The 115,343-nt window shown below is 45.2% G+C and carries 90 protein-coding genes (2 of these 90 only partly in view); 39 read left to right on the forward strand and 51 right to left on the reverse strand.

What is annotated here, in order from left to right; all coding sequences use genetic code 11:
- The 7 genes from gspI to BGK61_RS01235 form a co-directional block, all read left to right on the forward strand.
- A protein-coding gene (gene gspI / locus BGK61_RS01205) for a type II secretion system minor pseudopilin GspI (protein WP_076012002.1) crosses the window boundary here: on the forward strand, positions 1 to 268 show its 3' portion. 161 nt of this gene lie to the left of the window's left edge; 268 of the gene's 429 nt are visible here — the last part of the coding sequence; the start codon falls outside the window, past its left edge; the stop codon is at positions 266 to 268.
- A 1-nt stretch (position 269) separates the two neighbouring features.
- Positions 270 to 896, forward strand: coding sequence for a type II secretion system minor pseudopilin GspJ (gene gspJ, locus BGK61_RS01210; RefSeq protein ID WP_076012003.1), 627 nt, complete (start codon positions 270 to 272; stop codon positions 894 to 896).
- The gene (gene gspK / locus BGK61_RS01215; RefSeq protein WP_015000029.1) at positions 893 to 1,939 is read left to right on the forward strand and encodes a type II secretion system minor pseudopilin GspK; all 1,047 of its coding nucleotides are present in this window, start codon (positions 893 to 895) and stop codon (positions 1,937 to 1,939) included. Before gspJ ends, gspK begins: the two co-directional genes overlap by 4 nt.
- Positions 1,939 to 3,138, forward strand: a complete 1,200-nt coding sequence (gene gspL, locus BGK61_RS01220; protein ID WP_076012004.1) for a type II secretion system protein GspL — start codon at positions 1,939 to 1,941, stop codon at positions 3,136 to 3,138. Before gspK ends, gspL begins: the two co-directional genes overlap by 1 nt.
- A complete protein-coding gene (gspM, locus tag BGK61_RS01225; protein ID WP_015000031.1) occupies positions 3,135 to 3,614 on the forward strand; it encodes a type II secretion system protein GspM in 480 nt (159 codons plus the stop codon). Before gspL ends, gspM begins: the two co-directional genes overlap by 4 nt.
- The gene (locus BGK61_RS01230) at positions 3,611 to 4,366 is read left to right on the forward strand and encodes a type II secretion system protein N (protein ID WP_015000032.1); all 756 of its coding nucleotides are present in this window, start codon (positions 3,611 to 3,613) and stop codon (positions 4,364 to 4,366) included. Before gspM ends, BGK61_RS01230 begins: the two co-directional genes overlap by 4 nt.
- Before the next feature lie 103 nt (positions 4,367 to 4,469).
- Positions 4,470 to 5,903 carry a YdgA family protein gene (locus BGK61_RS01235; RefSeq protein ID WP_076012005.1) on the forward strand — a complete coding sequence of 478 codons (1,434 nt, stop codon included), beginning with the start codon at positions 4,470 to 4,472 and terminating at the stop codon, positions 5,901 to 5,903.
- Between the two features lie 254 nt (positions 5,904 to 6,157).
- On the opposite strand, the gene BGK61_RS01240 is transcribed toward BGK61_RS01235, so the two are convergent.
- The 4 genes from BGK61_RS01240 to yrfG form a co-directional block, all read right to left on the reverse strand.
- Positions 6,158 to 7,219, reverse strand: a complete 1,062-nt coding sequence (locus BGK61_RS01240) for an MBL fold metallo-hydrolase (protein WP_083648696.1) — start codon at positions 7,217 to 7,219, stop codon at positions 6,158 to 6,160.
- Between the two features lie 264 nt (positions 7,220 to 7,483).
- A complete protein-coding gene (locus BGK61_RS01245) occupies positions 7,484 to 8,872 on the reverse strand; it encodes an NAD-dependent succinate-semialdehyde dehydrogenase (protein ID WP_015000035.1) in 1,389 nt (462 codons plus the stop codon).
- A gap of 255 nt (positions 8,873 to 9,127) precedes the next feature.
- The gene (yjjX, locus tag BGK61_RS01250; protein WP_044557105.1) at positions 9,128 to 9,673 is read right to left on the reverse strand and encodes an inosine/xanthosine triphosphatase; all 546 of its coding nucleotides are present in this window, start codon (positions 9,671 to 9,673) and stop codon (positions 9,128 to 9,130) included.
- Positions 9,674 to 9,686: 13 nt separating this feature from the next.
- Positions 9,687 to 10,400, reverse strand: coding sequence for a GMP/IMP nucleotidase (gene yrfG / locus BGK61_RS01255; RefSeq protein WP_015000037.1), 714 nt, complete (start codon positions 10,398 to 10,400; stop codon positions 9,687 to 9,689).
- Between the two features lie 71 nt (positions 10,401 to 10,471).
- On the opposite strand from yrfG, the gene nudE reads away from it, so the two are divergent.
- The 3 genes from nudE (at position 10,472) to BGK61_RS01270 (ending at position 12,596) form a co-directional block, all read left to right on the forward strand.
- Positions 10,472 to 11,035 carry an ADP compounds hydrolase NudE gene (gene nudE / locus BGK61_RS01260; RefSeq protein WP_014951322.1) on the forward strand — a complete coding sequence of 188 codons (564 nt, stop codon included), beginning with the start codon at positions 10,472 to 10,474 and terminating at the stop codon, positions 11,033 to 11,035.
- Between the two features lie 3 nt (positions 11,036 to 11,038).
- Positions 11,039 to 11,884: a 3'(2'),5'-bisphosphate nucleotidase CysQ gene (gene cysQ, locus BGK61_RS01265; RefSeq protein WP_015000038.1), complete on the forward strand. Its 846-nt coding sequence runs from the start codon at positions 11,039 to 11,041 to the stop codon at positions 11,882 to 11,884.
- Positions 11,885 to 12,011: 127 nt separating this feature from the next.
- A complete protein-coding gene (locus BGK61_RS01270) occupies positions 12,012 to 12,596 on the forward strand; it encodes a YceI family protein (protein ID WP_015000039.1) in 585 nt (194 codons plus the stop codon).
- A 113-nt stretch (positions 12,597 to 12,709) separates the two neighbouring features.
- Here the strand turns inward: BGK61_RS01270 and mdoH are convergent, their stop codons facing one another.
- Together mdoH and BGK61_RS01280 are read right to left on the reverse strand one after the other, a co-directional pair.
- Entirely contained in the window at positions 12,710 to 14,704 is a 1,995-nt protein-coding gene (gene mdoH / locus BGK61_RS01275; RefSeq protein ID WP_076025993.1) for a glucans biosynthesis glucosyltransferase MdoH, read from the reverse strand.
- Entirely contained in the window at positions 14,685 to 16,316 is a 1,632-nt protein-coding gene (locus BGK61_RS01280) for an OpgD/OpgG family glucan biosynthesis protein (protein WP_076012596.1), read from the reverse strand. Before BGK61_RS01280 ends, mdoH begins: the two co-directional genes overlap by 20 nt.
- A 750-nt stretch (positions 16,317 to 17,066) precedes the next feature.
- On the opposite strand from BGK61_RS01280, the gene BGK61_RS01285 reads away from it, so the two are divergent.
- Positions 17,067 to 17,618 (forward strand): outer membrane beta-barrel protein, encoded by a 552-nt coding sequence (locus BGK61_RS01285; RefSeq protein WP_076012595.1) that lies wholly within the window; start codon positions 17,067 to 17,069, stop codon positions 17,616 to 17,618.
- 93 nt (positions 17,619 to 17,711) lie between these two features.
- Here the strand turns inward: BGK61_RS01285 and BGK61_RS01290 are convergent, their stop codons facing one another.
- The 4 genes from BGK61_RS01290 to BGK61_RS01305 form a co-directional block, all read right to left on the reverse strand.
- Positions 17,712 to 17,945, reverse strand: coding sequence for a YheU family protein (locus BGK61_RS01290; protein WP_015000043.1), 234 nt, complete (start codon positions 17,943 to 17,945; stop codon positions 17,712 to 17,714).
- A gap of 61 nt (positions 17,946 to 18,006) precedes the next feature.
- Entirely contained in the window at positions 18,007 to 19,041 is a 1,035-nt protein-coding gene (locus BGK61_RS01295) for a hydrolase (protein ID WP_076012594.1), read from the reverse strand.
- A 20-nt stretch (positions 19,042 to 19,061) separates the two neighbouring features.
- Positions 19,062 to 19,565, reverse strand: coding sequence for a TIGR02444 family protein (locus tag BGK61_RS01300; RefSeq protein WP_015000045.1), 504 nt, complete (start codon positions 19,563 to 19,565; stop codon positions 19,062 to 19,064).
- The gene (locus BGK61_RS01305) at positions 19,552 to 21,525 is read right to left on the reverse strand and encodes an ATP-binding cassette domain-containing protein (protein ID WP_076012593.1); all 1,974 of its coding nucleotides are present in this window, start codon (positions 21,523 to 21,525) and stop codon (positions 19,552 to 19,554) included. Before BGK61_RS01305 ends, BGK61_RS01300 begins: the two co-directional genes overlap by 14 nt.
- A gap of 118 nt (positions 21,526 to 21,643) precedes the next feature.
- Here BGK61_RS01305 and BGK61_RS01310 point away from each other — a divergent pair, with 118 nt between their 5' ends.
- Positions 21,644 to 21,850 carry a YheV family putative zinc ribbon protein gene (locus BGK61_RS01310; protein ID WP_015000047.1) on the forward strand — a complete coding sequence of 69 codons (207 nt, stop codon included), beginning with the start codon at positions 21,644 to 21,646 and terminating at the stop codon, positions 21,848 to 21,850.
- 178 nt (positions 21,851 to 22,028) lie between these two features.
- The gene (locus BGK61_RS01315; RefSeq protein ID WP_015000048.1) at positions 22,029 to 23,141 is read left to right on the forward strand and encodes a DUF748 domain-containing protein; all 1,113 of its coding nucleotides are present in this window, start codon (positions 22,029 to 22,031) and stop codon (positions 23,139 to 23,141) included.
- Positions 23,142 to 23,169: 28 nt separating this feature from the next.
- On the opposite strand, the gene BGK61_RS19570 is transcribed toward BGK61_RS01315, so the two are convergent.
- From BGK61_RS19570 to BGK61_RS01325, 3 genes are all read right to left on the reverse strand, one after another.
- Positions 23,170 to 23,328: a hypothetical protein gene (locus BGK61_RS19570; protein ID WP_012520154.1), complete on the reverse strand. Its 159-nt coding sequence runs from the start codon at positions 23,326 to 23,328 to the stop codon at positions 23,170 to 23,172.
- 229 nt (positions 23,329 to 23,557) lie between these two features.
- On the reverse strand, positions 23,558 to 23,806 hold the full coding sequence (locus BGK61_RS01320; protein ID WP_014980717.1) for a SlyX family protein: 249 nt from the start codon (positions 23,804 to 23,806) through the stop codon (positions 23,558 to 23,560).
- 9 nt (positions 23,807 to 23,815) lie between these two features.
- The gene (locus tag BGK61_RS01325; protein ID WP_015000049.1) at positions 23,816 to 24,748 is read right to left on the reverse strand and encodes a WD40 repeat domain-containing protein; all 933 of its coding nucleotides are present in this window, start codon (positions 24,746 to 24,748) and stop codon (positions 23,816 to 23,818) included.
- Between the two features lie 197 nt (positions 24,749 to 24,945).
- On the opposite strand from BGK61_RS01325, the gene fkpA reads away from it, so the two are divergent.
- Positions 24,946 to 25,731 (forward strand): FKBP-type peptidyl-prolyl cis-trans isomerase, encoded by a 786-nt coding sequence (fkpA, locus tag BGK61_RS01330; protein ID WP_015000050.1) that lies wholly within the window; start codon positions 24,946 to 24,948, stop codon positions 25,729 to 25,731.
- A 266-nt stretch (positions 25,732 to 25,997) separates the two neighbouring features.
- On the opposite strand, the gene BGK61_RS01335 is transcribed toward fkpA, so the two are convergent.
- On the reverse strand, positions 25,998 to 26,267 hold the full coding sequence (locus BGK61_RS01335; RefSeq protein ID WP_015000051.1) for a hypothetical protein: 270 nt from the start codon (positions 26,265 to 26,267) through the stop codon (positions 25,998 to 26,000).
- A 174-nt stretch (positions 26,268 to 26,441) separates the two neighbouring features.
- Here BGK61_RS01335 and greB point away from each other — a divergent pair, with 174 nt between their 5' ends.
- Positions 26,442 to 26,927, forward strand: a complete 486-nt coding sequence (gene greB / locus BGK61_RS01340) for a transcription elongation factor GreB (RefSeq protein WP_015000052.1) — start codon at positions 26,442 to 26,444, stop codon at positions 26,925 to 26,927.
- Positions 26,928 to 27,105: 178 nt separating this feature from the next.
- A complete protein-coding gene (locus BGK61_RS01345) occupies positions 27,106 to 29,454 on the forward strand; it encodes a Tex family protein (protein WP_015000053.1) in 2,349 nt (782 codons plus the stop codon).
- Between the two features lie 115 nt (positions 29,455 to 29,569).
- On the opposite strand, the gene BGK61_RS01350 is transcribed toward BGK61_RS01345, so the two are convergent.
- The 5 genes from BGK61_RS01350 to BGK61_RS01370 form a co-directional block, all read right to left on the reverse strand.
- Positions 29,570 to 31,051: a tryptophan halogenase family protein gene (locus BGK61_RS01350; RefSeq protein WP_015000054.1), complete on the reverse strand. Its 1,482-nt coding sequence runs from the start codon at positions 31,049 to 31,051 to the stop codon at positions 29,570 to 29,572.
- Between the two features lie 16 nt (positions 31,052 to 31,067).
- Positions 31,068 to 32,102 (reverse strand): cupin-like domain-containing protein, encoded by a 1,035-nt coding sequence (locus BGK61_RS01355; protein ID WP_076012272.1) that lies wholly within the window; start codon positions 32,100 to 32,102, stop codon positions 31,068 to 31,070.
- Positions 32,103 to 32,113: 11 nt separating this feature from the next.
- Positions 32,114 to 32,845, reverse strand: coding sequence for a SapC family protein (locus tag BGK61_RS01360; RefSeq protein ID WP_076012273.1), 732 nt, complete (start codon positions 32,843 to 32,845; stop codon positions 32,114 to 32,116).
- Positions 32,846 to 33,038: 193 nt separating this feature from the next.
- A complete protein-coding gene (locus tag BGK61_RS01365; protein ID WP_076012274.1) occupies positions 33,039 to 36,077 on the reverse strand; it encodes a TonB-dependent receptor in 3,039 nt (1,012 codons plus the stop codon).
- A gap of 303 nt (positions 36,078 to 36,380) precedes the next feature.
- The gene (locus BGK61_RS01370) at positions 36,381 to 37,577 is read right to left on the reverse strand and encodes a XylR family transcriptional regulator (protein ID WP_014951344.1); all 1,197 of its coding nucleotides are present in this window, start codon (positions 37,575 to 37,577) and stop codon (positions 36,381 to 36,383) included.
- A 229-nt stretch (positions 37,578 to 37,806) separates the two neighbouring features.
- On the opposite strand from BGK61_RS01370, the gene BGK61_RS01375 reads away from it, so the two are divergent.
- Both BGK61_RS01375 and BGK61_RS01380 read left to right on the forward strand, forming a co-directional pair.
- Positions 37,807 to 39,288, forward strand: coding sequence for an MFS transporter (locus tag BGK61_RS01375; RefSeq protein ID WP_014951345.1), 1,482 nt, complete (start codon positions 37,807 to 37,809; stop codon positions 39,286 to 39,288).
- 10 nt (positions 39,289 to 39,298) lie between these two features.
- Positions 39,299 to 40,327: a glycoside hydrolase family 43 protein gene (locus tag BGK61_RS01380; protein ID WP_014951346.1), complete on the forward strand. Its 1,029-nt coding sequence runs from the start codon at positions 39,299 to 39,301 to the stop codon at positions 40,325 to 40,327.
- A 462-nt stretch (positions 40,328 to 40,789) separates the two neighbouring features.
- Here BGK61_RS01380 and BGK61_RS01390 read toward each other — a convergent pair whose 3' ends face one another.
- Together BGK61_RS01390 and BGK61_RS01395 are read right to left on the reverse strand one after the other, a co-directional pair.
- Positions 40,790 to 43,666: a glycosyl hydrolase 115 family protein gene (locus BGK61_RS01390; RefSeq protein ID WP_076012275.1), complete on the reverse strand. Its 2,877-nt coding sequence runs from the start codon at positions 43,664 to 43,666 to the stop codon at positions 40,790 to 40,792.
- Positions 43,667 to 43,993: 327 nt separating this feature from the next.
- The gene (locus BGK61_RS01395) at positions 43,994 to 45,928 is read right to left on the reverse strand and encodes a sialate O-acetylesterase (protein ID WP_014951349.1); all 1,935 of its coding nucleotides are present in this window, start codon (positions 45,926 to 45,928) and stop codon (positions 43,994 to 43,996) included.
- A 231-nt stretch (positions 45,929 to 46,159) separates the two neighbouring features.
- Between BGK61_RS01395 and BGK61_RS19495 the strand changes: the two genes are divergently transcribed.
- Together BGK61_RS19495 and BGK61_RS01405 are read left to right on the forward strand one after the other, a co-directional pair.
- The gene (locus BGK61_RS19495; protein ID WP_076012276.1) at positions 46,160 to 46,864 is read left to right on the forward strand and encodes a hypothetical protein; all 705 of its coding nucleotides are present in this window, start codon (positions 46,160 to 46,162) and stop codon (positions 46,862 to 46,864) included.
- A 4-nt stretch (positions 46,865 to 46,868) separates the two neighbouring features.
- The gene (locus tag BGK61_RS01405) at positions 46,869 to 50,036 is read left to right on the forward strand and encodes an endo-1,4-beta-xylanase (protein WP_076012277.1); all 3,168 of its coding nucleotides are present in this window, start codon (positions 46,869 to 46,871) and stop codon (positions 50,034 to 50,036) included.
- A 96-nt stretch (positions 50,037 to 50,132) separates the two neighbouring features.
- Here BGK61_RS01405 and BGK61_RS01410 read toward each other — a convergent pair whose 3' ends face one another.
- The 4 genes from BGK61_RS01410 to xylB all read right to left on the reverse strand — a co-directional run bounded on the left by BGK61_RS01410 (position 50,133) and on the right by xylB (position 56,103).
- On the reverse strand, positions 50,133 to 51,113 hold the full coding sequence (locus BGK61_RS01410; RefSeq protein ID WP_015000062.1) for an aldo/keto reductase: 981 nt from the start codon (positions 51,111 to 51,113) through the stop codon (positions 50,133 to 50,135).
- Positions 51,114 to 51,175: 62 nt separating this feature from the next.
- Positions 51,176 to 53,191 carry a transketolase gene (gene tkt / locus BGK61_RS01415; RefSeq protein WP_014951353.1) on the reverse strand — a complete coding sequence of 672 codons (2,016 nt, stop codon included), beginning with the start codon at positions 53,189 to 53,191 and terminating at the stop codon, positions 51,176 to 51,178.
- Between the two features lie 104 nt (positions 53,192 to 53,295).
- Positions 53,296 to 54,615 carry a xylose isomerase gene (gene xylA, locus BGK61_RS01420; RefSeq protein ID WP_014951354.1) on the reverse strand — a complete coding sequence of 440 codons (1,320 nt, stop codon included), beginning with the start codon at positions 54,613 to 54,615 and terminating at the stop codon, positions 53,296 to 53,298.
- 3 nt (positions 54,616 to 54,618) lie between these two features.
- Positions 54,619 to 56,103 (reverse strand): xylulokinase, encoded by a 1,485-nt coding sequence (xylB, locus tag BGK61_RS01425; protein ID WP_076025998.1) that lies wholly within the window; start codon positions 56,101 to 56,103, stop codon positions 54,619 to 54,621.
- Between the two features lie 284 nt (positions 56,104 to 56,387).
- Between xylB and tal the strand changes: the two genes are divergently transcribed.
- The gene (gene tal, locus BGK61_RS01430; RefSeq protein WP_014951356.1) at positions 56,388 to 57,341 is read left to right on the forward strand and encodes a transaldolase; all 954 of its coding nucleotides are present in this window, start codon (positions 56,388 to 56,390) and stop codon (positions 57,339 to 57,341) included.
- A 96-nt stretch (positions 57,342 to 57,437) separates the two neighbouring features.
- Here the strand turns inward: tal and BGK61_RS01435 are convergent, their stop codons facing one another.
- Positions 57,438 to 58,376, reverse strand: coding sequence for an aldose epimerase family protein (locus tag BGK61_RS01435; protein ID WP_076012523.1), 939 nt, complete (start codon positions 58,374 to 58,376; stop codon positions 57,438 to 57,440).
- 381 nt (positions 58,377 to 58,757) lie between these two features.
- Here BGK61_RS01435 and BGK61_RS01440 point away from each other — a divergent pair, with 381 nt between their 5' ends.
- Together BGK61_RS01440 and BGK61_RS01445 are read left to right on the forward strand one after the other, a co-directional pair.
- Positions 58,758 to 61,283 carry a glycoside hydrolase family 3 protein gene (locus tag BGK61_RS01440; RefSeq protein WP_014951358.1) on the forward strand — a complete coding sequence of 842 codons (2,526 nt, stop codon included), beginning with the start codon at positions 58,758 to 58,760 and terminating at the stop codon, positions 61,281 to 61,283.
- 33 nt (positions 61,284 to 61,316) lie between these two features.
- Positions 61,317 to 62,723, forward strand: a complete 1,407-nt coding sequence (locus BGK61_RS01445; RefSeq protein WP_014951359.1) for a sugar porter family MFS transporter — start codon at positions 61,317 to 61,319, stop codon at positions 62,721 to 62,723.
- A gap of 28 nt (positions 62,724 to 62,751) precedes the next feature.
- Here the strand turns inward: BGK61_RS01445 and BGK61_RS01450 are convergent, their stop codons facing one another.
- Positions 62,752 to 65,157, reverse strand: coding sequence for a glycoside hydrolase family 9 protein (locus BGK61_RS01450; RefSeq protein WP_014951360.1), 2,406 nt, complete (start codon positions 65,155 to 65,157; stop codon positions 62,752 to 62,754).
- Positions 65,158 to 65,420: 263 nt separating this feature from the next.
- Between BGK61_RS01450 and BGK61_RS01455 the strand changes: the two genes are divergently transcribed.
- On the forward strand, positions 65,421 to 67,244 hold the full coding sequence (locus BGK61_RS01455) for a NosD domain-containing protein (RefSeq protein ID WP_076012522.1): 1,824 nt from the start codon (positions 65,421 to 65,423) through the stop codon (positions 67,242 to 67,244).
- Positions 67,245 to 67,283: 39 nt separating this feature from the next.
- Here BGK61_RS01455 and BGK61_RS01460 read toward each other — a convergent pair whose 3' ends face one another.
- Both BGK61_RS01460 and BGK61_RS01465 read right to left on the reverse strand, forming a co-directional pair.
- Positions 67,284 to 68,114 (reverse strand): glycoside hydrolase family 11 protein, encoded by an 831-nt coding sequence (locus tag BGK61_RS01460; protein ID WP_014951362.1) that lies wholly within the window; start codon positions 68,112 to 68,114, stop codon positions 67,284 to 67,286.
- A 113-nt stretch (positions 68,115 to 68,227) separates the two neighbouring features.
- The gene (locus BGK61_RS01465) at positions 68,228 to 69,784 is read right to left on the reverse strand and encodes an alpha-N-arabinofuranosidase (RefSeq protein WP_015000069.1); all 1,557 of its coding nucleotides are present in this window, start codon (positions 69,782 to 69,784) and stop codon (positions 68,228 to 68,230) included.
- Positions 69,785 to 70,374: 590 nt separating this feature from the next.
- Here BGK61_RS01465 and BGK61_RS01470 point away from each other — a divergent pair.
- Positions 70,375 to 72,153: a C1 family peptidase gene (locus BGK61_RS01470; protein ID WP_076012521.1), complete on the forward strand. Its 1,779-nt coding sequence runs from the start codon at positions 70,375 to 70,377 to the stop codon at positions 72,151 to 72,153.
- Positions 72,154 to 72,382: 229 nt separating this feature from the next.
- On the opposite strand, the gene BGK61_RS01475 is transcribed toward BGK61_RS01470, so the two are convergent.
- The 3 genes from BGK61_RS01475 to bioH form a co-directional block, all read right to left on the reverse strand.
- Entirely contained in the window at positions 72,383 to 73,342 is a 960-nt protein-coding gene (locus tag BGK61_RS01475) for a putative metalloprotease CJM1_0395 family protein (RefSeq protein ID WP_015000071.1), read from the reverse strand.
- A gap of 14 nt (positions 73,343 to 73,356) precedes the next feature.
- Complete coding sequence (locus BGK61_RS01480; protein WP_015000072.1) at positions 73,357 to 73,671, reverse strand: hypothetical protein; 315 nt, start codon at positions 73,669 to 73,671, stop codon at positions 73,357 to 73,359.
- A gap of 177 nt (positions 73,672 to 73,848) precedes the next feature.
- Positions 73,849 to 74,658 carry a pimeloyl-ACP methyl ester esterase BioH gene (gene bioH, locus BGK61_RS01485; RefSeq protein WP_015000073.1) on the reverse strand — a complete coding sequence of 270 codons (810 nt, stop codon included), beginning with the start codon at positions 74,656 to 74,658 and terminating at the stop codon, positions 73,849 to 73,851.
- A gap of 98 nt (positions 74,659 to 74,756) precedes the next feature.
- Here bioH and BGK61_RS01490 point away from each other — a divergent pair, with 98 nt between their 5' ends.
- The gene (locus tag BGK61_RS01490) at positions 74,757 to 75,470 is read left to right on the forward strand and encodes a ComF family protein (RefSeq protein WP_015000074.1); all 714 of its coding nucleotides are present in this window, start codon (positions 74,757 to 74,759) and stop codon (positions 75,468 to 75,470) included.
- A gap of 60 nt (positions 75,471 to 75,530) precedes the next feature.
- Here the strand turns inward: BGK61_RS01490 and BGK61_RS01495 are convergent, their stop codons facing one another.
- On the reverse strand, positions 75,531 to 78,188 hold the full coding sequence (locus BGK61_RS01495; RefSeq protein WP_015000075.1) for a M14 family zinc carboxypeptidase: 2,658 nt from the start codon (positions 78,186 to 78,188) through the stop codon (positions 75,531 to 75,533).
- Positions 78,189 to 78,348: 160 nt separating this feature from the next.
- On the opposite strand from BGK61_RS01495, the gene nfuA reads away from it, so the two are divergent.
- From nfuA to BGK61_RS19685, 5 genes are all read left to right on the forward strand, one after another.
- Positions 78,349 to 78,927, forward strand: coding sequence for a Fe-S biogenesis protein NfuA (gene nfuA / locus BGK61_RS01500; protein WP_015000076.1), 579 nt, complete (start codon positions 78,349 to 78,351; stop codon positions 78,925 to 78,927).
- Between the two features lie 484 nt (positions 78,928 to 79,411).
- Positions 79,412 to 80,119 carry an aspartate/glutamate racemase family protein gene (locus BGK61_RS01510; protein ID WP_015000078.1) on the forward strand — a complete coding sequence of 236 codons (708 nt, stop codon included), beginning with the start codon at positions 79,412 to 79,414 and terminating at the stop codon, positions 80,117 to 80,119.
- A gap of 100 nt (positions 80,120 to 80,219) precedes the next feature.
- Complete coding sequence (locus BGK61_RS01515; protein WP_015000079.1) at positions 80,220 to 80,603, forward strand: VOC family protein; 384 nt, start codon at positions 80,220 to 80,222, stop codon at positions 80,601 to 80,603.
- 292 nt (positions 80,604 to 80,895) lie between these two features.
- A complete protein-coding gene (locus tag BGK61_RS19680) occupies positions 80,896 to 81,342 on the forward strand; it encodes a class I SAM-dependent methyltransferase (RefSeq protein ID WP_234349537.1) in 447 nt (148 codons plus the stop codon).
- Entirely contained in the window at positions 81,327 to 81,611 is a 285-nt protein-coding gene (locus BGK61_RS19685) for a hypothetical protein (protein WP_234349538.1), read from the forward strand. Before BGK61_RS19680 ends, BGK61_RS19685 begins: the two co-directional genes overlap by 16 nt.
- A gap of 98 nt (positions 81,612 to 81,709) precedes the next feature.
- Here the strand turns inward: BGK61_RS19685 and BGK61_RS01525 are convergent, their stop codons facing one another.
- On the reverse strand, positions 81,710 to 83,056 hold the full coding sequence (locus BGK61_RS01525) for an MATE family efflux transporter (RefSeq protein ID WP_015000081.1): 1,347 nt from the start codon (positions 83,054 to 83,056) through the stop codon (positions 81,710 to 81,712).
- Between the two features lie 121 nt (positions 83,057 to 83,177).
- Here BGK61_RS01525 and BGK61_RS01530 point away from each other — a divergent pair, with 121 nt between their 5' ends.
- A complete protein-coding gene (locus BGK61_RS01530; protein ID WP_015000082.1) occupies positions 83,178 to 84,392 on the forward strand; it encodes a polysaccharide deacetylase family protein in 1,215 nt (404 codons plus the stop codon).
- Positions 84,393 to 84,454: 62 nt separating this feature from the next.
- Here the strand turns inward: BGK61_RS01530 and BGK61_RS01535 are convergent, their stop codons facing one another.
- Genes BGK61_RS01535 through BGK61_RS01560 form a run of 6 tightly spaced genes read right to left on the reverse strand, consistent with a single transcriptional unit; the run spans position 84,455 to position 89,054 of the window.
- On the reverse strand, positions 84,455 to 85,042 hold the full coding sequence (locus BGK61_RS01535) for a GNAT family N-acetyltransferase (RefSeq protein WP_015000083.1): 588 nt from the start codon (positions 85,040 to 85,042) through the stop codon (positions 84,455 to 84,457).
- A 1-nt stretch (position 85,043) separates the two neighbouring features.
- On the reverse strand, positions 85,044 to 85,688 hold the full coding sequence (locus tag BGK61_RS01540) for an SCO family protein (RefSeq protein WP_015000084.1): 645 nt from the start codon (positions 85,686 to 85,688) through the stop codon (positions 85,044 to 85,046).
- Complete coding sequence (gene cyoE, locus BGK61_RS01545) at positions 85,685 to 86,602, reverse strand: heme o synthase (RefSeq protein WP_015000085.1); 918 nt, start codon at positions 86,600 to 86,602, stop codon at positions 85,685 to 85,687. Before cyoE ends, BGK61_RS01540 begins: the two co-directional genes overlap by 4 nt.
- The gene (locus BGK61_RS01550; protein ID WP_015000086.1) at positions 86,595 to 87,812 is read right to left on the reverse strand and encodes a COX15/CtaA family protein; all 1,218 of its coding nucleotides are present in this window, start codon (positions 87,810 to 87,812) and stop codon (positions 86,595 to 86,597) included. The genes cyoE and BGK61_RS01550 overlap by 8 nt, the downstream gene beginning before the upstream one ends.
- 5 nt (positions 87,813 to 87,817) lie before the next feature.
- Positions 87,818 to 88,357, reverse strand: coding sequence for a hypothetical protein (locus BGK61_RS01555; RefSeq protein ID WP_015000087.1), 540 nt, complete (start codon positions 88,355 to 88,357; stop codon positions 87,818 to 87,820).
- Positions 88,350 to 89,054: an SURF1 family protein gene (locus BGK61_RS01560; RefSeq protein WP_015000088.1), complete on the reverse strand. Its 705-nt coding sequence runs from the start codon at positions 89,052 to 89,054 to the stop codon at positions 88,350 to 88,352. The genes BGK61_RS01555 and BGK61_RS01560 overlap by 8 nt, the downstream gene beginning before the upstream one ends.
- Positions 89,055 to 89,099: 45 nt before the next feature.
- Here BGK61_RS01560 and BGK61_RS01565 point away from each other — a divergent pair, with 45 nt between their 5' ends.
- Positions 89,100 to 89,309, forward strand: a complete 210-nt coding sequence (locus BGK61_RS01565) for a DUF2909 domain-containing protein (protein WP_044556870.1) — start codon at positions 89,100 to 89,102, stop codon at positions 89,307 to 89,309.
- Positions 89,310 to 89,324: 15 nt separating this feature from the next.
- Here the strand turns inward: BGK61_RS01565 and BGK61_RS01570 are convergent, their stop codons facing one another.
- The 6 genes from BGK61_RS01570 to BGK61_RS01595 all read right to left on the reverse strand — a co-directional run bounded on the left by BGK61_RS01570 (position 89,325) and on the right by BGK61_RS01595 (position 97,420).
- Complete coding sequence (locus tag BGK61_RS01570) at positions 89,325 to 90,218, reverse strand: cytochrome c oxidase subunit 3 (RefSeq protein WP_015000090.1); 894 nt, start codon at positions 90,216 to 90,218, stop codon at positions 89,325 to 89,327.
- Positions 90,219 to 90,241: 23 nt separating this feature from the next.
- A complete protein-coding gene (locus BGK61_RS01575) occupies positions 90,242 to 90,829 on the reverse strand; it encodes a cytochrome c oxidase assembly protein (RefSeq protein WP_015000091.1) in 588 nt (195 codons plus the stop codon).
- Positions 90,830 to 90,977: 148 nt separating this feature from the next.
- Positions 90,978 to 92,612: a cytochrome c oxidase subunit I gene (gene ctaD / locus BGK61_RS01580; protein ID WP_015000092.1), complete on the reverse strand. Its 1,635-nt coding sequence runs from the start codon at positions 92,610 to 92,612 to the stop codon at positions 90,978 to 90,980.
- Between the two features lie 9 nt (positions 92,613 to 92,621).
- Positions 92,622 to 93,785 carry a cytochrome c oxidase subunit II gene (coxB, locus tag BGK61_RS01585; protein ID WP_083648712.1) on the reverse strand — a complete coding sequence of 388 codons (1,164 nt, stop codon included), beginning with the start codon at positions 93,783 to 93,785 and terminating at the stop codon, positions 92,622 to 92,624.
- A gap of 581 nt (positions 93,786 to 94,366) precedes the next feature.
- Positions 94,367 to 94,993, reverse strand: coding sequence for a transcriptional repressor LexA (gene lexA, locus BGK61_RS01590; protein ID WP_076012393.1), 627 nt, complete (start codon positions 94,991 to 94,993; stop codon positions 94,367 to 94,369).
- Positions 94,994 to 95,086: 93 nt separating this feature from the next.
- Positions 95,087 to 97,420, reverse strand: a complete 2,334-nt coding sequence (locus BGK61_RS01595; protein ID WP_234349520.1) for a sensor domain-containing diguanylate cyclase — start codon at positions 97,418 to 97,420, stop codon at positions 95,087 to 95,089.
- A 214-nt stretch (positions 97,421 to 97,634) separates the two neighbouring features.
- Between BGK61_RS01595 and plsB the strand changes: the two genes are divergently transcribed.
- Positions 97,635 to 100,088, forward strand: coding sequence for a glycerol-3-phosphate 1-O-acyltransferase PlsB (gene plsB, locus BGK61_RS01600; protein WP_015000096.1), 2,454 nt, complete (start codon positions 97,635 to 97,637; stop codon positions 100,086 to 100,088).
- Between the two features lie 254 nt (positions 100,089 to 100,342).
- Here plsB and ilvA read toward each other — a convergent pair whose 3' ends face one another.
- Both ilvA and ilvD read right to left on the reverse strand, forming a co-directional pair.
- Complete coding sequence (gene ilvA / locus BGK61_RS01605) at positions 100,343 to 101,890, reverse strand: threonine ammonia-lyase, biosynthetic (protein WP_015000097.1); 1,548 nt, start codon at positions 101,888 to 101,890, stop codon at positions 100,343 to 100,345.
- On the reverse strand, positions 101,890 to 103,740 hold the full coding sequence (gene ilvD, locus BGK61_RS01610; protein ID WP_015000098.1) for a dihydroxy-acid dehydratase: 1,851 nt from the start codon (positions 103,738 to 103,740) through the stop codon (positions 101,890 to 101,892). The genes ilvA and ilvD overlap by 1 nt, the downstream gene beginning before the upstream one ends.
- Positions 103,741 to 104,181: 441 nt before the next feature.
- Between ilvD and BGK61_RS01615 the strand changes: the two genes are divergently transcribed.
- A complete protein-coding gene (locus BGK61_RS01615) occupies positions 104,182 to 104,799 on the forward strand; it encodes a trimeric intracellular cation channel family protein (RefSeq protein WP_076012394.1) in 618 nt (205 codons plus the stop codon).
- A gap of 197 nt (positions 104,800 to 104,996) precedes the next feature.
- A complete protein-coding gene (locus BGK61_RS01620) occupies positions 104,997 to 106,511 on the forward strand; it encodes a YifB family Mg chelatase-like AAA ATPase (protein ID WP_076025994.1) in 1,515 nt (504 codons plus the stop codon).
- A gap of 20 nt (positions 106,512 to 106,531) precedes the next feature.
- Here the strand turns inward: BGK61_RS01620 and ilvY are convergent, their stop codons facing one another.
- Positions 106,532 to 107,404, reverse strand: coding sequence for an HTH-type transcriptional activator IlvY (gene ilvY / locus BGK61_RS01625; RefSeq protein WP_015000101.1), 873 nt, complete (start codon positions 107,402 to 107,404; stop codon positions 106,532 to 106,534).
- 157 nt (positions 107,405 to 107,561) lie between these two features.
- Here ilvY and ilvC point away from each other — a divergent pair, with 157 nt between their 5' ends.
- The gene (gene ilvC, locus BGK61_RS01630; protein ID WP_015000102.1) at positions 107,562 to 109,040 is read left to right on the forward strand and encodes a ketol-acid reductoisomerase; all 1,479 of its coding nucleotides are present in this window, start codon (positions 107,562 to 107,564) and stop codon (positions 109,038 to 109,040) included.
- Between the two features lie 160 nt (positions 109,041 to 109,200).
- Here ilvC and BGK61_RS01635 read toward each other — a convergent pair whose 3' ends face one another.
- Entirely contained in the window at positions 109,201 to 110,448 is a 1,248-nt protein-coding gene (locus BGK61_RS01635; RefSeq protein ID WP_015000103.1) for a multidrug effflux MFS transporter, read from the reverse strand.
- 140 nt (positions 110,449 to 110,588) lie between these two features.
- On the reverse strand, positions 110,589 to 112,580 hold the full coding sequence (locus BGK61_RS01640) for an alpha/beta hydrolase family protein (RefSeq protein ID WP_015000104.1): 1,992 nt from the start codon (positions 112,578 to 112,580) through the stop codon (positions 110,589 to 110,591).
- 348 nt (positions 112,581 to 112,928) lie between these two features.
- Here BGK61_RS01640 and BGK61_RS01645 point away from each other — a divergent pair, with 348 nt between their 5' ends.
- Positions 112,929 to 114,767, forward strand: coding sequence for an autotransporter assembly complex protein TamA (locus BGK61_RS01645; RefSeq protein ID WP_015000105.1), 1,839 nt, complete (start codon positions 112,929 to 112,931; stop codon positions 114,765 to 114,767).
- Positions 114,764 to 115,343: the beginning of a translocation/assembly module TamB domain-containing protein gene (locus BGK61_RS01650; protein ID WP_076011997.1), read on the forward strand. 3,323 nt of this gene lie beyond the right edge of the window; only the first 580 of its 3,903 coding nucleotides appear in the window; it begins with the start codon at positions 114,764 to 114,766; the stop codon falls past the right edge of the window. The genes BGK61_RS01645 and BGK61_RS01650 overlap by 4 nt, the downstream gene beginning before the upstream one ends.

Here is a 115,343-nt window from a genome sequence, read left to right on the forward strand (position 1 = left end):
TGGGCAGATAGAATCTGTCACCTTCGCCAATTGGGTGGCAAGCAATCGTTTAAACCAGCTTCAGTTAGATACCACATGGCCACCTAAAAACAATTTGAAAGGTACCATGGAAATGGCCGATCGCACTTGGTACTGGCAGCAAACGGTGACCAAAACCAACGACAATGATTTGCGTGCGGTAACCGTTTCGGTAGGTGAAGATGAAAGCTACAGCAGCTCAGTAACGTCGGTAACCACCTTCGTCGCTAAGCCAACGGCGAGAAATTAGTATGCAGCGCGGGTTTACGCTTATTGAAATACTGATTGCCATGGCCATATTCACCCTTATTGGGCTGGCGTCAACCGGCTTACTTACCACAGTTATCGACAGCAACGATATTTCTGAAGAGCGTTTCTCCAAGCTCCAATTATTACAACGTGCCATGATCACCATTGAACGAGACCTACAACAAGCTGTGCCTCGCGCAGCAAGGGTTAATGGAGAAAAACAAGACGTGGTCATGGTAGGCGGTGAAACCGAAGACAGTGACGACGATGGAATTGGCTTTGTACGCGGAGGCTGGCACAACCCTCAATTGATGTTGCCACGAAGTACCTTGCAATTTGTTGCGTATCGATTACGTGAGAACAAGCTAGAGCGCCTTTACAGCAACTATGTAGATAACGTTATCGGCTACGAGCCAAAAGTACGTGTTCTGCTAGAAAACGTAGAGAGCTTAAAAATTGAATTTCTTGCTACCACCAACAGCAATTCATTGGATGAAGACGAAGATATGTCTTGGAGCGAGAGCTACAAAGGTGCTGCACTTCCGCGCGCTGTTGCCATTGAGTTTGTAAGCAAAGATTTCGGGAAAATTCGCAGAGAATTCACCTTAACTACAGGTGAATCGTCATGACAATAAAAAATACTCAGCGCAAGACGATTACACCTCCTGCTAAGCAGCAAGGCGTGGCATTAATGATTGTGCTCATGATAGTAGCTTTGGTAGCGGTATTAGCCACAGAGATGGGTACCCGCTTACAGCTTCAGGTGCAGCGCACCATGAACTTAAAAGACAACAATCAGGCTTATTGGTATGCGATGGGAGCCGAGGCATTCGCTCGAAAATCTATACAGTCTTTAATAGAAGAGAGCCCGGACGTTATCTCCATTGATCAGGCTTGGGCGCAGGAATTCAGCTATCCGTTAGAAAACGGTGGCTTAACCGCTAACTTAGAAGACTTACAAGCCTGCTTTAACTTGAACGCTATTACATCAGGTAGCGCATCGGGCGCAGGCAATACAGGCGGTTCAGGCAACATAGGGGCGAGCAATACTACAGAAGCCATGGACGCTTTTCATACTATGTTGTTATCACTCAGTGTTGATGGGCTAGACAACTACACCGCAGATACCTTACGGGACAGTTTAGCCGATTGGGTAGACGAAGATGACAGAATGCGCCCCTACGGTGCAGAAGACAGTGAATACGAGTCCAGAGAATTTCCTTATCTTGCGGCTAACGGACCACTGGCATCAAAAAGTGAATTGCGTATTATTAACGGTGTATCACCACAGTGGCTAGGCGCATTAATGCCTTTAGTTTGTGTGATCCCGGATTACGACGAGTTGAAAATTAACGTCAACACATTAGAACAAGAAGATGCACCATTGCTTGCAGGCCTAACGGGCTTAGACATTCAGCAGGCCACAAGTTTGATTAGCAGTCGCCCGCAAAACGGCTGGGACGAAATCAATGATTTTTTAAGCGAGCCCTCTATTCAAGCGCTTAACTTAACAAGTACTCGACAAGATTGGTTTGCGGTAAAAACTGAATATTTTATGTTGCACACAAAAACACAGTACAACAAAGCAACTTTTAAGCTTTCCACCGTGTTTCACGTTAATGCCGATACCGGCGTTAGTATTGTGAATCGCGAGTTTGGGGGAACCTATTGATGGAACAACTTTTGGTGCGTTTAGGCGCCAACCATACAGATCCAATTAGCTGGCTCGTTTATTCGCGAACAGAAGATGAAATCATTGCATCAGGTGAACTGCCTAATGCCGACGCCTTATCGTCGCTTACTGAGCGCGCAGGCCAACGTAGCGTCATTGCGTTAGCGCCCAGCAGCGAAATTTTACTAAAATGGGTTGAGCTGCCGCCTAAAGCCGGCCGCAAAATCATTTCTGCCATTCCATTTATGCTAGAAGACGAGCTTGCTACCGACATCAGCCAGCAGTTTTTTGCTATTGGACCAAGACGGGGAGATGAACAGGCCGTTGCAGTTGTTAGCCATGAAAAAATGGAGTTGTGGCAATCTTGGTTAAGCGCTGCAGGGTTATTCTGCGACACCATTATTCCTGATGTACTCGCAGTACCAGTCACCGAAAACGGTTGGTCAGTGCTTACGTTAGGTGAACAGCTTCTCGTTCGCCAAGACACCTTCAAAGGGGTGCAGGGCGAGTTGACATGGTTACTGCCAACCCTTGTTCATTTTACGGCACAGCAGGAAAACCCGGTTACTATTACCAACTATGCGGGTATCGATTTAAGCAGTTTGCCGAACATTGAAGAAGCACAGGCTCCGCTGGAATTGCCCATGCAGGTATTAGCAAAGGAGGCTCTACAAAGCAACTTTAACCTGTGCCAAGGCGAGTACAAAGTAAAACGCAAACGCAGCGGAGTACTGAATCAATGGCGCGTTGCAGCAGTATTAGCCGTGCTGGCGTTATGCACCAGTCTTATCGACAAAGGCGTTTCCCTTTACCAACTGAAAGCGCAAAATCAAGCCCTAAGCAGCGAAATCAATTCTGCAGTAAAGGCTGGCTTTCCCAATATCGGTGCCTATCGCAACGTGCGTTTAAAGCTACAAAGCGAACTTGCCAAGCTTGAGCAAGGCGGCGGTAGTGCCTCTATGCTCATAATGCTAGATCAACTCGCTCCGGCTTTCTCAGCGACCGATGTGAAACCACAAACACTGCGCTTTGATTCCACCCGCACCGAAATTCGTATTCAAGCGCTGGGCAAGAACTTTGAAGCGCTAGAACAGTTTAAGCGCACGGCGGAAGGCGCTGGTTTTGTGGTTGAACAGGGAGCCATTAATAACCGTGATAACGGTGTTGTGGGTACAGTGTCAGTAAGGAGTACCTCATGAATGCACTTTTAGAAAAGTACAAAGCGCTCACCGAGCGAGAGCAAAAGCTCGTGTTAGTGTCTGCTGTGTTGATGGTCATTGCGCTGTTTTATTTTGCCGTTTGGTCGCCGCTTAACGCTGCATTAGACAAACAAAAACAGCTTCTCGACAACCAGCAATCTTTGTTGGTATGGGTAAAAGACAGTGCAGCAAGAGCACAGCAATTACGCCGTAGTAGCGGAAGTAAGCGCACATTCTCAGGCTCTCTACCACAAGCGGTAAACCGCACTACAGCTCAATATGATATCGCTATTTCCCGCATGCAGCCGCAGGGCGACGAGCTTCAAGTGTGGGTTGATCAGGCGCCGTTTAACAGCGTTTTAGAATGGCTAAAAGCCATGGAAAACATGGGCGTAATTATTCTTCAAGCCGATATTGCCGAGGCAGATGCGCCAGGCTATATCAAAATTCGCCGACTACAATTAGGTAAAGCATGAAGTCGAAAGTTAGTTGGATTATAGGGGGCATAATTGCCTTCTTGTTGTTTGCCATTGCTTACATGCCTGCTGTTCACGTTATAGGGCGCTTGGCATTACCGAATAATGTGGCAGTAAGTGGTGTTAGCGGTACCTTGTTCTCAGGCAAAGCGCAGACCGTGGTGGTCAATAGTCTGCCAATTAACAATGTTAAATGGGAACTTAGCCCCTTACACCTGTTGCTAGGTAAAATAAAGGTCGACCTGAAGGCAGGTAACATCCGCGATAAAAACGATATAGCGTTTGAGGGGCCAATTACTACGGGGCTTTTCAGTCAAGAGACGGTAAATACCGAAAACTTTACCTTGTATTTGCCGGTAGATCGCGTGCTTGCTCAAGTTCGCCTACCGCTGCCAGTAAACGCTGGTGGGCGCTTTAAAGTATCGCTAAATGATTTAACGTTTGGCCCAACGTGTCAGTCGCTAAACGGTACCGGAGACTGGTTAAACGCCACCGTAGCAGGAACTCAGGGACCTATAGATTTTGGTACATATTCTGCGAAGCTCCGTTGCGAAGGCGATGACATCGGTATATTGGTGAATGAGCCAAATTTACTGAGTCTGTCTATGGACGCGGTTGTGCCTACGACGATGAAAAATATTCGCGTAAGTGGTAAATTTAAGCCTGACGATAGCCTGCCGCAAGAAGTCCATCAAGCTGCACGCCTGTTTGGCACACCTGACAATAGCGGCTATATTGCTATTAAAATCTAACGCGCTACGCAAAGCGCAGATAGTTTAAAATATCTAGGTCACAAACGTACTTAATGCTTGTGACTAAAGGACTGGAAATACTTTTTAACAAAGGATTGTAATCATGAACAAACCTCTTCTAGCTGGCGCGGGCGTAACTTTGGTTGCACTTGGCGTTGCTCCTTATTTTATTGGTACTAGCGTCCACGAAAATGTTAACGCCGCCGTAAACGAAATTAACCAACAAGCCGTTTATTCGGCCGAGGTACTCTCGTATGACAAAGGCTGGTTTTCGACAACAGCAGAAATCAAACTTGCTTTCGATTTTCAAGCACTAGTCAATGCACAGAATGTTGACCCCGCTGATATACCAATGGAAGAAAACCCTAGCCTAACCGCTACGCTAGTAGCTCATCACGGCCCAGTGTACTTTGGCGATGGCTTAGGATTAGGCCGCGTTCACTATACGGTGTCTATTGATGGTGATGAGTTAAGAGAATACGTTCAGTGGGATGGCCAACAGCCAATTTATCGCAACGAAGGCGTGGTTGGTTTGTTTGGTGGACTAAGCTACGCAGACGTTATTCCAGCGCTTAGCGCAACGGCCGAAGAAGAAGGGTTCACGCTGCTTTTCTCTGGTTATTCGGGTAAAGCTGAGCCTGATGGTGACCAAACTTTTTATATGTCATCGGGTGAATCGCTAAGCATAAGTGCAGATGAATTTTCCATAGAGATGAAAAATCTGTCTATGGATATGAGCTATGATGGCGATATGGTAGCGGCGTTCAAGGGTGACTTATTTGAATCGCAAGGTAAGGCGCGTATAGAAAGCATAGAAATATCTAACATTGAGCCCGGTGCGGCAGTTAAAATAGAGAACCTAGCTTTTGCTACCGACGTCAAAATTAACGAAGACAACCACACCGCCAATATCTACGTTGAATACGCTGTCGACAAAGCTGTGGGCCCTGAACTTGATGCTACAGACATGGTGTTAGGTGTAGCCATCAATAACTTAGATATCGACTTCATTAAGGCCTATCAAGACTTTAGTAACAATTCATTATTAGTGCCTTCTGAAGAAGTGCCAGCCAAAATGATGGAGTTCGTTGAAGCTAACTTGCTAACACAGCTTAAAGCTGAGCCAGAGATTAATATAACGAAGCTGAAAGCAACGTTGCCTGAAGGGTCGTTTAACGCTTACGCAAATACGAAACTAGTGGGTATAGATGCACTTCCCGGTACGTTGGAAGACGCCGCTTATTGGGTCACGCATTTGCTGGCTGATGCACAAATCACCGCCGATAAAGCCCTTGCACAGAGTATGGCATCTGGCTATATGATGGGCCAACTCATGGCGACGCCACACGCGCAAAATATGACGGCAGAAGAGATTCAAGCTGCGGTAGAACAACAGACACCGATGATGCTAAGTACCTTTGCTCAGCAAGGTTTGATAAAAGAAACAGAGAAAGGCTACGAAACTAAGCTCGAGCTAAAAGATGGCAAAGCCAGTGTAAACGGTACGCCTATTCCGCTGCCTTTTGCCCCTCAATAATTGTCAGTGCAAGCGAGAAAAGCGTAAACCTAGCATCGCAAACGCTTTACGCCAATCCTAGGCGCGCCAAATCTTATTTTTGGTCATCCATGATTGAAAATATTGGGCATGGTTGAAGATGCAGAGCGTAATTGAAAATGCAGAGCAGTGCGCTCTGCATTTTTATTCCTGCAATTAAGGTGACTACCACCTCAGCCCTTTCGATTAACTGGTCAATTTGACTGACTGAAATACCTAGCCTATCTCTATTGAACCTAATCTCCCGACCTCTCAGACAGGCTGATATTCATTAAATCCTCAGCGGCATATACACGACCTTCAGCCACAACAGTAATCGCCTCGGTAAGCGCGTCAAGACCCGCCTCGCTGCGCTTCATAATATGAGATAGGAGTATCTGTTTGGCCTTAGACTGCTCTGCAATGTCGATAATTTGTTGGGGTGTCATATGCAGGTTCTTTGCATTTTGGTTTGCGTCATCATCGATGGCGTTATGCAGAACCAAGAGATCGACATTTGCGGCAAAACGAGCAAGGTTTCCCTGCTTATCGTTGGTATCGCCAGAGAAAACCACCTCGCAACCATTGGCGCTTATCTTCCATGCTAGTGCAGGTATGGGGCCGTGATTTACTGCCATTGCCTCAACATTAATGTTATCGCTCACACTCTTCTTAAACGATTGCTCAAAAGATGCCGTTCCTATGCTTTCGGTGGATATCGTATAGTCGTCGTGACCTTCTATGGTGTAAGAAGACAGATATTTAAACGCACCTTCTTTACCAATTAACGAAGATACATAGGCTTTCGTGGAAGGCATAATGTCGTTGCCGTCCGGCCCCATTATCGTCAGATTCTCCGTGCGTTTAGTGAAGTAACTTCCCTTCACAAAACTCGGTAAATCCACCGCGTGATCGGTATGCAAGTGAGAAAGCAAAATCACTTCCAATGATTCAAACGACGCTCCCGCGGCGCCAAACTGAATACTGCTGCCACTCCCGGCATCTACCAATACTCGAGCTTTGTCATCTACCCATACCACATAGGCACTAGAGGCTCTGCCATCATCCAGTTCAGGTCCACCCGACCCTAGTACTTGCACAGAGACATTGTGACAGGCAAGTTGCGTAGCGCTTTGAACCGCGTTTTCGGCTGCGACAGCTTGTTGAGACGATGCATGCGCTAAGGACGAAAACGACAATATGGCAGTGATTGTCGTTGTAATCAGTGATGTTACATGCGTTTTATGAACGTGCTCTTCATGCTTTTTGTAATCAACACCTAATCCTAAACTGCCTAGTTTTCCTTTTAAGTCCGTCATAACTATCGCCTTATGTTATTCGCTACACTTTATACATGGGTGCCTGAACAAAAGACCGTTTACTGCGCAAAAACCGTTCAATTTGTTGGTGAGTCCTTAAGTCTTTTTTCTCAACATCCCCAAAAAAAGTCGTCCGGCAGTCACTAACCTCGCCCTGGGTGGCTTCGTGGTTACAACAGCGTGAAGCCACCACAGAACGGGGTTGAACAAAAAAAGGCGAGCATAAAGCCCGCCTCTCTTCTTATTGAACTGAACAACAGCACATTACTCAGCTGATTTTTCAGCTACCATGATGGTTTTAATATTCACAAACTCACGCATACCGTAACCACCGTGCTCGCGGCCATAGCCACTGTCTTTTACACCACCAAAAGGGAGGTTAGGCTGCGCTAACGAGTAGCCATTAATATTAACCATGCCGGTATCAAACTCGTCCTTCGCTAGCGATATCGCTTTATCTGTATCAGCACTAAAAATACCGCCACCTAAGCCATAGCGTGAGTCGTTGGCTACTTCCATTGCTTGTTTGTCATCGCGAACGCGAATGAGTGAAGCAACCGGCCCAAATAGTTCGTCATCATAGGCTGGCATGCCTGGCGATACATTTTCAAGTACGGTTATTGGATAGAAATAGCCATCTGAGTCTGGAATTTCCCCACCTAGCGATAGCGTAGCGCCGGCTTCTAACGACTTTTTAACCTGATCGTGAAGTTCATCGCGCAAGTCTTCTCTCGCCATTGGGCCTAAGTCCGTATTCTCGTTCGTAGGATCGCCCACTTTCAGTTTTTTGCACTGAGCCACAAACTTGTCTCTGAACTCATCATAAACGCTATCAACAATAACAAAACGTTTAGCTGCAACGCAGGTTTCGCCGTTATTGATTACACGACCCTGAATACACATTTCTACAGCGTGGTCTATGTCTGCATCTTCTAATACAAGGAAAGCATCATTACTGCCCAGCTCCATTACGGTTTTCTTAGACAGGCTTGCAGCAACTTTAGCCACTTCTTTACCTACCTCGTCACTACCGGTAAATGTAACGCCGCGCACATACTTGTGTTTAATTAGGTCGCTTGCTGTGCCGCCGTCAATTAACAGCGACTGATAAACATTTTTCGGAAAACCAGCATCTTCATACATTTGCTGAATAGCTTGCGCCATACCAAACACGTTTTTTGCGTGCTTAAGCACTGTGGTGTTACCCGCCATTATGTTTGAGGCGCTGTAACGAATTACTTGGTATAACGGAAAGTTCCATGGCTGGATGCCAAGAATGACGCCAATTGGCTGATAGGTAATGATTGCACGACCGCCTTCGAAAATACGATGTTCATCTTCAAGGATTGAAGCGCCATGCTCAGCCGTATAACGACATATTTCTGCGCATAACTGCACTTCTTGCTTGCCTTGTGCGGTGACTTTTCCCATCTCACGGGTCATTAGGCTGGCGAGATCATCAATTCGCTCTTCCATTAAATTGGCAAGGTTTTTAAATAAATCAGCGCGAGTTTCAAATGAGGTACGGCGCCAGTTCAAATAGGCTTCTTGTGAACGGGTTACGGCTTGTTCGGCATCCTCGGCTGACATCAAATGATAATGATCGATCTTTTCACCTGTAGCAGGGTTGTAGGTATTGATTGTCTCACTCATTGTCACTCTCCTTATTCCGTTTGGTCAGAAAGAAGTGCAACTAGAAAGCCAAGGTGCCAAAAAATATTTTTTATTTATTATTCAATACGATACGAAATCTACGGTGTGAATGCAGATTAGACTAAAGAATGAGAATCAGAAAAGATTACCTATCGCAGTAAAGATTTCAGGGCGACCACTACAATCGCCCTAATGCGTTTTACGTAAGTGTGAAGATCTCTATAAGACCGCTGAAAAACGCAGGGTTATTTTGCCTTAATCAGTGTACAGGTCTGGAAAGTGAAATTTCGCCATTGCAAGGGTTAAGGCCACCTCATAAACGCTTTGTCGCGATGCGTGATTCAAGGTAAGCAAACCAATAGCTCCGCCCTTTTGTTTGATATTCACCGTATCAAAGAGTTTGTCCATAACCGGCCCTAGCTCTTCGCCACGCTGCAGTGCCTGATAGACACTCACAGGAAGGGGAAGACTTGCGCTTCTTGTTACAGACCAGTGACCTTCGTGGTAAATCGCCACATAGGCGAAGGTTGCGGGGCCATCTTCAAATACATCCACACCACCTTCAATCGCTACATACCATGCATCTGTTAATCCGCCTTGATGATGAGCCAGCATGGCCTTCACGCGATTAATAGCGCCTAAGCGTGTCTCATCTTCATTCATAGGCTGATCGGGAACGCCGCTTGGCACCGACATACCTTGGGCGTCAAAATCGTGCTCTAGTGTGTCGGAGAGCGTATTGAGCGCAGCGTTAATTTTTACTGGGTTTAGCGACCCCACGAAAATTGTATCAGAGACCATTTTCTTTCGTCCTTTAAAAACGTCCTTTTGCAGCAGCATCCATAGGGTTCTGCTTAATGTCGTCGAGCATTAAACGATAATCGCGTACCGCAGGAAACTCATTAATATCGCGATTTGGCAACGTACTATCGGGATTATCAACTGCGAGTAAGTGCTTAATACCGAATGTCTTTGCGGCGTTTAGGATTGGCAGCGAGTCATCGACAAACAATGTGCGGCTGGCATCAAACTGCAAACGCGCCTGTAGCCGCTCCCACAGTAACTGAGATTCTTTAGTTACCCCAAATTCGTGCGTAGAGATAAGATTATCAATATGTGCGTCAAGTTGAGTATGCTCTATTTTCAGTGCCAGGCTGTTGGGGTGAGCATTGGTCACTAACACTACCTGTCTGCCAGAGTCGTGAAGCGCATCGAGAAATGGAATTGTGTCGTCACGAAGTGCTAACAAATGCGCCAATTCCCGCTTTAGCGGCATAAACTCGTTTTCTAAGTCCATTTCTAACGACTCAGCCCAGTAGTCTAAGCAATACCACTGAATTTGCCCAAATACTGACTCATATCGCGCTTTCATTTCACGTTGACTCTGCGCCTCTGAAATCCCTCTTATTTGCGCTAACCGTTTAGGCAAATGATGCAGCCAGAACTGGTTATCGTAATGCAGGTCTAACAAGGTGCCGTCCATATCGAGCAGTACAGTTTCTATTTCATTCCAGGGCAGAAAGGGCAAGCGATTTTCCTTATAATGAAGTAAGCTAAGAAATTGTATACAAGTATGATAACAAAGTTGTAGCGATAGACATGCCAAAAATTGATCCGAACAAACCGTTACCACAAATTCATTCTCGTGAAATCGTTGCGCAAAGCAAACTTTTTAGGGTAGAACGCTTGGACCTTGAGTTTTCAAACGGCGCTACCCGTGAATTCGAACGGATGGCCGGCGGCAATAGGGGCGCGGTGATGATAGTGCCCATGCTAGATGAAAACACCATGGTGTTAATTCGCGAATATGCTGCCGGTACACACTCGTATCAACTAGGTTTCCCAAAGGGCCTAATAGACCCTGGCGAAACTGCTATTGAAGCCGCTAACCGCGAACTGCAGGAAGAAGCTGGCTTCGCGGCTAACGACCTTGTAGAGCTTCACAAAGTGAGCATGGCTCCTACCTTTTTTAACGCCAACATGACTATCGTATTGGCCCGCGACTTGTATCCAAAACAGCTTGAAGGCGATGAGCCTGAGCCTCTTGAGGTGATTCACTGGCCTTTAGATGAAGCAGATGCTTTACTTGCACGAGAAGACTTTGTAGAAGCACGCTGCATAGCTGCGCTGTTTTTAGCTCAAAAGTGGTTTAAGGAACAATAAACAATGCCCGATGACGCCCATGCCGACCTACTAGAACTTGCGAAAGAAATTGCCATTGAAGCTGGTGAAGCCGTATTAGAAGTGTACGATAAAGGTGAATTTGACGCGTATCAAAAAGACGATGAGTCTCCTGTCACCAGCGCAGATTATTTGGCAAATGATATCATTAATAAGCGTTTAAAAGCGGCTACACCTGATATCCCTATTCTCTCGGAAGAGAATAAACACGCGAGTTTAGAAGAGCGAAAGCATTGGCCTCGATATTGGCTGATTGATCCTATCGACGGAACCCAAGAGTTTATTGCCAGAAGCGGTGACTTTGCGGTTAACATTGCTCTTATTGAAAATAACGAACCCACAATAGGCGTTATATTTTGGCCTCCAGGGCAGTCACTCTATTACGCACAGAAGGGCAAAGGGGCGTTTAAGTCATCACCTGATGGAGATCATCCAATTAGCGTGCGCAAATTAGACGACCCTAAAAATAGTGTTGTGATGATTGCGATTAGCCGCCGCCAGTCTAGAGAAAAAGTATTAAGCAGAATGTGCTCCAAGCGCGTTTACCAAACCCTTCCGCTGGGTAGCTGTTCACTAAAAGCGTGTTTTATCGCAGAAGGAAAGGCCGATGTATTCATGCGCATTGGCATTACTGGCGAATGGGATACTGGCGCGTCGCAATGCATTGTTTCTGAGGCGGGCGGAAGCATTGCCGCTGCCAACTTTGAACCCCTTACTTACAATCAGCGTCATTCGTTAGAGAACCCAGATTTTGTGGTAATGGGCGATCAACGCGTGCCATGGCAAGATGTTGTCCAGTATGATGACTTCGTAAACCCACATCAGCATTAGCGCGTAATAAATTAGATAGCGCAGTGTATTAACCTACGTATAATAGCGTAGTAATGTTGCTGGGCCACATTACTCTGGTAGTGGTTAAATCAAGCCAGATGGAACCAAAAAGTAAAAGGAGTAACCTATGATGACTACACGTATTCGCACGTTGTCTGCAGCATTGCTCGCATGTGGGCTAGCATTCCCTGCCGCAGCTGATTGGTCAATAGACGGCGAAACAAGTGCACTACATTTCTTATCAACTAAGAATGCACAAGTCACAGAAGTACATAAGTTTGATAGCTTTGATGGTACGCTGTCTGACAGTGGCAAACTTAACGTGGCGGTGGACTTATCGTCAGTGAATACAGCAATTGATATTCGCAACAAGCGAATGCAAGAGATGCTGTTTAATGTAACCAAGTTTGCTCAGGCTACATTTGAAGCCAACTTACCTGAGTCGATGATGAATTTGAAAGCGGGGCAGGTCGTTGACGGTAAAGTAGATGGTATTTTGATGCTGCATGGCAAGGCCGTTCCTACGTCATTTTCTGTTAAGGCAAGCAAAGTAGACGAAGATACTCTTACTGTTTCAACTACGTCTCCTACGCTCATTAAAGCTGAGTCATTTGGTCTTGCTGAAGGCGTAACAGCACTTCAGAAGATTGCAGGGCTTAAAAGCATTACGACTACGGTGCCCGTGACGTTTTCCGTCACGTTCACACAGTAAGGTAGTGTGGCTTTTCGCCGCTTTTCAGTAAAGAGCGGCTGTTAACTTAAGTAAATAAAAAACCGCACTTCATTGAAGTGCGGTTTTTTAATGCCTGCTATACTGTCCTTTATTTAATGGGCATTGTTAGGAAGACCATGACGCATTGGTAGAGGCTTTTGACTTAACACTTGCTCAGGCATGCTTTGCCACACGTTTTCAGGTAATGCAGGTACTTCTGCCTTATGCTGAGAGATAGCAAAATACCCCATCGCCACACGTAAACGCTTAAGCGCTTTGCATTCATTTATTTCCTGATCAATTACAAATACTCCCCATCTGCGCATTGCCATGCCCAGTTTGTCGCTACTTGTTAAGCGGATAACCGGCGCGGCCAACACCATGCCTACCAGCACTGGTAGCAGCCACATAAATAGTGACGGAGTGAAGTAAAAGGTAGTTACGCCCCAGGCTACCGCTAGACAGCTCATGATCTGCGTATGTTTGATTGCAACTTTCCATGGCACTTTGCGCCCTTCGCGCTCTTGCGCTTCCCACTTGACTGAATGGCCAATAAAGACGCTGATAACAAAATAACTGTGATAGAACATCATTAGTGGCGCAATTAGCACGGCCATGGCGAGTTCTATCGTTGCCCCTTTAAGCAAAGACCACGCACCACCGAACTCGCTACGACGTTTCATTAAGGCCAATGTGATGCCCAAAATTTTAGGTAAGAACAATAGGGCAGCCGTACCCCACATGGTTACCATCATCATGTCTTGGCGCGCTACCTGCCAACTAGGGAATAGCTGATATTCAGATACGAAGAACTCCGGCACTGAAGTGGCTCGTATCAGCGCATCTGCCGTGCCTAGCGCCAACATACAAAACAGTATGAGTGAGGAAATGTACGCAAACGCGCCAAACAAGAAGTGCAGGCGGTTTGCCATTTTAAGGCCTTTTACATTCAGTAGCCCTAAATGCTGTATGTTGCCCTGCACCCAACGGCGGTCGCGAATAGCATAGTCAACAATATTACTTGGCACTTCTTCATAGCTGCCCGTAGTGTCGGTAAGCAAGTATGCCTGCCAGCCAGCACGGCGCAGCAGCGCGGCCTCAACAAAGTCATGGCTTAGTATTTCGCCGCCAAAGGGAGCGCGCCCTTCAAGGGTTGGCAGCCCGCAGTGCTGCATAAATGGAGCAATACGAATGATCGCGTTGTGACCCCAATAGTTCGCGCTGTCCGTTTGCCAAAACGATAGACCTGTTGCCAACATTGGGCTGTACAGGTGAGCAGCAAACTGAACAAAACGGCCAAAGAAGGTGTTTTGACGCACCGGCATTGGAATGGTCTGCACTAACGCCGTATCAGGGTTTTGCTCGATACGTCGGGCTAAGTCTTGCGTACGTTCGCCGCTCATTACGCTGTCGGCATCTAACACAATCATCGACTCGTAGTTTGCTCCCCAGCGTTCACAAAACTCTTTAAGGTTACCTACTTTTCTGTGCAGGTTTTGTTCGCGACGACGATAAAACACTTGACTAGAGAAGGCACCCAAACGTTTCTTCAATCGGCTAAAAGCGCGTAACTCTGCATCTGCTTTTTCCATATCGCGTGTGTCGCTAAGCATGAAAAAATCAAACTTGGCGCGGTTCTCACTTTCCATAAGCTCGCGAATACACGCCTCAAAACCCACCATAATACGGCGGGTATCTTCGTTATAAACCGGCATGACCACAGCGTGCTTTTGCGTTAATGGAGCAGAAACATCCGGCTGCGCTTGATTTCTGCGCAGGCTTAGCGGATCAATATTAAATAGCTGTAAGAAGAAGCCAATAATGCCTGTCCAAAACGCCATGCATAACCAGGCGAACAGGGTTAGCCCCAAACCTAACTGAGCAATCTCTAAATTAGTCAGGCCGTTAGGTAAAAATATCTCGTATAAACTCCAACCGGCCAGTGCCGTGCTTGGAATCACTAGCATTGCCATGATAAACAAACGCATATGCTCTCCTTTTAAGATGAAATGTGACCCACGGGTAGTGGCATCACTTTTAACCTGAGGCACGGCTTTAGCCTCATTGATTACCGATGTATTTGCGCGACTATTTTGGTTGGTAGACATAATTCCAAACCTCACTCACACGTTTACCGTCTTTTTCAATGTAAGCGCGCATATCTACCGTTTGCTTCTCTTTCGGCTTTACAAAAAAGGTTGCGCGCCACTCTTGCCCATTAGCAACGGGATAAAGACGTTGCTGGGACATCGTGCCGTTAGTGCCTTGCACTACTAGCTTCATCGAATCGTTATCAAAAGCGATGTCAGAGGGTGCACTAAAATCCACGCTGAACTGCCTAGTAGTACTTAAAGCGTCGTCTTTGAACTCATCACCCGGCAACACGGCTTTGCCCTGACGGGTACGCACTACAGAGGCCAGTTCGCTGACAAAAGGGTTCTGCTCTACGGTTTTAAGTTCGTAAGCAAAGTACAATGACTCGCCAGCTTTAAACGGCTTCTCAGGAGTCCAAAACGCCACTATGTTGTCGTGAATCTCAGACTTTGTGGGAATTTCCACTACTTCTAAACGGCCTTTCTCGAAGCCTGCTTCAGGGGTAACCCATAGCCCTGGACGAAGGTGGTAATTGGCCTCTGCATCTAAGTAATTATCCCACTTTCCGTCGCGTTGAAGCATGCCGAATCCTTTTGGATTAGCGTCGCTTAGCGACGTTACTTGAAGGCGAGCAGGATTAGTCAAAGGACGCCAAATTTCTTCATCGGCGTGCGTCACCATTAGTACACCATCACTGTCGTGCACTTCTGGGCGGTAGTCGTCATGGCGCTTTTCCGTGTTCTCGCCATACAAAAACATGCTGGTAAATGGTGCGATGCCCAGCTTATTTACATCGTCTCTGGCGAACAGCCAGCTTTCTACCTTAACGCTGGTGTCGACATCAGGCTGAATCACAAATTTGTACGCCCCCGCCACAGAAGGGCTTTCCAAGCGCGCATAAATTGTGATGGGTTTGCCTTTGCTAGGCTCAATAATCCAAAACTCTGTAAAGTGAGGAAATTCCTCGCCCTTCGCAAGTGCGGTATCAATGGCCAATCCACGTGCGGAAATGCCGTAAACTTGATTTTTTCCCACAAGACGGAAGTAAGATGCGCCAAGAAATACAGCGAACTCATCTTTGTACTCTTCGTTCTTAATAGGATAGTGGACACGAAATCCAGCGAACCCTGACTTTTCATCCGTCAACCCTGCTAAACCCGATGCGGACCCATCGTAGTTAAACATGTCACTGTTAAATGCTAAGCGCTTAGGCTTATTACTTTCACCAATGGTGTGAATAGTAACGGGATATTCATATAGAAAGCCGGGGTGAAAAAACTGCAGTTCGTAGTCATTTTCGCCATGCCACAAACTCTGTTCGGGTTTAAAGCGAATTGATCGATAGGTTGTATAATCAATTTCTTTAAGCTTGCTGTTTAATCCGTGGTCGTCCTGCTCATAGCTTTCTGTCGCCGAGGTGCGCGCAGCATCAATAATAGATTGAAGAACGGGCGACGCTTTTTGAGGTTGATTGGTGTCATTAACCTCGGTGGCAACAGCATGTTGAAAGGTAACTAATGCGATGATACTGCTAATCGCGATAAAAACACGTGACAGCATCGGCTTGCGATGCTGTATTGCAGTTGCTTGTGATTCTTTACCGAAAATTGAAACTGGCTTAGCCATTTGTCCTCTCCTTATGAAAACAATGGTTATCCAGATGGTCACCAGTACCTCGTTTACCCGCCTCCGCTGTTAAGCGGTGCTAGTTGCGAAAAGCCGTACTGATAGAAACCACACGGGAAAGGCGCTCTATTCCTTTCCAATTCACTGATATGGTGAACAACCGAATTCCCTGCCGATAGGCTTAAGTGAATGTTGGATAACACACAAGGGCTTCAGCAAAAGGTGTTCCAATACGAAAAACCAGCTGCCAATTTTTTCTTTTATTATTAAATACAACAACTTAAACAAACTCTTATTTAGGCTTCTTGCTATTTATTTCGTTGTAAAAATGTCCAGTGAGTTAGACAAAAGGATAACTGTTGTTTTTTAGAGACAGTTGTCCGTGCCAATTCGACCGCAAAGTTTAAAAATAAGCGCTTAGCAAAAATTGATGGCGTGAAGAACCAATCGCCAGATAAAAATATAATCTTTAAATATCAATTGTATAGGCAATAATTCACGGCAGTTTTTAGTGGATTTAAACGAAGTTGGCAAACGCTTTGCTATTCATCCTATTGATAAATAAGTTGGACAACATTTCTTAACGGAAATAAACGATGGCATGAAGACGGTTTTCGTTTCTTTGACCATCAACCCAGTAACACTTTGTTGCGCGCTATAAACGCGCCGCCTTACAACAATTTTTGCAGAAAGTCTGAAATGGACGGAAGCAACGTAAGGGGGTTACTGAACATACTAAGGAGTTATCACATGCGTAAATCAATCACACTTATTGCTGCTTTGACTGCAGCGGCACTTCCTCTTTCAGCAATGGCTGACAAGCCAGACTGGCGTTACGTAGAAGGTGGTTACACAAAAATGGACTTTGACGATAATGAGTCATTTGAACCAGATGGTTTGACGGTTAACGGTAAGTACCTTTTGAATAGTAACTGGTACCTAAACGGCGAATATAGCTTCTTTGAAGAAGGCAGCTTTGACTTTGACATGCTAACACTAGGTGCTGGTTACCGTTTACCAGTGAATGCTACGACAGATGCATATTTTGGCGCGAATCTAGAGCGTATTGACGGTGACGTTAATGACGAAACAGGTTACAGCATCAATGCGGGTCTTCGCTCTATGATTACAGAGCAAGTAGAGCTGGCTGGTGAAATCGGCTATTACGACGTAGACGATGGTGAAGCGACATTTAAAGTAGGCGCTAACTATTACATCACGCCACAGTGGGCTGTAGGTGCTAACTACAAAGTCATTGATGATTTAGACATTATGCAGGTTACTGCTCGATACGCGTTCTAAGCCTCCCTCTCCTCAGGTAGGTTGCCGGGTTGCTCGACCCGGCTTTTTTGTATCTGTATCACCAAAGTGACTGCTACTTTTCCGTGAAGCCTTTTATTCCGTCGTGTCGCTCGGCTGAATATCTTCTTTTCGTTTTATATCCACACTCTCGTGAAGCTCAGAGTATACCAACACCGCATCGCCAGATTTAAGCCTGTCTAGCACCTGCTGAACTTTTACATCAAGCGCAACCTCTTCTTCGCCATAGTCAGTGCCTTCACGCAATACGAAGGACTCTGCCAAGCTATAAAGGGTATCGGCTTCTAATGCATCAATGGGGATTATCATTCACTCTCCTGATTAAAAAAGCGATTAGATGAGTTTAGATGACGTAAGCGTTAGCGTTGAATTAACGACTAATATAGCTACACGTCGCATCAACAGGTAAAGCTTCACTGACAAAGCGCTTCACGCGCTCATGCAGCCACACTTTCGGATTTAATATAGAGCCCTGCATAAACCCAACGTGTCCACCTCGCTCACTTAGCTCTACAGTAACATTCCGCGCAAGCTCCTCTTCCTTAGGCACAATTAAGTGATTCATAAAGGGATCATCGATGCTATGCAGCACTAGCGTAGGGCAGTGGATCGCGCTTAAGAAATGGTAGGCACTGCACTTTTCATAGTAATCTTGTGCATCTGCAAAGCCATGTAGGGGCGCTGTGATCTTCTCGTCAAATTGAGTAAAACTGGTAATCTCTTCCACGTCACTTTTTGTTAGCTGTATAAGCTTGCGATAATCAATGTACTCCATCTTTTTACGCAGCGTATCTTTCATGCTAGTAAGTAAATACTTTTGGTAGACGCGGGAAAAGCCCTGATTAATTGATTTAGCGCACTCGGAAAGTTTAAGAGGCGAAGAAATGGCAATCGCCGCTTTAAGCCACTTTTGTGCAGGGTTTTCGCCTAACAGTTTCAACAACATGTTACCGCCAAGAGAGAAGCCAATCGCAACCTTAGGGATGCGGGGGAATTTATCGTGTAGCCATTCTAGAAAAAAGCTGGGATCTTCTGTTTCCCCGCTGTGGTATGCGCGCGCTTTAAGGTTGGGTACACCGCTACAGCCGCGATAGTGCATCATCACTACCTGCCAGCCGTTTACCGAAAGTTGCGCCATCATATCGTTTGCATAATGGGACTTAATGCTGCCCTCTAAACCATGAAACATCACCACAATCCCTGACGTTTCCTGTGGTTTCGGCCCCCATGCCACGTCTACGAAGTCGTCGTCTGGTAAGGTTAGTCGCTCCATGTCATAAGACAGTGGTAAACGCTTTTGAATAAAACGCGGCCATATGGTTTGCACATGACGGTTCTTTGCCCACCCTGGCACCTTAAAGCTACTTTTTATTATTTTTCCATGCGATAGCGCTGATTTACTCATTGTATTTTCTTATTGTGTTTTTACGATAATTGATTAACCACGAGGCTTACTAATTGTCGCGCCTCGCTGCTGTCACGCAGTCCGTATGCGTTAATAAACGCAGCAATAGACGCGTTAAATACATTAGACGATACTGATTGACCCAGGCCCAGATGCGTGACCGGCTGCTCATTGAACGACGCAACAATATCGTGCTGCTGCTGTCTTTCAAGCTCTAATTCTTGCGCTTTGAGCGCGTCATAATCCGCTTGGTCTCCCCCTTTTTCAGGGTGTGCCGCTTTGCGTTTCGCGCGGTGGTGCTTTAGTTTTTCTTCCGTTGCCTTTGATGCCGCGATAACTGCATTAAGCTGGGGAAGATTAATAATGACATTATTCTCCAAACACCAGCAAACCAGCAAGAGAACGTTTACATTTACGCTGTGATTGTCTTGCAGTAGAAGTGCAAGGGGGGCCATATCGCCTTTGCTATAACGAGAAACACTGTATTCCCAAAACGCACTGCTATCGATGTTAGGCGTTGGCATTGTCGTATTCCTCTCGTTTTAACTCAATCTGCTCTTGGGCATCTAGCCATGCCATCTCTTCTTCTTCAAGCTGTTGCTTGAACTGGGTTTGCTTGTCGAGCAAACTCATAAGCTCTGCTTTTTTGTCTTCGCTGTAAAGAGATGTATCAGCAAGAGACGCTTCCACTTCTGCCAAGGCAGCGCTTAATTTGTCCATCGCTTTTTCGTGTTTTTCAATGGCTTTTTTAAGCGGCGCTACGCTTTGCCTGAATTCGGCTTCGCGGCGTTTTTCCTCTTTTCGATCTATTTTGCGCTCTGCTTTACCCTGCATCCCCGCTTCTTGCTGCGCTTCATTTTTGGCATCGCTGTTGGCACTTTTAGCATCGCTATTAGCCTTGGCCTTTTCCGCAGCCTGCTGCTTTAGAATCCAGTCGCGATAGTCGTCTAAGTCACCTTTAAATGGCTCAACTTCACCACTGTCTACCAGATAGAAGTCTTCACATACCGAGGAAAGTAAGAAGCGGTCGTGCGATACCAGCACCATTGCCCCCTCAAAACCTTGAAGCGCAATATTAAGCGCATGGCGCATTTCTAAATCTAAGTGGTTGGTAGGCTCATCCAGCAGCAGTAGGTTAGGCTTTTGGTAAACGATTAACGCCAATACTAAGCGCGCCTTTTCACCACCCGACATAGGCGCAACAGGAGCAAGCGCTTCATCGCCGTTAAACCCAAAACCACCAAGATAGTCGCGAAGCTGCTGTTCTGTAGCTTTTTCGTCAATGCGCTGCAAGTGAAGAAGCGGGGTAGCGTTAGCGTCTAATGTTTCTAACTGATGCTGAGCAAAGTAACCAATCTTCAGACCTTTAGCCGTATTAAAAATACCTTGCTTTGGCGCATGCACACCCGCCAATAGTTTGATTAGCGTAGACTTACCCTGTCCGTTTCTACCTAGAAGACCTATTCTGCTGCCAGGTACTAAATTGAGTTTCACCTGTTGCAGCACAATATGGTCGTCGTAACCCAGCTGAATCTTTTCCATTTGCACAAGCGGGTTAGGTAGCGCAGATGGTGGTGCGAAGGAAAAGCTAAACGGACTAGCCATATGCGCTGGCAGTAAGGTTTCCATTTTCTCTAACTGTTTAATACGGCTTTGCGCTTGCTTAGCTTTACTCGCTTTAGCTTTAAAACGGGTAATAAACGAGTTGAGGTGCGCCACTTTTTGCTGTTGCTTCTCATATTCAATGTTCTGTAAGCGAATACGTTCAGCACGCTGGGTTTCGTAGGCCGAGTAATTACCTGTGTAAGTGATAAGCTTTTGTTGCTCAACACTGATAATTTGCGCAACGGTATTGTCGATAAAGGCTTTATCGTGAGAAATCAGCAATAGCGTTCCAGCATAGCGTTGAAGCCATTTCTCTAGCCATATGACCGCATCTAAGTCTAAGTGGTTAGTAGGTTCATCAAGGAGCAGTAAGTCTGAAGGGCAAAGCAGCGCTTGAGCTAGGTTTAGGCGCATTCGCCAACCACCTGAAAAATCGCTAACTGGCGCACTTAGCTGCGTATTTGTAAAACCAAGACCTGACAGAATGGTCGCTGCACGGGATTCCACATCGTACGCCCCAGCTTGTTCTAGTTGACCGTGAATTTGGCCAATTTTGACGCCATCACCGCTGTGTTCTGCGGCTTCTAATTGAGCCTGTAACTCCCGTAAATGTTTGTCACCGTCCACCACGTAGTCTAATGCTGTTCGGTTGGTTGCTGGCGTTTCCTGCGCCACGCTTACTATTCTCCAATCACTCGGTACACTGCAGTCGCCGGCATCGACACTCAATTCACTTCTCAGCAAGGCAAATAGCGTGGACTTTCCGCAGCCATTACTGCCGATCAGTGCCACTTTGTGGCCTGGAAAAACCTGCGCCGACGCCTCTTCTAGCAGCATTTTGCGGCCGCGAAGTAGCGATACATTTGAAAGCTTTATCATGAGTAACCTGTGATGGAACAAACTAGGGCGCGTATAATATCAAAAACTTAAGGTAAAAGCTGATCAACACTTACCATTTCAAGGTATAATAATCGCGAAATTCCCCAAAGGTGTATGTATGTCAAAACGTGTAAAACGCCGCTTTGTTGCAGGGGCTACGTGCCCGAAATGCCAAGAGCTAGATACGATTTCGTTGTATTTTGAAAATAACGTAGAAAAGCTGGAGTGCGTAGCGTGTGGTTATAACGAAGCGCAAACTGACGAGAAAGTTAGTGCCGCCACGCGAACTAACGAGAATGTGATTGGTATCTTCAAACCTCACTAGCATTCCTACCCACGCCTCAGTAAATCTTACCATTAAGCCTGTGTAACTCCTCACGATATTGTTCTCAGGCTTTTTCAAGTATTCTCCACATCCCCCGCCAGCAGTGGCTCTCCCCGGCACCTAGCGGAAAAGGTTCCACAGGCATAATTTTTGTATTTCCTACGTAAAGGAGTGAAATATGAAACATGCTAAAAAACGTATCTGCTATGTGCTTCTAGGCTTGTTAGTTGTGCTTATAGCCATAAGGCTTTACCTGCCTTATGCCGCCGCGTCTTACATCAACACAACGCTGAGTCAGTCAAAAGAGTACAACGGCCGCGTAGGCGATGTAGATTTGATGCTATGGCGTGGCGCATATAGTTTAGAGCATGTATTGCTTCATAAGGCGAACGGACAGGTAGACCGCCCCCTTTTCAAGGCAGAATATGTGGAGTTTACGCTTTCTTGGTCACAACTTTTCAAAGGCGCTGCAGTAGGCGTAGTTAATGTTAACTCCCCCGAAATTAACTTTGTAGACGGTAACACGGAAGAAAAAAGCCAGTCAGGCAAGAATGAAAATTGGCTATATATCGCCAATCAACTTTTCCCTTTACGCATTGACAAACTCACTATTAACAATGGAAAAATAGCTTTTCACAACCCTGATACATCACCGGCAATCGATATAGCGCTTCACGATATTCAGCTTGAAGTGAATAACTTGGTTAATAGCGATAACTTGTCAGACTCACGCGTAGCCACCGCTAAAGCGCAAGGACAAACTGCTGAGCAAGGTACGATTTCCTTAAATGCCAAGCTAAATCCTTCAACCCAAAATCCGACCTTCGATGTTGATATTCAAGCTGACAATGTAGGCTTGGTTAACTTTAAGAACCTGCTCGATACTTACGCGCCGTTTGACTTAGAAGCCGGCACACTTACCCTCGCCGCTGAAGTGGCGTCTAATGAAGGGAGAGTAAAAGGCTATATCAAACCCATTTTGCACAATGTAGAAGTGTTCTCTTGGAAAGGTGATATTGAACGTGACGGCGACGGTTTTATTGAAGGTAGCATTGAAGCCATTTCTGCATTTATTACCGAGTTGTTTGAAAACCAGAGCGAAGACCAAATTGCTACACGCATTCCTATTGAGGGTGACCTCTCAAATCCGGATACGCAAACGTGGGAAGCATTTGTTGCCATCTTAAAAAACGCCTTTGTTAAAGCTTTTAAGGGCGATGTGGAGAAAAGTGTAGAGTTGGATAGACTTGAGCTGGATAAATTGAAAGCATCTGAGGGCTCCGCTCGTTGAGAGCCCTAGCTGTTAAGCTCTATCAATGCTAGATAGTGCAGCTATCGCCACAATCGTTGGCACCGTCGCGCATGCCCTCTATTTCTTGGCTTTCTTGCTTATCTTTTTCAGCTTGCTTTTCTGCTACTGACTGCTCAACAGAGTCAAAGTCGATGCTGTCAAACGCATCCATATCAAAATCGCTCATAATTCACTCTCTTAAATAGTAAAAAAGGCTTCTCTTTGCAGAAGCCTTTGTATCGGGGCGCAAGTGTAATTCAATTGCATTTTCAGGCTAAATGAAGACTTCGCCTAAGTCATAACAAGATAAACTAGCGCGCGATGTTTTATTTATACGCAACCGTAAAACAGACAAACCGCCCTTAAGGTTGCCACAATGAGTGGGGCGGCTTAATTACCGTTGCGCGTCACTTTGATTAATAGTGTGGAGGCGGGGTTTCTTCTGACTGCTTAGCAATGTTAGACGGCTCGATAGACTTCACGCGGTCAACCACATGGCGTACTTTAAAAGCTAAATCATCAAGCTGCTTTTGTTGCGAAGACAGCGCATCGTTTAGCGCCTCAATGGTGTGCTCTTGAAATGCAACTTTGGTTTGAAGCTCTTCTATATAGCTATTCGCGCTATCTATTTGCTGTTGTAAATGCTCAGCGCTTTTATCTGTCATGTAAATTCTCTATCTCTCTCGTTGCCATTCTTCGGCAAGGCCACTACTGCTTATAGACAATATATTATCATTAGGAAGGAAGGCGACGCCATACACGACTGCGGTCGGCGGTGAAACTGTCTCTCTTGATGCAACCTGTATGGACTGCACTTGCTCGCCAGTTTTCAAATCCCATAGGTACACTTTTCGGGCGGGAGAGCCTGTTAGTAAAAACTGACCATCTTTGGAAAACTCAACGTCTGTGAAGATTTTCTGACGCGCTGCATATTTGAGGGATGCCACAGGCTGCCCGGTTTGCACATTCCAAACTTGCGACTTACTTTGGCTGTCAGCAGTAAAAGCAAAGCGTCCTTCGTCATCGAGCGCCACTTTCGTGACTCGTGTTGGGTGCGTGAAGGTATGAATTATTTGCCCTGTATCAGTGCTCCACAAATAGGCAATGTAGTCATTACCACCAGTAAGTGCAAACTTACCATTTGGTGATATATCTATAGAGTTGACCTTTTCCTGATGCCCTAAAAACTCCAGTCGGCGAGAGGTTCGGGGTTCAAAGTACATGACTTTACCATTTGAACGCGCCACCAAAATACCATTACCATTATTGGTAACTACAACATCTCGGATAGATGACTCGTCAATACGCCAAAAACCTTCAGGCTCGCCGGTCTCTAAACTCCATAAGGCGAAAGCCTCTCGGTCAGCGGTAACAACGTAGCGTTTGTCAGCGCCTATGTGCACTGACATAACGAGGTTATCGCCTTCACCTTGGTGGCTCCAATGATAGAGTGGTTCACTTTGCCCTATACGCCACACATTTATTCCATTATTTACGCCAGAGACAACCGCTAACGTACCATCAGTAGAAATATCTGCGGCATAAGCGCCTTCTTCTACATGACGCCACTGTTGTATTGGCGTAGTATCAGGGACAGAGCATCCCATGGAATTACTTATAAGTACGATGAGTAACGCTATTCTATGGAACATTTGAGACCTAAACATAATCAAATGGGTTTCGCTTTGTAAATGCTAGGTTTAACATAGCATGGATCACGCATCTTTAACTATCGTGCACACTGCCTTGGATGCAGCAGTATAGACATAGACGCATGATGATAAAAATTTATGGAGACGTTTTTATGCAGAAGTCGCTCGTTGCCTTATCTACTATCGCTGCGCTAGGCCTTTTCGCTTGCCAGCCAAATACATCTGATGAGGCCGCTTCTACAAGCGCTGATAGTGCAAAAACAACTTCTGTTTCAGCAGAAGAAATGACAGATACGCAAAAGCAAGCTTACGCCATGGGCGCAAGCATGGGTTTGTTTGTTAGCAACCGTGCAGAGCAACAAGAGCAACTAGGCTTAACACTAGACCAAGATGCGCTACAACAAGGCTTTAAAGACGGTCTAAACGACACCCTTAAGTTTACGCCAGAGCAGATTCAGCAAATCGCTCAACAGGGCGAAGAAGTGCTTCGTGCTAAGCAGCAGGAAATGGCGGAACAAGCCGCTGAGAAAAACATTGAAGCAGGCCTAGCGTACCTAGAAGAAAACGGTAAGAAAGAAGGTGTGGTAACGACAGAGTCTGGTCTTCAGTACGAAGTACTTGAAGAAGGCGAGGGTGCAAGCCCAGAAGCGACAGACATGGTTAAAGTTCACTACCGTGGCACCTTGTTAGATGGCACAGAGTTCGACTCATCATACAAGCGTGGCGAGCCAGCAGAGTTTCCTCTTAACCGCGTTATTGCAGGTTGGACGGAAGGTGTTCAGCTAATGAAGGAAGGCGCGAAATACCGCTTCCACATTCCATCTGAGCTTGCATACGGTGCACGTTCAACGGGTGCTATCACGCCTAACTCAACGCTTATTTTTGACGTTGAGCTACTAGAAGTGGTTAAGCCTGAAGCTGAAGCATCAGAAGAATAAGTCAGTGCTTTTAGAAAAAGAGAAAGCCGACGCATAGCGTCGGCTTTTTTGTTTTAGTGAGTCAGCGTGATCCTTGCTTACCTTTTCCCTACGAGCCAGTGGATTTTCACCACGCGCGTACCCAGATAATAAAATGGGTTATTCAATATGCTTGGTGCCTCGAATTACATTATTAAGCTTAGTCTAAAGTGGTAAAATTTCACGGTAGAAACAGCATTTTCTTGTAACAATTTAGCCTTAAAAATAGCGTCTTAAAACTAAAGGTTTTAACGCTGTGGCGCGCGTCGTCTTTCAGTGTGTACTTTGAACGTAGCAAAGTGATTTAAAAGCGACTGCCCAACTTTATACATGGCACAGCCCAAAATTAAATATACCACTGTTTGCATACTCTTTAAGCGAACAACAATATCAAGTAAGGCATAGAGTAATAACAGCCCACCGCTTAAAAACAGCATGAAACCAATGATAGTACCGCTGGTTTGGAACGGGTCGTTCCCCGACCTTCGACGGTTCAACACAGGTATCCTGTTACGCATTCATATCCCCTAATAATTAGAATACTATTTATACTACGACACTACGTGAAAGGTTTATGTTCAATAATTATTCAATCTACTCACTTTGTCACTTTTTGACATACAGAAAGATTGCGTTTTGCCTTATTACCCACATAAAGTAAGGGTAATTAGCTGGATTATTTATAGGACATTGTGAAAACACCGCTTATCACTCGAAAGGGCTATTTAAAGTTAAAGCAGGAACTGGATTTCTTGTGGCGTGAAGAACGGCCAGAAATAACTCGCAAAGTAACCTGGGCTGCAAGTCTTGGCGATCGAAGCGAGAATGCCGACTATCAGTACAATAAGAAGAAGCTGCGAGAAATAGACCGCCGCGTACGCTATCTTCGCAAATGCTTGGAAAATCTCAAGGTTGTGGACTACGACCCACAGCAAGAGGGAAAAGTCTTCTTTGGCGCCTGGGTCGAAATTGAAAATGACGCGGGCAAAGTAATGGAACTAAGGCTCGTAGGCTACGATGAAATTTTCGGCCGAAAAGACTACATTTCTATCGACTCTCCTATGGCGAGAGCATTGCTGGGCAAAGAAGAAGACGATGAGTTTGTTGTGAAGACCGAAACGGGCACCAAAGAGTGGTGGATAAACCGTATTTGGTACGATTCAACAGACAAATTGTGAACCGTGATATGCGCCAATAAATTACTCGTTGATGACGCAATGATCAGACGACTTCCCCTACACCGCGGTGATATACTCACCGCTCATATTTTCACTACGAACGCTGTGTATATAAGCCTTTCGCACACCGTTTATTCGCCATTGCCTAACGCGAATTTTTAGTATCTTAGAGCGACTTATGATTATCAATAAAATTGCAGATGAACTTAGCGTTCAACCATCGCAAGTAACTGCCGCCGTTAAACTTCTTGATGAAGGGGCTACCGTACCTTTTATCGCGCGTTATAGAAAAGAAGTGACACAAGGCCTTGATGACACGCAGCTGCGTACCCTAGAGCAGCGCTTAACTTACTTGCGAGAGCTTGAAGAGCGCCGCGATGTTATTCTTAAATCGATTGAGGAACAGGGCAAACTGACCGACGAGCTTAAAAGCAGCATCACCAGTGCAGACAGCAAAACTACCCTGGAAGATTTGTACTTACCGTACAAACCTCGCAGGCGCACTAAAGGCCAGATTGCTATTGAAGCAGGCCTCGAACCTTTAGCTGATGCTTTATTTACTCATCCTGATGCCGATGCTGAAAGTGCAGCAAGCGAATACGTTAATGCAGAAAATGGCATTGCTGATACTAAAGCAGCATTAGAAGGCGCCCGCTATATTTTAATGGAGCGCTTCGCCGAAGACGCTGCGCTATTAGCAAAGGTGCGTAAGTACCTAACTGAAAACGCCTATGTAAAAAGCACCGTAGTGCCAGGTAAAGAACAAGAAGCCGCCAAATATAAAGACTATTTTGAACACAGTGAGAAGTACAAGAACGTGCCGTCTCACCGCGCGCTGGCAATGTTCAGAGGCCGCAACGAAGGCATGCTTCACATTCAGCTAGATGCCGATCCGCAGTCAGAAGACAACGGCCCGTCGCATTGCGAACACATTATTGCCAGCCACTACGATATCATGCACCGCGGCCGTGGCGCAGATGACTTCTTGGCACAGGTTGTACAGTGGACGTGGAAAATCAAAATTGGTTTACACATGGAAACTGAGCTATTCAGCGCCCTTAGAGAGCGTGCAGAAGAAGAAGCCATTGAAGTATTTGCTAAAAACTTAAACGACCTGTTGATGGCTGCGCCTGCTGGTGCGAAAACGACTATGGGCCTAGATCCTGGTTTGAGAACCGGCGTTAAGGTAGCGGTAGTAGACAGCACGGGTAAGGTGGTCGCAACCAACACAATTTTCCCACATGCACCACAAAATCAATGGGATAAGTCTATTCGTACGCTCACCACGTTGTGCAAGCAGTACAAGGTAGATTTGATCAGCATTGGCAACGGTACAGGTTCGCGCGAAACCGACAAGCTTGTTGGCGAAATGCTCAAGAACAACAGCGAGCTTACCGCACAAAAAATTATGGTCAGTGAAGCAGGTGCATCGGTGTATTCAGCGTCTGAGCTTGCTTCAAAAGAGTTACCTGACCTTGATGTGTCAATTCGCGGTGCGGTGTCTATTGCTCGACGCCTGCAAGACCCGTTAGCGGAACTGGTAAAAATTGAGCCAAAAGCCATTGGTGTTGGCCAATATCAGCATGACGTAAGCCAAAGCCAGTTGGGCAAGTCGCTAGACCGTGTTATTGAAGACTGTGTAAACGCTGTCGGGGTTGACTTGAACACTGCTTCGCCCGCGCTATTGAGCTACGTATCGGGCTTGAATAAAACTCTAGCGCATAACATTGTTAATTTCAGAGACACCAACGGTGCTTTCCCAGACCGTAAAGCGCTATTGAAAGTAGAACGTTTAGGGCCTAAAGCCTTTGAGCAAGCGGCGGGCTTCCTTCGCATTGTAAACGGCACCAACCCACTTGATGCCTCTGCGGTTCACCCAGAAGCATACCCAGTGGTAGATAAGATTGTTGATACTACCGCTGTTGCAGTTAACGACATCATCGGCAATACCGAGCTGCTAAAAAGCCTGTCGCCAGATACCTTTACCAGCGATGCATTCGGTTTACCAACTGTTAAGGACATTCTAAAAGAGCTGGATAAACCAGGCCGCGATCCCCGTCCAGAGTTTAAGACTGCTGCGTTTAAAGAAGGCGTTGAAACCATCAATGACCTTAAACCAGGCATGATTTTAGAGGGCGTAGTGAGCAACGTGGCGAATTTTGGCGCATTCGTTGATGTAGGTGTACATCAAGATGGACTAGTGCATATTTCAGCACTAACTAACAAGTTTATCTCAGACCCTCGCGAGGTGGTTAAAGCGGGCGATATCGTTAAAGTAAAAGTGCTTGAAGTAGACGTACCGCGCAAGCGTATCTCCTTCACCATGCGCTTAGACGATACACCGAGTCAAAGCAATAATGCAGGCGGCAAACCAGCAGCAGGAAAGCCACAAAGTAAAGGGGCTGGGCGTGCTAACGCAAAAGCAAACCCTCGTTCAAATCAGGGTGGCGGCAATCGCAATAGCCAACCTCAAAATAGCGCTATGGGCAACGCCTTTGCCGATGCCTTTGCTAAAGCGAAAAAGTAAACGGTAGCGCTTAACCGTGACTTTGAAGCAACAAGGCCCTCTTTTTTAAAGTGGGCCTTTTTCTTATCTCAGAGCAGTTTGGAGAGCAATTGAAAAGCCGAATGATCGTTCCGCCCTAGGAGCTAGAACAATAATGCTGCAAAAAAGCTTCGTGAGATGGCATATTTTGCAGCCCCTTCTGTACTGCCATCTCTATGCCTTGTAAGAATCTTTGCAGTTCGTGTACGGGCATACCTCTTACACTGGAGTGATAACTTTTAGGTATTATTCCCTGCCCCAGCATAACTTGCGTCCATGAATCGACTCTGAAAAGCTCTCCGTCTTCCTGAAAGGCATGGCCAAACTCTTCAAACAACTGCATACGGTGCTTCAATGTTTCGGGCACTTCCATGTCATGGCAATACTGCCAGAATGGGCTGTCCTTACGATGCGTAGCGTGATAATGGAGAATAATGAAGTCCCTAATTTTAACAATTTCATCAAGTGTTTGACGATTATATTCCTTGGCAATACGTTCGCTGACTCCACTATTAGGAAAGAGTTTTAAAAAGCGAATGACGCCCATTATGATCAGATGAATACTGGTGGACTCCAGAGGCTCTACAAAACCACTCGACAACCCAAGCGCTAGACAATTCTTATTCCACGCCTGAAGGCGTCGGCCAGTTTTAAACTTTATCACTCTAGGTGTGGTGATCGTTTTACCTATTACGTTATCGAGAAGACGTTGTTTAGCATCATCATCTGACAAATATTGACTGCAATAAACCAGTCCATTACCAGTCCGGTGTTGCAGAGGAATCTTCCATTGCCAACCACTGTCATGCGCTATGGCCATTGTAATAGGGCGTGGGGCGCCGACAGATTCAGTTTGCACGGCTATAGCCCTGTCACAGGGCAGCCATTGTGACCAATCTTCGTAGCCTGTTTTCAACGTTTCCTCGATGAGTAAACCTTTGAATCCGGTGCAATCGATAAAGAAGTCACCATGTATTACTTCGCCCGAAGCGAGTTGAAGATACTCTATATAGCCCGTTTCCTTATTTTGGTGAACGTATTCGATCTTTCCTTCTTTTCGAACAACACCTCTTGTTTCACAGTAATCGTGGAGCATCTGGGCATATAGGCTGGAATCCAGGTGATAAGCATACTGAGTATTTGAATTCTGAGAAGTGGCGAATTTATCTTGCTTAGCAGCTTGAAGCTCAAAACAATAGTTGCCAAAATCTTTAACCACTCCTTGTTCTTTGCCATACAGCCAGAAGTGATGGAAGGGTGCGACAAAACTCTCTCGCCCAGTAACGCCAAATGAGTGAATATAAGCATCACCATTTTGGCCCCAGTTTTCAAACTGTATGCCAAGCTTAAAGGTGGCCGACGTCGCCTGCATAAATTCCTTTTCGTCAATACCCAGCAATTTGTGGAATACGCGCATAGGAGGGATAGTGGCTTCGCCAACACCAACTGTTCCAATTTCGTCAGATTCGACCAACGTGATGCTAATTGTAGGACCCATTTGCTTAGCAATTGCTGCCGCCGCTGTCCAACCCGCAGTCCCGCCTCCAGCAATGACGATCTTTTTCACGCTTTTATTCACTATTGTCTCTCTTTTCTTATCTATTCAGTTTGTTTACCAGCATAGCTCGCAGTTGGCGGGATTTTAGTTCATCTAATGGAGAAAGAAGTCCGTGTGATTCAGGAGGTAGGTGCTGAGTAGGTAATAATTCATCGTTAAAAATATAATAGTCGAACACGTGTTTCCAAGCAGCTTTTTCGTGAGCAGGTTTGTCTCGAAGGCTCAAGATAGAATGGTATAAAGCGTTCATTGCTGAGCCCATAAATCGCTCAGCATTGCTCCACCAGTAGTTAACTAAAATATTAAATTTATCCAATCCTTCCACTTGATGCCACCACATGCTGGGGATAAAAATGGCGTCACCAGGCTCTAATTCGGCAGTGATACCTTTTTCTTCAGCCTGTTTAAACTTAGGGTGTTTTTGATAATCAGGGTCGCAAAAATTTACCATAGAGATTGCTTGTCCTCCTGGCGTAGGCGATAAGGGTCCAGGATACAGATTTTCGATTTGATCTGGTGGAAACAATATGAACTTGCGCCGGCCTTTTACTACACATGCCATGTTATCTGATGCATCGTAATGACATTTGGCGATAGACTTATTGCCTATCCAAATGCTCGGAATCGGAGATTCAGAATTAGGTGCTAGTTTCGCAAACGACATATCGAGATAATTTTTTTGGCGAAGGCCGGGGAAACTAGAATCTATAACGTTTGAAGCGATATACACGCTTGGCGGCGCTGAATCCTCAAGATAAGTTATAATTAGGTCTAAGACATCGCCTATATGAGCTTTTTCTTTTTTGAAATTGAGTTGGGTTGCATTGTCGTTATACCCGTACTGCCCAGCGAGCCCAGCTTCCCCAAAGTAGGTCAGGGTAGGCCGACCATTGTAGAAAGCTTTCAGGTACTCCGCGGCGGCGATATCGGAGTGTAGGCTTTTTTTTACAAGTTCCCAGTGATTAACAAGCCCCCTGAGGACTATAGGTTCGTCGTAACTATTCAAATCGTCTGGTATGTTTCCCGATTTGCTGGGACGAAGTTCTCTCGCTTTTCGAGTAATAGGTCTCATCTTTTAAAATACTATTGTGAGAGATGAAGATTTTTGAGGTTTATAAGCTTTCTTACATTTGTCATAGATGCCACCACTGCGAAGGCAAGTTGTAAGTAACCGGATTTACTTAACGCCTGCAATTCGCTACCTGTCAATGCTGCGAGTCTTTCTTCATGAATAGTATAGTTACCACTTAACCTTCGCTTTTCACCATTGTTTAATTCAAATTCAATATTGACAGGCTCTATAAGATCTAACGCTAAAAATTGTTTAAACATATCGCTTTGGATTTCCAAACCACTATCTATAACCGACAAACACGATGATATATGGTTCAAATATGGGCTATTTCCTCCATGAGTTAGGAAAAGCGATTGTCCTTCACTGTTACTCACTTTAGGGTGATCCATATCAATGTGTATAACAGCATTTTTTTCTTCGCTGTGACTTGATTGTTGAAAGCCAATTAGAAAAGGCCCTTTATTAAGGACTGCGGGTACGTAATCAGCCTTCCACCCCGATGGATAAGAGGCGTCTAAAAACAAGTTTTCGTTTTTTTCCAGACCCAGTAATACTACACATTGATAACCGTCGAATTCGCCATCTCGACGGAAAAAAATAGGATAGTGTTTTTGTAGTTCAATGAATTCAGATGGGAAAGCTAAAACACTAGCCTGATCATCACCATACCGTGCGGCGTAGTGAGTAATAACTTTTGTATCTTTGTGATTGACGTTGTTTAACAGCACGTGTTTTGTCATCTGTCTCCCCTTAATCACATGGTCTGAATGCACCCAATGTGATTGCTGTGAAAGCCTTTTATATTGCCCACAACAACACTAAAATAAAACATGTAATACACACATTCAGACAATTAAAAAGGCCGCTGTACCGCGGCTATAAATAGCTATTTGCGCTGGCAAGCTATTGTTGCCAGCGCTTGAAACAACTCACTTAGAACTTATAGCGGGCACCAAGGTTGTAACGCGCTCCAAGCTCCGTCAAGAACCACATTTGCGTTTTGTTTCGTGCAAAGTCTCGTGCGTTCTCGCCCGTTACATTTATACCCTCGACGAAAACACTGAATTGCTCATTTATGTTATAGCTAAGGTTTACATCAACTTGTGTGTAAGCTTCGGTATACCGGGGGTTATTTGAGCCACCTCGGTTAGCTTCAGCTAAAAATTCATCGCGCCAGTTAACAGCTATTCGCGCTTGGAATTTGTCATCTTCGTACAAGCCCACTAGGTTAGCCGTATCGCTTAGCCCAATTAAAGCAAACTGTGACGTATTAGGATCTGCGTTGTTATCAAAGCCTACATCACCGTTTACGAAGGTATAGTTGGCCTGAACGCCAAAGCCTGTCTCGCCAAAGAAATGCTGAACAGCAAACTCTGCCCCGTAGATTTTCGCAGAGCGGTTGTTATCAGGAGTGTTAGTCCTAAACACATACTCTGGGTCTGACTCATCGGCGAGAATATCCCATCCTGGAGTTTCTGCGAGTTGCTGTATCTGTTCGGGCGTGCCAGTGTAGTCAGCCGCTCCGTTAGGAAAGGCTTCTGGCTGGCTTAGCAATACGGTCATTGCGTATAAAGATGTATCATCTACAGCGATACCCAAATCTTGGAGAGCGGCGGCGGCTTCCAGAGCACGAGGACCCGCGGTTGGGTTGCGTATACCTAGAATGGTCTGGTCTACTTGACGGCTGCCTAAGAAATTAGCCACATCTTTTTGAAAGAATCCTGCAGAAACATAGCTCGTAGAATCGTAGTACCATTCTAGCGACACATCTGTATTCGACGACTCAAGTGGCAACAAGCCTGGGTTTGAGGCGTTCGCCGTAGGTATTGCACCTAATAACGTAGAACCGCCGCCACCACCGAAGTTGCTCGCCGACACACCGAGGCTACCAAGTCCTGCACGAGCAATAGTTTTGCTATAAGAGAAGCGACCAATCAAATCTTCGCTAATTTCCAGTTTCAAATCTAAGCTAGGTAGTAAATAATCATAGCTGTTCTCAGCTGATGCTGGCGTTGGGGGGACATCAGAATTTACAAAGGGAACGATATCGTTATTATCTTCCCAACGGAATAAAGTTTGACCTACTAGAGAGGTTGATTTCACATCTGTTTCTTCGTAACGAAGCCCGGTTAGCACGCTGAAATACATGCCGCCAAGTTCTCCATCTAATGAAACTTGTGCATACGCCGCTAAAGTGTCCTCTTGAATTGTATCGTCAAACGACAAGGCTTGCTCGGTTGACGATGGAATGCCTGGATATAAAGATTCAGCGGCTGTATAAAGTTCACGAGCGTCAGCAATAAAGCCAAAGCCACCCGGTAGTACACCGTAATCGTCAAATTCACCAGGTAGATCGAAAGGTTGAATTAAGTCACCAAACTCGCCAGGATTAGCAACCCCCCAGTTACCTAAGGCAATGTTGTTGCCTGCGGTTTGGAACGAACGAGATTCCATTTCCCGAGCTTCAACACCAAAGTCGAATCGACCATTATCTAACACATATTCGCCGTCTAATTTAAACTGTGTGATCTTCGAGCGCTGAGCTGCGTTACGAATACGCGCAATTGACGAACCTACATCACCGGCATCAACTACTCCGTTATTATTGGCACCACGAATACTGTCGTCGTAAACATTTAGATAAGTAGGTAGCTCCGAATCGTAGAACCACTCCCTCTCTACTACAGTAGGGGCGCCTAAGCCCACCGCAATTTCTCCCGAGCCACGTGGGCCGGTACCACGACTGTGCATCTCCGAGTCATGCGCATCAAACGTAAGTGAAAAGTCGTTATTTACTAAATATTTAAAGTTTACACCTATTGAGTCTAGCGTATTAGTTTGCTCTCGCCACTGTTGCTCATAGCCTTCATCTGTTCCGCCAGCATAGGTCTCTCTCATATAGATAGGAGTTTTTACAGTGCTGTTATCGAATTCCACAACCTGTGTATTGCTGCCAGTTTGCACCCAGTTAGTAATTTCGCCACGTTGTTCAACTATTTCGTTTTCAGCAAAGGTGTAGTCAACGGAGGCTGTGAACTGCTCTGTAGGAGCAAACTGAAGAGTTAACTGCACATTATCGCGAACGCGCTGAGTATTTGAGAATGCGTAACGAATGTCATTTGGGCGAGCGTATAACTGGCCTTGCTGGGGAGCATTGATATATTCAGCACTTGTCGTATTCCACAGCCTATCTGGATCAGCAAGATCGTCCCAATAATCGATATTCCAGTCATTTACCGTCGCACCGGTGTAACCTGAGTCACGCTCTTGGTGGATCGCAGCTACGCTAACGCCCCAGGTCGCGTCATCGTTAGCGTAACTAACAATCGCCGAGGCCTCTGGAGTTACATCGTCTCCCGTTCTATTTGTCGTGTCATGTACCGCTTTTACACCCGCAGTAGCCGTAAAACCTTCATTGTCTAAGGGTTTAGCTGTCACGATATTAATGGTTGCACCAATGCCGCCCGTTGCAATATTGGCCTTACCTGTTTTATATACTTCTACCGCTCTAACGGCCTCTGAAGCCAAATTTTGGAAATCAAATGAACGGGTGTTACCCCCACGAGTTGTTCCGTCAGCACCAGAACCCGCACCATAAGTAATAGCCGCAGGCATTGTACGACCATTGAGTGTAATCATATTATTACCACCCGCGAAACCGCGAACAGTCACTTCTGAACCTTCGCCGTTAGTCCGGCTGATTGAAACACCGGTAATACGCTGTAACGATTCTGCGAGGTTAGTATCTGGGAACTTACCAATATCTTCAGCTGAAATTGCATCTACGATACCAGCAGAATAACGCTTAATAGATGCGGCTTCTTGCAAACTACCTCTTATACCTGTTACTTCGATAATCTCTGTTTCTTGATCATCTTGTTCCTGAGCAAGTACGGGAGTTGAAATTGTAACTCCCAAAATTAAGGATAAACTTGTTGCCAACTGTGTTTTGGCAAACTTTCTTTTCGACATGTGCCTTCTCCAGATCCCGCATTAATGAGTGTATTAATTCGTTAACATCATCTGTACCGCTATTCGTTATTTTCAAATTACACCGATGATTGTTTAACGCCTCAATAATAGCGCTCGAGATAAGACAAAAGCCTTTATGTAATTTATCAAACCGTTAACTAAATTTTAACAGGCGTGAGTTTTTACTGTTCTAAGTAGGATTAGTTCGACAAGTATGAGCATTAAATAAAATCCTATAGTGATTACCAAAGGGCTTGAACCGAACTCTTTTTAGCTGAGGATAGGTAGTGCCATTGTTGCAACTTAAAAACTAGCCACTTTACTTTCCTTACCCTTTTGATTTTCGCTTCTATAAGCTGATGGCGTTGAATTAAAGTGCTTGTTGAAAACAGAATACATATATTGGAGTGAGGGATAACCGCATTTTTCGGCAATGTCATTAATTGACATCTCTGATTCGGCGAGTAGCTTACACGCGCGAACAAGTTTCTCGTTATGAATTGCTGTATGAACACTGTAGCCATGTTCTTGTTGAAAACGGTTTTCGAGATTAGACCTGGAAATACCTACGAAGTCTGTTACCTGATCAACCTTGATACCTTTAGTGGCAAACTGTCGTATAAAGTGAACGGCTTGAATTACATAAGGGTCAGACAATGCTTTAAATTCTGTCGATTGACGTGCTTCAACGCCTACTGGACCCACTAATACCTGACTTTCAGGCACCTTTTTACCTTCTAACCGCTTGTGAAGAAGTTTCGCGGCTTTGTACCCCATTTCGAAACAACCTTGTGTCACTGAACTCAAGCTAATCCGGCTTAGGTTTCTTGCTAAGTCGTCATTATCAATGCCAATAATTGATACTCTTTCAGGAACCTCTACCCCTAAGTGATCACATGCTTGGAGTAGGTGCCGTGCTCGGGCATCGTTTACCGCAATAATCCCTATAGGCTTTGGCAGATTCTCTATCCAATCGCTTAATTGCTTAAACGTGGAATGCCATGTTTTACGGTTTGTGGCATGGCCTTTATAAATTTGGTAGCTATATTCTTCTTTACTTGCCAACTTCGCGAATGCGCGCTCACGCTCGATAACCCACCGATGATGTTCATCGAGGGGTACGCTATACATCGCAAAACGTTTTAATCCTTTCTCTTTTAGGTGTTTAAACGCAGATTCAACCAGCGCGAAATTGTCTGATGCCACGTAAGGAATATTCGGGTATTGTTCTAGGTCAGAATAGGAGCATCCTACACCGATAACCGGTTCAGATATGTTGTCTACAATTTTCTTGATTTCTAGGTCATCATAGTTAGCTATTAATCCATCACAGCGCCATTCACTAACATCATCACCGTGAAACCTAAAGTCCTCTTCTAAAAAGACGTCCCAATCGACTTTAGTGGTATGCAGGTAGTGTCCGATACCCTCTAGAATTTGTCGATCATACACGTTATTAGCATTAAAAAGCAGCGAAATGCTGTGTTTTGATTCATACATACTCGGACCTGAACCTGTTAATCGACCAAATGTAGTATTACTTGATACTCTGAATTTGAATACATTTCAAGCCTAGTTGAAAGCCGTAATCTCGTTAAAAATGCAAAACGAGAACAAGTATCTTAAAAAACATAATTGTTAATAATAGCGGCAAGTTGCAACATGATGATAACAAATTTTTATTACACTTATTCCACTTTTCTTTTCTATATGTAAGTAGACGCAGTAAATGAATGCACAAACCAATTCCATATCTATCACAGAAAAAATAGGCTATAGCCTCGGTGACTTAGGCGCCAACCTTATATTTCAAACACTGATGACTTTTCTGGCTTTTTTTTACACAGATGTTTATAAAATCCCGCCGGCCACGGCTGCAACAATAATTTTTGTTGGCGGCATGATAGGTGCTTTTTTTAATCCTGTGATGGGTGTGATAGCAGACCGTACTCATACACGCTGGGGCAAGTTTAGGCCATGGATACTATGGACTTCAGTTCCTTTAGGTATAATCTCCTTACTTGCCTTTAGTACACCCGCGTTGAGTGACCAAGGAAAGTTAATATACGCTTTTACCACATATGTATTGTTGGTCGTGATTTATTCTGCGAACAACCTTCCGTATTCAGCCCTAAGCGGCGTGTTGACTGGCAACATGAAAGATCGAAACAGTCTATCGGCCTACCGTTTCGTCGCGGTAATGATTGCTCAATTTATTATTCAGGTTTTGTTGCTACCTCTTGTGTTGATTTTAGGAGACGGGGATAAAGCAGCAGGCTTTCAAAATACCATAATGATATTTTCTGTTGTGGGTATTATTTTCTTTCTGATTACTTTTATAACTACGAAAGAAAGAGTGATCCCTTCACCAGGAATGTCTTCGAGTATCAAGGATGACATAACAGATTTGATGGGCAATCGGCCTTGGTTAATTATTCTTTGCGTCACTATTTTAGTTTTCGTCACGCTTGCTTTAAAAGGCGGTATGTATATCTATTATTTCGAGAATTATTTAAGTGCAGCTCACATTCAAATATTCCTAAATGATATTCAATTCAACGCGTCTATAAATGCACTCAACAAAATACTCGTTAATGCTGGCCTGACCGAATTTCGCTGGCCTGAAGATGCGGCGACATCTGGCTTTAGTTTGTTTAATGCTGGCGGCATTATTTTTATGATTGTTGGGATAGGGTTTTGCAAACCTTTAGCTGATAAATTTGGCAAAAGAGATGTATTTGGATGCGCTCTATTTGTCTCAACACTTTTTATACTCGCTTTCTACATTATACCTCCTACAGAAATAGGTTGGGTGTTTTTGAGTCAAATTATGCATGGCTTCTTTTATGGCATTACGATCCCCTTACTTTGGGCAATGGTGGCGGATGTTGCGGACTATTCAGAGTGGAAAAATAACCGTAGAGCCACCGCGATTATATTTTCCGCAATGATATTTGGGCTTAAATCTGGCCTAAGCATAGGGGGAGCGTTAGTCGCGGGCATACTGGCTACCTATGGATATGATGCAGAATTGTCATCGCAAACCGTAGCCGCGGTTGAAGGAATTAAATTATCGGTGAGTGTCTATGCTGCTATACCTTTTTTACTTTGTGTTATTGCTGTGCTGTTCTTGTATAGCATAGACAAGAGTAAAGAGACTCAAATTGAAAAGGAATTAATGGTAAGGCGGGCTGTGAAGGTAGAGCTTTAAGGAGTATAAAATGCCAGAGAAACAATATGAAAATGAGATCGAAACATATAAAGAGTCTGCGATATCCAAGCCTCTTGTAGAGCACATCTACACCGCAGACCCTTCTGCACACGTATTTGAAGGAAAAATTTACATTTATCCCTCTCACGATATTGAAGCGGGAATACCTTTTAACGACAATGGCGATCACTTTGCTATGTGCGACTATCATGTACTTTCCATGGACTCGCTAACATCACCGGTGCAAGATCATGGTGTAGCATTGCACGTGGATAATGTGAAATGGGCAGAGCGCCAAATGTGGGCACCAGATGCCGCGACTAAAAATGGTAAATATTTTCTTTATTTTCCTGCGAAGAAAAGCGATGGAATCTTTCAAATTGGCGTTGCTGTAAGCAATACTCCTCATGGTCCATTCATGGCACAGCCTGAACCTATCGGCGGAAGTTATTCTATTGACCCAGCCGTGTTTGAAGACGACGACGGAACACATTACATGTATTTCGGTGGTATATGGGGTGGACAACTGCAGAACTATAGAGATAACAAGTACAACGCTTCTTTTGCAGAACCCCAAGACGGCGAGCCTGCGCTTGGTCCAATAGTGGCCAAGATGAGCGGTGACATGCTGGAATTTGACCATACGCCCAGAGAGATACTGATTGTAGACGAAGGTGGCAAACCTTTATTAGCGGGTGACCATGAGCGTCGCTTCTTTGAGGCATCGTGGATGCACAAACATAAAGGGAAGTATTACTTCTCCTATTCGACAGGTAATACCCACTATCTTTGCTATGCAATTGGCGATAGTCCTTACGGGCCATTCGTTTATGCTGGACGAATTCTTGAGCCCGTGGTCGGTTGGACAACGCACCATTCAATTTGTGAGTTTGAAGGTAAACACTATTTGTTTTACCACGATAGTACACTCTCGGGTGGCGTAACTCATTTGCGTTCCGTTAAGGTGGCACCGATAGAATATGACGATGATGGAAAAATTATAACGCTCTCCCCTTACGGCGATGTACGCGTCGAGTAATGTAGAAGAAAAGTAGGGTTAAAGCGGCATTCAACCGAAAGCGGTTTAACATATTACAAGTGTAATGCCTTTAAAGAGGTTTCGTTAAAACCTCTTCGTGAGAGCTAGTGTATCGTCCATATCACATTGTACGTTTTCGCCTTATGTTTTAAGGCTTTATACGTCGGTCTGTTAAGGCGATACACTAATTTTATTAAAAGTTCACTACCGACAGTTCGCTCTCTTCAGGCATCAGAATGATATGTGTTCAACGAGCTCTCGTGTCTCCTCATAGTTACCTCCTCCACACTAAGCCCTGTCAATTAATCTTGGATAAATTACAAATTGGCCCCGAGAAATTTATCAAGAAAAAGGAAATGCGCTGGACCGAAAAGCCGGCCAGCACACCGATATTCATATTCATAAAGCCAGAGGACTTCAAATATCATTAGTGTCCGTAGCAGGCTAGCCACCCGCTCCTAGTCACTCGATAAAAACACTCTGCTCTGGGCCAAGATAACTCGGTTTTAAGCGACCTGTGTCCACAATTATTTTTTGAATCACTACACCAGGGTCAATGGCGTAGATCTTTAGGGTTTTCGCTCCGGGTGTCTTTAAAGTATGGTGACTTATCGCATAGCGAACGCCCTTTTTAACTGAATCCTGCCATGCTTTGTCACTGTTATCCTCTAGAATATCGATGATCTGAGGAGGCTCTTCACCCAGTGAAATTGCGTAGCGCAGTCCCCGATCAGGAACAAAGTTTAGACTTGGCGCTACAATTGTTTGAATGCTTATGTCGCCGCTGCTAAACAGATGAAGGTCGTATTCAATGACTGGCGAAGCAGTTAAATCTTCTACAAATGTTTCATCGATAGGCATTGATACTGCCATAGATGAGCGGGTGCGGCCATGTAGTGGAATTTCGTACCATAAGCCGCTATCGGTGCTGTGCCGTCGTTGTGTATTGGCTGCCTCTATTGAGATATATCCGTCAGCTTCCACAAAACCTTTGATACTTTCTTGTTGTCGTTTAATTGCCGATATACTGATTTTTGCTTCACCCCAAGCTGCTCCTGAGATCACAATATGACCGGCATGGTGGCCTATCGTTAAATTTTCCCAATCTATACTGACTAATACGCGTTTATCATCTTTTACTTTTCCTTCTTGCTGGCTTAGACGTATCCAAGGAGCAGAGACCTCTGCGGTAAAATCAAAGGGAACAGTACCTTTGTTATATATTTCAATGTAGCGTTGGGATTGGCCGAAAGATTCGAACGTTAGTTTCATATTGCTATTATGAGGCCATGATGTACCGCTATCCTGTGGCCAAGCTGCGGCACTGCCTTCAATAGACACGCCCATATCAGACACAGCATTTGGTTTGTTGATATGTAACACCGGCATGGTGTCTTCTGGTGGGTTGTTCCAGTTGGTATAACCAATATGGGGTTGAGACATAAAATGGTTCCAGCGCCCATTATTTAGCTCGTGGTACCTTCTTTCTAGAGCAGCATCTTGTGCAAACCACTTTCGCGCTTTTAGGGCATAATCATTCGCACTCGCACGTTCTTGCAGGGCGTACAGTCTGTTTTTCGCAAGGTTGTGGTTTAATTCGTAGACAATGCGCACAGCTTTAATTGGATGAAGGACAAGCTGAAAAAAGGCATCTTGATAGGATGTTTGTAAGTCTTGGTAAATCGATTCTGCCTTTAGCTCTAGTGCAGCAAGTTCTTCAGAAATACGGTGAGCTTCGTCGTATACATATATACTATATGTAGAGGGCGCAACAAGCTCAGGTTTACGCCTGCCATTATGGCGCGTATAACCTTCAACGATATCTGCAATTTCCTTTGCGTGTTTTTTACCAAATTGTTGGCTAGCCCAATTTAATCCAAAGTTTGCAAGCGCTTCGGTATCCATAAGTGTTGGATCCCACGCCATGTTCAAAAAGAAATCAATTGGATACTCCATGGGTTTCAGGTCCCCCACATTGGTTATCCATATTTCTCGTGCTTCGAATTGATAAGCCAACTGCATCTGTTCCCATATTTTGGCGATAGGAACGGTATTAATCCAGCGATAGGAACGCGGCCCCCCCACATAGTCAAAATGATAATATACGCCAGCTCCACCTTTTCGTTGGCGCTCTTCTGGTGTAGGTAAACGTCGAATATTGCCCCAGTTATCATCAGCCCATAGGAGTGTGACATCGTCGGGCACTCGCATTCCATTTTCATAATAGCCTTGAACTTCTTTATAAAGGGTCCACACCTGTGGTATGTCAGACACATCCTTTTCAGTAAAAACATCGGATAATATCTTTCTTTGGTCGGTGACCACCTTTTCTAAAAGTGCGATATTTTGAGTTTCACTCATCGGCGTGTCTTCTTGGCCACGCATACCTAATGTGAACACACTATCGAAACTTTTATGACGTTTTGCTCCTTCCGTCCAAAACTGATATAGATTGTCTTGATTTACCGCATAATCCCATTTTCCCTCCCCGAACCTGTTCCATTCTTTATCTGCCCGCATCATCGGTTCATGATGGGAGGTGCTCATTACAATGCCCATATCATGTGCCAGTTGAGCATTCATTGGATCGTCAACGCTAAACGCATTGTTCCACATAGCTGGCCAGAGAAAGTTGGCTTTTAAACGTAGGAGTAGTTCGAATACATGCTGGTAAAATTCATTGTTGTAGTTGCCAAATTTGTCTTTCACGTACCCCGTTAACGCAGGTGCTTCGTCATTTAAAAAAATGCCCCGGTACTTTACTTTTGGCTGGTCTATGATCTGAGTTTTATGATGTATATAGATATTATTATGAGTGCTGACGGGAACATCGGCCCACCAATACCAAGGTGAAACGCCAAGTTGCCGTGCGAGTTCGTAAATGCCATAAATCGTCCCCCTGCGGTCACTACCGGCGATCACTAACGCTTGTGCTATGTTTGGCATGGGGGAGGGAATTACCTCAATATGATATGCCTCCCATTCACCCCTAATACGCGAGAAGTCGACTTTCCCTTGCCGTTCAAGCATTTGTAATTCGGGGCTGTTATCCAATGTCCCGATAATGACAACAGCCGATTGTTTAACTTGTGGCTCGGCGATAGATGGACTATTTCCTGTTACTTTCTTAATGTCACCTTTGAGCTGTTCAATCGCCATGATTACGCCTTTAGGTTCACCATTGTCGAAGATCAGTGGAGCTGGCTGGCCATCGACTGCGAAAGGTAAATCACCGCTATCGCGCTCAAAGTGCACAAATGACTCAGCTGCAATTACTGGACTATTTATCCCTACCCAGAACACGATCAATAAAGCAAATGTTCGTATCAAATCAGTCATGTTTCCTCCGAAAGCTGCCCACCTAACTTGGACATTAATTTACTCACACCTCTAAGATGCTCGCGCAATCTTAAGGCAGGCGAGTATGTTAATTTTTTGTTTTTTTTGAGTTTCCTCTTATAAAACTTTGTAAAACTAAGCCCAAGACAATAAAAAACGGTTAAAAGGAGGGGGTAAGAGTGAGGTTTAGGACAATAGTACACACTGTATAAAGTGATAATGACCAGGTTACACGCAAGCCAAATGCACTTGTTAAATCTGCATGTTTTCTTCCATGCAGAATTTAACAGTTACGTGTTTCCTATAAGCAAAGGCTAATGCCTGGTACTAATCCAAATTAAAACGAAATGGAGCGGCAGGTAGCCCATCTTTGTTATATAGATTCGCGGCTGGGTTGTCTGCCCAAGCATAACGGACGGCCGAAGGGTGCTTTACATCGGGGTGCCAAACCTGAACACGCTCCCCCTTAATCTCTGCTTTTGCCCAGTGAAACACTCCACTTTCATCCGCGATTTCAAACCCTGTCAAATTAGTACCCGAAGTGAACAAGCCACCACCTTGATACTTAAAGTTAATCCACACATGGCTTCCTTTTAGAGTTACCTTTGTTGCCATAGGGCCACTGTACACAATATCTTTACCATAAACTTTATGGAGCGCATTTTTAGCGAGTCGCTCACCAACAGATTCTTTATCTAAAGGATGTATATCATTCCATTCACCTACGTCGATGGCCACCGCCATGCCCGTGTTGGGCAAAGACAATGCGGATGCTTGCTGTTCTCTTAACTCAGCCCAACCGCTTTGGGCTGGCGTTGACAAACGCGGGTTAAAGTTAGCCAACTGAACAAATAAAAATGGTAGCGTGGGGTTGTTCCATTTATTTCGCCAGTCTTCAATCATGGTTTTAAACATATCACCATAATTATCTGGATTAGCTGTATTTGACTCCCCCTGATACCAAATAACTCCTTTGATTGGTAAAGACGTTAGTGGGTTGAGCATGGCGTTGAACAGGCCCATGGGTTTGTATTGAATGAAGGTGGTTTGCTGAAGATGTTCATGGACAACGCCAAGTTTGTAGTGCCATTCTCCGTTTAAATCTACGCGAGTTTCACCTGCGCCAATCCAGTATTCCTTGTCAGAAACGAACCCGCTGTGGCCCCTATGACTTTCTAAGCGAATAGTAATAGTATTGCTTCCAGGTTTAAGCACGTCAGCGGGCACCGTGTAACGGCGGGGAGGATACTTATAGGTAGTTTGCCCCACTTTGGTACCATTTACATAAGTAGTGTCCGCATCGACAAGTGCTCCAAGCACAAGTGTCGCTTGTTCACCTACAAGGTGATGAGGCCACTGAAAGCGTTTTCTGAACCAATGCACGCCATTAATAGGCTTTTGCTCCGCGTCGGTTAGAAAACCAGGCACCGAAAATAAAGTCCAGTCACTTTCGTCAATGTTGTTTGACCACCAATAGGGCGATACATTACCTTTATCGTGAGTTGATATGTAATCTTCCCATTGTCGTTGTCGCTCAGCATCTTGGGATATAATTGAGTTAATGACATTATCATTTTGGAAGTACTTCGCTTCTTTCAAATCCTCGGGAAATGAGGCTAATGCATCTTCACTCATCCACGACTGTATTGGCGTTCCCCCCACTGCACTTAGAACAATACCTACTGGTACATTCACATCGTCCTGAATTGCGCGTGCAAAGAAAAAACTAACGGCTGAAAACGATTCTCGCTCTATAAGTTTATCGGCCGATTTCCATTGTGCGTCCTTTACTTCGATATTTGGCTGCTTGAAATTGTACTGCATAGGTACACTAAACTCGCGGATCAACGGTCTGCTTTCATTTGCTACAATGTCCGGAAACTTTTCCTTTATTCTGGCTAGCGGTAACACCATGTTAGATTGCCCAGACGCCAGCCACAGGTCCCCAAAATATACGTCTTTGACTTCAACAGTATTGTTGCCAACAAATCTCAGGGTATGAGGTCCGCCCGCAGGTTGTTTGGGTAGTGAGGTGCGCCAAATGCCGTCTTCTTTGTCAGCTTTTGTAACAGCCAATGTTTCACCATTTAGGAAAATGGTTACTTTTTCCTCAGGGCTAGACCATCCCCAAAGAGAAACTGGTATATCGCGCTGAAGTACGGCGTGGTCGGACAGCACTGAGGGAAGCTTTACCTCAGCGTGGGCCCAACGGCTACTGAATATGAGTAATATTATGGTGCACCTAAACACTACTTGTTTCATCCGATACTCCTTTCATTCTAATGCTACTTATTAGCAGTAAACTATCCGAGAAATAAAAAACCAAAAATTGTAAATGCAATACCGTTTTTTGTTATGAAAATGTTACTGACAATTCTCTATTCTCCACTATAACCAAACGTCACGTTTGGCCTTATTACGTTATTACTAAGTTAAATTTCGTTTTTTAGTAATGACGGAGTGCCCCCCAATAAATAAATTAGGAATATAGCTATGTTGGTTTATCGAAGTATTTTATTAAGCTTATTAATGCTCTATTTGCCCGCTGTGAACGCAGCAATTCTTGAAAACGGCGATTTCTCAACGTGTAATTTTGCAGGATGGGAACGAGATACAGATGGCGCTGGCATTATAGCGTCGGGAAATGACTTTTCCATAAATGGCACCGCCCCCAGTTGTGAGGCTGTAATTAGTGTTGACTACACAGATACAGAAGCCTTTTTTGCAAACACATTATTTCAGTTTTTAGATTTCAGATCAGCGGGAAGTGGACCACTCACTCTGAGCATGGATATTGAGGTAAATAGTGAATTATCAGACATCGATAATAGCTTTATTGCCGATTATTTTGTTATTAGCTTTTTTGATGGCATCAATTTTTATAGTAATACGGGCTCTACCGGGAGCCTTTTTGAAGCCGATATTAACGGCTTGACCAGTTACACTCTTTCTTTTCTGCTTGAGCCATCGCTTACATCAATCTCGAATTTGTCCCTAGATTTTCAGCTTCTGTTAGGTGCAGATGATGATGGTTTTACCGATTTAGGTGGTTCTACTCTTCGAATAGATAACGTATCCATTACTGAAAACAGTGTGCCGGTTCCAGCGCCTAGTGGAGTAATACTTATGATGATTAGTTTGGCTGCTTTAGGCGCGCGAACGTCGCGAGCAAAGCAGTTATGTTGGCAGAGGAGCTAGTACAATGAAAAAATTTTTACTGAAACTAATTATAGTTACTTCTTTAACTTGGCTAGCTTCACCCGTTTTCGCCGACTGGACTGATATTGAAGAAATATCGATTAGCAAATCTCGACCTTTATTTGACAGAACGAACAGAGTCTACGTTGTTAATGTACAAATACAAAATGATAGTGATGAGGACATTCAAGGCCCTCTAAGAATGCTTGTTAAAAACGCTACCATTGGGGTGACGGGCGAGGATGGTCTAAGCGAAAGTGGTGCGCCATATTTTGTAGTTAGTGAAGCATCATTACCTGCTGGTCAAAGCGTCTCGGTTAAAACGACGTTTGAACCGAATCGAGCGAGGCTCGCCTTTGATGCTGTTATTCAAAAGGCAGATCCTAACGTTGCAATTTATGCAGAGGCAGAGGGCGGGAGTGCCGGCACGCTACTGTTTAAAGGTAACGCCTTTAGTGTTATTGAGGGCGACCCTAGTTTCGTGACCATCAATGAAACAGACACTAATGCGCCAACCGATGATGCTCGTGTTATCGAACTTGAAGTCGCATTCCCTGATGCCGGAGAATATACGCTATATGCGAGAGTGCGTGTTGGCCCAAATACAGTTGAAGACGACAGCTTCTTTCTCCCTACTGAGTTTGGTAGAAATAATGGCTGGGAAACGCTTAATAATATTACAGGATTTGTGGTGCCTGGAGAGCCGGGCTATGAAGCGAACAGTTTAGTTATCTCGGGAGGTTCAGCCGCAGGCAACGTGTGGAAATGGACACGGATAGCAGGCCCGACCTATACGGTACCTGATAATAGCTTAGATCAGGTGTTTCGATTTGCTGGTCGCGAAGATGGTTTAGCCATTGATAAGTTTGCATTTGCCAAAGAAGATCTTCTGTTCACTATAGAAGCTTTAGAAAATGGCCGTGCTGGTAACCTTATTGAACCGCCTCCACCTTTCGTTCCCGCTGGACCTCCACTTGCTACAGGGCAAGAGAAATTCCTCGGGGGAGTTTGCTGTGGACGACAGCGACCTAACTTCGAAGCTTACTGGAATCAGGTTACGCCCGAAAATGCAGGCAAATGGGGATCAGTGGAAGGTACCAGAGATGTAATGAACTGGGCTGAGCTTGATGAAGCCTATGAGCTCGCCAAAGCCAACAACTTCCCTTATAAGCATCACGTTCTCGTATGGGGGAATCAACAGCCTGAATGGATAACAGATTTGCCTGCAGAGGAACAACTTGAAGAAATTCTGGAATGGTTTAATGCCGTAAACGCAAGATATGAAGCTATCGACTTTATTGAGGTGGTAAATGAATTTGATAATGATCCGCCAAATCTGGCCAATGATGGCCCAGGCTATATTGATGCGTTGCGTTTATTTGATCCGCAAACCACTTCGGAATTAATTAGCCAATTTGAAAATAATGGCTTATCAACGCCCGAAGCCACAAATAAGGCCGCTAAGTTCGACTGGATCATCAATGCATTCCAGATGGCACGAAATATTTTCCCTTCAACTACCCGCTTGATGTTTAATGAGTATAATTTAATCAACTCTGCCTCTCGTACTGACCTTGCTATTGAATTAGCGAAGTTACTTCAAGCACGTGGACTACTTGATGACTTTGGCTTTCAAGGCCATGCTTTTTCTACAACTGGTCCTAACGAAGCTATGTTAGAAAATCTCGATAGAATCGCGTCAGAAACAGGATTAGATGTTTACGTTACTGAGCTTGATATCGATGGCCCGACCGAGCTTATTCAATTACTGGATTATCAAAGAATATTCCCCCTATTTTGGGAACATCCGGCAGTTAAAGGGATAACTATGTGGGGGTATTTACCGGGTCACTGGCGCGAAAATCAAGGTGCTATATTAGCATTGGAAAACGGTTCGGAAAAACCTGCTCTGAAGTGGTTACGCAGTTACATGCGAGGCCTCTCTCCTACCATCACAAATCCGGGTCTGCTGGAGGTTAGCGCAGATGCACCAATCGGGACCTCTGTTATAGTACTTGAGTCTAAAACATTTGACGGCGTGGTTAACACCGAAGGTGAACCCGTCACTTGGTCAATCTTAGGTGGCTCGGGTGAGGGGGAATTCACTATCGACAGTGAAACGGGTGAAATTACCACTACTGAAAATTTACGTTCTGCATTGAGAAATCTTTACGTACAAGTTGAGCAGGACGGCTACACCAGCTTGGTCTTGGATCTACAAATCTTCATTCCAGGTGACGACTTAGAGCCCGTTGTGATTGAGTACGATTTTCTGAATGATGTTCAAGGCTGGCGCGGTGATTATGGTACTGGAGCGTCTGTAGATTATGATGAGGCGGCACAGGCGGCTGTAATGATACCAGACTGGGCCGGTAACGCGAATGAGCAGGTGTATATTCGCGAGATAGCATTAACTGACCTAACCGATGCAACCGTGGACTATTCCGTAACGGTTTCTCAAACGCTTGCGGACGCAGGTCTAACGATTCAAGGCTTTATCCAAACCGGAGCGCCAAACTATACGCGTATGTATGGTGAGGCGTTTACGCCAGTGGCGGGCGAGAATACGTTCAGAATAAGCCCGCTGGATAATGGTAATGGTGACATTGAAATTATTGAACGAATAGGTTTTCAACTTAACGGGCCTTTAACCGGGGCGTTAGACGAAAACGTATTGTTAAATAATGTGATTGTTACTATTCCTGTAACGGTTCCGGCGAGTAATGTAGTTGAATATGATTTTGAAGAAACTGTTGAAGGCTGGCAAGGCGAATACGGCACAACTGCAAATGTGGTGCACAACGCGCTGCGCGAATCGGCTGAATTACTTCCAAACGGTTCAAGTGCTTCACATAACTATATAGTCCAGTTTTCCCCTACTGATTATACAGGTGCAAGTCTAAAATATACGGTTACAGTAACCGAGGAGCAGGCCAACAATGGATTGACTGTGCAGGGCTATGTTCAGACAGGAGCGCCTAGTTACACACGACTGTACGGAAATATTCAAAATGTGGTGCCAGGTGAAAACGTCTTTACTTTCACTCCCGTTGACAATGGTAATGGCGACATCGCAAACGTTGAAAGGATAGCATTTCAAATTAATGGATCGTTTTCAGGCGCAAGTGAGGATACTGTGTTGCTTGATAACGTGCTAGTGACATTTCCTTAAAGAATGATGTAGCCCCGGCTACTAGAAAAAGTAAACCCCTCTGACAAAAGAGGGGTTTATTATTGAACTAATGACTTAAAATACAAAGGTTTTATATTACACTGGGCACCTAATTAGATTCGCTATTTTAGACTGGTATAGTTCATACAGTAATTTGTGACTTTCGCTTGAAAGAGGAGCGATAGTAGAAGCGTTTACGTTTTGCATAACCTGTTGTGCAGAGCTGGCTCCTGGAATTACAGTTGTTACTTCTTCATGGTCTAAAATCCACCGCATAGCGAAGTTTGCCATCGTTATTTCAGTGGGCTTTATCTGCTGCAACGCCTCTACCAATTTAAGACCTTCATTAAAATCAATTCCAGAAAAGGTTTCGCCAACACTGAAAGCTTCGCCATCTTTATTGTAGTTTCTATGGTCGGATTCAGCGAATGACGTTGAAGCGTTATACTTGCCACTTAATAAACCGCTGGCAAGGGGAAGGCGCGCAATAATACCAACTTGGTTTTCTTTGGCTACTTTGAATAAAGCATCTTTAGGAGCCTGTCTAAATAGGTTAAAAATAATTTGCAGAGAAGTTAGGTCTGGGTGTGCTACACACATCATCGCTTCATCAATGGTTTCAACACTAGCGCCAAAATAATCGATAAGGCCTTCTTGTTGCATTTGTCTTAAGAAATCAAAAATGTGACCTTTTTCTAAAACCGAAGGTGGTATGCAGTGAAGTTGAAGAAGATCAATTTTATCGCGACGCAGCCGATCACGAGAGCGTTGAATAGCGTCGCGCATATCTTGAAGCGTATAACCACTGGGGTAGGTGCCTTCACCACGGCCGTATTTAGTGGCTATTTTTACGTCTGCTTTTGTTTGCTCCAGCCGTTCACCAAGAATAGACTCGCTTCGCCCCGCTCCGTATACATCAGCGGTATCGAAAAAAGTAATACCGTTTTCTAAGGCAGCTTCTATGATATGAATAGCATCTTCTATAGCGATTGGACCAAAATCTCCTCCCAATTGCCAGCATCCCAGACCAACTTCGCTCGCGAAAATAGAAGATTTGCCAAGTTTTCGTTGTTTCATATTTTTCCCTTTAGATATCGTCTTCACCGGTTAATTAAAGTGGTGTCCGCCCTTTCAGCCCCTTAAAAAGTGTTCCGTTTTGCGAGAGCTTTTCGAGCTTTTGCAATCACATTGTCCACGGTAATGCCAAAGTGTGAGAACAGAACCTCGCCTGGTGCCGATTCCCCAAAGCTGTCCAGGCCAAGAATTTCCCCCGCAGGCCCCACGAACTTGTGCCAGTAATCGACATGTGCGGCCTCTATGGCTAGCCTACATGTTACGTGAGGGGGCAATACCTGTTCTTGGTAAGTAGATTCTTGACGCAGAAATACACTTGGGCTGGGTAAGGATACGACACTGGCTTTAATATCGTGCAAGTTGATTAGTTGTTCAGCGGCTTCAACAGCAAGTGGGACTTCTGAACCAGTGGCAATGAGGATAATGTCAGGTTCGCCCTCGCAAGGGCGAAGAGTATAGCCACCTCTTTCAATCTTGTGTAATTGGTCATCGGTTCTTGCTTGGGGCTTCACACTTTGCCTACTAAAAACTAAAGCGGTGGGGCCGTTTGAGCGCATAAGTGCTATCTTCCATGCTACCGCCGTCTCCGCAGCGTCGCAGGGCCGCCATGTATCCAAATTAGGCGTCATACGCAGCGTGGCAAGTTGCTCAATTGGCTGGTGAGTAGGGCCGTCTTCGCCTTGACCGATTGAGTCATGGGTATAAACGAAAATATTAGGAAGGCCCATTAATGCTGCCATTCGTACAGCATTTCGAGCATACTCCATGAAAATTAGAAAGGTAGCACAAAATGGTTTAAGACCACTGTGGATGCTAATTCCATTAGCAATAGCAGTCATTCCAAATTCTCGCACTCCGTAAAACAGATAGTTTCCTGAAGCATTTTCTGCGGTTATCGGTTGAGATGAGTTCCACATGGTTAAATTGGACCCCGACAAGTCAGCTGAGCCTCCGATTATTTCAGGTAAAAGATTCGCATAAAATTCAATAGCGTTTTGGGACGCTTTACGTGTTGCCATAGGTTGCATTTCAGCTTGCGCTGAGTGGATGAAACTATTGGCGCTTTGTGAAAAGTCTTCTGGCAACTGGCCAACAGTGCGTCGTGTAAATTCGCTCGCTAGTCTAGGATGCGCTTCATTAAACCTCTTGAATAAGGTATTCCACTCATTCTCCCACGCTGCGCCGGCCTCTCTGGCGTCCCACTCATTACAGATATCACTAGGGATATCAAAAGGCTCATGATGCCAGTTGAGGGCTTTTCTCGTAGCCCGAATTTCACTTTCTCCGAGCGGTGAACCGTGGCTACTGTTTTTACCAGCCTTATTTGGCGACCCAGCACCAATCACCGTTTTACAGCAAATTAACGTGGGTTTGCCCGCGCACTTTTTCGCTTCTAAAATAGCATTGTCGATAGCCTCATGGTCGTGACCATCAACGTTAGCGATAACTTGCCAGCCATAAGCTTGGAATCGGGCTTGCGTATCGTCAGTGAACCAGCCTTTCACTTCGCCATCTATTGAAATACCATTGTCGTCCCAAAATACTATAAGCTTTTCCAATCCCAGCGTCCCTGCCAAAGAACAAGCCTCGTGGGAAATGCCTTCCATCAAGCAACCGTCGCCAGCAAAACAATAGGTATAATGGTCAACTACCGCATATTCAGGTTTATTAAACTGTGCGGCCAAAACTTTTTCAGCAATAGCCATCCCCACAGCATTGGCAAGTCCTTGACCTAGCGGCCCAGTGGTGGTTTCTACCCCCGGGGTGTAGCTATATTCAGGATGCCCTGGCGTTTTAGAGTGTAGCTGACGAAATCGCTTTAGGTCGTCGATAGAAAGGTCATAGCCAGTTAGATGAAGCAGTGCATAGAGCAACATAGAACCATGACCGTTTGACAAAACAAATCTATCGCGGTTGAACCAGTCAGGGTTAGATGGGTTATGTCTGAGATGTTTTGTCCAGAGCGTATAGGCGATATCCGCCATTCCCAGAGGAGCTCCGGGATGACCAGACTGAGCTTTTTCTACCGCATCCATGCATAAAGCACGTACAGCATTAGCCATAGGGTTCGAAAATTTCATAATTATTCCAAAAAGATAATGAAGTGATGTTGATGAAAATCGAGTGAGAAGACTAAAGGTAAAAAGCGGGCTAGAAATTCTTCCGGCCCGCGATGTAGGCAAAATTAGCCAAATAGTGCGCGGTTTAGTTTATTTTCGAGTAGCTCTTGTTGACCACTCACGGCTTTGGGCGCTAAGTTATTCGATACACAATGCTCTGCTAATGATTCTAAGCTGTGTTTACCACTATCAATTGCTTTACCTAAATCACTCTGCCAGCCTTTATATCTTGCTTCTTTAGCTTGCGCCAGAAAGTCGTTCTCGATGATTTTTGCAGCTTTTCGTAACGCTAAGGCCATATGGTCCATGCCCCCTATATGACCATGGAATAAATCTGCCGGGGCGCAGCTCTGGCGACGAAGTTTACAGTCAAAATTCAGTCCGCCAGTAGTAAAGCCACCATTTTTTAAGATTTCATACATGACCAACGTTAACTCATCAACAGCATTTGGAAACTGGTCAGTATCCCAGCCGTTTTGTGCATCACCACGATTAGCATCAATGCTGCCAAAAATACCTAATGCTATTGCTGTTGCTATTTCATGGTGAAAAGAGTGGCCAGCAAGCGTAGCGTGATTCGCTTCGATATTGACTTTGAACTCGTCCTCTAGCCCATAACGTTTTAGAAAACCATACACAGTGGCCGAGTCGTAGTCATACTGATGTTTTGTAGGCTCCTGAGGCTTAGGTTCGATGAGTAGCGTTCCTTTAAAGCCAATCTTATGCTTGTGCTCTGCGACCATGGTAAAGAAGCGCCCCAACTGTTCATCTTCCTTTTTAAGGTTGGTGTTAAGGAGACTTTCATAACCTTCTCTTCCGCCCCATAGTACATAATTCTCACCACCCAACCGTTTGGTAGCGTTCATAGCATGGAAAACTTGTGTTGCGCCAAAAGTAAAAACTTCAGGATTGGGGTTTGAGGCACCGCCAGCACAATATCTTGGGTGGCTAAATAAGTTCGCTGTACCCCATAAAAGCTTCAGTCCTGTTTGTGCTTGCTTCTCTTCAAGCACATCGACCATAGATGAAAAGTTGCTGACATACTCATTAATGCTGTCTCCGCCAGGCGCCACATCGGTGTCATGGAAACAATAATAAGGAACATTCAATTTACTGAAAAAATCAAATGCGACATCAGCTTTTTCAACTGCGCGTTTCATGGGGTCGCCGTCTTTCAACCACGGTCTGCCAAAGGTGCCTTGACCAAACACATCAGCGCCATCCCAACAAAAGTTATGCCAGTAACACGCTGCAAAACGCAGGTGTTCTGCCATGGTTTTTCCCAAAATAACCTCTTCGGGGTTATAGTAATGAAAAGCTAAATCGTTGTCTGATTCAGGTCCTTCATATTGAATAGGTTTAATATTTTCAAAATAAGCTGACATAATTTAGCGCTCCGTTGACGTTTGAGATAAAGGCGATACCGCTTGCTGAATAGCGGGATAAAGCGAAACGAATAGGTTTCGTCTTCGCTGATAAATTTGATGATGCTCTGCATTTGGGTTGTGGGTATCAACCAGAGGTGGCGATCCACACACATTTTGCACTTGACTGTTTTCGCAGGTTCCCAGTTGAGCCAACCTTGCAGCTCCTAGTGCTGGGCCGACATCTCCTCCCTGCTTGTAAGAAAGTTTTAGGTTTAAGATATCCGCCATCATTTGTCGCCAATAGGCGCTTTTAGTGCCACCGCCAATTAAACAAATGTCATTCGCAGAGGTACCTGAGGCATGAACAGCATCTACACCATCAGCCATAGCAAAACAAACCCCCTCCAAAACAGCGTAAGCCATATCTTTTGTGGAATGTTGGTGTGTAAGACCAATAAAGGCGCCAGATGCATTAGGGTCGTTGTGCGGCGTACGTTCACCACTTAAATATGGAAGGAAAAACGGCGCATTTTCCGACGGGCCGTCTTCATTTTCTAGCAAAGAAAGTACAGCTGGAACATCTTTTCCAACTACTGATTTGGCGAACCAGTCAAGGCAGCTGGCGGCACTTAGCATTACCGACATTAAATGCCAGCGGTCAGGTAAGGCATGACAAAAGCTATGTACTGCTTTCTCAGGGAAGCTGCTGAATTGATCAGCTACGACAAAGTAGACGCCAGAGGTGCCCAGTGAAATCATGCCTTGACCAGGCTCAGTCAACCCAACGCCTATTGCGCCGGCTGCATTGTCTCCTGCACCGGCCACAATTGGGATTTCGTCCATTCCCCACTTCCGGGCTAGCTCGGGTAATAATGTCCCCGTTACTTTGGGCCCCTCGACCAACTCTGGCATGTGCTTTTTCGTAAGCCCACATGCAGCCAAAAGCGATTCATCCCAACAGCGTTCTCGGGTGTTCATCCACATTGTGCCTGACGCATCTGACATATCAGAAAAGAACGTGCCGCACAGCCGAAATCTCAAATAGTCTTTGGGCAAAAGCACTTTATGAATTCTCTCAAAATGCTTAGGTTCATTATTCTTGACCCACAGCAACTTGGGTGCAGTAAACCCTGGCATCATAATATTGCCAGTCAGTCTTCGGCTGTCTGAAACAACCCCTTCAATTTCCAAACACTCCGCTTGGCATCGCCCATCGTTCCATAAAATTGCGGGCCTTATTACGCTTCCAGCTTCATCTAATAAAGTAGCGCCGTGCATTTGCCCAGAGAGCCCTATCGCTTTTATCTGTGAAACGATATGAGACTGTGAAAGCTGGTCAATAACCGACTCTACTGCTGACCACCAATCAAGTGGGTTTTGCTCAGACCATAGGGGGTTGGGACTGTTCACAGACAACGCCGCAGATTTCGTGTCGATGATATTACCTGCGTCGTCCATAAGTGCCGCTTTTAAACCAGATGTTCCTAAATCGATCCCTAAATACATAACTACATTCCAGAACATAACCAGGCCGAAATGGTCATTCTTTTTATCGGCTATCGCAATTATGAAATGTGGAAATGAAATTCTTTAATTTTGTAATTTATTTGTTATTTAGTGGTTATTTCACTTTTTTGGAAAAGGTATAGGCTATGTTTTTTCAGTCAGATTTTTCGCAACACCAATATCCAAAATCATAATATCTGCGCCCTGTATTTGCGATTTACATTAATACTCAAAGTTCTTCCGAACTGACCTAAAGTCCTTTTAAATAATCACAGAGTAAAGAAATGAAAAATCAGTTAGATGCATTGAGGGATATGACTACCGTAGTTGCAGATACAGGAAACGTGGAAGCAATTAAAACGTATCGACCTTATGATGCCACTACCAACCCATCCTTAATTTTAAAAGCCACTACTTTGCCTCAATATCAGCATTTGATAGATAAATCAGTTAGCTGGGCAAGGGCACAGGCTAATAATAAGGAACAGCAAATTCTGCACGCCAACGACATGCTCTGTGTACTTATTGGTAAAGAAATAAGCGAGTTTGTACCTGGAAGAGTATCTACGGAAGTAGATGCTAGACTGTCCTTCAATACATTTTCCACTATAGATAAGGCTAAACAACTCGTAAAACTATATGAGGAAGAAGGCGTCGACAAATCTCGTATTCTTATAAAGATAGCCTCGACATGGGAGGGAATTAAAGCCGCTGAGCAGTTAGAGCGAGAAGGCATTAATTGTAACCTTACGCTTTTGTTTAACTTTGCGCAGGCACGAGCGTGTGCCGAAGCAAATGTGTTTTTGATATCCCCGTTCGTCGGCAGAATATTAGACTGGTACAAGTCTCATCACAATATTGCTGAGTACTTACCTAACGATGACCCTGGAGTTAAATCGGTCACCGAAATCTATAATTATTATAAAGTTCATGGTTATAAAACCGTTGTTATGGGAGCGAGCTTTAGAAATATCGGTGAGATTCAGGCTTTGGCTGGGTGTGACAGATTAACTATTAGTCCAGAGCTTCTGGAGGCACTGGCAAACTGTTCAGATCCGCTACCTCGTATGCTTTGTGATACAAATGAGTACCAAGTTCCCCCTGCACCACTAGATGAGGCAACCTTTCGCTGGGAAATGAACCAAAACGCAATGGCGACAGAAAAGCTTGCTGAAGGCATACGCAACTTTGCTATCGATCAACAAAAGCTGGAAAACATGCTTGCTGACAGACTATAGGAAATACTGTGAGATAACGCCCTCATCTAGGTGTTACCATTGATAGTTCCCCAAGTGTTTAAAGCGATATTGCAACAATGTTGAAACTGGGAACTATCATTCTGTGGTAATTGTATAGTCGATTATGTGTTGTTGAAGCGTATTTGCTGGAAGTAACCCCAAGGGATGATTTTTACAATTAGGCATGTCAGGGCCGAACTGCGGTTCTATACAAACGCTCTGGTTTTTACAAAAAGGCTCACTTAAATGACCTCCGGTATAAAGCTGCATGGCAGGGTAGTCTGAAGATACTTCCAGCTTCAAATATCTATCGAAACTTTCCAAAATAGCTTTGGAGCACGAATTGGAAAAAATGAAATTGTTATCGAGAACCTCAGACCCCCTTTGTTGAGTTAAAAGATACCGCTTTGAATAGTCATATTGCGTATGTTTTACTGACTGAGGAGGGCGGATTGGTAGGCCGTTCGAATCGTTAATATTTACGTGAGTTGCACATGTGGTAAGCCACTGCTCTAAGCCACCTCGATGGCTATTAACTCCGTTAAGATTGAAGTAACTATGGGCTGACATTCCCGCGACTGTGTCTTTCTCCGAGAGTGCACTTACGCGAAGTCGAAGCCGGTTATTCTCTAATGTGTATTCAGCTGTAAGTTCTAGTGCTCCAGGGTAACCATTCCACATATCCTGAATAACTAATTCCAGCCGTACAGCGCTCTGTGAACAACGAGTGATTTGCCATACCTGTTTATCTATTGCATTTTCCCCTCCGTGCAAATGATTAAGGCCTTCGTTGCGGTCAAGGTGCAATACTTGGCTTTCTCTAATATCTACCCTCCCATCTTTAATTCTGTTTGCAAATGGGCCAACAATTGCACCTAGGTAAAATTGGTCGGATAAATAATCTTCTTCGTTATTGTACTTAAGCACAATCGACCGATAGCTGCCGTTTACTTGTACCTGCCAATCGAGGATGCGAGCACCAAAATCACTTATAGTGACACGCATTGCATCAGATTTAAGTTCGATGATTTTCATAAACTATTATTTTTTGCTCTCTGTCAGCGTATATACCAAGCGTTGTTTCCACGTATACCAATTACTTGAAAGTAACAGTGAATTTATCGGGCAATTGGTTGACGACGCCTTTTTCCTCAACCGGATTCAAAATCCCGCTCGGAGCTAACGCAGGGACTTCCGGTATTTCAACCGCGCCCTGCAAATAAACCTACTTAGCACAAGGGAAGTAGCAAACGTGGGATAGATGCCTTTTCAACAGGACAACAACATGTTAGCGCAGGATGTAAATAATCTGTTTATGAATTGTTGTAAGTCGTTTGTGTTTTTTATGCATCGCGTAGTGGTGATTATTTTTTCTGGCAGTATTACACCATCAACAATTTTTGATGGTTTAAAGAGATGTCAAAGGTTCATTATTTTTCTGCGTTAGCTTTTGTATTTTTGGCTTCTTCTTGCACGGGTATGGAAAAAAAGAACACAACTATTTATCGAGAAGACGTTCCTAAAATAGAACCTAAGGCGTGGCCTTCACAGCAATCTCCAATAACGGTAAACCGTGAACACGAAAAGAAAATCGCTACGTTACTTAATGCAATGACTGTGGAAGAGAAGGTGGGGCAGATTATTCAAGCTGACATCAATTCTGTCACCCCTGAAGAAGCTAGAGAATTTTATCTTGGCGCGGTATTGAATGGTGGAAACTCTGCGCCAGAGAAAAATAATCGTGCAGAAGCGGACATGTGGCTGGCGCTAGCTGATGAATTTTGGCTGGCCTCTACTGATAAATCTAACGGCAGAGTCGGCATTCCTTTGCTGTGGGGAAGTGACGCTGTTCACGGACATAATAATATTGTAGGAGCAACTATTTTCCCTCACAACATTGGACTAGGAGCGGCCAACGACCCTGCACTAATGGCAAAAATAGGAAAGGTAACCGCCACTGAAATGCGAGTAACGGGGTTAGACTGGACATTTGCTCCAACCTTGGCTGTGGCACGAAATAGCAGATGGGGAAGAACCTACGAAAGTTTTTCTGAAGATCCGGCCATTGTTGCGAGCTATGCTGAACCACTCGTTTCCGGTATTCAGGGAAAAGTGAACACGGACCAGTTTTTAAATTCACATCATATTATATCAACCGCTAAACACTTTATTGGTGATGGGGGTACGCGTAATGGTCAAGACCAAGGTGACAACGTAGATGATCAGATAACAATGCGCGATGTCCACGGCGCTGGGTATCCACCCGCAATACAAGCCGGTGTGCAGGTAATAATGGCGTCATTTAATAGCTGGCACGGTATAAAAATGCATGGACACAAGACCATGCTCTCCGATGTATTGGTAGCTCAAATGGGGTTTGATGGCTTTGTAGTGGGCGACTGGAATGGGCACGGACAAGTTGAAGGCTGCACTAATGTGTCTTGTGCTAATGCGTTTAACGCAGGTCTTGATATGTTTATGGCGCCAGATAGCTGGAAGAAGCTCTATCAAAATACACTTGAGCAAGTAAAGTCAGGAGAAATTACGTTAGCTCGTTTAGATCAGGCTGTGGCCCGAATACTAAGAGTAAAACTGCGAGCAGGTCTGTTCGATGCAGGATTACCATCATCACGGCCACTAGCGGGTGACTATAAGCGTTTGGGTTCCGAATCTCATCGAGCCGTGGCGCGAGAGGCGGTCAGAAAATCACTGGTATTATTAAAGAATAACCAGCAATTAATACCGCTTAGCCCGAATCAACGTATTCTTGTGGCGGGTACAGCCGCTGACAATATTGGCCAAGCTAGTGGCGGGTGGACGTTAAGCTGGCAGGGTACAGGTAATGCCAATAGCGACTTTCCCAACGGAGAGTCAATTCTTGCCGGCATTAGATCGGCGGTAGCCGGTAGTGAGGGTACAGTCGATTATCATCCAGAGGGTGAATTTGAAGTACGACCGGATGTAGCGATCATCGTTTTCGGTGAACAACCTTACGCAGAGTTCCAAGGAGATAGACCCCACGTAGATTTCACCGATAACACTGGATTAGAACTTCTTCAAAAATTCAAGGCGTTAAATATCCCCACTGTCTCGATATTTATTTCCGGACGACCTTTATGGGTGAATCCAGAAATAAACGCATCCGATGCGTTTGTTGCAGCTTGGTTGCCTGGAACTGAAGGCGGCGGAATTGCAGACGTAATAATGCGTAATGAGCAAGAAAAAATTAACCATGACTTCATTGGGCGCCTAAGTTTCTCGTGGCCCAAAAAAGCCGACCATGATGTTTTGAGTGGTGAAAATGCCAACTATGACCCCTTATTCGCTTTGGGATATGGACTCTCTGTAACGGACGGTGTCAGCGTTGAACAGCTAGATGAAACCCAAGCAGAGACAATAACCGACTATCACATATCAAACTTTTTGATTGCTGGAGCAGCGGTATCACCATGGCGATTAGTGTTGAGCGATGTCAAAGGTCGCAATCAGTACCTACAGGGAAAAAGCAGCAGTGCGGGTGGCAACATGAATGTTGAATCGGCTGATTATCTCGCCCAAGAAGATTCGGTTATTGTGAACTGGTTAGATAGAGGAAGCTTTTTAATAGAGGGAGAACCGATTGACCTTGAACGTCAGTCGAATGGTGATATGGCTCTACAGATAGACTACCAGGTGTTATCAGCAGACATACAGCGCGCCTCAATAAAGCTGGGGTGCGAAAGTCAATGCAAGTCCAACCTGGACGTGACGACAACAATACAAGCAAAAGCAGGCGGGGGATGGCAGCAAGGCTTTTTGAAACTCAGTTGTTTTGCTGATACAGGCGCTGATATGAAAAACATAAAAGTTCCTTTTGAGTTAGAGGTAATTGGCACTGCGTCCATTCAACTAAACACAATTAAATTAGTGGCAAATCAGGGTCAGGCGAGCTGCCAGTTGTAGTGCTCTTATATTAATCTTTTAGGTGGTAGTTTTGTGAAAGATAGCAAAGAAAAAGAAAATCTTATTTTTATTTTCCTTATTAGTGTGGTGGCTACTATCGGTGGCTTTTTGTTTGGCTTCGATAGCGGGGTAATTAACGGCACTGTCGACGGGCTGAAACTGGCTTTTAGTTCTGACTCTGTTGGCACCGGGTTCAATGTTGCCAGTATGCTGCTTGGGTGTGGAGTTGGTGCCTTCATCGCAGGAAGGCTCTCGGACATAGTAGGGCGTAAAACCGTTCTTTTGTTATCGTCTTCATTGTTTATTGCTAGTGCATGGGGGTCAGGTATAGCAATAAGCTCTACCGAATTTGTGGTTTATCGCGTTATTGGCGGGTTGGCAGTCGGAGCTGCCTCAGTGATTGCACCTGCTTATATTAGTGAAATTGCTCCAGCAAACATACGGGGTAAGCTTATCACTATTCAACAAGTAGCCATCATTTTCGGCTTATTTAGCGCATTCGTCAGTAATTATGTTGTAGCCAATATGGCGGGGGTATCAACAGCTCCTTTTTGGTGGGGATATGAAGCATGGAGGTGGATGTTCTGGATAGAATTGTTTCCAGCCGCACTATTTCTTGCAAGCTTATTTTTCATTCCTGAAAGCCCACGTTTTTTAGTTATGAAGCAAAGCAGTAAACGAGCGCTGGCCATTTTACAGAAGTTGTATGGTCAAGAAGCAGGACAAAGAAAACTTTTGGAGATTGAAGCATCTTTAGTCAAAAAAGACCGAAAACCAAAGTTTTCAGATTTAATCGACAAAACGAGAAACCGTCTACGTCCCATTGTATGGGTAGGTGTCGGATTGGCTACATTTCAGCAGCTTGTAGGAATAAACGTGGTTTTTTATTACGGAGCGGTGCTATGGCAAGCTGTGGGATTTTCAGAGGCTGATGCACTTTTAATTAACGTTATCTCAGGCGCTGTAAGTATCGCTGGTTGTGTTATCACCATGTTTCTCATTGACCGATTAGGGCGTAAACCTTTTCTGATTATTGGTTCAATAGGAATGTCTATTTCTCTCGCATTCATGGTATTCACCTTCGTCAACTCATCGAGCGACATCAACGGAAATTTGATTCTTGGCGGATTAGGTAGTGTGGCGCTTATTTCCGCCAATGCTTACGTTTTCTTTTTCAATTTATCCTGGGGGCCTGTAATGTGGGTTTTACTAGGTGAGATGTTTCCTAACCAAATCAGAGGCTCTGGTCTCGCTGTAAGTGGCTTAGCACAATGGCTAGCTAACTTTGCAGTCACCATGACTTTCCCACTCATGCTAACTGGGATTGGATTGGCAGGCGCTTACAGTATCTATACTACGTGCGCGCTTCTTTCAGTCTTTTTCGTGTTTAAATTTGTTCGCGAAACTGCAGGGAACGAGCTCGAACAAATGCAGGGCTAATCTGTAAGGGAGAATAGCCCTATTTGGGCTATTCAGCAGAGCTATTTAGTAAGTCGTTAGCGGCATGTACAAGCATGATATAAGACGCTGCGATATTTATTACGTATTCATTTTGGCCCCAGAAAAATGGCCATTCTTCATTATTTTCTGGCAGGTCAGGTTTAATTATTAAAATACCCGGGACAACCCCACCAGAAATAAATGAAAAATCTGCGCGATTCATACCGTAGGCTACGCGTTTTGATACGGTGCCGACATTTGATACGAGGGAGATATCTGAATCTGGATGCGTCCCGTAGAGATAATGCAGCCCATCATAAACAGCGTCTGGTTCGAGTAGCCCAGGAAACGCCTTGACCAAATAGTAATGATGAATAGCATCGCGTATTATCCGTCCATTTCCTGCCCATCCACCTTCTGTAATTGTGACATTAAACGGGTTAGCTTGCGTAATGTGCCTACCTTCATTCACATAGTCCTTAGCTAGCAATTCAATTTTGTGCTTATATTTATCGCCCATTAAAGGAATTAAGCGAACTAGAGTACCAATGTGCTGCGCAAAATGTGCCTCGACTTCGGGCCAAAGGGTATTAATTGCCTGCTTATACTGCTCGTCCCCCGTGCTCATCAATAGTTCTGCTGCCGCCGAAAGCTTTTCTGCGTCAAGTCGTCCTCCTGTTGTATTCCCATGATGAAACAAAAAGGGAGGGTGAGATCGCTCTTCTTGCCAAGCTAACTCGGCTGTATTGAGCGCTTCTGTAGCGAGCTCAGGATTATGATCCCGTAGTGCACGGGCAGCAGCACTTAAAGCGGCGATGGAGCCAAAGTTAACGGCTGAGGAGCGACTGGTAAATACCCATCTATCATCAGGGACCCCGCTGTGTTTTCCATCTGCTTGTAAAGGTGTCATTGTAGGGTTGTATACCAGATTGTCGGTCATGGTGATGCCATCACCCAAGTGCGTATACTGGGATATGTTAGGCACAATGATACCGTTTATTGCTCTGCCAAATGCTCGGTGTTGTGCAATTAGTGCTAAAGTGCCGTGCTCAATTTGCTGGAGTATGTCGGGTTTACCATCTGGCACATGAATATCAACAAACTTTCGGTCGTAGTCAACAAGGGTAGTATCGCGTTTTGGCGCAAACTGATCCCATACTTCAACAAGACCTAGAACGGCTCTGTATTGCGACTGAGTACGAATGTCGTAATCTCCCGCATCATACCATCCACCAATATTTAACCCCGGTACATGCTCTAAAGGCGCGAATTGAGTATCGGTTGTCGGCCCCTGGGCATATAAATCAAAATGTTTTTGGTTGATCGGTGCCTGCAAAGCATCATCTAAGTGGGAAGCACCATGCCAAACTCTGTAGGCTTCGTTTACTAAAACATGGTCCATTTGAACCGGAAAAAAAACGTCTAAGGTCGGATGCCAGGCTTTGCTGAAAATATCTTTACTTATTCTGAACGGCGCGGTGATGGTGTCATTGTACTTAAGCTGATAAAGGCCACTTTCACGTACCGCTGAAAAGTCGAATTTTGCATATTGATATCGTTTATATTTCCCCCAATCCATTGGTTTTTTAGACAAGACCGCGTTCTTTTCACCCGACGGCATTATTTTAAGTAAGGAAACTAGGTTTTCGCCTATGACGTGCTTCGGGTCGAGTTCCAGTACCGCTATTTTGTTTTGATTAGGGTGGTAGCCTACCTGAGAGTGCGCAATTATTGGCGACCGTTGCCAATCCTTTATACTGCTAACGTTTAGAGACCATTCCAGCACTTTACCGCTTTTATTTGCCGGGATCATGGAGCGCGCTACAAACCACCCGTTTTGGGCCTTTGTTCTTCCATCATACAGATAGATAGGTTGCTGTTTCGACTCAATACTTATTCTGCGCTCTGCGTCTTCTGGTGCTAGGACTAAATGGTACGCGGTGGCAAGCGGCGTTGGTGCTTGTAAATCATTTTGTTCTTTTGGCCCAGAAGGGTAAAGAGGAAACGTACCGGTTGCGTCATCGGCGATAAAAGACTTATTAAAATATGCTGAAGGCATAAATTCGAGGTTAAACCCCGCCTTGTTCACTAGCTCTTCGGGTAAAGGGGCATCGGTGTGTACGCTAATGTTGAGATGCTCTTTCGTCGAAGTAACTTTGACGCTGAAATTAAATTTGTGTTCTGGATAATGTAGTGAAGCTCTAATGGCACCTTTTTCGGCATCAACATCGCGTTTGATGAAAGTCGGAATACTATCCCACTGTTCGGGAGTATCATTTAGCCTAACGTCACCATTAGTGGCGATACGCTTGCCGTGCTGAATAATTTCAATGCCACTAATCTTTGAATCGCTGAACAGCCCATCGTACCAGTTGCTATATACCAATACATTGGCTCCTGGAGCCTCAAAATACTCTGAATCATTAACTTTCATAGGGGGGGAAGTTTGCCCCTTAACTGTTAAAGCACTGATTAAAAAAACACTGCCGCACAAGAGTTTTAACCTCATGTTTGTTCCTTTCTTGCTACTTGTGAATTGATTTTTCATTATGCTAGTAGAAAGCGGAGCAACACATATTACTGAATTTGTTAACCTCATTTCGATTATTTGTTAATAGGATGAATATAGATTCATCACCGCTCACTAACCTCTATACTGACTTTCTTTAACTTGTGAATATTAAAGGAACAGTAATCATGAACATTTGGCTCCGTTTCGGACTCATCGTGATGACTTTTGGACTCAGTTCAGTCACACCTGTAAAGGCGCAATTTTCTGGTGGACCTTATGGGCCAATCTCAAAAAGCTATGCGCAGCCAAACGCTAAGACAATATATTATGTATCTCCAGAGGGACAACCTCGGGCAGATGGACTCACACTTGATAATCCCACTTCGCTTAGCTCTGCTATAAGTAAAGTAACATCGGGAGATGCAATAGTTTTAAGAGGTGGTACTTATCGCACTGGCAATTTAATACTTAATCAAGGGATAACTTTACAACCCTATAAAGACGAAAAACCCATTTTGAAAGGAACTCAAGTAGCCTCGACCTGGGAACAAAAACAAGACAATGTGTGGGTTACAAATTGGAAAACCTTGTTTCCTTCTAAACCTATGTTTTGGTGGCGTCAGGAGCGCCACATTGATAAAACGCCGCTACATCGATTTAATAATGACATGGTTTTTATTGATGGTGAGTTTTTACAGTCGGCTGGCAGTATCGAAGAGTTAACGCCTAATACATTTTTTGTTGATTATGAGAAGCAGCAGGTTTACATCGGTACTGATCCAAATAATAAATTAATCGAAATCACCGCTTACGACACAGCGCTGTTGCGTACATCGAACGACGTCCACAATAAACGAAGTGACAAGATTGGCCCTAAAATCTATGGGGTTACGTTTACTCAATACGCTTGGCGGGCTATCGGTATAGAAGGTAAACGAACCTTTTTACCAGAAGACGAGCCAGTAGATGAACCTGTTGGCGTTGCCGATCCTTTAACCTATGGTAAAGAGGTCATAAACACGCTACTTGAAAATGTCACCATCACATATTGCTCGCGTGTCGCAGGCTATTTTCGCGGTGACGGTTTAATAATAAGACACTCCCTGATTTCTGATACCAGTACTGAAGGTATCTATATTATTGGTTCTTCAGACGTGTTACTCGAAAAAAACATCATTCAGCGTAACGATATTGAGAACATCACTGGTTATTATGTTTCCGCAGTGAAAATCATTAATCAAACGTACAGAGTAACAGTACGGGATAACTTGTTTATTAATCATCCAACATCAAAGGGTGTATGGTACGACGTGGGAAACCGTGAAGGCCTGTTTATCAATAACTATGTCGAAAACACGCAGGCTGGGTTATTTTTTGAGATATCGGATGGCATTACGGCTGTGGGTAACGTATTTGTAAATAACGACTTAGGTGTGTGGGTGCTCAACTCAGCGAACGCCAATATTGCGCATAATACGTTTGTTAACAGTACGCTGCGATTTACAAGAACTGCTCGAAGTGCCACAGATGACCACTTTGGTTGGCACCCCGAGACAGGGCCTGATGTATTTGAGCGAGATGGTCATACAGTAAAAAGTAATTTGTTGACGGCAGATGAGCAACATCACGGTCCTTTACTAAGTGTGGATCAAGAGGACGCTTTATGCGCCCAATACAAGAAAGCTCAACTTGCTGAACTGGACGGAAACGCTTATGTAAAACCTGAAAATCAACAGCCGCTGATAACATTATCTACAAGTAGTTCAGAGCCCTGCAATCGTGAAATAAATACACTCGATAAATTGCAAGACAGCACAGCTCAATATGAAACCAATGGTCAACTGATTAACGGACATCCCAGAACAGTCTTTGTCTCCCCTGACTTAAAGCGGTTTGAACTACAGCGCCATATTTCCAAAAAAGTGAATATAGTCTTGCCAGAGAAGGTAACGAACGCTTTTGAAAATATTGGTGCGTTACCGTCGGCATCGGATAATCAAAGTCGATAATTAACACAAGATTACAACTGCGCCGGTTAGGTAACTGAGTTAAAATTGAGCACTAGCATCCCACACTTTACCAGTCGCCTTACCGTCCTTTGCAGGATTAAATACTTCTACTGCCATAACTTGATATGTAGGGTCGTCGCTTGCGTCAAAATTATTCATATCAGGAAGAATCCAGCCTGTGTCAGCCCAAGCTGCCACGTGATCGGCAAAGATAATTTTATGATCTTCGCCTAGAGGCATGGGTTTAGACGGTTTACTCCAATACTGATAAAACGTGGCCGTATTATTTATAGAGGGCTTTCGCTCTCGTATAGTTCGATAAGTTGAGTATTCAACGCCGTTACTCACAAAGGTCTTACCGAAAATGCCGTTTTGGCTAGGATCATAGGTCCAGCGCTGAAGAACATAATATTCAACTAAGTGAGCAGGATTGTCTTTAGACATGTTGCTGTCGTATCCCCATCCATAGAGTGCAATATAACTAGCGCCACTCTCCTGTTCAAAGCGATAGCCAATTTCGCGGCTCACATCTCCGTAATGCCACCCGGGGCCCCCAACATAATTATATCCGCCGCCCTCCCAACTCACTTCAAATTCTCCGCTTTGACTTAGTTTGAGAGAGGCTTCGCCACCGTCTTTCCAGTGGGTAAAAAAGAGATCCCCAACATGTCCTGTTGCGTGGTTTTTAGACATGTGTATGTCATCGTCGAATTGCTTAGTATAGGCTTTAAATTTAGTAATACCTTGCGGCTTGAAAGCTTCAGAGTCATTATCAAGACTTATTCCGTCACCTTGATGAGGTGAGCAGCCAATAAGAAGAGCAATACTCGCTACAGTCATCGCAATTTGTCTAATAAGTAATATCTGCATAATTCTTTCTATTCTTATAAAAAACACTAATGTTAAATAAAAGCGCAAACTGAACGCTTAAATTATATTACGCCCCACTGCTTTTGCGGGTCTGTTCACACCATACTTTTTGATTAAAGCTGGCCTAAATTAAGCACCATCAGCGACTTTGCTGGGACGACTATGACGGCCTTACCATCTTTAACGCCAGTAGAGTACTCATAAGGTTGAATATTGTTCGGGTCATCAAAGGTATTGTGCTCGTCCATTTTATCGCTGGTTAATACTTCCCCTTTGACCTTTTTTATCTGATTAAGCTCTACTTCAATTGCATTATTCAACTGCGTATTCACTATAGAAATATAGGTGTTACCGTCCTGTGCCTTGGCTGCTGAAGCACTGATACTTGGAATGCTTATCTCTGCGTGTTTATTTAATAGTGGCTTACTTAGGCTAACTGGAAGGTAGGTCGCGTTTTGAAACGGTATGTGCATCTTAAATACGTGATATGTGGGCGTTAAAAGCATTCTTTCGTTATCTGTGAGTATCATGGCTTGCAATACGTTAACCATCTGAGCAATTACCGTCATTTGTACGCGTTCGGCGTGACGATTGAAAACGTGAATATTCAGTGCAGCTATAATCGCATCTCTCAACGTATTTTGCTGATACAAAAAACCAGGGTTAGTCCCCTCATCAACGTCGTACCAGGATCCCCATTCGTCGACATAAAAACCGATTTTGTTTTCAGGATCCATTTCTTTAAGAACAGCGAGGTTCTTCTCAATAAATGCTTCAATTTGCAAAGTGCGATGTATCGCTGAATACCATTGATCTTCGGGGAAACCTGTGGCGCTTCCTTTATTACTCCAATCTCCGGTCGGAAGTGTGTAGTAATGATGGCTTATCGCGTCCATTTTTAAACTCCATGAAGAGTTAATTTTCTCGGTGAGTACTTTTGTCCACTCTGTTTGATCGTCAGTACCACCGCTGGCAATAAACTTAGGTTGGTTTCCTTCTGGGGCTTTGAGGAATGCAGAATATTGCTTGTAAAGATCAGCGTAATATTCTGGTGTCATGTTACCACCACATCCCCAGCTTTCATTGCCAATGGCGAAGTAGTCCACTTTAAACGGCTTATCTCGGCCGTTTCTTTTACGTTCACGAACAACCGTCGTATCTGCATCAGAGGTCATATAGTGCAGCCACTCTACCATTTCCCGGGGATTGCCTGTTCCCAGATTGCCGTTGACGTAAGTTTGTGCGCCTAATAACTCTGCAAATTGGAAAAATTCATGGGTGCCAAACGCATTATCTTCAATAACCCCTCCCCAATTACTATTGATTGTTCTTGGGCGTTTATCTCGCGGACCTATACCATCTCGCCAATGATACTCATCTGCAAAGCAGCCCCCTGGCCAGCGCAATAAAGGTACCTTTAAATCGCGTAATGCTTGTAGTACATCTAATCGGAAGCCATCTTCATTAGGTATGCCTGAGTCTTCACCTACCCAAATGCCTTCATAAATGCCTCTGCCTAAATGCTCCATAAACTGGCCATAAATATTTTTATTCAATATCGGACCAGAGCTTTCGACATCAATATTTAACTTTACGTCAGCGGCAATGGCCACCGTCGGTGTCGCTAGTATAGAAAAACAATAAAATAGCAATGGCTTTATTTTAAACATTTAAGTCTCGCCTCAATACCAAAAACAACATTGATAATACAAGTAACTTTTCTAAAAATTTATAACGACATTTACGATCCAATTTATGTTGTTTCGTAATGGCGACGTCGTATTGAAAGCTTTGTCTCTTCCCCTTCTTCGTTGATGTTGCGCTAGCAGCGTTGAAAAACGGTAAGTGTTGGCTTAGCAAGCCAATAGTTAACTAAATAAGGCAGCTCTTTTATCTCACTTCCCTTTGCCTTGCCGCTTTTGCTACATTAGTTTGTGTTACATTAGATGGGACGCATGGAAATTCATGCGCCCTGAAACTCTTAAATAAAGAGTGTCAAACTACAAAATACCGAAACAATGAAAAGGTGTGGGTCACACCGAAACCGAAGTTCGTATGTTGTTAGCGTTTAGCGAGGCCGTTGACATGCTGTAAATGCCTTCACGTTTGACGAAGGTAATGTCGCTCATTTGACCACAGCCTTTTTCAAGGCAGCACTTTCGGACAACCGTAATGAGCTAAGGGCTTTCGACCTTTGGTGTACGAACGTTTCACCTGTCTGTACAGCAAGGTTCATTTGCCCTAATCAAAGGATGATTTTATGAACTCGCCTGTCTCAAAAAATATGCTGAATGTCAGCGCCGATTACCCCGACCTTCGGGATCGTTATTACCAGCCAAATCTTACTCCTCTTAAACCTTTTATCGACCCGCCAGGCAATTTGGTTATTTTAGACCAAGGTAAAGATGGAGCGTGCACCGGCTTTGCATTGGCCGCTACCATTAATTTCATTTACCGTCAGCAGGGCCGAAAACATACTGTTAGCCCGTGGATGCTTTATGCCATGGCCAAACGTCACGATGAGTGGTTAGGCGAAGCCTATGAGGGCTCAAGCTGCCGCGGTGCGATTAAAGGCTGGTATAACAGCGGAGTATGTAACTACTCACTAACTGAAGATATAAAGCACAGCAACGAGTTTGAAATGACCCTAGCCATTGCTAATAATGCCAGCAACCACCGGTTAGGGGCTTATTATCGCATTGAACGGGAAATCAGCGATTTTCACGCCGCGCTTAATGAAGTGGGCGTTATTTTTGTGTCTGCAAGAATTCACGAAGGCTGGCAAGACCGTGAAGGCGATGTCATAGAGTTAAGACCGGAGCCTATAGGTGGTCATGCGTTTGCCATTGTAGGCTACAACGATGAAGGGTTCTGGATCCAAAACTCCTGGGGGACGGATTGGAAAAAGTCAGGTCTGGCACTTTGGCGTTACGATGACTGGGCGTTAAATGTTATGGATGCTTGGGTCGTTCAGCTTGCGCTTCCTATTTCAGGTACAGGGACCTATCACCAAGCTACCCGCTCTATTGCACAGGGGTTATTTTCCCGCTCTACACCACGAGTGAGTATTCAAGATCACTTCGTCCACTTCGACGATGGTCACTTTGATACAAGAAGCAAATACTGGAGCAACAAAAATCATGTTGATGCCATTATTGAAAAGCTTGCTGACAGTAACCATCGGCACGTGATGCTATATGCACATGGAGGTTTAAATAGCATAAAAGCCTCTGCCAAACGCATTGCCGCCATGAAGGATACGTTCCTTAAAAACGGAGTGTACCCCATTCATTTTATGTATGACACGGGCATGCTAGAAGAACTTAAGGATATTTTAGGCTTTAAAAATGAAGAAATTAGCAACAAAGTCGGAGCTTTCACTGATTATACCGACCGAATTCTGGAATGGGCGACACGTAAAGTAGGCGGCGCACTGTGGCGTGAAATGAAATCAGATGCCTGTACACCTTTTACCCGTACCACTTCCGATGGTACTTACTTCTTAACGCAATTAGCCGCCTACCTGAAAGACAATCCAGATATTAAATTGCACGTCGTGGGTCACTCTGCAGGTTCTATTTTTCATGCGCACAGCTTATCTAGACTGTTTAAAGTGGATGAAAGCATAAAGATTAAAAGTCTGCACCTACTGGCGCCGGCCATTAGCTACCCTTTATTTAACGACACGCTCTCTGAGCTTATAAAAGGGAAACACATTGAGTCGACCACGGTATATAACTTATCTGAAGCATTGGAAAAAGACGATCACGTGGCGCGCATTTATCAAAAATCGTTGCTTTATTTAGTTTCAAACGCATTTGAGTCTAAACCTGAGATGCCACTGTTAGGAATGGCCATATTTAATCACCCCCTTTCTAACCTGACATTTAAATACAGCGAAGGGCAAGAAGGCGACGCCACTGCCGCCACCTCTCACGGGGGCTTCGATAGCGATGTAGACACCATGAACTCGGTGCTTTCAGACATTACTGGCGATTCACCTAAATACCCATTTACCAAGGCAATTTTAGATTATTAATGTCTACTGTATTTAAGAACCTTCTGGATAAATAGACGTTGTTTCTCTCGGTTTAGCTCACAATTGCCGTGGGCTAGACCGTAGAAATACCAAATCGGTATGTCGCGCGCACGTAAGTAAACACGACTGATGATAGGCAACTGTTGCTTGAGTAAAGATAAATATTAACAGCGGCGGTAGGCGCAAATAGAGTTAGCCTGGTTGTCACAGCTAAGTCCACTTTCAGGCACTATGCTTGAAGCGATAAACCTTCTCTTGATGGTGTGTAAGACTGTAAATAAGCGTTTTGAATGCGACCTATACGTGCCTGCATAAATTCAGACTCACTCGCCTCTAGACCCTGCGCAGAAGTCACATCTGCAAATGTTGGCTGCGCATCCAAAACCATATCTGCTACCGAGTCGGTGGCTCTGTCCACACTTGTTTCAGATTGCGGGTTTGTACCTGTGCCTGCAACAGTGCCAACTTCTTGGGGGTTAGCAGCTTCATTAACGCTGCCTTGTGTTGACTCGGTTGAATCAACTTCAGCTTGGCCTTTGGCAATCTCGCTACGAGCCTCGGTGGCTTTCTGAGATGCCTCAGCGGCGACTTTTAAATCTTGTGATGAGGGTTCAGCTGGCGCGAGGGCGGCTGCACGTACCTGCTCCATTTTTTTCAGAGTTTCTTCAGGCGTTTTGGCTTCTGAAACATCAATAGACACTTCGCCATCGGTAACGTAGCGCTTATTGTCTGGGCCGGTAGTGTATTCATACTGTGGCGCCCCTGCATATTGACCGCCCGTTGACGCATGCGCTTGCTCGTGAACTCTCACCTCTTGATCGCGAGCTTTTAACTGTTCAATTTCTGCGGCGTCTTGTTTCTCTTGTTGCTTTTGCTGCCTGTCTTGCGCGTCCTGTTTGCCTGCGCTCTCATCTTGCCCGTTGTCTTTCTCTTGCCCAAAAACGTTCTGAAAAGCTGCTTGAAGCTCAGTTTGTACCTGAGGCCGTTCATAGGTAACAGGTGCTGGCGGCTGGCCTGGACTTTTTGCCTTATCGGCTTCAGACCCTAAGCCCTTTTGAGAAGCGCCTTGCTGGGAATCTGACGCTTGAGGAATAGTTTCTCGCTGTACGTTATCCCTACGCGCAGATTCAGTATTTATGTTAGCCGTAGGATAAGCTATGGCGTTGAGGATTGGCGTGACAATATTCACCCTAACCGCCTCACCTAAGCCATTACGTCTATAATGGAGCCGAGCATTTCGTCAGCTACGCCCAGCACTTTAGCCGAGGCTTGGGCATTTCGCTCGTTTACATTAAGCGCGATTAGATCGTCAGTCAGACGGGATGTAGTAGACGAAGTGGGAGAAGTACTATTGGTGTCAGTATTGGGTGTTATAGGTTGAGCCGGCGACGCCGTATCCTCAACCGAACGTTGAGCAATGCTCGACGCTGCCTGCGAAATACCTTCACTTGCATTTTGTAAACCATATTGAGCTGCCGTAAATGCAGAGCCTGCCCCGATACCGTCAATACTTGCCATATTCTACCTCTAACCTCTCGTGTGCAATTATTAACCAATTTCGCGCAAATGGAAAGACGTGTACAACACCTTGGCATTAACTTCTTGTAAGCAGGTGATTTTTAACCAAAGTAAAAATTGTAAAAAGCTTCAATCTAACAGCAATGCTGCGATTGAAGCTTGATAATTAGCACAGGGTTAAGATGCCTTTTTCTGATAAACACCCGCGGCAAAACGGAACAGAATGTCGGCGGTTTGCTGAGGGTGGGAAATAAACGGTGCATGGGATGCATGAGGTAGAACAACAGTGTCAGCCTGTGGATGGAGCTCGCAAATTCTATCTATTCCACTGGTTGGCACTAGGCTATCTAATCTGCCATACAGTCTTAAAGTAGGTGTGGTTATCCGCCCCACATCCTGGCGCATGTCTTCGGTAGACAAAATACGTAAGCCTTTCTTAAGCGCTTCTTCAGCAGGATCAGGAAATTGGGTTACCTGTTCTCTGATAGCCTTAATGTCCTGCTTTGCCGTTTCGCTACCCATAGCTTGAATTGCCAAAAAGCGTTCCAATGTTTTCTGATAATTCTTCTCAAGCTGAGTTTCAAACATGGCGAGTAAGTCGGCTGCAATTCCCGGCCAGCAAGGGCCTGCTATAAAACGCGGCGTCGAGGCAATTGTCACCAGCCCTGTTAGTTTTTCTGGCGCGAGCAGCGCTACTTTTTGCGCAACAAGACCACCTAACGACCATCCAACCAATACACACTGATCGGGTAATTCGTTCGCAATAGCCTTGGCCAGCGTTTCCACATTATAAGGTGATGGCACGAATTCCGCGTTTTCCCCAAACCCAGGAAGGTCAATCGTGGTGACGCGAAAGTTGTCACTTAGATAAGGAATAAAGGACGTGAACGCCCCGCTGTTCATACCCCATCCATGAAGAAAAACCACATCTACGCCTGTACCCTGAGTACGGGTGACAAGCTCGCCGTTTATATGCAAACTTTCCATTTACACCTCCTTAGGCAGTCACGTGTTTTTGAGGCAACACAAAATAATGAAAACAGGTCGACAATCGACAATTCAAGGAAGTTGATGGAATCAACACTATGAACCTTTCATGCTTGCTATGTTATCAGGCAAGTCCTACGCCAGTATGTCACTGGTGTGAAGATGACATGTTTTTTTTCGATCCCAGAGTGCAGGGAAGCAATCTACTTCAATACGGCCCTGTGGCAGGCCACGTCAAGCATAGCCACTATGACGCGTTAAGCATTTTGGGACTTCATACGTGGCCAATGTCCTCGCTGGTTCACCAGTTGAAGTTTACGCATTCCCTCACGGCAGGAAAAGTATTAAGTGACTGGTTTGTCCATAAAAAGCGACAGTGCACTTTATCAGTGCCACACGTACTGCTGCCTGTTCCAATTAGTGCATGGCGTCTTGCAACGCGACACTATAATCAAGCAACCCTGTTGTGTGAGAGCATAAGCAGAGAACTAAGAATTCCCGTAAACCAGTCATGGGCAAGGCGACGTGGCTTTAGTGTGCAGCATCGCCTGTCTAAACTGGCGAGAGCGGAAAACGCAAACCGTGTATTTAGTCTATCGAAACAGTGCATCGATGATGAGATAGTATCAGTGCAAAAGAAAACCAATGGCGGCGATTTCACTGTCGCGATTATCGATGACGTGCTCACCACTGGCGTGACTGTAAATACTCTAAGTAAAAGACTTAAACAGCGCTATCCGAAGATATACATTCAAGTGTGGGTGGCGGCGTTTACTCCACCGCCGAAAAGTAGCCTATTTCAAAAAACCTAAGGCCCTTTGAGAGAAGATTTTATCTAGGAGCGCGATATCCACCGCGCCCCTTAAACCACATTAACGGATAAAATGAGACTGGTAAATCGCGTTTGCCATCATTTTATTTGTGCCGTACCAATACCCTCTAAACTGGGTATTATCAGTAAAGCCAATCACCACACCACGTCCCATCTTCTGAGTAGTAACAGCGGTTGAATCTGCCATTAGCGCAACCATTGCATTATCGCTAAACCCGGCCATAAGTGGCTCTTCTGTGTAACGCGCGGGGGTAATAAAAGGGGAGCTGCTTGCCTCTACTATCATGTTGTTAGTTTTGAACATAGGCAGCGTGTCGTCATCATAGCCGTAAAATAGTGGGTGTGTTTTGTCGATTTTCGCTTCAAACACGGCACCTGCTACCAACTTTCTAGCGTATAACGATGCGCCATCTTTATAGCTTAGTTCGCTTTCATCAAACGCATTGTCAATGCTTTCTCGGCTAACCACTTCCACATCAAGCCATTTATGTTGAGCGAAGTAACGCAATGCCGACTTTTGCCCTACAATCACGCCACCAGCTTTCACCCAATCTTCAATTTGTGCTCTTTCGCTTTCTGTAAATCGATAGCTTCCGCTGGGAAATAGTAGATGAGTGTAAGTTACGCTTGGATCATTTAGCGCCCTTGTCAGGTGTTGTTGCTCAACGATACTAGGCGCTAGCCCCACTTTCGTATCGAAATAATGCCACATTTCACCCGCTTCGTATTCGCTGGTACCTTCACCGCCGACAATTAATACTTGAGGCAAGGTTACAGGTGCCATGCTTCGGCTACCCAGGTCGTGTCCTGTTGGCGTTAATCCACTACGCAGGCTAAAGACAGGCACCTTAAGTTGCTGTTGCGCTTCACGCAAAATAGCCGCCAGATTTTCAGGCTGTCCCAAACCTTTAGGCACAATAATACTGCCAGGCTGAAGCTCAATGTTTTTCCCATCATATTTAATAGCAGAGAACGCTTCTTCACTGCTGCGTACCTTCACGCCTGCTTCAAGCAATGTTTGAAGCATGGCAGGTGCATAATAGTGCTGCCATGAGAACGCGTAAGCATAAGCGCTAGGTTGAATATCATTGAACGGTAATTGCTGAAGTGCGGTGTTGTCATTTAGCTCGAGACTTCTCGCATCACCCTTATCTAACGGCGCATAATCTAAATTAAACGCCAAGGCTAAATTCCATGTAGAAACATCGTAGAATGTATTGTTTTCAAACGAGGTTTGAGTAGAGAAAATAGACTTTACTAAGCGGTATTGAGCTTGGTTGGTAGGAATATAGATTGCTTCTCCCGCACCATAGCGAACCTTGCTAGCCTCGAAATCTTTTGTTAATACATCGTACTTAATGTGGTGCTGTTCCAGTAAAGCGACAAAGGCATTAAGACGAGCTGTATCATTAGATGCGCTAACTACAAAGCCTACCTGATTGTCCTTTTTAGCCAGTGACTGTGTGCTCTTCACGAAACCCGATTGATAATCGAGAATAGCAGCCTTGTTTGCCAATGCGCCTTTAAAGGTACTTAGTGATGTGGTTATTTGATTTGCTATGGTGTCTTTGAAAGCAAGCTTGCCGTTTATTGAATCCTGAAGATGCCCACGTGAACTGGCTTGCTCAAACAGAATACCCACACTGCCGTGCAAGTCTGGATAAGTCGATCCTTTCCCTGCGTAGAAGTCGTCAAATGCCTCTTGGGTAAAATACAACTCGCCCTGCTCATCAAACGCATCAGCATGATATTGCGCAAGCGCTTCAGTTAACGTGACGTTCTCATCTGGGGTTAGCGGGTTTTTACGCGAACGTACACCAGGTTGGAAGAAGTAGGTACTGTCCGTCCCCATTTCGTGAAAATCGGTCAGTATATGCGGACGCCATTTATGGAATTGCTTAATACGCGCTTGCGACTCAGGGTGCGCCAGCAACAGCCAATCGCGATTTAAATCAAACCAGTAGTGGTTTGTGCGACCTGACGGCCACCCTTCATCGTGCTCACGATGGCGGCTGTCAGAAACCAACTGCTTGCCCTTATGCATATTTGCCCATTGAGCAAACCGAGAAAGCCCATCAGGGTTGAAAGACGGATCAAACAACACAATATTATCGTTCAACAAGGCATCAATTTCTTCACCTTCAGCAGCGGCTAGATAGTAAGCCAGCGCAAGTGAAGCATTAGTACCGGAAGGCTCGTTACCGTGAATACTGTAGCCCATGTAAAAGATAAGGGGGGCATCGCTACCCACTTTATTACCGCTTTCCATGGCATCGATGTGTTGCTGCCTCATGGCTTCAATATTATTTCTATTTGAAGGCGCAGTGATTGTCATTAACAGTAGTGGGCGATTTTCGTGAGTACGACCGGTTTCTTCAATGGTGATACGGTCAGACTTTTCGGCCAATAGCTTCATATAATTGACAACTTGGTCGTGACGTACGTGCCACTCACCAATGTTAGCGCCCAGTAACGATTCAGGTGTAGGGATGGCAGGGTTGTAAGATACTGTGTCAGGTAAGTATGCCGTTACCGGCTGACCGCCCACATCAGGTGTAATAGTAACGGCTGATGATAAGGCTGGCTGTGCTGACACTTGCTGACTGCTGGTTGCTCCAAAAGCAATAGTGCCAAGAGCTAATAGTGAAGCAAGTGATAAGGAGTTCTTTCTGGCGGTGTAATGCAAATTCGCGAACATAGCGCTTCCCGTCTTGTTGTTATGGCTGAGAGTAGCGGCGACCTGTGCGCCTCTCAACAAATTCGATTCACTGGAATAATTTATTTAATTAATACCTGACTGTTTTACTCAGGTAAATTTGATACAATAATCCAAATTTCAAAATATGTAGGACTTGCTGATGATAACTATATCAGAAGAAGCCCAGGCTCACTTCGTAAAACTGTTGAGTAAACAAGAGTCTGGCACGAATATTCGTGTATTCGTCGTAAATCCAGGCACTTCGTCGGCTGAGTGTGGCGTGTCCTATTGCCCACCAGACGCTGTTGAAGAGACGGATACCCGTTTGCCATTTAACGGTTTCGATGCGGTCGTTGACGAAGAAAGCGCACCGTATTTAGATGAAGCGGAAATTGACTACGTGACCGATCAAATGGGCTCGCAGTTAACCCTTAAAGCACCTAACGCTAAAGCGCGTAAGGTGTCTGACGATGCGCCTTTGATTGAGCGAATCAACTACATGATTGAGTCAGAAATCAACCCTCAGCTGGCCAGCCACGGAGGTAATGTTGTACTGACTGAACTAACTGATGATGGCTACGCCATACTTCAGTTTGGTGGTGGTTGTAATGGTTGCTCGATGGTAGACGTAACGCTTAAAGAGGGTATAGAGAAACAAATGGTAGAGCAGTTTGCTGGCGAGCTTAAGGGCGTGCGCGATGCAACTGAGCACCAAGCAGGCGAGCACTCTTACTATTAAGAGTAATTTTGTACTTTTTAAAGTACATATCTCGATACCGAACTTATGCTAGAGCAAGATATCCACAAAAGCTGGCAACGATTCAAAATAGGTTTATCTATTTTCGTTGTCGGCGTCTTGCTGTTATTTACTTTAAGCGAACTGCATATTGCGCTTCATTATCTAAGCCTTATCATTTTGTTTATCGGCTTTACCATAGCCATGTTGGGCTATTGGGGTATTTTTATTCAGCGTTTCTCGTTTATTAAAAATAAAAAGCCGCCCCCCAAGTTTTAGCCAACGAACTTTGCCATTTAGTTCCAGCAATTACCCCTGCAGCATCATCAGACATTCCAAACTTTCTATTCATATCAATCACGCATAACACTGTTATTCTTAATTTTTTGAGGCTTATACTTCATTCACTCTGCCACTGGTCGGGAGTTCATTTTGTAGGTAGATTAGAGGTTGCGCAAAGTGCCTAACAAAATAAAAGGGAGCTGTGGTGAATACAACAAAGAAGCTGGGCCTGCTTGGCGGAATGAGTTGGGAATCAACGGTCAGTTACTATCAAGCCATAAACCGTGGTGTAAATGCTCGACTTGGCGGCCTTCACAGCGCACCGCTGATAATAAGCAGCGTTGACTTTGCCCACATAGAGCAGCTTCAGCATAAAGGTGAATGGGATAAAACCGCCGATATACTCATCCGCGAGGCCAAGCACTTAGAGGCTGCGGGAGCTAAAGCCGTATTGATTTGTACCAATACCATGCACAAGGTTGCGGCTAGCATTGAACAAAATATTACTATTCCCCTCATTCACATTGCCGACGCCACAGGACGAAAGTTACAGCACAATAAGGTTAAAAAAGTTGGGCTGCTTGGTACCCGTTTTACCATGGAGCAAACCTTTTATACATCGCGCCTTGAAGATGTTTTTAATATTGAGGTTGTTACTCCCAATGCCCAGCAACGAGACATAGTCCATAACATTATTTATGAAGAATTATGCAAGGGCGTGATTTGTATTGAATCCCGTAACGCGTATATTGAAATTATTAACGCGCTAGCGGCCGAGGGTGCTGAAGGCATTATTCTAGGCTGCACAGAAATTGCGTTACTAGTTCAGCAACATCACACCAAAGTGAGGTTATACGATACTACCGCTATCCATGCTGCAGCCGCGGTGGATTTTGCTTTAAGCCCCCAATGAGGTATGACGGAGGGGTAAAATCGGGGCGTTAGTAATAAAGCGCGAATAACCCCATTTTGATAAGAGGGGATTTCCCCTGCTATTTTCAGAGGACACAACTATGTTTAGCCACGTTATGTTAGGTGCAAACGATCTTGAAGCGTCAAAGAAGTTTTACGACGCCATTTTAGGGGTTTTAGGATACGAACCAGGCGTTTTTGATGAATACGGACGGGTATTTTACTATACGCCTAAAGGCATTTTAGCGCTAACGAAGCCAATTAATGGCGAGGCAGCCACCCATGGCAATGGCACTACTCTTGGTCTTGCCGCGCGTACACCTGAACTGGTAGATGAGTGGCATAAAGTAGGTAGCGAAAATGGGGGCGTGCCATGCGAGGATCCACCAGGAATTCGCGGTACCGGTGAACGCCAACTTTACCTTGCCTATTTGCGAGACCCAGCGGGCAACAAGCTCTGTGCAACGCACATCGTAAGAAAATAGCTGTAGTGCGGCCTGCTTAAATGATCACGCTCTTTTTGCAGGCTATTTGCTTTTAGCTGTCTATTTGGCCCAAAGCCCTTTGAATAATAGCACTTTGAGTAATAGCGTTTTGGATAATGCCTAGTTAAGTCTACATATAAGCCCTAACCAAACGAAACTGCATAGGTGTTACTGTTTGGCCGCTCAATATCCTAAACGGGTTTCGCCTTTTCTCGTCTTTTCACTTTGCACTATACATTGTTGCTAGATGAATTAACCTTGAACCAGAAAAAGCTCAGCTAACAGAGGGAATATGACACCTGAAGAAACTGGCAAGGCCTACGACACCATTACACACCTTTGGACTCGTCCTGAATTTAATCAGAAAAATGGTATAACCGCCTACCAAAAAGCATTGTCATTTTTAGCGGACACCCCATCACAAGAGCCTGATACGGTGCCCAGCGAAGCGCTTGATAAGGGAGAAGCGCTTAGTAAGGGAGAAGCGAGCAATAAAGACAAACCAAAGAAACGAGGCTACGCACTAGACATAGGTTGCGGATGCACCAATCGTTTTGTCCCGGTTATCGAACGCGCAGGGCTAACTTACGAAGGCATTGATGTTTCCAAAGATATGCTGGCTATTGCGACGTCCCAGTTACCGGCTCATACCTTCTATTGCGCTGACGTGTGTACATTCACTATCCCCAAGCACTATTCGTTTATTAGCGCTTGGGATAGCTTTTGGCATATTCCCTAACGCAGCAAGAGCCTTTGCTTAAGAAGCTAGTGGATCACTTAGACGATGACGGAGTGTTGCTTTTTAGCTGTGGGGGTACAGATGAAAGCGGCCAACACACAAACGAAGTGATGGGCCCAGAAATCTACTACGCCTCTCTGGGGCTACATAGATACATAGAAATATTGATAGAAGCAGGCGGGTTTGTTCGTCACGTTGAATTCGATCAGCACCCTGAACTACACACTATTATCATTGTGCAAAAAAGAACCGCGCAAAAAACACAGTAGCAAAAAAAATAATACTGAATGATGCCCTAGAAAAACTGAGAGAGGCAGCGTGCTCAGCACGCCTTCCCTACGTAAGGTCAGCGAAGCGTTATAAAACACTAGCTTTGCGGTATCGCTAACTCACCGCGTTTATCTAACCGATAAAAGCTCCAAGCCAATGTCACACCGCGAGCAAGTAAAAAGGCAAGTAGAGCATACCAAAGGCTGACGTTACCCTGATCTTGCGTGAGGTACCAAACGGGGAAATACACCCCTAACGCACTTATTATCATGGTATTTCTCATTGCGCTGGCTCGGGTAAGACCAACAAATACGCCATCGTACAAAAAACACCAATGCGCTAGTAGAGGAAGTAATACCATTAGACCAAGATAAGGTAGCGCAGCTTTTACTATATTTGCGTGCTCGGTAAGCAGCTTGATAATAGCATCGCCCCCCGCAAAAAAAATCAGGCTGTAAATAAGGGCAAAAACACTGGACCAGACTAACCCTTGGTAGGTGCGTCGTTTCACTTCGCTGCTGTCAGACGCCCCCTTGGCTTCACCCACCAGCGCTTCCACACCATACGCAATGCCATCAAGTCCCAATGCAATAAGAACAAAGAACTGCATGAGTATGGCATTGACGGCCGCCGACGTTTCGCCGTAACGGGCACCTTGAATGGTGAGAAACGCTAAGCAGCCCTGTAATGCTAAGTTACGTAATAGCATGTCACCGTTAAGCTTCATCAGTACCTTCCGAGCTGCACGGTTAAACCACGATGCACTCACCGCGACACCGCCAACGCGCTTAAACGCCACCGCTAGCGCCATTATAGCCATGGTATACTCAGCGAATACACTGGCCAGCGCCACGCCAGCGACAGACAAACCAAGCCCGAACACAAACACTACATCGAGTCCCGCATTCAATAAATTTCCCACAATTTGAATAGCCATGACGCTGCGCGTTTTTTGCTGCCCTACTAACCATCCAACTAATGCCAGATTAAGCATGGCAGCTGGTGCGCCCCACACCCGGGTCGAAAAGTAATTTTGAAGGTGAAGGGCAACGTCACTGTTTGGCTGGGTTAATGCTAAACCTATAGACAAAATAGGAGATTGCAGCGCAAGCACTGCGCCCCCTAATACCAAGGCAACCGCAACCGTTTGCCACAATACTTTTGCTGACTCTAATGTATTGTTTGTCGACCCTTTAGCTTGTGCACTTAAGCCTGTTGACGACATGCGAAGAAACCCGCACACCCAGTATATTTGCGTTAAGATAAGTGCTCCCACCGATGCCCCTGCTAGCATGGCAGGTAAAGACATGTGCCCCAAAACCGCGGTATCCACCAAACCTAATAGAGGCGTAGTAATATTCGCTAAGATCATAGGAAGCGCTAATGCCAACAGACGGGAATGGTCGTCAAAAAAGGAGCGCTGGGTTAGTTGGGCAGGGGACATAAATGATCTCAGTAGGGGTTAATTTCGCTATATACTATCAACCTATGCAACGGCATAAGTGAAATGCGTACCAGCTTGACCATGTATAAGATTGGCCAAGTCGCATTATTTGGAGTTTACCATGCTATTGAATTTGATTAGGCACTCAGTGGATGATGATATGAAAACCAACAATGTAATTCAAAACAGAGCGATGAATCGCGCTCGCTTAAAAGCCTTAACTGCAATGTTCTTGGCGGTTTTCAGTGTAGTGTTGGTTGCGCCTAGCCTTGCAGCAGGTTCTGCTGCTGATGCGACGTCCAACACGAAGGAACAAAGCCAAGACAACATTAAAGCCAAAGTAAGTACCACTCCCAACGCGGCTATTTTGCTTTATCATCATGTTTCGTCTTCTACGCCAGCCAGCACCAGTATTTCGCCTGAAGCCTTTAAATCGCACATGGAATACTTGGACGCACACCACACTGTGGTTTCGCTACAGGACGTTGTTTCAGCTATACAGCACAACACCACACTGCCAGAAAATTCGGTCGCGATTACGTTTGACGATGGCTACGCAAACATTTTAGACAATGCTCACCCAATTCTCGCCGAATTCGGTTTTCCTTATACTGTGTTCATTAATCCTGATGAAATAGGTGTGGGCCCCCAGCAGCTAACCTGGGAACAGGTGATAGCAATGCAAAACGATGGCGTCGTCTTTGCCAATCACACGCTAGACCACCTGCACATGCTAAACGGTGAGCAGGAAATGGGAGAGCGCACATGGTTAGAAAAAGTATGGCAAAACGTAGAACGTGCTGAAAAGAAGATAGAAGATAAATTAGATATCAGTCTTAAATATTTAGCCTACCCATTTGGTGAGTACAATACGGCGCTCGCTAACAAGCTCAAAGAGGAAGGTTACATAGGATTCGGTCAGCACTCGGGGGCTGTAGGGCCAACTAGTGATATGCAGGCACTACCGCGCTTCCCAGCGGCAGGACCTTACGCCAATTTAGCAACGCTAAAGACCAAATTAAATAGCCTTGCCATGCCAGTTACACACAGTTCACACGACAACCCTCGTATGAAAACTAGAACCCTATCATCGCCCATAAGCTTAACGATAGGCAGTGACGATGTTCGCCTTACCCAAGTAAATTGCTTTTTTGGCGGTGACCCCATTAAGACCAGTGTTCAAGATAACGTGCTTACGTTTCGTCTTTCAAAAACACTTCCTGTGGGACGTTCACGTGTGAACTGTACAGCACCGTCCAATACACACGCGGGTCGTTATTATTGGTACTCAACGCCTTTCTTCGTGGCAGATGAAAAGGGAAATTACCCTGACTGAGTATTTAAATAAGAGCGAGTTTTTTGTGTTTCCGCTCGCTCTTATTTAAAAAAAGCATTCACCTATACAGGTTTAGCAAAGCGAATAAAGCCTTTGTTTATCGACTCTTCTACGAAATTGTGGCGCTGATAAAAGCGAATAGCGGGCACATTCGACACTTCAACATCTAACACCAGTTTGCGCTTCTTCAACTTCTCCGCTCGCGCCTGCATGGCATCGACTAGCATCGACCCCACACCAGTACGACGGGCACTTTCCTCTACTGAGAGGTGCCCTATCATGAGCTCGGTATTGGTAGGCGGCGTAAGGTTGATAGCCACCGTCTGGTTACGCATCAGCACTGTCATTGCTTCGTCGAGGGTAAAGTACGAGGTGATGCTATCAAGGGTAGCTCGGTCGAACGCCGCGCCTAATTTGCTATGCCATGACGTCACGACACCAAGCACTTCATCACCGCAACACGCAACCCAATGATTCTTATAACCATACTGACCGCCACCGAGTTCCCAAGCATGAGAGAGGTAGCCATCGGCCGTTTTATTCTTATTGTGTCCAAAAATAGACGTTAACAACGACTGCGCCGCATTTAATATGAGTGGCGTAGTATGTGCGGCGTCAGATGCCACACCTTGCCTTATTTTGATATCCATATTACTGCTTCGAGATTATTATTGGCATGTCTGCTAATATTTGCTGGGAATCACTTATCGATAGCTTTCCTGGCTCTCTTTTTGGTTTGAATCTTCCTATCACCCTAGCTTCAGGGTCGACAAGTACGACAGATGCACTGTGATCGACTAAATAATTAGGATTATCGGTACTTTCGGCAATGGCATACATCATTCCTAAATTGCGTACAAATGGAAATAGCGCCTTATGCTCTCCAGTAACGGCAATGAACTCCTCATTAAAATAGCTCACATACTCTGAAAGTCTTTCAATCGAGTCGCGATTTGGGTCAACCGACACAAAAACAACTCGAATGGGTTGGACACTGTTTAATGCTTTTAGTTCAGGATATATACCGTTTAGTTCGGCCATGGTAGTAGGGCAAATATCAGGGCAAAACGTATAGCCCACAAATAATAAACTCCACTGCCCTTTTAACGATGAATTATCGAACACTTTGCCTTCATGAGACGTTAGTGAAAACGGTGATAAGGCTCTTGGTTCAGGGTACGTTTGAAAGTATTCCGGCTGACTTTCAACACTTGGGGGCGCAATATACAACGCCCCTACAATGCCCGCGCATAACGCTAAAAATGCAACAAGGCCGACGACAGTTCGTTGATTCATAAACTCAGTGGTATGTAGTGATCTAAGAGTAATACGACAAACAATACCATGAGATGAATAATTGAAAACCTAAAAGTTTTCATTGCAGTTTGAGGCTGAGCATCAAATTTTAACTTCAATGCATAATATAAAAATCCGATATTAAGCACGCTTGAGCCAATCAGATAAATAAGATCGCTCATGCCAGTAAGATAGGGAAGCAAACACACAAGTCCCAGCAATACCGTATACAGCAACACTGAAGTTTTGGTAAATGACACGCCATGGGTTACCGGCAACATAGGCACTTTCGCTTTTGCATAGTCTTTCTCTCTATGAATGGCGAGCGCCCAAAAATGTGGTGGGGTCCAGGTAAAGATAATCAGCACTAACAGCAGGGCATGCGCATGAATTTCTCCGGTTACCGCGGTCCATCCAAGAAGCGGCGGTGCAGCGCCTGCTAAACCACCAATCACGATATTTTGCGGTGTCGCACGTTTTAGATACATGGTGTAGATAAACGCATACCCCACCAAGCTAGCTAGGGTTAACCACGCAGTAAGCATATTCACAAAAAGGGCGAGTACTACAAATCCAACAACCCCTAATATGCCAGCAAACCACAGGGCGTTATTCACGCTTACTTTGCCTTTTGCGACGGGTCGGTTAAATGTACGCGCCATCACACTATCTATTTTATGGTCGACAACATGGTTAATAACAGCAGCAGAAGCGGACAGCATACCTATACCCAGTAAACCACAGATAAGCACGGTTGCGTTCACCCACGTGGGGGTGGCTAAACACATCCCAACTAATGCGGTTAACAGTAGTAACATGACCACATTAGGCTTTGTCATTTCATAATAATCTCGCCACGAGACTACATTATGCTGACGTGAACTACGTGCGTGTAAAGAGACCGATTTAGCCATGGAAACCTCCTGGAGCTTTAGGAAGAATATGAGAAGAAGTAGACTCACTAAAAGGAGCGGACAAGGGCGCCTTGTGAATTCTATAAGCACCCACATCCTGCAGTGATTTAGTTCCTGAGAATGAAACTGTATGTGGCTTTTCTTTACTGTAAGCCTGGTCGTTTTCTAAACTTAGAAAAACGGTAAAAATAAGATTGAGTAGGGAAAGCAATAATACCGCTGCGACGGCGTTATGCATTACCGCGACGGCAAGCGGCAGCATAAAGATGATGTTGCTAAGCCCGAGTGCCACTTGTGTGCACAACGCTACCAACATAAACGCTCCGACATATTTCTGCTTATCGGTGGCATGACGGCTTACCAAGACGCAAATTCCCAGCGCCAGCAAATATAAAAACGTCACAACGGCGCCAAACCGATGGACAATGTGCATAGTGACTCGCTCACCGTAATCATGAGCACCAAATTCATAGTTATCCGCATCGGGTACGCTAAATGCGCCTGCGATATCTATTCTTTCCTGCCAACCACTCTCGCAAACTGGCATTTCTGTACAGGCCAGCGCAGCATAATTTGCAGAAGTCCATCCACCCAGCGCAATTTGCGTTACAAGCACAACTAAACCAATAAACGCGAAGCGCTTAAGGTTTCGCTGAAATACCTTAGCTTGGGGTAAGTCGCCAATTGCATTGTCATGCATTTCAGACGCTGAAGGTGTGTCGTTATTTTTCGGTAATTTATAAGCGGTATTTCGCAAACGAAGATAAAGAATAAACAAGCAGGAGAGTACAGAGAATCCCCCCAACAAATGCCCCATCACCACTACAGGCAGCAAATTAAGCGTTACTGTCCACATGCCAAGTGCAGCCTGAAATATAATGAGTCCCAGTAGCAATAGCGGTAGCCTAACAGGTACGCCTGTTTTGCGCTGTTTAACAGCGATAATGGCAATAGCCAATACGCATAGCCCGAGCGTGCCTGCAAAATAGCGGTGAATCATTTCGTTCCACGCTTTAGAAGCTTCAACCGGACGCTCAGGAAAAGCGGCATTAGCCTGAGCCACTTTCTCCTCACTTAAGGGCACGGTCATATGGCCATAGCACCCAGGCCAATCTGGACAACCCAGCCCGGCGTCGGTCAAACGCGTATAGGCACCTAGAATAATGACCACCGCGGCTAAAAAGATACTGAATAAGGTTAACTTTTTCATGGCTGTTATCCTATGCGCGATAGCTTTAGTAGTTTTCTCATGTCCGCCAGCATGTTGCGGCTTTCCATTACAGCGTCTTTTCTATCGTCCTTAATTTCATAAAACAGCATGGCGTTATTCTGTGTATCAACAATATACACACTGCTAGAGGCGAGCGCGGTTGGCGAAGTGACAGACAACGTTTCTACAAAGGGGTAGTCAGTAAGTGCGTCTATCGCCGCCTGATCACTTGAAGGAGTGGTGACCACCAAGGCTTGGGCGCGGTCAGATTCTTTACCGAGTGCCAGCCACACCTGATTAATACTAAAAAGCGCGTTTTCGCACACGGCATCGCATTTATTGGGCATTACATATAGTAACCGCCACTTAGGCTCGGCGTCTTTGAGTAGCGCGCTCATGTCGATAGTCGGAGCGAGTAACTGACCCTTATTGGTAGCACCTTTCGTAAACCAGTCGTTATCAAGCGCAAGCTTCGCCAAGACCACAGGCAAAACAAACACCGCTACCATAATTATTAATGTTTTCTTTGAAGCCACATTACTCATAACTACGTCCTTTCTTACTAATGGCAAAGCCGCCTATTGCCGCTGCAGCAATGGCTAAACCAAACCACTGAATTGCGTAACCTAGGTGCTTTTCGGGAGACATTACAACGGCCTGATGTTCGCGAATAAACGCAGGGTCAGGCGTGGTAAGTTGAAGAATAAAAGGTAAAAACTTGCGCTCTAAGGCGTTGCTCAGCGTAGAGAATTCGATATGTTGTATAAGTGCTGGGCTTTGAGACAAAGCCACGTTGGTTTCTTTAACTAATGGGTTGTTACCCGGTACACTGAGCACACCGGTGAACTCGCGCGTTTCGCTTTCAAAACTTATGTCCGGTAAAGAACGCGTAAGATCTGGCGCGGGTACCCACCCAAAATTCACTAAGAGCCACCCAAAATTGGTGCGAACTGGTGCTATAACGTCAAACCCCACCCGCTGATTGTAAATCTGATTATCTAAAAGCAGTACGTGATTAGCATCCAATGTTCCACTGAATGACACGGTAATGTCCCGAGGGTCATCAACATTCAACGCCTCTTCTAAACTCAAGGTTCCATTACTTTGCTTTTGCGCTATGCTAGCTAAGCGTTGTTGCTTTTGGACCATGCGATCAAGTTGCCAGTACCCTAAACCGCACATAATCGCCACACTGACACCCGTGAGTAACCAAGGAATAACGTGGCTTGTGCGAGAAAACATGATTATCTCGCCCCATGCAAAATTAAAATAAAAACAGAGGTGAGTATGTTGATAAAATTAGTCCTTGTTGCATTAGTGTTGTACATGATCGTTAATTTGTTCATGGCGATGCGTATCATGATGAAAAACGACACATCAAAAGGGCCTATGAGTAAGTATATTGGTCGACGCGTGCTCACTTCTGCCATCATCGTTATTATTATTCTTATCGCTATTGGTACTGGCTTAATTACCCCAAACCCAAGGCCCTATTGAGTTTGGGGCTTCCTTTTAAAGTACGTAAACAAAGATGTAGAGCATGACCCACACTACATCTACAAAGTGCCAGTACCAGCTACCCGCCTGAAATGCGAAGTGGTTGTCTGGCGTAAAGTGGCCTTTCAATACTCTGAAAAACATCACTATCAGAATGATTGTCCCAAGAGTGACATGCATGCCGTGAAAACCGGTGAGCATAAAGAAGGTGTTTCCATAAATACCCGATTGGAGGGTTAGTCCCAGGTCGCGATAGGCATGGATATATTCCTCTACCTGCAAAAACAGGAACCCACACCCGAGTAAAATAGTGATACCCAGCATTAGCGTAAGCTGCTTGCGCTTATTCTGCTCTAACCCTACGTGGGCAAAGTGCAACGTGATTGAAGAAACAAGCAGAATAACCGTATTGATTGTCGGCAAACCCGCAGCGCTCATTTCCTGTGTAGTAATACCGCCTGGCGTTGACACCAATGGCCACATAGCCTCAAAGGTCGGCCATAAGACTTCATTGGTCATGGCATTGTTCGATGCACCGCCTAGCCAAGGAACAGAGATAAATCTTGCGTAGTAGAGCGCGCCGAAAAACGCCGCGAAAAACATCACTTCTGAAAAGATGAACCAGCTCATACCTTGTCGATATGAGCGCCCTAATTGATCGCTATAAAGCCCTGACATCGACTCGTCAATTTGGTTTTTAAACCAGCCTACTAGCATAACGAGCAACACGGCTACGCCGACAAGAAGGATGTGACCTCCGTAGCCGGATTCGCCTTTTGTTGCTTGCACCACAAAATTTCCTGCACCGACGGCAATGAGAAATAGTGCGACAGCGCCAACAATGGGCCATGGACTTTGTGCGGGTACATAATATTTTTGGTATTCGTGATTCTGTACTTCGGGTTGCATTTTCTTCTCCTTACCCCTTCGGCCTATTCGCCATTTGATGGTGTTGAAGCCATAAAGGGATTCGGTGTTGTCGTTAGGTCACTTGCTCGCGCTGTGACGTCATAGAGTGTGTACTGCAAGGTAAAAAACGTAATTTCTTTAGGTAGTTGTGGATCTACATAAAATTGCATGGGCATATAGGCTTCACTACCCGCATCTAACGGCTGCTGGTTGAAACAAAAGCACTCTGTCTTATTTAGATAGAGCGCAGCCGTGCCGGGAGATACAGAAGGGATTGCCTGAGCCACAATATTGCTTGAGGCGGGGTTTCTCACATAAAACGACACCGTATTTAGTTCGCCAGGGTGCACTTTCACGCGCTTCGTTTCTGCGCGAAACTCCCAGGGCATACCGGTATTTGTGCGGGTAATAAACTCGACCGTCACTTCGCGCGACTCATCAATCTCAACCGATTGATAAACCGCAGCCGTACCCTCAGTTTTGCCGTTAATTCCCGTGACATCACAAAACACGTCGTATAAGGGAACAAGAGCAAAGCCGAAGCCAAACATGCCAATAACAATAGCAACAAGCTTAATAACCATCTTGTTGTTTGCACTTTGCTGTGACATCACGCGACCTCCGGGTAAATCCAAAGGTGAGGATAGCTAAACACTTAAATAAGCTGCTTATCTCCCTCACCACCTGCAATGTGTGAATGTCATTCCCGTCAGCTTTTGCAGGTTGAAAGGAATGACCTACTCACAACTCCACCTGCCGTTACTTAACGACAGGTGGCGTTTCAAATGTGTGATAAGGGGCAGGTGAAGGAATTTCCCATTCCAACCCTTCAGCGCCGTCCCAAACCTGAGCTGATACAGCGTCACCTTGCTTCTTGCATGCTTTAATAAGCAGAGCAAGAAAGATGAGCTGAGATAAACCGAACGCAAAACCACCTAAGCTTATCCATTTATTGAAATCAGCGAACTGCAATGCGTAGTCAGGAATACGGCGTGGCATGCCAGCCAAACCGACAAAGTGCATAGGGAAGAACAACACATTGACCGACACCAGTGAGCACCAGAAATGCCATTTAGCTAAGGTTGTGTCATACATTTTTCCCGTCCATTTAGGCAACCAGTAATACACTGCCGCCATAATGGAGAAGACAGCCCCTGTCACCAGAACATAGTGGAAGTGGGCTACCACGAAATACGTGTCGTGGTACTGGAAGTCCACAGGGGTGATCGCCAACATTAGCCCCGATAGCCCGCCAATGGTAAATAGCACAATAAAGGCAATGGCGAACATCATTGGCATTTCGAAGCTGAGCGATCCACGCCACATAGTTGCCACCCAGTTAAAGACTTTAACGCCAGTAGGCACCGAGATAAGCATGGTGGCAAACATAAAGAACATCTCCATGTACACCGGCATACCCGTGGTAAACATATGGTGGGCCCAAACTACAAAGGACAGTAAGGCAATAGACGCCGTGGCGTACACCATAGACGCATAACCAAATAACTGCTTTCTTGAAAAGGTAGGAACAATTTGCGAGATAATGCCAAAAGCGGGCAAGATCATTATGTACACTTCAGGGTGCCCGAAGAACCAGAAAATATGCTGGAACATAACTGGGTCGCCGCCACCAGCAGCATCAAAGAAACTGGTTCCAAAGAATTTATCGGTTAACACCATGGTGACCGCACCGGCGAGCACTGGCATTACGGCAATAAGCAAGAATGCTGTGATTAGCCATGTCCATACGAATAACGGCATTTTCATCCAGGTCATGCCTGGTGCACGCATATTAAAGATGGTCACGATCACGTTAATCGCGCCCATAATGGATGAAATACCCATAATGTGTACAGAGAACACAAACAATGCGGTGGAATCACCACTGTAGGTTGTTGAAAGGGGCGCGTAGAAAGTCCAACCAAAAGCAGGACCGCCGCCTTCCATAAATAGGGAACTTAGCAGAATTAAAAAGGCGCCAGGTAAAATCCAGAAGCTCCAGTTATTCATGCGCGGCAATGCCATATCAGGGGCGCCAATCATCATTGGAATCAGCCAGTTTGCGAGCCCTGTAAAGGCTGGCATAACCGCACCAAATACCATGATAAGCCCATGCACTGTGGTCATTTGGTTAAAGAAATTTGGCTCTACAATTTGCAAGCCAGGTTGGAACAATTCTGCGCGAATGACCATGGCCATCGCACCACCAACTAAAAACATGATAAAGGCAAACCACAAATAAAGTGTGCCTATGTCTTTATGGTTGGTGGTAAATAGCCAGCGCGTTATGCCCTTTGGAATGTGATCGTGATGCTCATGATCGTGGTGTCCATGCGCTTGGTCATCATGAGGCGCAGAGGTATCTGGCGAAATAACTTCTGTTGCTTTGCTCATTGTCTGCTCCTAGTTTCCGTTAGCCACTGCGTTGACGTCTTTGGCTTGAACCATATCGCCAGTTTTATTTCCCCAAGCATTTCGCTCGTAGGTAACAACCGCGGCAATTTCCTTAAGACTTAGCATTTTTCCAAACGCTTGCATGGCCGTACCTGACTTACCATGAAGCACAATGTCAATGTGACCCTGCTGATCCTCCAGCGCCATCTTGCTGCCTTTCAATGCTGGGAATACGCCAGGTAACCCTTCGCCATTTGGCATATGACACGCTGCACAAGTTGTGTTGTAGACTCGCTCGCCTTCTTTCATCAATTCGTCCATAGACATATTCATAGAAAGCAAACGCTGTTCTTCTTCTTTAGCTTTGCGAACAATTTCTTCTTGCTCGTTCATCCACTTGTCAAATTCGGCAGGCTCTTTCGCGATAACCACAACGGGCATGTAACCGTGGTCTTTTCCACATAACTCAGCGCATTGCCCACGGTAGATCCCTGGCTCATTAACCTTGGCCCAAGATTCATTGATAAAGCCTGGGTTTGCATCTTTCTTCACCGCAAAATCGGGAACCCACCAAGAATGAATAACGTCATCAGAGGTAATAAGAAAACGTACTTTTTTACCTGTGGGAATAACCAGAGGGCGGTCAACTTCAAGCAGGTAGTTATCTGTTTTCTGGAATTTGTTCTCTATTTGCTCACGCTGAGTGGCAAGCAGCGAGTAAAACTCTACGTCGCTGTCCATGTACTTATAGTGCCACTTCCACTGCGAACCTGTGACTAACACTGTCATATCAGGTTTGGACGTGTCTTCCATAGCGATAAGGGTGTTCGCTGCGGGCACTGCCATGAAAATAAGAATAAGAAAGGGAATAACAGTCCAGGCGATTTCAACCTTTACATTCTCGTGAAAATTGGCTGGCTTGGCACCACGGGACTTTCTATGTAGATACATTGAGGCGAACATCACGCCAAAAACTACAACCGCGATGCCTACGCATATGAAGAACATTAGCATGTGGAGGTCGTAGACCTGACCGCTAATGTCGGTTGCACCGCGTCTTAAATTAAGGGAAGAGGCTTCTTCACCTACTTCTTGCGCAAAAAGCAATGGGGAAAAAAGCAAAATGGGTATACTAGAACACCATTTTGCGAATACGGTCATTAGTTGTTTCACTCAGCACCTCCGTAATGGCGAGGTCAAAGACGCTGATTTGTTTGCGCAATGCCCTACCAAATGGTTAGCGAACGATTGACCCACTACTTCAACTTGTAAAACAAATTTAGAGTCATTGTTATTATTTTGTTAATCTTTGTATAAGAATTGCGCAATAATGTCGTGCCGTCTAGTCTTTTCTATTAAAAATTTAACGAAGTGGTTAATTTTTAATCATTTAGTGAAAAATCTTTGATCTTATTTAATGTAAAAGGGAAGCGATGGCGTTGTGGGTTCTCATAGAAATCAAACGGGCATTTGGAACACACAGTGTGTTTGACAGGTCAGCTAACTAGCTAAGAAATCTACAAGTAATTTATAAACAGCTGGCGGTTTTAAACAAATTTTAAAATAAAAAATGGTCTGAGCTTTGGGTATTCACAGAAAAAATAGAGCTCCGGCAGATAAAAATACGCGCGCTGAAAGTCCAAAAGTCTGTCTCCGATGACAAGAGCTAAGTTGCCGAATTCAAGAAAAAAGCAGGAACAAAAGGCATAAAAAAAGCGGCTAATGCGCCGCTTTTGTGCAAACAAGCTAAAATACTACATCCAGTCAGCGTTTCTGATCACACCCACTGCAATGCCTTCAATCGCAAAGTGTTCGGTCGCCAAATCTACCTTAATGGGTGCAAATTCATCGTTTTCGGCATGTAGTAATACTTCACGCCCACGTTTCTCTAGACGCTTTACAGTCACATCTTCATCTACACGCGCCACTACCACCTGTCCATTGTGTACATCAGTGGTGCGATGAACAGCAAGAAGATCACCGTCTAAAATTCCAATGTCTTTCATACTCATGCCGTTAACGCGCAATAAAAAGTCGGCGTGAGGTTGAAAAAGTGCAGGATCTACTTTGTAGTGCGATTCAACATGTTCTTGCGCCAAGATTGGCTCGCCCGCCGCGACACGCCCAATTAATGGAAGCCCTTCTTCTTCTTGTGCGTCGTTATCAAGTGGGATGTTGAGCTTAATGCCACGTGACGTACCAGGCAAAATTTCAATTACACCTTTACGCGCCAGTGCCTTCAAATGTTCTTCTGCCGCATTGGCAGAACGAAAACCAAGTTGACGAGCTATTTCCGCACGAGTGGGCGGCATTCCCGTCTCTTGCATGGTGGTTTTAATAAGTTCTAAAACTTCAGTTTGTCGAGCTGTGAGTGGGCGCATAAAAGACCTGTCTGTTCATACAGTTCCTGTAAGTATATACACCTAAAAGTAAATAACAAGCACTAGCCGCGTCTTTTGCTAGCAACCTTTGCGCTACTCTCCCCACACCACTTGATTTCTACCTTGCTCTTTAGCCTTATAAAGCGACTTATCTGCAAGTGACAGTAGTGCGCTAAAATCTGCGTCATAAGTATCTTCAACAAATGTGGCACCAATACTGATGGATAAATTCATGGTGTCTGTTTTATAAGTGACAATCCCTTCTTCGACAGAGATGCGCAACGCCTCTAATTGCTTGTTTATATTGTCTTTACTATCTCCCAGCATGACGATAGCAAACTCTTCTCCACCTAGCCGCGCCACAACGTTTGGCGCTTGGTTATGTTTAGCGATTTTTCGTGCGACAGCAATGAGTGCCTGATCGCCAGCATCATGACCGTAGGTATCATTCACTTTTTTGAAGTGATCAATATCTACGATAGCCACACATCCACGGCAATGCTGTTTCGAAAATGCGATACATTCATCTAAGAACGCGCGACGGTTGTAGAGACCAGTGAGTGAATCTGTCATGGCCAGTTGCCGCAGTTTTTCTTCAGCAACTGCCCGGGCTTCTTCAAGCTCTACTGCGTAGAAGAGGCCAGCCAGTGCGTCTAAGAATGGCTGTAGAAACTTTGCATCTTCGTCGGTATAAACATCAAACTTATTCGCTAAGCCTACCATCCCAACCACTTTGTCTTTCACCTTTATGGGCAGACCTAAGAACCGACTAATACGGGGGTGCCCCGGCGGCACGCCTTTGGAATTAGGGTGACTGCTAGGCGCATTACTTATGGTAACTTCCCCGGTTAGAATTGTGGTGCCAAAGAGGTTATCGAAATTACTAAAATAGAGATTGCGCTTTTTATATTCAGCGTATTGAGAAAAGCTACTGTTGTCCCACACTATCTCGGAAATGGCATGTATAAAAAGTCTCGATTTGTTCCCGTCATCTTTCATTTGCCCCACAAAAGCGAACTGGCTATCTGAGATGTCAATGAGTTCGGCCAGCACGGATTGGCACGCCATTGTAAGGTCATTGTTTTGAAGGTATGAGGCACGCGTTTTATTGATAAACTGAAGCAGCTGGGTTTTCTTTTTTTCGTGCAGCTCCCTTTCCATTCGCTGTGTGATATCGCGATGAATGCCTGCAACTCGAACGGGTTTGCCCTGGGCGTCTGTCTCAACCGTTTTCCCATAGCTTTCTACCCAAACCCAAGAGCCATCAGCGTGTTTCATACGAAATGTGGTATTAAAGACTTTGCTTTTACCAACTAAATGCATGTGGAGCTGCTTTTCTACTTTGACATAATCGGCAGGGTGAATCAGCTGCCTAAAAAAGCGCGAGCCGCTATCGTAGAACTCATATTCCAGACCAACGATGTCACACCAGCGCTTATTGACCTGATTAACGTCTGCAGCCAAGTTCCAATCCCATGTTCCTAACTCAGAAGCTTCAAGTAATAAACGCATTCGTTGATTGGTTTTATTGAGCTTATCTTCCACGTATTTTTGGTCGCTGGTATCAAATAAAAAGGCTTGAACTGAATACAGCATACCGTCATCGCGGAAATTAGCGGTAGATATCATGCTTACCCAAATAGTACGGGTGGGAGTGACTATCTGAAGGCGACAAGTATGAGTTTCTACCCCTTCCATATGAGCCTGCATCGCGAAGGTAAAATCACTTTCAGCGTCTTGGGTCAACACTTCGCTTAGTGCTACAGAACCCGTAAGCAAATCTTGAGATGACACCCCCAATACGCGCTCACTATTTTTCGAAATATAAACCAGTCTTAGCGACGTATCGTAGCGCCAGGTTGCCAAAACAATCGGCGATTTTTCGATTAAGCCATGCTCTCGCTTTAGCGCTTCGTGCTCTCTTGAAAGCGAGATATGCTGACTCACTAAGACACCAATTCGATTTAGTACCTCTAGGTGTTTTGAGTCTATTTCTCTAGGCACAGTATCAATTAAGCATACCGCACCGATAACCTGTTCATTAATCTCGATGGGCGTACCTGCGTAAAAGCAAATATGGGGTTCACCCGTTACCAACGGGTTGTGCATAAAACGAGGGTCTTCATGCGCATTGCATACAACCACTTGCTTCCGCTCATCAACCACATGACTGCAAAACGCATGTTCGCGACTGACTTTAGAGAGGGTGGTTCCATAACGAGCTTTAAAGGTTTCTTCAAACTCTCCAACTACGCCAATAAGGGCGATAGGCACCTTATATGCCTCAGCTAACACCATCATTAAATCATCAAGATCTAACGGCACCTCACTGTTGAGCATAAAATCATCAATTGTCTTTAATCGGCTTTGATCATCCACTACTACTTGCTCATATTCATTTACCCTTATAAAAGTAGTAATAGTCATGCAGAATCGCAATTAAACATTGCTAATGTTGAAGCGCCGTAAAAGAAATCAGTATGGGCCGTGAAACTTAGGGGAAAAAGCCAGTGGGCATTTGAACTTCCATAACTGGAAGAAGTCATTACAGCATAAGAAGCGATGATATTGGCTTATCGCGAGATTGTGACGCGTTTGTGTTACACTTCACCCGTTTTTATTTCATAGGATCACATAATTCATGTCGTGGATGCGAAAAGCCCTTCTGTCGGTATTTCATTATCCTGTTAAGTTACTGGTAAAAGCTCACAGCATTCCAGTTAACGTTGAAACCGAATTAGGAATAGATAAAAGCAAACCGATTGTTTATCTACTTCCAACCAACTCAGTGACAGACCAGCTTGCACTGAGAATGTCGACCAAAGCTTTAGGATTGCCTAGCCCAACAGAAACCCTGACTTTGGCAGGGCGAGAGTATTCGTCGACTTTGTTTTTACGTAAAACCCAGCCTCTTTTCCGCTCGTCGGCGAAGGATACGGGAATTGAAGACGTTTTCACCGACCTCTTTCACTTACATAGAGACCATGAAAACCTCGATTTGCAGGTAGTTCCGGTTTATGTAACGTGGGGCCGTGCCCCCGGCCGTGGAAAGCCAGGTTTAAGTGACCTTATTGCTGATAAAGCGGCGCCAAGTTGGCTACGCAAGTTGTTCATTGTGTTGTTTTTGGGCCGCGACAATTTTATTAACTATTCTAAGGCCGTTTCTGCACGCGCAATGTCCAACCAACATGGCAGCGACCAGAGCATCGCACACAAGCTAGTACGTGTAGCAAGTACTCACTTTCAGCGCAAACGTCAAAGTATGACCGGCCCTACATTGTTAGAGCGTCAAGAGCTCAACAACAGTGTATTGGGTTCAGACGCCGTGCGCCGTGCCATCGCGGAAGAGTCGAGAAGCAAAAAAGTCTCACATGAAAAAGCAAAGGAAACCGCACAAAGTTATATAACAGAAATTGCGGCAGATTATCGTGAGGGTCTAATTCGTTTTGGCGACAGACTACTTACCCGTATCTGGAACAAGATATACAACGGTATAAGTGTAGGACATGCCGATCGTATTCGTGAGTTGGCCGCTAATGGTCATGAAATCATTTACGTACCTTGTCACCGTAGTCACATGGACTATTTGTTACTGACCTACGTGATTTATCACGAAGGCATGGTGACGCCGCATATTGCAGCGGGTATCAACCTTAACTTTTGGCCTGTGGGCAAAATGTTCCGCCGTGGCGGTGCATTCTTCCTACGCCGCAGTTTTGCAGGCAATAAACTATACACCGCCGTTTTCAGAGAATATTTAGAACTGCTGTTCAACAAAGGCTACTCGGTAAAATACTACCCGGAAGGTGGCCGTAGCCGTACTGGTCGTTTGATCCCGCCTAAAACCGGTATGCTAGCCATGACCATTCAAGCCATGCTCAAAGGGGTTAACCGCCCTGTAAGCATAGTGCCTGTTTACATCGGCTATGAAAACGTAATGGAAGTGAAGAGCTATTTGAACGAGCTGAAAGGCTCTAAAAAGAAAAAAGAATCTAATCTTCAGGTGTTCTCGGCTATTCGTAAGCTTAAAAATTACGGCCACGGCTACGTAAACTTTGGTGAGCCCATTGCGCTTAACCAGTTCCTTGAAAGTCATGTACCTAACTGGCGCGATTGTCGCGATGCCGAGCCAGAGAAGAAGCCTGCGTGGCTAACACCAGCGGTTAACGAGCTTGCCAATAATGTTATGACGCGCATTAACCGTGCCGCGGCATTAAACGGAATGGCATTAGCGTCTCTGTGTCTTTTGTCTTCTAAAAGACAAACCATGAGCGAAGTCGAATTAAGACAAGCGATGGGTGATTTCATGGACTTGTTCAAAGCGGTGCCTTTTAGTGATGACGCCACTATTCCAGAATCATCAGCCGAAGAATTGCTGCGCGATACGCTGAAATTAGGTCGCTTCGATATTAAAGAGGACGATTACGGACGTTTGATCAGCCCACAGCCTCAGTCAGCGGTATATCTGACTTATTATCGTAACAACATTCTACATTTGTTCGCGATCCCTGGTCTTATCATGGCGTCTATCTTTGCGAAAAAAGGCACCACAAAGAACAGTATTCTTCAGCTGATTGCTGCACTTTATCCGTTGCTGCAAAAAGAGCTGTTCTTGCACCTTACCCAAGATGAGGCGCTTGCGCATACTGATGCTTTGATAACCGCATTGCTCAATAACGGTTTGTTACGACAAGAAGGCGACGAGCTATTACCACCTGATGCGCACTGCAAGCAATTCCACTCGGCGTGGCTATTAAGCCGATGCATGCAGGAAACACTTCAGCGTTATGCCGTAGTACTGACAATTCTTGATAAAGAAAAAGTCATTAGCCGTGGTGCCCTTGAGCGGGAGAGTAAGCAAGTGGCTGAACGCCTATCTACACTTTACGGACTAAGCTCCCCTGAGTTTTATGATAAAAACGTACTGTCTAGCTTCATTAGTGCATTGAAAGACAACCATTGGTTGGACTCTGAGAAAGATGGCAGTTTGAAGTACTCAGAAGAGTGTGAAGCTCTGCGCGCTGATGTAATGGCGTTGATATGGCCTGAAATGATGCAGCATTTGGAGAACGTTACGCTAAACACATCAAATTAAGACAATGTGCTAGCTGGCTGAAAATGCCAAACGTAAGCGTCGTGATAAAAAGAGAAAGCCCATGCCATAGCATGGGCTTTTTATTGCGCGTCTATCTATTATTTCGGCCACTGGCAATGCCAATACTCCCTTATTAGATAGACGCTAGTTAGTGCCGCTTCGTATCGCTCCCCGGTAAACCTGCGCTTAACGTGAAGCAATACAAAGCGAAAACAAAAAAATGGCTAGTTTTCGTTTTGTGTTTTTATAACTGCCTACGCCGGCTGCGATAGGAAGAAACGATAAGCAGGGTTATCGGTCACTTCTTCCACTTTATATCCTAACTCAGCAACATGTTGATTGAAGTCCTCGCGGCTGTCTGGCGCAATGTCAAAGCCAGCCAATACCAAGCCTTCCGCGGCACCGTGGTTACGGTAATGAAATAGCGTTATATTCCACTGCTCGCCTAATGTATTGAGAAAGTTTAAAAGTGCGCCCGGGCGTTCTGGAAACTCAAAGCTGAAGACCTGCTCGTTGAGTATGGACGGTGGACGTCCGCCTACCATGTGACGTACGTGCAGCTTCGCCAATTCGTTGTCGGTTAAGTTGAAACAGTCATACCCCTTGTTCTCTAGGTCGCTTTGAAGCGCAGTGAACTCTTGCTGACCGCCCTTAAGTTTCACGCCCACAAAGATATGTGCTTCGCTCTCGCTCGCATAACGATAATTAAATTCGGTAATAGCTTTTGCCCCAACGCACTCACAAAACTGTTTAAACGCGCCTTTGGTCTCAGGAATTTTGACTGCAAATACCGCTTCTTTTTGCTCACCTAATTCACAGCGCTCAGACACATAGCGCAGCGTATGAAAATTAATGTTCGCACCACAAAGAATACCACCAAGTTTTTTGCCTTTGAGGTCATGCTGCTTGGCATACTTGCGAATTGCAGCTACTGACAAAGCGCCCGCTGGCTCAGCAATAACTCGAGTGTCATCAAAGATATCTTTGATCGCTCCACATATTTCATCATTGGTAACGGTAATGGTTTCATCAACCAAGCGATTACACAGTCGGAAGGTTTCTTGCCCCATGATTTTGACGGCCACGCCGTCGGCAAAAATACCTACGCTTTCAAGTTCAGTAGGCGCGCCCTGAGCTTTTGCTTTAATGAAACAGGCAGACTCTTCCGACTCTACTGCAACAATTTTTATGCTTGGCTTTAATTGCTTTAGGTACACCGCAATGCCTGCAGCTAAACCACCGCCGCCCACAGCAATAAATAAGATATCGAGGTGTGGGTTTTGCTCTAATAACTCGCGGGCGACCGTACCTTGCCCAGCGATGACATCGGGGTCATCAAACGGTGGAACAAAGGTATACCCGTGGGTCTCACACAATGCTTTGGCATGGTTACTTGCCTGATCAAAGCTTGTTCCATGCAATACTACATTTACATTTTCACCGCCAAAGCGGCGTACTGCATCAACCTTAATATCAGGCGTGGTTTCAGGCATAACGATAGTCGCCTGAATACCTTTCATTTTTGCACTGTACGCTAAGCCTTGCGCATGATTACCCGCCGATGCACCAATTACGCCGGCCTGCAATTGTTCGTCGCTTAGCGAGCAAATGCGATTGTAAGCACCGCGCAGCTTAAAGCTTTTTACCGGCTGCTGGTCTTCGCGTTTCAGAAATATCTCATTTCCCAGCTCTGCCGAAAGCAGAGACATATAAGAAAGCTCGCTTGCTACGGCTACATCGTAAACGGGGGCAAGTAGGATTTTCTTTAAGTATTCGTGGTCGCTAACGTGTTCGGCTGCCATTATAAATTTTCCAGCTTACTGACATCACGTACTGCTCCTTTATCGGCACTAGTTGCTAGCGCCGCAAAAGTTTTAAGTGATGTGGAGACTTCACGAACGCGATTTTTCGGCTTCCAAGGTTTGTCACTGGCTTCCATTTTCGCGCGGCGCTCTGCAAGTTCTTCATCGCTAATAGCAATATTGATACTTCTGTTGGGGATATCTATTTCAATTTTATCTCCATCTTCCACTAGGCCAATGCCGCCGCCACTTGCCGCTTCGGGTGAGCAGTGACCAATAGACAACCCACTGGTACCGCCACTGAAACGCCCGTCGGTGACCAGCGCGCAGTGCTTACCTAACCCCTTCGACTTTAGGTACGACGTTGGGTACAGCATTTCTTGCATACCAGGGCCGCCGCGAGGTCCTTCATAGCGAATAAATACCACGTCGCCGGCTTTAACTTCATTACCTAAAATGCCTGCCACTGCATCATCTTGGCTTTCGTAAATTCGCGCAGTACCGTTGAATTTTAAAATAGACTCATCCACACCAGCGGTTTTCACAATGCAACCATCTTCAGCCACATTACCGTAAAGCACCGCTAGACCACCTTCTTGACTAAACGCATGCTCGATAGAGCGAATACAGCCATTTTCACGGTCGTCATCGGCTTCATCCCAACGGCAATCTTGGCTAAACGCTTTGGTAGTACGAATACCCGCAGGGCCTGCGCGATAAAACGTGATTGCGTCTTTGTTTTCTGGGTTGGTAATGTCCCACTCGCTGATTACGTCGGTAAGCGGCTTACCTAAAACATGGTTAACATCGGTATTGAGTAGGCCCGCCTTGTTCAGTTCGTTTAAAATGCCCAACACGCCGCCCGCTCGATGAACATCTTCCATATGGTACTTCGGGGTAGAAGGCGCCACTTTACATAGGTGAGGCACTTTGCGCGACAATCTGTCGATGTCTGCCATAGTAAATGGCACTTCGCCTTCCATAGCTGCCGCTAACAAGTGCAAGATGGTATTGGTCGACCCACCCATGGCAATATCCAGGCTCATGGCATTTTCGAAAGCCTTAAAGTTGGCGATATTGCGAGGCAACACACTTTCATCATCGTCGCCGTAGTAACGCTTACAAAGCTCAACAATTTGTTTACCCGCCTGTTTGAATAAGCCCTCACGGTCGGCGTGAGTAGCCAGCATTGAACCATTTCCCGGCAAGGATAAACCTAACGCTTCTGTTAAGCAGTTCATGGAGTTCGCAGTGAACATCCCTGAACATGAGCCGCAGGTAGGACAGGCTGAGCGCTCAATTTCGTCGGTATCAGCATCGCTAACTTTGTCGTCCGCAGCTGCCACCATGGCATCAACTAAATCTAACTTTATAAGCTGGTCTGAAAGCTTGGTTTTCCCCGCCTCCATTGGACCACCGGATACGAAAATAACCGGCACATTTAGGCGCATAGATGCCATTAACATTCCCGGCGTGATCTTGTCGCAGTTAGAAATACAGACGATAGCATCGGCGCAGTGCGCGTTAACCATATATTCCACCGCATCGGCAATGATTTCTCGAGAAGGCAAGCTATACAGCATGCCGCTGTGACCCATGGCGATACCGTCATCCACGGCGATAGTGTTAAACTCTTTTGCAACACCACCCGCTTCTTCAACGCTGCGCGCCACTAACTGGCCGAGATCTTTTAGGTGAACGTGCCCAGGTACGAACTGCGTAAATGAGTTCGCAATAGCAATAATAGGCTTGCCGAAATCAGAGTCTTTCATTCCAGTTGCTCGCCATAACGCGCGAGCTCCCGCCATATTTCTACCTTGGGTGGTAGTTGCTGAACGTAACTTGGGCATAAATCCTTCCCGTTAAATTAAGGTACTAGGGCTGAGCGCTAGTCCTTCTTTATGAAACTTAAAAACAGTGGTAAACCAGTAGTACTTTGGCTCAACTTCCAATACGCTGTTTTACAAAAAATTGCATGTCATACTGATGATGTATCACAACATCTAAAGTCGTTCAAAGCGAGGGACAACAAAGCTTGACCGCTAACACATCAGTAGCGCTTTGTTTTATATGATATATTTGACTTACAATACCTATATCCATTGGCATTGTAATAATGAAATGTTGTTCGTTAGAGGTTATGGCTTTACCTCATCACTTAATATCACGAACAGCGTAACAAGCAGCACGTATCGATATTGAACAAAGAAATAGCATGAAACGCAAGACCTGATCAAGTATTTTGCGGTAGAAATAGCGAGTTAGTGCAGGCAGTAAAAGGGCAGAAGAACATGTTTGATTGGTTTCATTGGTTAAACCTTGCAGGGGTTGCGGTATGTGCAATTTCCGGCACCCTTATGGCCTATCAGAAACGTATGGACGGATTTGGTGTGGTAGTACTTGCCAGTGCGACCGCTATTGGAGGCGGCACACTGCGTGATGTCATGCTAGATGTTCCCGTATTCTGGATTGCCGATACCGATTATTTATACACCACTCTCATTGCCGCTTTTATCCCTATAATTTGGCTGCGTATAAGCCCGCGCTTTCCCTTTCACTACTTATTAGTCGCCGATGCCTTCGGTCTGGCGCTGTTTAATGTAGTAGGCATAGAGAAAGCCCTAGCAAACGACACAGGCATGGCAGTGGCTGTGGCCATGGGCACCATTACAGGTGTATTTGGCGGACTGTTACGAGACGTAATTTGTAGAGAAGTACCTCTGGTATTAAACGGCGAGCTCTATGCGATGACTTGTATCGCAGGAGGTGTGGCATACGGCATAGGTATGGAGATGGAACTTGCTACTCAGTGGTGCGGTATTGCAGCTCTAGTCACAACCGTATTGTTTAGACTTGGCGCCATGCGATGGCACTGGCAGCTACCCGTTTTTTATAACGACCATCATTAGTGCTACCGGTCTGTGCCTAGCAGAGGTAGTACTCGCCGTGCGCGCTATAAGTAAATCCCATCGTTAGTACAGTTACATCTTCTTTCTAGCCTCATTAGAGTTTACGCCCTAAGACGGGGCTAAATGCATTAATTTTGCCTTTGTTTGCTTTTGCAACACAGAAGCAAGGACGAGCAGGAAGAGGAGCTGAGTACATTATGGGAATGGCTGTGGTTAAAACCTTCGCAGGGCAGGGCGTGTCAGCGCCAGAGGTAAGTGTAGAAATTCACTTAGCTAATGGTTTACCTGCTTTTCAACTGGTCGGCATGGCAGAAACCAGCGTTAAAGAAGCGCGAGAGCGGGTACGCAGCGCGCTTATTAATAGTGGCTTTGAATTTCCAGCAAAACGAATAACGGTTAATTTAGCGCCGGCAGATATTCCAAAATTTGGCGGGCGATTCGACTTACCTATTGCCGTAGGTATCTTAGCGGCGTCGGGCTACATATCAGACATTAGCCTTCTCAACATTGCTTTTGTGGGCGAGCTTGCATTAAACGGTGAAATAAAGCCGGTTAACGGGCTTATTCCTGTTGTAATGACAGCCGCAAACGAAGACATTGCGCTCGTGTACCCAGGAGATAATGACGTAGAAGCCGCATTGGTTTCTCATGCAACGCCATATCCCGCTTTCGATTTACTGTCTGTTTATGAACACCTAACCGGGAACAAAAAGCTCGCTAAAGGCCAGCCATTTACTTCGCGGGCGCCTAACAAAACCTTAACAGGGTGGGATGACATTATCGGCCAGGAGCAAGCCAAACGAGCGTTGATCATCGCGGCAAGTGGAGCACATAATCTTTTGATGGTGGGCCCTCAAGGTACAGGTAAGAGCTTACTTGCCAGCCGAATGCTGTCGCTACTCCCCGATATGAGTGAGGAAGAAGCGTTGGAAGTTGCCGCTATTCACTCGGTGAAAGGCGAAAAGCTGCATGCAGAACGTTTTCTAACCCGCCACTTGCGTTCGCCCCACCATACAAGCTCAGCCGTAGCGCTTACTGGCGGTGGCTCAAACCCTGTTCCGGGCGAAATATCGCTGGCCCACAACGGTATTTTGTTTCTTGACGAATTGCCTGAATTTGGGCGAAAAGCACTGGATGTATTGCGCGAACCACTTGAAACCGGCGATGTGCATTTGTCTCGCGCTTCAGGAAGCGCAACATACCCCGCCAACTTTCAACTAGTCGCGGCAATGAACCCAAGTCCGACGGGTGATATTGATGATAACCGACTGACACCGCAGCAACAGCTCAACTACTTAAATCGATTATCGGGGCCACTGCTTGATAGAATTGATATACAAGTCGAAGTGCCTCGGCTACCTGACTACGACCTGCCAGAGCGCGCCAATAGACCTAACGACTCTTTGCACGCAACGCGAGAGCGGGTCATTGCAGCTCGTCACAAACAAGAATTACGACAAGGCAAGCCAAATGGGGCGCTGCATGCGGGCGAGCTTGCCGATATATGCTTACTTGATGACGCTGATTTGCAGTTTCTACAAGCCGCTGCCAAACAGCTTAATTTGTCTATGCGGGTGTTTCATCGCACGTTAAAAGTGGCAAGAACCATTGCTGACCTTGAAGATGAGCACGCCGTATCGCGGGCACATATTGCAGAAGCATTGGGCTATCGCGCCCTCGATAACCTCATTAAGCAGTTGAGCACTAGTTGAGTACTGCTTTTGCCTTACAATTACGCACGAGATTGCAAGTTTAGCTGCATAAAGGCGTTAATAAGCGGCTCGTTTTGCTTATCCTGCAAGCAGCACAATCCAAGGGCATAAGGCTCAATATCGTCTACCTGAATCTGGGTTACCGCATTGGCCATGCTAGAGTGATCAAGTACCACTTTTGGCACAAAACCCACGCCACATTCAAGTGCCACCATGCTCACGATGGCCTCGTTACCGCCTACGTAGGCATACACATTAGGGCGAATACCGTGTTCAGCAAACCAATGATAGGCGGTACGACGGGTTGGTCCAGTTTCAGGCATAATCACCTGATGTTTGGTCCAGTCTAACTGGCTTAGTTGGGTGAGTCGCCATTCTCTTGGGGCAATAAGTACCAAAGGCACATTATCAAGGGCGGTGAAATGCAAATCTGTCGGCATATCAGGGGTGTAAATAGCAATAGATAAGTCACACTGCTTGCCTTTGACTTTTTCTATCGCAAGGGCAGGATCGCCTGTGATAAGGCGTATATCCACACCCGGGTGCTGCTGCCTGAACTGTCTAAGCATAGCGGGTAAGTGGCTTTGACTGGCGGTTACCGAGCAAAATACGCTGAGCTCTCCCTGCAATGCGTCGTTATCTTCTTTTAAGTCGACCTTTAACTGCTGCCAATCTTTCAGCGCTTGCTTTGAAAAAGACAGCAGCTTGTGACCACTGTGGGTTAGTGCCACTTTGCGGTTATCACGTTTGAACAACGTACAGCCTAGCTCGTCCTCAAGGCGTTGAATCACCCGGCTTAACGTAGAAGGCGACACATACATGGCCTCGGCAGTAATACCAAAATGCAGACTGGTTGCTAAATGATTGAAGAGCTGAAGGCTACGAAAATCCATAAACATTTCACTTTATGCAATATTATCTTGCAAATATATCATTTTCCAAAACAAAAGAAATCTTTTAGTCTCAATATCAAGTCGTCATAGACGAGGTCTGTCAACGCCAAGGTCGGTGTTTGATATTGACAAAAATGAATGTTGTTCGGAAATTTTTATGGCTAATTATTTCAACACCCTGTCACTTCGCCAGCAGTTAGATCAGCTTGGCCGCTGCCGTTTCATGGCACGCGATGAATTCGCTGACGGTTGTCAGTTCTTAAAAGGCAAGAAAATTGTCATTGTAGGCTGCGGCGCGCAGGGCCTTAACCAAGGTCTGAATATGCGTGATTCAGGGTTAGATGTTTCTTATGCGCTGCGTCAAGCAGCCATTGATGAGCAACGCGACTCATACAAGCGTGCGACCAGTAATGGATTTACCGTTGGTACATACCAACAGCTCATTCCAGAAGCAGATTTGGTTTATAACCTAACGCCCGATAAGCAGCACGCTAGCGTAGTAGAAGCCGTTATGCCGCTTATGAAAGAAGGTGCAACATTAGGTTACTCTCACGGTTTCAACATTGTTGAAGAAGGTCAGCAAATTCGTAGTGATATCACAGTAATTATGTGCGCGCCGAAAAGCCCGGGTTCTGAAGTACGTGAAGAATATAAGCGTGGTTTTGGTGTACCAACACTTATTGCCGTGCACCCAGAAAACGACCCTGAAGGTAAAGGGTGGGATCAGGCCAAAGCACTAGCAAGTGCAACAGGCGGTGACCGCGCAGGTGTACTTGAGTCATCATTTGTGGCTGAAGTTAAATCTGACCTAATGGGCGAGCAAACCATTTTGTGTGGTATGCAGCAAGTTGCAGCAGTACTTGCGTTTGAGAAAATGGTTGATGATGGTATCGACCCAGGCTACGCAGGTGCACTTATTCAGTACGGCCTAGAAGCTATCACTGAAGCACTTAAGATTGGCGGCGTTACTAACATGATGGACCGTCTTTCAAACCCTGCGAAAGTGAAAGCGTTTGAGCTTTCTGAGCAGTTAACTGATCTACTTCGTCCGCTATTTGAAAAGCACCAAGACGACATCATCAGCGGTGAGTTCTCTCGTACCATGATGGAAGACTGGGCGAACGGCGATGCAAACCTACTTAAGTGGCGTGAAGAAACCGGTGAAACCGCGTTTGAAAACGCACCGGCTTATGAAGGAGAAATCAGTGAACAAGAATTCTTTGACCACGGCATTCTATTGGTTGCCATGATCAAGTGTGGTGTTGAAGTTGCGTTCGACGTAATGGTTGAAGCCGGTATTCTTCCTGAGTCTGCGTACTATGAATCACTACATGAAACACCGCTTATTTCTAACACAATCGCGCGTAAGCGTTTGTATGAAATGAACGTGGTTATTTCAGACACAGCGGAATACGGAAACTATTTATTTGCTAACGCAGCTATTCCGATTTTGCGTGAGAAATTTATGCCTACCATTGATACCAGCGTTATCGGTAAGGGTTTGAATGTTACTTCTAACCAAGTAGAGAACAAACGCCTTGTTGAAATTAACGAAGCTATCCGCTCACACGGTGTGGAATCAGTAGGTAAAACCTTGCGTGGCTACATGACTGACATGAAAGCCATAGTAGTGTAAGAGCAGTGGTTAAGACAGTTTCTGTCGTTAGGTGCTTAACTAAGCCCTCTTGCCCGACCATTTTGGTCGGGCTTTTTTATGCCTGCAAGCCTGCTAATAAGTAAGTCGTCATCACTTTCTTAAGCAACTAACCATTGCGACACGCCTTGGAATACACCTTCTAAATAGAACCTTCACGAACGCGCTCAGCATAGCGTACTGATGCATAAGATAAGGCAAAGAAAACGAGGAACCCCCAGCCGATAGGCATTAAATTCCCATTTAAAAAACTGTCGACAAAAAGTGCAACGGGCACCGAGAATAGGCTAGAGAACGAACCGATAATTGCTGCGCCTAATCCTGCCATATCGCCAAGCGGTTGCATCGCCATGGCATTCAAATTACCAAATAAAATGCCAACAAAGAAAAAGCCGATAAACATAACTGTAACGGTGGGTATTAACGGTGGCAAACCGTCGTACGCCAACAGCAGCGCCAAATACACTACGGCAAACCCGTTTACGCCTTTAAGTGCAAAACGACAAAGCTTGCGCATGCCAAAGCGCATCACCATTTTTCCGTTAAAGTATGAGGCAAGGCCAATGGAAAAAGCGAGCGTTGCAAAAATGTATGGAAACCATTCGCCTACGTTGTAAAACACCGTAAATATGGTTTGCGATGCGCTTAAATACGCCAGGAATGCCCCAAAGATACAGCCCATAGCAAAGGTGTAACCCATTACCGCTGGGTTAGTTAGAATGAACTTTGACGATATAAAAAACTGCGCCCACGAGAACTTTTTGCGCTTCGCTCTAGGCAAGGTTTCCCCTTGGCGGGAAAAAAACCATATTCCAGCCATAGTGGCGACAATAAGAAAGAGGGTGAAGATATGGAACCACGAGGTCAACTCCATTACCGTTTGCCCAATGATAGGTGCCAACATTGGCACTAGAATAAACACCATCATGATAAACGACATGACTTTTGCCATGGCATCTCCCACATAAAGGTCGCGAATAATTGCCATAGAAGCTATTCGTGGCCCAGATACCCCAAATGCCTGAATAACCCGCCCCACCAGCATGGTTTCCAAGTTGGTGGCGATCATGCAGACAAACGTGCCTAGGGCGAAAATACATAGACCCACAAGAATGGTGAGACGACGTCCACGGCTATCTGAAAATGGGCCAAAGAACATTTGTCCAAACGCCATGCCCACAAAGAACACGGTAACAATCAAATGAGTGTGGTGAGCCTCGGCAACCTGTAGCGACTCGCCAATTTGTATAAGCGCGGGCAACATCGCGTCGATGCTAAGCGCCACCAGCGATGTCATTGTTGCCATTAAGGCAACAAATTCAACAAGGCCAAGCGCGGGCTTTTGCACAACGGCAGTATCTTCAGAAACACCATTAGAAGTCTGGGGCATAAAGTCTCGAAAATGAAATTAAGTGGGGAAAATTAAAAAGGCGCGAAATTAACGCGCCTTGATTAGTATACCTGAAACTTGGTTAAAAAGCCGTCAGTACTTATAAAGCTTATCGTAAATAGTGGTGCTTTTAACGGGTGTTACTCGGAAGCTGAAACGTTTGCCGTTGCAGCACTCCCTTTACTGGCTGGTCTAAGGTATTGGTCCAAAAACGCATCCATTTCCTTAAAGAAAATGTGACGATTTCGCTGAATAGACAAACTGTGATCACCACTTTCAAGCTCAACATATTTAAAGACTTTATCGTAGTCGTCTAATTCATCCGCCATATATCGGCTATGAAGTGGCGGGACAATTCTATCTTCGTCACCGTGTACCAGCAAAATTGGCGTCTTTATCTCTTTCGCATTGTAGTAAGGCGAACGCGCTTCAAGATCATCATAATCATCTCCGATTTGGTTCTTCACAAACTCATTGTTTAGGAAGCGGCGAGAATGGATGATGACATGTTTAAGTGAACTTACGCCTGCGAAGCTCACCGCACACTTAAACAGATCAGGGGTTTTGACAGTCGCCATTAAAGCTGCGTAGCCTCCGTAACTGGCGCCAACAATACACATGTTATCTTGCTCAGCGTAACCCTGCTTTACCATCCAGTTAGCCGCATCGGTGATGTCATCTTGCATTGCCAAGCCCCACCCTTTCATTTGGCTTTGCGCAAAGCTATAACCATATCCTCGTGAGCCTCTGAAGTTAGGCCTTAGCACCGCATAGCCCTTCGACGTAAAATACGCAGTCCAGTAATCGAAACCACTGAAATCTCTTGCTCCAGGGCCGCCGTGGGGATGAATTATCGTTGGGAACGGGCCTTCGCCTTTTGGTAATGTTAGATATGCTTCAATCTTAATACCATCTCTGGCCTCATACTCAATTAGCGTATGTTCAGATAACTTTGCAGGATCTATTTGAGCATATTGTTCAAATAGCATCACTAACGAACCCGCTTTGCGGTCACCCAGCAAATAAACGCCAGGCAAAATATCAGACTCTGAATAGACAATGTATGTCTGCTCGTCGTCACTAAAACTCACCAAGGTATTGTCGTAGTCAGGTAATCCCGCATCAATGCCGTTTTGAAGTGCAACGTAGCGCTCATCCCAGTAATACCGACCGTCATGACGCACACCAATAGCATCTCGCGTAACAGGTGAATAAATAAGGCTACCGTTTACATCGTACCCTTCATCAGCGTAGATCTCTGTTCGCTCGTTAGTCGTTAAATTCAAGGTATACAGCGCACGATAATCACCTTTGTAACCTTTAAAATAAAGAATATTTGGGTCTTTAGCGAAGCCAACAGGGTATTCGCCCTTATCTGTCATGGCGTTGTAAGCAAATAAGGTACGCCAATCGTCACCCTCTTTTAGGAAAACTTCTCGCTCACCGGTGTCATAGTCAAGGGAAATGCCGATGCGCACATTATTTTGTTGGTCCGTCATCCAATCTCTAATGCGTTTTTTCCCGCGGATAATTCGGCTTATACCGCCATCATTAACATTGATTTTGTAAACCGACGGCAACCCTAGTACCTCAGCATCTAAAGCAATCAAAATATGTTCGGGATCGTCAGGTAGCCAATCTATGACCTCATCGTGAAACTGAGGTATATGGTTTGGATTACCTGCACGACGTTTTATTCTTTCCCATTCAATCAGATTGAATGCGCCACCATCACCATCAAACTTGACACTTAACAGGCGTGTATCGTGAACTTTGGTAGTGCCTCGGCGAGTTTCGTAGCGCGCGCTAACGACTAAGCGCTCATTGTTAACCCAGTTGTACCAATTAATTTTTACTCGTTCATTGTCTGAACGCAGCAGAAAGTGCTTTTTACCTTCCTTTAGGTCGTAGGTCGCAAGCATGGCAAACGCCTCTTCCTGTTCAACATTCTGAACAAACGCGATTTTTGAACCATCGGGTGACAGCGAGGGTGTCCAATAGGTTGGTAAGGCACTGAAATTTTCGTAGTTAGGTTTTGTCTCCGCTTGCTCTGCGCCCAGCGTAGAGAAGGAACAAACCAACAGCATTAAGATGAACAGTGACGTAGGTGAGAAAGCCTTTTTAGAAGACATAACATTCCCTTGTTGTTTTTTATTGTTAGTGGAACTTAGCTTAGGCAAGAAACTCGAAGTTAAGTTATATCGAGTATACAAATTCGCGCCCAGATGTACAAAAATAAGCCGACATATAGTGTAATGTTCAGCAGTTTGCTGCATTAAGTGATAGCCGGGCACGTTTAGAAGAAGAAAGTATACGGAATCTGCTTTCTTCCACGACGTCAGCGTAATAATTTGATCTCTCGTCGTACTTTGCGGATACAAATTCCAAATGTGGTATCATTAACCACAGACATAATATGGATTTTACCATCAAGCGGTAAGCTTCACAGCCCAGCGTTACCTTAAGGATTTAGCCTTTTCATGCCTTCAATTTGGAGCGGGCTTGCCAGTTTGCAAGACCAACTTTTCCGACAATTTATGTTTAGAGCATCCAAAGCAGCCTCTCTTTTGGTGCGTGGTATATTGTGCTCATTAGTCAGTGCACTCTTTACCTTTTCCCACGCGCAAGAGTCTATTTCATACGATATCCAAGGGGTAGAGGACGACAAGCTGCGTAATAATATCCGCCTGCATTTAAACAGTCTCGATGTGGAAAAATCGTTGCTTACTGACCCTTATTGGCAAGATGAGGTTGGCGAAACGGTAGCCACGGCTGTTCAACCTTATGGCTATTACAATAGCGAAACGAGAGTTCGCATTGAAGAAGGCGACAAGGTTACGGTAAATGTTGCTTTAAATACACCGCTTACCATTAATAAGGTTACCCGCGAGATTATAGGAGCAGGGCGTGAAGATAAGGCTTTCAGAGAGCGCTTTAATTCGCTAAAGCTTAAAGAAGGCGACGTGTTAAACCAAACCATTTACGAGTCGTTTAAGTCGTCCATGTTTAACTACGCCTTATCTAATGGGTACTTTGATTATCATTGGCAAGCTACTCGGCTCGATTTAGTGCGGGAGGAAAAACAAGCAAACGTACTTTTGATTGCGCAAAGCGGTCCGCAGTATCAATTTGGAGAGCTTAAATTCATAGGCGATGACAAGGCAAAAGCCATCATTGAGCGGCTTAAACCATTTAAGGCCGGTGACGCTTACTCTTCAGCGATACTTGCCGACTTCAATAGAAGTCTGAACCAATCTGGGTACTTTACTCGCGTTATTGCTCGCCCGGTTGTGAGTGAGGCCGATGGCTTGCTGGTACCGGTTGAGGTTTCACTCCTTCACAGACCTACCGATGCTTTTAACGTCTCCGTTGGTGCTGCTACTGACACGGGTCCACGCGTTCGCTTAGGCTGGGAACGCCCTTGGGTGAATAGTAAGGGGCACTCTGTGTCATCTGATATTTTCATTTCTGCGCCTGAACAATCCGTGACCGCCGACTACCGAATTCCTATGAGAAATATTACGCGGGACTACGCCAGTATTGAGGCCGGATACCAGTTTATTGAATACAGTAACACCTCCTTTGAGAGTGAAACCTTATCACTGTCGGCACATAGATATTGGCAACATGACAAGTCGCCGTGGCAGCACGATGGCTCGGTAACCTATCTACGTGAGACCTATGACCAAGGGGAATTAAGTACGAACACCACGTCGTTAGTGTTACCCGGATACTCGTTGACTTATCGCGATAAGGACAGTGAACTAAACATTAATAATGGTACTTATCTTCAAATGCTCACTCAAGTTGGCAGAGAAGGTTATGGTTCTGATATCGATTTTGCTAAAGCCGTTGTTGAAGGGTTAGTAATCCGCACTTTTAATGATGTACACAGAATCACGATCCGCGGTGAGGCAGGGGCGATCAAAACGAATAGTTTTGACGAAGTACCTACCTCACTACGCTTCTATGCCGGTGGCGATAAGAGTATTAGAGGCTTTGAGTACCGCGAAATATCACCTAAAGCCGAAGTTATTTCCCCAGAAACCGGTAAGCTGACAACAGACTCAATAGGTGGAAAGTACTTACTTACATCAAGTGTGGAATACGCTTACCAGGTGGCTGACAACTGGCGAGTGGCTGCCTTTTTTGATGCGGGTACAGCAACAAACGATACCAGCACAACGTTGACATACGGTATTGGTCCAGGCGTTCATTGGCTTTCACCTATTGGACCTGTAAGGTTTTATATTGCAAGAGGCTTTTCCCCTGACCAAAATACGTGGGACATTCACATAATGCTGGGGCCAGAGCTATGAGGAAACGTACGCTTTCGGCTATTTTACTTTCACCGGTGTTTATACTGGTGGGCATATACGCAGTATTAATAAGCCCGTTAGGTGGGCCTACCGTTAAATTCCTAGCCAACGCTTTTGTTGAAAACCTTTCCATTGATGCCATCGACGGCGGGTTTGCTGACACTTTAGAAGTGCATAACGTTACGTGGGAAAATCCACAATGGAAAGTATCTGCGCAATACGCTTATATTGATATTACGTGGCGTTGTTTGTTTGAACCCAGAGTATGCGTTAACGAACTAACGTTAGAAAACGCCACGCTAACGCAACTTTCAAGCACGCCAGAAACGTTGGAAGACGAACCAACCTCTAACAAGATTGAATTACCGTTTCCCATTGATGTGGGATATTTAAATTTAACCAATATCAAACTAGCACTGCTTACGACAACCGTTGAAGTTGATGAACTAGAACTGTCTGATTTTGAGGGTAATCAAAGCCTTGCGCTTGACAGCTTTGCTGCTAAAGGGGTTCGCGTTGCTCTACTCGAAGATACGACTACAAGTGCGTCGCACGTATCCACGACAACCCCGCCGC

This window comes from Alteromonas abrolhosensis (assembly GCF_001953635.1).
GTDB classification, from domain to species: Bacteria; Pseudomonadota; Gammaproteobacteria; order Enterobacterales; family Alteromonadaceae; genus Alteromonas; species Alteromonas abrolhosensis.

Coding starts and splice junctions, on each gene's coding strand:
- gspJ (WP_076012003.1), top strand. CDS start 270: ATGCAGCGCGGGTTTACGCTTATTGAAATACTGATTGCCATGGCCATA.
- gspK (WP_015000029.1), top strand. CDS start 893: ATGACAATAAAAAATACTCAGCGCAAGACGATTACACCTCCTGCTAAG.
- gspL (WP_076012004.1), top strand. CDS start 1,939: ATGGAACAACTTTTGGTGCGTTTAGGCGCCAACCATACAGATCCAATT.
- gspM (WP_015000031.1), top strand. CDS start 3,135: ATGAATGCACTTTTAGAAAAGTACAAAGCGCTCACCGAGCGAGAGCAA.
- BGK61_RS01230 (WP_015000032.1), top strand. CDS start 3,611: ATGAAGTCGAAAGTTAGTTGGATTATAGGGGGCATAATTGCCTTCTTG.
- BGK61_RS01235 (WP_076012005.1), top strand. CDS start 4,470: ATGAACAAACCTCTTCTAGCTGGCGCGGGCGTAACTTTGGTTGCACTT.
- BGK61_RS01240 (WP_083648696.1), bottom strand. CDS start 7,219: ATGACGGACTTAAAAGGAAAACTAGGCAGTTTAGGATTAGGTGTTGAT.
- BGK61_RS01245 (WP_015000035.1), bottom strand. CDS start 8,872: ATGAGTGAGACAATCAATACCTACAACCCTGCTACAGGTGAAAAGATC.
- yjjX (WP_044557105.1), bottom strand. CDS start 9,673: ATGGTCTCTGATACAATTTTCGTGGGGTCGCTAAACCCAGTAAAAATT.
- nudE (WP_014951322.1), top strand. CDS start 10,472: ATGCCAAAAATTGATCCGAACAAACCGTTACCACAAATTCATTCTCGT.
- cysQ (WP_015000038.1), top strand. CDS start 11,039: ATGCCCGATGACGCCCATGCCGACCTACTAGAACTTGCGAAAGAAATT.
- BGK61_RS01270 (WP_015000039.1), top strand. CDS start 12,012: ATGATGACTACACGTATTCGCACGTTGTCTGCAGCATTGCTCGCATGT.
- mdoH (WP_076025993.1), bottom strand. CDS start 14,704: ATGTCTACCAACCAAAATAGTCGCGCAAATACATCGGTAATCAATGAG.
- BGK61_RS01280 (WP_076012596.1), bottom strand. CDS start 16,316: ATGGCTAAGCCAGTTTCAATTTTCGGTAAAGAATCACAAGCAACTGCA.
- BGK61_RS01285 (WP_076012595.1), top strand. CDS start 17,067: ATGCGTAAATCAATCACACTTATTGCTGCTTTGACTGCAGCGGCACTT.
- BGK61_RS01290 (WP_015000043.1), bottom strand. CDS start 17,945: ATGATAATCCCCATTGATGCATTAGAAGCCGATACCCTTTATAGCTTG.
- BGK61_RS01295 (WP_076012594.1), bottom strand. CDS start 19,041: ATGAGTAAATCAGCGCTATCGCATGGAAAAATAATAAAAAGTAGCTTT.
- BGK61_RS01300 (WP_015000045.1), bottom strand. CDS start 19,565: ATGCCAACGCCTAACATCGATAGCAGTGCGTTTTGGGAATACAGTGTT.
- BGK61_RS01305 (WP_076012593.1), bottom strand. CDS start 21,525: ATGATAAAGCTTTCAAATGTATCGCTACTTCGCGGCCGCAAAATGCTG.
- BGK61_RS01310 (WP_015000047.1), top strand. CDS start 21,644: ATGTCAAAACGTGTAAAACGCCGCTTTGTTGCAGGGGCTACGTGCCCG.
- BGK61_RS01315 (WP_015000048.1), top strand. CDS start 22,029: ATGAAACATGCTAAAAAACGTATCTGCTATGTGCTTCTAGGCTTGTTA.
- BGK61_RS19570 (WP_012520154.1), bottom strand. CDS start 23,328: ATGAGCGATTTTGATATGGATGCGTTTGACAGCATCGACTTTGACTCT.
- BGK61_RS01320 (WP_014980717.1), bottom strand. CDS start 23,806: ATGACAGATAAAAGCGCTGAGCATTTACAACAGCAAATAGATAGCGCG.
- BGK61_RS01325 (WP_015000049.1), bottom strand. CDS start 24,748: ATGGGATGCTCTGTCCCTGATACTACGCCAATACAACAGTGGCGTCAT.
- fkpA (WP_015000050.1), top strand. CDS start 24,946: ATGCAGAAGTCGCTCGTTGCCTTATCTACTATCGCTGCGCTAGGCCTT.
- BGK61_RS01335 (WP_015000051.1), bottom strand. CDS start 26,267: ATGCGTAACAGGATACCTGTGTTGAACCGTCGAAGGTCGGGGAACGAC.
- BGK61_RS01345 (WP_015000053.1), top strand. CDS start 27,106: ATGATTATCAATAAAATTGCAGATGAACTTAGCGTTCAACCATCGCAA.
- BGK61_RS01355 (WP_076012272.1), bottom strand. CDS start 32,102: ATGAGACCTATTACTCGAAAAGCGAGAGAACTTCGTCCCAGCAAATCG.
- BGK61_RS01360 (WP_076012273.1), bottom strand. CDS start 32,845: ATGACAAAACACGTGCTGTTAAACAACGTCAATCACAAAGATACAAAA.
- BGK61_RS01365 (WP_076012274.1), bottom strand. CDS start 36,077: ATGTCGAAAAGAAAGTTTGCCAAAACACAGTTGGCAACAAGTTTATCC.
- BGK61_RS01370 (WP_014951344.1), bottom strand. CDS start 37,577: ATGTATGAATCAAAACACAGCATTTCGCTGCTTTTTAATGCTAATAAC.
- BGK61_RS01375 (WP_014951345.1), top strand. CDS start 37,807: ATGAATGCACAAACCAATTCCATATCTATCACAGAAAAAATAGGCTAT.
- BGK61_RS01380 (WP_014951346.1), top strand. CDS start 39,299: ATGCCAGAGAAACAATATGAAAATGAGATCGAAACATATAAAGAGTCT.
- BGK61_RS01390 (WP_076012275.1), bottom strand. CDS start 43,666: ATGACTGATTTGATACGAACATTTGCTTTATTGATCGTGTTCTGGGTA.
- BGK61_RS01395 (WP_014951349.1), bottom strand. CDS start 45,928: ATGAAACAAGTAGTGTTTAGGTGCACCATAATATTACTCATATTCAGT.
- BGK61_RS19495 (WP_076012276.1), top strand. CDS start 46,160: ATGTTGGTTTATCGAAGTATTTTATTAAGCTTATTAATGCTCTATTTG.
- BGK61_RS01405 (WP_076012277.1), top strand. CDS start 46,869: ATGAAAAAATTTTTACTGAAACTAATTATAGTTACTTCTTTAACTTGG.
- BGK61_RS01410 (WP_015000062.1), bottom strand. CDS start 51,113: ATGAAACAACGAAAACTTGGCAAATCTTCTATTTTCGCGAGCGAAGTT.
- tkt (WP_014951353.1), bottom strand. CDS start 53,191: ATGAAATTTTCGAACCCTATGGCTAATGCTGTACGTGCTTTATGCATG.
- xylA (WP_014951354.1), bottom strand. CDS start 54,615: ATGTCAGCTTATTTTGAAAATATTAAACCTATTCAATATGAAGGACCT.
- xylB (WP_076025998.1), bottom strand. CDS start 56,103: ATGTATTTAGGGATCGATTTAGGAACATCTGGTTTAAAAGCGGCACTT.
- tal (WP_014951356.1), top strand. CDS start 56,388: ATGAAAAATCAGTTAGATGCATTGAGGGATATGACTACCGTAGTTGCA.
- BGK61_RS01435 (WP_076012523.1), bottom strand. CDS start 58,376: ATGAAAATCATCGAACTTAAATCTGATGCAATGCGTGTCACTATAAGT.
- BGK61_RS01440 (WP_014951358.1), top strand. CDS start 58,758: ATGTCAAAGGTTCATTATTTTTCTGCGTTAGCTTTTGTATTTTTGGCT.
- BGK61_RS01450 (WP_014951360.1), bottom strand. CDS start 65,157: ATGAAAGTTAATGATTCAGAGTATTTTGAGGCTCCAGGAGCCAATGTA.
- BGK61_RS01455 (WP_076012522.1), top strand. CDS start 65,421: ATGAACATTTGGCTCCGTTTCGGACTCATCGTGATGACTTTTGGACTC.
- BGK61_RS01460 (WP_014951362.1), bottom strand. CDS start 68,114: ATGCAGATATTACTTATTAGACAAATTGCGATGACTGTAGCGAGTATT.
- BGK61_RS01465 (WP_015000069.1), bottom strand. CDS start 69,784: ATGTTTAAAATAAAGCCATTGCTATTTTATTGTTTTTCTATACTAGCG.
- BGK61_RS01470 (WP_076012521.1), top strand. CDS start 70,375: ATGAACTCGCCTGTCTCAAAAAATATGCTGAATGTCAGCGCCGATTAC.
- BGK61_RS01480 (WP_015000072.1), bottom strand. CDS start 73,671: ATGGCAAGTATTGACGGTATCGGGGCAGGCTCTGCATTTACGGCAGCT.
- bioH (WP_015000073.1), bottom strand. CDS start 74,658: ATGGAAAGTTTGCATATAAACGGCGAGCTTGTCACCCGTACTCAGGGT.
- BGK61_RS01490 (WP_015000074.1), top strand. CDS start 74,757: ATGAACCTTTCATGCTTGCTATGTTATCAGGCAAGTCCTACGCCAGTA.
- BGK61_RS01495 (WP_015000075.1), bottom strand. CDS start 78,188: ATGTTCGCGAATTTGCATTACACCGCCAGAAAGAACTCCTTATCACTT.
- nfuA (WP_015000076.1), top strand. CDS start 78,349: ATGATAACTATATCAGAAGAAGCCCAGGCTCACTTCGTAAAACTGTTG.
- BGK61_RS01515 (WP_015000079.1), top strand. CDS start 80,220: ATGTTTAGCCACGTTATGTTAGGTGCAAACGATCTTGAAGCGTCAAAG.
- BGK61_RS19680 (WP_234349537.1), top strand. CDS start 80,896: ATGACACCTGAAGAAACTGGCAAGGCCTACGACACCATTACACACCTT.
- BGK61_RS01525 (WP_015000081.1), bottom strand. CDS start 83,056: ATGTCCCCTGCCCAACTAACCCAGCGCTCCTTTTTTGACGACCATTCC.
- BGK61_RS01530 (WP_015000082.1), top strand. CDS start 83,178: ATGCTATTGAATTTGATTAGGCACTCAGTGGATGATGATATGAAAACC.
- BGK61_RS01535 (WP_015000083.1), bottom strand. CDS start 85,042: ATGGATATCAAAATAAGGCAAGGTGTGGCATCTGACGCCGCACATACT.
- BGK61_RS01540 (WP_015000084.1), bottom strand. CDS start 85,688: ATGAATCAACGAACTGTCGTCGGCCTTGTTGCATTTTTAGCGTTATGC.
- cyoE (WP_015000085.1), bottom strand. CDS start 86,602: ATGGCTAAATCGGTCTCTTTACACGCACGTAGTTCACGTCAGCATAAT.
- BGK61_RS01550 (WP_015000086.1), bottom strand. CDS start 87,812: ATGAAAAAGTTAACCTTATTCAGTATCTTTTTAGCCGCGGTGGTCATT.
- BGK61_RS01555 (WP_015000087.1), bottom strand. CDS start 88,357: ATGAGTAATGTGGCTTCAAAGAAAACATTAATAATTATGGTAGCGGTG.
- BGK61_RS01560 (WP_015000088.1), bottom strand. CDS start 89,054: ATGTTTTCTCGCACAAGCCACGTTATTCCTTGGTTACTCACGGGTGTC.
- BGK61_RS01565 (WP_044556870.1), top strand. CDS start 89,100: ATGTTGATAAAATTAGTCCTTGTTGCATTAGTGTTGTACATGATCGTT.
- BGK61_RS01570 (WP_015000090.1), bottom strand. CDS start 90,218: ATGCAACCCGAAGTACAGAATCACGAATACCAAAAATATTATGTACCC.
- BGK61_RS01575 (WP_015000091.1), bottom strand. CDS start 90,829: ATGTCACAGCAAAGTGCAAACAACAAGATGGTTATTAAGCTTGTTGCT.
- ctaD (WP_015000092.1), bottom strand. CDS start 92,612: ATGAGCAAAGCAACAGAAGTTATTTCGCCAGATACCTCTGCGCCTCAT.
- lexA (WP_076012393.1), bottom strand. CDS start 94,993: ATGCGCCCACTCACAGCTCGACAAACTGAAGTTTTAGAACTTATTAAA.
- BGK61_RS01595 (WP_234349520.1), bottom strand. CDS start 97,420: ATGACTATTACTACTTTTATAAGGGTAAATGAATATGAGCAAGTAGTA.
- plsB (WP_015000096.1), top strand. CDS start 97,635: ATGTCGTGGATGCGAAAAGCCCTTCTGTCGGTATTTCATTATCCTGTT.
- ilvA (WP_015000097.1), bottom strand. CDS start 101,890: ATGGCAGCCGAACACGTTAGCGACCACGAATACTTAAAGAAAATCCTA.
- ilvD (WP_015000098.1), bottom strand. CDS start 103,740: ATGCCCAAGTTACGTTCAGCAACTACCACCCAAGGTAGAAATATGGCG.
- BGK61_RS01615 (WP_076012394.1), top strand. CDS start 104,182: ATGTTTGATTGGTTTCATTGGTTAAACCTTGCAGGGGTTGCGGTATGT.
- BGK61_RS01620 (WP_076025994.1), top strand. CDS start 104,997: ATGGGAATGGCTGTGGTTAAAACCTTCGCAGGGCAGGGCGTGTCAGCG.
- ilvY (WP_015000101.1), bottom strand. CDS start 107,404: ATGGATTTTCGTAGCCTTCAGCTCTTCAATCATTTAGCAACCAGTCTG.
- ilvC (WP_015000102.1), top strand. CDS start 107,562: ATGGCTAATTATTTCAACACCCTGTCACTTCGCCAGCAGTTAGATCAG.
- BGK61_RS01635 (WP_015000103.1), bottom strand. CDS start 110,448: ATGCCCCAGACTTCTAATGGTGTTTCTGAAGATACTGCCGTTGTGCAA.
- BGK61_RS01640 (WP_015000104.1), bottom strand. CDS start 112,580: ATGTCTTCTAAAAAGGCTTTCTCACCTACGTCACTGTTCATCTTAATG.
- BGK61_RS01645 (WP_015000105.1), top strand. CDS start 112,929: ATGCCTTCAATTTGGAGCGGGCTTGCCAGTTTGCAAGACCAACTTTTC.